The organism is Roseivirga sp., from assembly GCF_049099775.1.
In the GTDB taxonomy this organism is placed as follows: domain Bacteria; phylum Bacteroidota; class Bacteroidia; order Cytophagales; family Cyclobacteriaceae; genus Roseivirga.
In genome coordinates, this window is record NZ_JAGDZM010000006.1 from 1 (window position 1) to 115343 (window position 115343).

General features: G+C 39.3%; 99 protein-coding genes, 5 tRNA genes and 2 pseudogenes (1 of these 106 running past the window's edge). 57 read left to right on the forward strand and 49 right to left on the reverse strand.

Features of this window, described 5'->3' with window-relative positions:
• The 5 genes from JXQ92_RS10495 to JXQ92_RS10515 form a co-directional block, all read right to left on the reverse strand.
• The coding region (locus JXQ92_RS10495) for a LamG-like jellyroll fold domain-containing protein (protein WP_421986574.1) at positions 1-2395 on the reverse strand (2395 nt) is incomplete at its 3' end.
• A gap of 121 nt (positions 2396-2516) precedes the next feature.
• The gene (locus JXQ92_RS10500; protein WP_421986575.1) at positions 2517-3995 is read right to left on the reverse strand and encodes a polysaccharide biosynthesis C-terminal domain-containing protein; all 1479 of its coding nucleotides are present in this window, start codon (positions 3993-3995) and stop codon (positions 2517-2519) included.
• On the reverse strand, positions 3996-4520 hold the full coding sequence (locus JXQ92_RS10505; protein ID WP_421986576.1) for a methyltransferase domain-containing protein: 525 nt from the start codon (positions 4518-4520) through the stop codon (positions 3996-3998). It lies immediately after the preceding gene.
• Positions 4521-5735: a glycosyltransferase gene (locus tag JXQ92_RS10510; protein WP_421986577.1), complete on the reverse strand. Its 1215-nt coding sequence runs from the start codon at positions 5733-5735 to the stop codon at positions 4521-4523.
• A gap of 14 nt (positions 5736-5749) precedes the next feature.
• Positions 5750-8203, reverse strand: coding sequence for a YfhO family protein (locus JXQ92_RS10515; RefSeq protein ID WP_421986578.1), 2454 nt, complete (start codon positions 8201-8203; stop codon positions 5750-5752).
• A gap of 137 nt (positions 8204-8340) precedes the next feature.
• Between JXQ92_RS10515 and ffh the strand changes: the two genes are divergently transcribed.
• The gene (ffh, locus tag JXQ92_RS10520; RefSeq protein WP_421986579.1) at positions 8341-9675 is read left to right on the forward strand and encodes a signal recognition particle protein; all 1335 of its coding nucleotides are present in this window, start codon (positions 8341-8343) and stop codon (positions 9673-9675) included.
• Between the two features lie 4 nt (positions 9676-9679).
• On the opposite strand, the gene JXQ92_RS10525 is transcribed toward ffh, so the two are convergent.
• The 4 genes from JXQ92_RS10525 to JXQ92_RS10540 form a co-directional block, all read right to left on the reverse strand.
• Positions 9680-10402, reverse strand: a complete 723-nt coding sequence (locus tag JXQ92_RS10525; RefSeq protein WP_421986580.1) for a hypothetical protein — start codon at positions 10400-10402, stop codon at positions 9680-9682.
• A 57-nt stretch (positions 10403-10459) separates the two neighbouring features.
• Complete coding sequence (locus JXQ92_RS10530) at positions 10460-10960, reverse strand: hypothetical protein (RefSeq protein ID WP_421986581.1); 501 nt, start codon at positions 10958-10960, stop codon at positions 10460-10462.
• 57 nt (positions 10961-11017) lie between these two features.
• Positions 11018-11995, reverse strand: a complete 978-nt coding sequence (locus tag JXQ92_RS10535) for a pyruvate dehydrogenase complex E1 component subunit beta (RefSeq protein WP_421986582.1) — start codon at positions 11993-11995, stop codon at positions 11018-11020.
• Between the two features lie 138 nt (positions 11996-12133).
• Positions 12134-13909: a hypothetical protein gene (locus tag JXQ92_RS10540; RefSeq protein WP_421986583.1), complete on the reverse strand. Its 1776-nt coding sequence runs from the start codon at positions 13907-13909 to the stop codon at positions 12134-12136.
• A gap of 115 nt (positions 13910-14024) precedes the next feature.
• Between JXQ92_RS10540 and JXQ92_RS10545 the strand changes: the two genes are divergently transcribed.
• A complete protein-coding gene (locus JXQ92_RS10545) occupies positions 14025-14243 on the forward strand; it encodes a PspC domain-containing protein (RefSeq protein ID WP_421986584.1) in 219 nt (72 codons plus the stop codon).
• Here JXQ92_RS10545 and JXQ92_RS10550 read toward each other — a convergent pair.
• The 4 genes and pseudogenes from JXQ92_RS10550 to hisS form a co-directional block, all read right to left on the reverse strand.
• Positions 14240-15250, reverse strand: a complete 1011-nt coding sequence (locus JXQ92_RS10550) for a glycosyltransferase family 2 protein (protein WP_421986585.1) — start codon at positions 15248-15250, stop codon at positions 14240-14242. The two genes, JXQ92_RS10545 and JXQ92_RS10550, sit on opposite strands and share 4 nt — an antisense overlap.
• Positions 15250-15591, reverse strand: a pseudogene (locus JXQ92_RS10555) (YbaB/EbfC family nucleoid-associated protein); the annotation flags it as partial. The pseudogene JXQ92_RS10555 and the gene JXQ92_RS10550, both read right to left, overlap by 1 nt.
• A gap of 13 nt (positions 15592-15604) precedes the next feature.
• Positions 15605-17368, reverse strand: coding sequence for a gliding motility-associated C-terminal domain-containing protein (locus tag JXQ92_RS10560; protein ID WP_421986586.1), 1764 nt, complete (start codon positions 17366-17368; stop codon positions 15605-15607).
• Positions 17369-17440: 72 nt separating this feature from the next.
• Entirely contained in the window at positions 17441-18808 is a 1368-nt protein-coding gene (hisS, locus tag JXQ92_RS10565) for a histidine--tRNA ligase (protein WP_421986587.1), read from the reverse strand.
• A 155-nt stretch (positions 18809-18963) separates the two neighbouring features.
• Here hisS and JXQ92_RS10570 point away from each other — a divergent pair, with 155 nt between their 5' ends.
• Positions 18964-19251: a hypothetical protein gene (locus JXQ92_RS10570; protein WP_421986588.1), complete on the forward strand. Its 288-nt coding sequence runs from the start codon at positions 18964-18966 to the stop codon at positions 19249-19251.
• Positions 19252-19303: 52 nt separating this feature from the next.
• Here JXQ92_RS10570 and JXQ92_RS10575 read toward each other — a convergent pair whose 3' ends face one another.
• Positions 19304-19810, reverse strand: a complete 507-nt coding sequence (locus JXQ92_RS10575) for a metallophosphoesterase family protein (RefSeq protein WP_421986589.1) — start codon at positions 19808-19810, stop codon at positions 19304-19306.
• A gap of 183 nt (positions 19811-19993) precedes the next feature.
• Here JXQ92_RS10575 and JXQ92_RS10580 point away from each other — a divergent pair, with 183 nt between their 5' ends.
• Together JXQ92_RS10580 and JXQ92_RS10585 are read left to right on the forward strand one after the other, a co-directional pair.
• Complete coding sequence (locus JXQ92_RS10580; protein ID WP_421986590.1) at positions 19994-21406, forward strand: thrombospondin type 3 repeat-containing protein; 1413 nt, start codon at positions 19994-19996, stop codon at positions 21404-21406.
• Between the two features lie 204 nt (positions 21407-21610).
• Entirely contained in the window at positions 21611-21913 is a 303-nt protein-coding gene (locus JXQ92_RS10585; protein ID WP_421986591.1) for an ArsR/SmtB family transcription factor, read from the forward strand.
• 17 nt (positions 21914-21930) lie between these two features.
• Here JXQ92_RS10585 and JXQ92_RS10590 read toward each other — a convergent pair whose 3' ends face one another.
• Positions 21931-22695: a YdcF family protein gene (locus JXQ92_RS10590; RefSeq protein WP_421986592.1), complete on the reverse strand. Its 765-nt coding sequence runs from the start codon at positions 22693-22695 to the stop codon at positions 21931-21933.
• Positions 22696-22840: 145 nt separating this feature from the next.
• On the opposite strand from JXQ92_RS10590, the gene JXQ92_RS10595 reads away from it, so the two are divergent.
• From JXQ92_RS10595 to JXQ92_RS10630, 8 genes are all read left to right on the forward strand, one after another.
• The gene (locus JXQ92_RS10595; RefSeq protein WP_421986593.1) at positions 22841-23353 is read left to right on the forward strand and encodes an RNA polymerase sigma factor; all 513 of its coding nucleotides are present in this window, start codon (positions 22841-22843) and stop codon (positions 23351-23353) included.
• Positions 23340-24098 (forward strand): HEAT repeat domain-containing protein, encoded by a 759-nt coding sequence (locus JXQ92_RS10600; RefSeq protein ID WP_421986594.1) that lies wholly within the window; start codon positions 23340-23342, stop codon positions 24096-24098. Before JXQ92_RS10595 ends, JXQ92_RS10600 begins: the two co-directional genes overlap by 14 nt.
• An 81-nt stretch (positions 24099-24179) precedes the next feature.
• Positions 24180-24956 (forward strand): hypothetical protein, encoded by a 777-nt coding sequence (locus JXQ92_RS10605; RefSeq protein WP_421986595.1) that lies wholly within the window; start codon positions 24180-24182, stop codon positions 24954-24956.
• Between the two features lie 57 nt (positions 24957-25013).
• On the forward strand, positions 25014-25751 hold the full coding sequence (locus tag JXQ92_RS10610) for a hypothetical protein (protein WP_421986596.1): 738 nt from the start codon (positions 25014-25016) through the stop codon (positions 25749-25751).
• Positions 25752-25754: 3 nt separating this feature from the next.
• On the forward strand, positions 25755-26441 hold the full coding sequence (locus tag JXQ92_RS10615) for a hypothetical protein (RefSeq protein WP_421986597.1): 687 nt from the start codon (positions 25755-25757) through the stop codon (positions 26439-26441).
• Between the two features lie 149 nt (positions 26442-26590).
• The gene (locus JXQ92_RS10620; RefSeq protein ID WP_421986598.1) at positions 26591-26872 is read left to right on the forward strand and encodes a hypothetical protein; all 282 of its coding nucleotides are present in this window, start codon (positions 26591-26593) and stop codon (positions 26870-26872) included.
• A 250-nt stretch (positions 26873-27122) separates the two neighbouring features.
• Positions 27123-28346 carry a sulfite oxidase gene (locus tag JXQ92_RS10625; RefSeq protein WP_421986599.1) on the forward strand — a complete coding sequence of 408 codons (1224 nt, stop codon included), beginning with the start codon at positions 27123-27125 and terminating at the stop codon, positions 28344-28346.
• A complete protein-coding gene (locus JXQ92_RS10630; protein WP_421986600.1) occupies positions 28343-28780 on the forward strand; it encodes a cytochrome C in 438 nt (145 codons plus the stop codon). Before JXQ92_RS10625 ends, JXQ92_RS10630 begins: the two co-directional genes overlap by 4 nt.
• Here the strand turns inward: JXQ92_RS10630 and JXQ92_RS10635 are convergent.
• The 3 genes from JXQ92_RS10635 to mltB all read right to left on the reverse strand — a co-directional run bounded on the left by JXQ92_RS10635 (position 28777) and on the right by mltB (position 30561).
• A complete protein-coding gene (locus JXQ92_RS10635; RefSeq protein ID WP_421986601.1) occupies positions 28777-29322 on the reverse strand; it encodes a hypothetical protein in 546 nt (181 codons plus the stop codon). The two genes, JXQ92_RS10630 and JXQ92_RS10635, sit on opposite strands and share 4 nt — an antisense overlap.
• A gap of 61 nt (positions 29323-29383) precedes the next feature.
• A complete protein-coding gene (locus JXQ92_RS10640; RefSeq protein ID WP_421986602.1) occupies positions 29384-29569 on the reverse strand; it encodes a hypothetical protein in 186 nt (61 codons plus the stop codon).
• Positions 29570-29595: 26 nt separating this feature from the next.
• Complete coding sequence (gene mltB, locus JXQ92_RS10645) at positions 29596-30561, reverse strand: lytic murein transglycosylase B (RefSeq protein ID WP_421986603.1); 966 nt, start codon at positions 30559-30561, stop codon at positions 29596-29598.
• Between the two features lie 103 nt (positions 30562-30664).
• Here mltB and JXQ92_RS10650 point away from each other — a divergent pair, with 103 nt between their 5' ends.
• Complete coding sequence (locus tag JXQ92_RS10650) at positions 30665-31837, forward strand: aminotransferase class V-fold PLP-dependent enzyme (protein ID WP_421986604.1); 1173 nt, start codon at positions 30665-30667, stop codon at positions 31835-31837.
• 35 nt (positions 31838-31872) lie between these two features.
• Here JXQ92_RS10650 and speB read toward each other — a convergent pair whose 3' ends face one another.
• Both speB and JXQ92_RS10660 read right to left on the reverse strand, forming a co-directional pair.
• Positions 31873-32688 carry an agmatinase gene (speB, locus tag JXQ92_RS10655; RefSeq protein WP_421986605.1) on the reverse strand — a complete coding sequence of 272 codons (816 nt, stop codon included), beginning with the start codon at positions 32686-32688 and terminating at the stop codon, positions 31873-31875.
• Complete coding sequence (locus JXQ92_RS10660; protein ID WP_421986606.1) at positions 32688-34355, reverse strand: glutamine--tRNA ligase/YqeY domain fusion protein; 1668 nt, start codon at positions 34353-34355, stop codon at positions 32688-32690. The genes speB and JXQ92_RS10660 overlap by 1 nt, the downstream gene beginning before the upstream one ends.
• Before the next feature lie 1239 nt (positions 34356-35594).
• Between JXQ92_RS10660 and JXQ92_RS10665 the strand changes: the two genes are divergently transcribed.
• The 6 genes from JXQ92_RS10665 (at position 35595) to JXQ92_RS10690 (ending at position 42639) form a co-directional block, all read left to right on the forward strand.
• Entirely contained in the window at positions 35595-36308 is a 714-nt protein-coding gene (locus tag JXQ92_RS10665) for a TetR/AcrR family transcriptional regulator (RefSeq protein ID WP_421986607.1), read from the forward strand.
• A gap of 11 nt (positions 36309-36319) precedes the next feature.
• On the forward strand, positions 36320-38491 hold the full coding sequence (locus JXQ92_RS10670; protein WP_421986608.1) for a peptidase domain-containing ABC transporter: 2172 nt from the start codon (positions 36320-36322) through the stop codon (positions 38489-38491).
• A 3-nt stretch (positions 38492-38494) separates the two neighbouring features.
• Entirely contained in the window at positions 38495-39859 is a 1365-nt protein-coding gene (locus tag JXQ92_RS10675) for an HlyD family secretion protein (protein WP_421986609.1), read from the forward strand.
• Between the two features lies 1 nt (position 39860).
• Positions 39861-41360, forward strand: a complete 1500-nt coding sequence (locus JXQ92_RS10680; protein ID WP_421986610.1) for a TolC family protein — start codon at positions 39861-39863, stop codon at positions 41358-41360.
• Positions 41361-41437: 77 nt separating this feature from the next.
• Entirely contained in the window at positions 41438-41980 is a 543-nt protein-coding gene (locus JXQ92_RS10685; RefSeq protein ID WP_421986611.1) for a ferritin, read from the forward strand.
• Between the two features lie 29 nt (positions 41981-42009).
• Positions 42010-42639, forward strand: a complete 630-nt coding sequence (locus tag JXQ92_RS10690) for a Crp/Fnr family transcriptional regulator (protein ID WP_421986612.1) — start codon at positions 42010-42012, stop codon at positions 42637-42639.
• Between the two features lie 11 nt (positions 42640-42650).
• Here the strand turns inward: JXQ92_RS10690 and JXQ92_RS10695 are convergent, their stop codons facing one another.
• Both JXQ92_RS10695 and JXQ92_RS10700 read right to left on the reverse strand, forming a co-directional pair.
• Positions 42651-43352 carry a LytR/AlgR family response regulator transcription factor gene (locus JXQ92_RS10695; RefSeq protein ID WP_421986613.1) on the reverse strand — a complete coding sequence of 234 codons (702 nt, stop codon included), beginning with the start codon at positions 43350-43352 and terminating at the stop codon, positions 42651-42653.
• Entirely contained in the window at positions 43345-44403 is a 1059-nt protein-coding gene (locus JXQ92_RS10700) for a sensor histidine kinase (RefSeq protein WP_421986614.1), read from the reverse strand. The genes JXQ92_RS10695 and JXQ92_RS10700 overlap by 8 nt, the downstream gene beginning before the upstream one ends.
• Positions 44404-44640: 237 nt before the next feature.
• Here JXQ92_RS10700 and JXQ92_RS10705 point away from each other — a divergent pair, with 237 nt between their 5' ends.
• Entirely contained in the window at positions 44641-45552 is a 912-nt protein-coding gene (locus tag JXQ92_RS10705; RefSeq protein WP_421986615.1) for a DUF6624 domain-containing protein, read from the forward strand.
• A gap of 43 nt (positions 45553-45595) precedes the next feature.
• Here the strand turns inward: JXQ92_RS10705 and JXQ92_RS10710 are convergent, their stop codons facing one another.
• The 5 genes from JXQ92_RS10710 to JXQ92_RS10730 form a co-directional block, all read right to left on the reverse strand.
• On the reverse strand, positions 45596-47491 hold the full coding sequence (locus JXQ92_RS10710; RefSeq protein WP_421986616.1) for a beta-N-acetylhexosaminidase: 1896 nt from the start codon (positions 47489-47491) through the stop codon (positions 45596-45598).
• A gap of 94 nt (positions 47492-47585) precedes the next feature.
• Positions 47586-47804 (reverse strand): hypothetical protein, encoded by a 219-nt coding sequence (locus JXQ92_RS10715; protein WP_421986617.1) that lies wholly within the window; start codon positions 47802-47804, stop codon positions 47586-47588.
• 294 nt (positions 47805-48098) lie between these two features.
• Positions 48099-49337 carry an MFS transporter gene (locus tag JXQ92_RS10720; RefSeq protein ID WP_421986618.1) on the reverse strand — a complete coding sequence of 413 codons (1239 nt, stop codon included), beginning with the start codon at positions 49335-49337 and terminating at the stop codon, positions 48099-48101.
• 111 nt (positions 49338-49448) lie between these two features.
• Positions 49449-51026: a PQQ-dependent sugar dehydrogenase gene (locus JXQ92_RS10725; protein ID WP_421986619.1), complete on the reverse strand. Its 1578-nt coding sequence runs from the start codon at positions 51024-51026 to the stop codon at positions 49449-49451.
• A 106-nt stretch (positions 51027-51132) separates the two neighbouring features.
• Complete coding sequence (locus JXQ92_RS10730; protein WP_421986620.1) at positions 51133-52155, reverse strand: helix-turn-helix domain-containing protein; 1023 nt, start codon at positions 52153-52155, stop codon at positions 51133-51135.
• 165 nt (positions 52156-52320) lie between these two features.
• Between JXQ92_RS10730 and JXQ92_RS10735 the strand changes: the two genes are divergently transcribed.
• Complete coding sequence (locus tag JXQ92_RS10735; protein ID WP_421986621.1) at positions 52321-53664, forward strand: sodium-dependent transporter; 1344 nt, start codon at positions 52321-52323, stop codon at positions 53662-53664.
• A gap of 15 nt (positions 53665-53679) precedes the next feature.
• Here the strand turns inward: JXQ92_RS10735 and JXQ92_RS10740 are convergent, their stop codons facing one another.
• Genes JXQ92_RS10740 through JXQ92_RS10755 form a run of 4 tightly spaced genes read right to left on the reverse strand, consistent with a single transcriptional unit; the run spans position 53680 to position 58328 of the window.
• The gene (locus JXQ92_RS10740; protein WP_421986622.1) at positions 53680-54951 is read right to left on the reverse strand and encodes a hypothetical protein; all 1272 of its coding nucleotides are present in this window, start codon (positions 54949-54951) and stop codon (positions 53680-53682) included.
• Between the two features lie 32 nt (positions 54952-54983).
• Complete coding sequence (locus JXQ92_RS10745; protein WP_421986623.1) at positions 54984-55817, reverse strand: hypothetical protein; 834 nt, start codon at positions 55815-55817, stop codon at positions 54984-54986.
• Between the two features lie 10 nt (positions 55818-55827).
• Positions 55828-56586, reverse strand: a complete 759-nt coding sequence (locus tag JXQ92_RS10750; protein ID WP_421986624.1) for a DUF6090 family protein — start codon at positions 56584-56586, stop codon at positions 55828-55830.
• Positions 56587-56621: 35 nt separating this feature from the next.
• Complete coding sequence (locus tag JXQ92_RS10755) at positions 56622-58328, reverse strand: hypothetical protein (protein ID WP_421986625.1); 1707 nt, start codon at positions 58326-58328, stop codon at positions 56622-56624.
• Positions 58329-58601: 273 nt separating this feature from the next.
• Here JXQ92_RS10755 and JXQ92_RS10760 point away from each other — a divergent pair, with 273 nt between their 5' ends.
• From JXQ92_RS10760 to JXQ92_RS10795, 8 genes are all read left to right on the forward strand, one after another.
• Positions 58602-58883, forward strand: a complete 282-nt coding sequence (locus tag JXQ92_RS10760; RefSeq protein WP_421986626.1) for a UBP-type zinc finger domain-containing protein — start codon at positions 58602-58604, stop codon at positions 58881-58883.
• Between the two features lie 4 nt (positions 58884-58887).
• Entirely contained in the window at positions 58888-59166 is a 279-nt protein-coding gene (locus JXQ92_RS10765; RefSeq protein ID WP_421986627.1) for a GNAT family N-acetyltransferase, read from the forward strand.
• A 110-nt stretch (positions 59167-59276) separates the two neighbouring features.
• Positions 59277-60992, forward strand: a complete 1716-nt coding sequence (locus JXQ92_RS10770; protein WP_421986628.1) for a SulP family inorganic anion transporter — start codon at positions 59277-59279, stop codon at positions 60990-60992.
• 88 nt (positions 60993-61080) lie between these two features.
• Positions 61081-62490 carry an MBL fold metallo-hydrolase gene (locus JXQ92_RS10775; protein ID WP_421986629.1) on the forward strand — a complete coding sequence of 470 codons (1410 nt, stop codon included), beginning with the start codon at positions 61081-61083 and terminating at the stop codon, positions 62488-62490.
• Positions 62491-62577: 87 nt separating this feature from the next.
• On the forward strand, positions 62578-63144 hold the full coding sequence (locus tag JXQ92_RS10780) for a YeeE/YedE family protein (protein ID WP_421986630.1): 567 nt from the start codon (positions 62578-62580) through the stop codon (positions 63142-63144).
• Between the two features lie 10 nt (positions 63145-63154).
• Positions 63155-63568: a YeeE/YedE family protein gene (locus JXQ92_RS10785; RefSeq protein ID WP_421986631.1), complete on the forward strand. Its 414-nt coding sequence runs from the start codon at positions 63155-63157 to the stop codon at positions 63566-63568.
• 117 nt (positions 63569-63685) lie between these two features.
• Positions 63686-64915 (forward strand): hypothetical protein, encoded by a 1230-nt coding sequence (locus JXQ92_RS10790; protein WP_421986632.1) that lies wholly within the window; start codon positions 63686-63688, stop codon positions 64913-64915.
• Positions 64916-64918: 3 nt separating this feature from the next.
• A complete protein-coding gene (locus tag JXQ92_RS10795; protein ID WP_421986633.1) occupies positions 64919-65944 on the forward strand; it encodes a c-type cytochrome in 1026 nt (341 codons plus the stop codon).
• A 2-nt stretch (positions 65945-65946) separates the two neighbouring features.
• Here the strand turns inward: JXQ92_RS10795 and JXQ92_RS10800 are convergent, their stop codons facing one another.
• Positions 65947-66540, reverse strand: coding sequence for a hypothetical protein (locus tag JXQ92_RS10800; protein WP_421986634.1), 594 nt, complete (start codon positions 66538-66540; stop codon positions 65947-65949).
• A gap of 5 nt (positions 66541-66545) precedes the next feature.
• Complete coding sequence (locus JXQ92_RS10805; protein WP_421986635.1) at positions 66546-67142, reverse strand: YceI family protein; 597 nt, start codon at positions 67140-67142, stop codon at positions 66546-66548.
• Between the two features lie 129 nt (positions 67143-67271).
• Between JXQ92_RS10805 and JXQ92_RS10810 the strand changes: the two genes are divergently transcribed.
• On the forward strand, positions 67272-68138 hold the full coding sequence (locus tag JXQ92_RS10810) for a winged helix-turn-helix domain-containing protein (protein ID WP_421986636.1): 867 nt from the start codon (positions 67272-67274) through the stop codon (positions 68136-68138).
• A gap of 19 nt (positions 68139-68157) precedes the next feature.
• On the opposite strand, the gene JXQ92_RS10815 is transcribed toward JXQ92_RS10810, so the two are convergent.
• From JXQ92_RS10815 to JXQ92_RS10875, 13 genes are all read right to left on the reverse strand, one after another.
• On the reverse strand, positions 68158-68724 hold the full coding sequence (locus JXQ92_RS10815; RefSeq protein WP_421986637.1) for a PhnA domain-containing protein: 567 nt from the start codon (positions 68722-68724) through the stop codon (positions 68158-68160).
• Between the two features lie 80 nt (positions 68725-68804).
• Positions 68805-69374 (reverse strand): tyrosine-protein phosphatase, encoded by a 570-nt coding sequence (locus tag JXQ92_RS10820; protein WP_421986638.1) that lies wholly within the window; start codon positions 69372-69374, stop codon positions 68805-68807.
• A gap of 44 nt (positions 69375-69418) precedes the next feature.
• The gene (locus JXQ92_RS10825; RefSeq protein WP_421986639.1) at positions 69419-70852 is read right to left on the reverse strand and encodes an RtcB family protein; all 1434 of its coding nucleotides are present in this window, start codon (positions 70850-70852) and stop codon (positions 69419-69421) included.
• Positions 70853-70855: 3 nt separating this feature from the next.
• A complete protein-coding gene (locus tag JXQ92_RS10830; protein WP_421986640.1) occupies positions 70856-71410 on the reverse strand; it encodes a hypothetical protein in 555 nt (184 codons plus the stop codon).
• A gap of 28 nt (positions 71411-71438) precedes the next feature.
• The gene (locus JXQ92_RS10835; protein WP_421986641.1) at positions 71439-71948 is read right to left on the reverse strand and encodes a hypothetical protein; all 510 of its coding nucleotides are present in this window, start codon (positions 71946-71948) and stop codon (positions 71439-71441) included.
• Positions 71949-71988: 40 nt separating this feature from the next.
• Positions 71989-73089, reverse strand: coding sequence for a slipin family protein (locus tag JXQ92_RS10840; RefSeq protein WP_421986642.1), 1101 nt, complete (start codon positions 73087-73089; stop codon positions 71989-71991).
• 559 nt (positions 73090-73648) lie between these two features.
• Positions 73649-73730 (reverse strand) — tRNA-Leu (locus tag JXQ92_RS10845).
• 83 nt (positions 73731-73813) lie between these two features.
• Positions 73814-73885, reverse strand: a tRNA-Asn gene (locus tag JXQ92_RS10850).
• A 166-nt stretch (positions 73886-74051) separates the two neighbouring features.
• Positions 74052-74123: transfer RNA gene (locus JXQ92_RS10855), tRNA-Asp, on the reverse strand.
• 23 nt (positions 74124-74146) lie between these two features.
• A tRNA-Ile gene (locus JXQ92_RS10860) sits at positions 74147-74220 on the reverse strand.
• A gap of 99 nt (positions 74221-74319) precedes the next feature.
• A tRNA-Cys gene (locus JXQ92_RS10865) sits at positions 74320-74390 on the reverse strand.
• A 551-nt stretch (positions 74391-74941) separates the two neighbouring features.
• On the reverse strand, positions 74942-76225 hold the full coding sequence (locus JXQ92_RS10870; RefSeq protein WP_421986643.1) for a serine hydrolase domain-containing protein: 1284 nt from the start codon (positions 76223-76225) through the stop codon (positions 74942-74944).
• Positions 76226-76263: 38 nt separating this feature from the next.
• The gene (locus JXQ92_RS10875) at positions 76264-77241 is read right to left on the reverse strand and encodes a zinc-dependent alcohol dehydrogenase family protein (RefSeq protein ID WP_421986644.1); all 978 of its coding nucleotides are present in this window, start codon (positions 77239-77241) and stop codon (positions 76264-76266) included.
• Between the two features lie 187 nt (positions 77242-77428).
• Between JXQ92_RS10875 and JXQ92_RS10880 the strand changes: the two genes are divergently transcribed.
• From JXQ92_RS10880 to JXQ92_RS10930, 11 genes are all read left to right on the forward strand, one after another.
• Positions 77429-78196: a glucose 1-dehydrogenase gene (locus JXQ92_RS10880; protein ID WP_421986645.1), complete on the forward strand. Its 768-nt coding sequence runs from the start codon at positions 77429-77431 to the stop codon at positions 78194-78196.
• Positions 78197-78307: 111 nt separating this feature from the next.
• Positions 78308-78994, forward strand: a complete 687-nt coding sequence (locus JXQ92_RS10885) for a hypothetical protein (RefSeq protein WP_421986646.1) — start codon at positions 78308-78310, stop codon at positions 78992-78994.
• A gap of 11 nt (positions 78995-79005) precedes the next feature.
• A complete protein-coding gene (locus tag JXQ92_RS10890; RefSeq protein WP_421986647.1) occupies positions 79006-80202 on the forward strand; it encodes an acyl-CoA dehydrogenase family protein in 1197 nt (398 codons plus the stop codon).
• A gap of 2 nt (positions 80203-80204) precedes the next feature.
• The gene (locus tag JXQ92_RS10895; RefSeq protein ID WP_421986648.1) at positions 80205-81257 is read left to right on the forward strand and encodes a phosphotransferase family protein; all 1053 of its coding nucleotides are present in this window, start codon (positions 80205-80207) and stop codon (positions 81255-81257) included.
• Positions 81258-81280: 23 nt separating this feature from the next.
• A complete protein-coding gene (locus JXQ92_RS10900) occupies positions 81281-82180 on the forward strand; it encodes a 3-hydroxyacyl-CoA dehydrogenase (RefSeq protein ID WP_421986649.1) in 900 nt (299 codons plus the stop codon).
• 94 nt (positions 82181-82274) lie between these two features.
• A complete protein-coding gene (locus tag JXQ92_RS10905; RefSeq protein ID WP_421986650.1) occupies positions 82275-85982 on the forward strand; it encodes a two-component regulator propeller domain-containing protein in 3708 nt (1235 codons plus the stop codon).
• A 131-nt stretch (positions 85983-86113) separates the two neighbouring features.
• Entirely contained in the window at positions 86114-86668 is a 555-nt protein-coding gene (locus JXQ92_RS10910; protein WP_421986651.1) for an RNA polymerase sigma factor, read from the forward strand.
• Positions 86661-87044 carry a DUF6768 family protein gene (locus JXQ92_RS10915; protein ID WP_421986652.1) on the forward strand — a complete coding sequence of 128 codons (384 nt, stop codon included), beginning with the start codon at positions 86661-86663 and terminating at the stop codon, positions 87042-87044. Before JXQ92_RS10910 ends, JXQ92_RS10915 begins: the two co-directional genes overlap by 8 nt.
• 159 nt (positions 87045-87203) lie before the next feature.
• A complete protein-coding gene (locus tag JXQ92_RS10920) occupies positions 87204-89477 on the forward strand; it encodes a TonB-dependent receptor plug domain-containing protein (protein ID WP_421986653.1) in 2274 nt (757 codons plus the stop codon).
• Positions 89474-90559, forward strand: coding sequence for an HmuY family protein (locus JXQ92_RS10925; RefSeq protein WP_421986654.1), 1086 nt, complete (start codon positions 89474-89476; stop codon positions 90557-90559). The genes JXQ92_RS10920 and JXQ92_RS10925 overlap by 4 nt, the downstream gene beginning before the upstream one ends.
• A gap of 49 nt (positions 90560-90608) precedes the next feature.
• Entirely contained in the window at positions 90609-91520 is a 912-nt protein-coding gene (locus JXQ92_RS10930) for a DUF6607 family protein (protein WP_421986655.1), read from the forward strand.
• Between the two features lie 100 nt (positions 91521-91620).
• Here JXQ92_RS10930 and JXQ92_RS10935 read toward each other — a convergent pair whose 3' ends face one another.
• The 3 genes from JXQ92_RS10935 to JXQ92_RS10945 are packed head-to-tail and all read right to left on the reverse strand — an operon-like array spanning position 91621 to position 95838.
• Positions 91621-93822 carry a PepSY domain-containing protein gene (locus JXQ92_RS10935; protein WP_421986656.1) on the reverse strand — a complete coding sequence of 734 codons (2202 nt, stop codon included), beginning with the start codon at positions 93820-93822 and terminating at the stop codon, positions 91621-91623.
• Positions 93823-93832: 10 nt separating this feature from the next.
• Entirely contained in the window at positions 93833-94321 is a 489-nt protein-coding gene (locus tag JXQ92_RS10940; RefSeq protein ID WP_421986657.1) for a DUF2271 domain-containing protein, read from the reverse strand.
• Positions 94321-95838: an ankyrin repeat domain-containing protein gene (locus tag JXQ92_RS10945; protein ID WP_421986658.1), complete on the reverse strand. Its 1518-nt coding sequence runs from the start codon at positions 95836-95838 to the stop codon at positions 94321-94323. The genes JXQ92_RS10940 and JXQ92_RS10945 overlap by 1 nt, the downstream gene beginning before the upstream one ends.
• A 406-nt stretch (positions 95839-96244) precedes the next feature.
• Between JXQ92_RS10945 and JXQ92_RS10950 the strand changes: the two genes are divergently transcribed.
• The 15 genes and pseudogenes from JXQ92_RS10950 to JXQ92_RS11020 all read left to right on the forward strand — a co-directional run.
• A complete protein-coding gene (locus JXQ92_RS10950; protein WP_421986659.1) occupies positions 96245-96652 on the forward strand; it encodes a Fur family transcriptional regulator in 408 nt (135 codons plus the stop codon).
• 59 nt (positions 96653-96711) lie between these two features.
• Entirely contained in the window at positions 96712-97092 is a 381-nt protein-coding gene (locus JXQ92_RS10955) for a MerC domain-containing protein (protein WP_421986660.1), read from the forward strand.
• On the forward strand, positions 97089-97373 hold the full coding sequence (locus JXQ92_RS10960) for a hypothetical protein (protein WP_421986661.1): 285 nt from the start codon (positions 97089-97091) through the stop codon (positions 97371-97373). The genes JXQ92_RS10955 and JXQ92_RS10960 overlap by 4 nt, the downstream gene beginning before the upstream one ends.
• A gap of 272 nt (positions 97374-97645) precedes the next feature.
• Entirely contained in the window at positions 97646-97891 is a 246-nt protein-coding gene (locus tag JXQ92_RS10965) for a hypothetical protein (protein ID WP_421986662.1), read from the forward strand.
• The gene (locus JXQ92_RS10970; RefSeq protein ID WP_421986663.1) at positions 97888-99090 is read left to right on the forward strand and encodes a GTP-binding protein; all 1203 of its coding nucleotides are present in this window, start codon (positions 97888-97890) and stop codon (positions 99088-99090) included. The genes JXQ92_RS10965 and JXQ92_RS10970 overlap by 4 nt, the downstream gene beginning before the upstream one ends.
• Before the next feature lies 1 nt (position 99091).
• Complete coding sequence (locus JXQ92_RS10975; protein WP_421986664.1) at positions 99092-99952, forward strand: hypothetical protein; 861 nt, start codon at positions 99092-99094, stop codon at positions 99950-99952.
• Positions 99953-100076: 124 nt separating this feature from the next.
• Positions 100077-100778, forward strand: a complete 702-nt coding sequence (locus JXQ92_RS10980) for an ABC transporter ATP-binding protein (RefSeq protein WP_421986665.1) — start codon at positions 100077-100079, stop codon at positions 100776-100778.
• Positions 100779-100780: 2 nt separating this feature from the next.
• The gene (locus JXQ92_RS10985) at positions 100781-102169 is read left to right on the forward strand and encodes an ABC transporter permease (RefSeq protein ID WP_421986666.1); all 1389 of its coding nucleotides are present in this window, start codon (positions 100781-100783) and stop codon (positions 102167-102169) included.
• A 1-nt stretch (position 102170) separates the two neighbouring features.
• Complete coding sequence (locus JXQ92_RS10990) at positions 102171-103049, forward strand: ABC transporter permease subunit (protein ID WP_421986667.1); 879 nt, start codon at positions 102171-102173, stop codon at positions 103047-103049.
• A 45-nt stretch (positions 103050-103094) separates the two neighbouring features.
• A pseudogene (locus JXQ92_RS10995) lies at positions 103095-103592 on the forward strand (DUF3526 domain-containing protein); the annotation flags it as partial.
• A gap of 4 nt (positions 103593-103596) precedes the next feature.
• Positions 103597-105807 carry a DUF5916 domain-containing protein gene (locus tag JXQ92_RS11000; protein ID WP_421986668.1) on the forward strand — a complete coding sequence of 737 codons (2211 nt, stop codon included), beginning with the start codon at positions 103597-103599 and terminating at the stop codon, positions 105805-105807.
• Positions 105808-105928: 121 nt separating this feature from the next.
• The gene (locus tag JXQ92_RS11005) at positions 105929-106357 is read left to right on the forward strand and encodes a hypothetical protein (protein ID WP_421986669.1); all 429 of its coding nucleotides are present in this window, start codon (positions 105929-105931) and stop codon (positions 106355-106357) included.
• A gap of 104 nt (positions 106358-106461) precedes the next feature.
• A complete protein-coding gene (locus JXQ92_RS11010; RefSeq protein WP_421986670.1) occupies positions 106462-106608 on the forward strand; it encodes a hypothetical protein in 147 nt (48 codons plus the stop codon).
• Between the two features lie 160 nt (positions 106609-106768).
• Entirely contained in the window at positions 106769-108832 is a 2064-nt protein-coding gene (locus JXQ92_RS11015; RefSeq protein ID WP_421986671.1) for a tetratricopeptide repeat protein, read from the forward strand.
• A 295-nt stretch (positions 108833-109127) separates the two neighbouring features.
• Positions 109128-115343 carry part of the coding region annotated (locus JXQ92_RS11020) for an SMP-30/gluconolactonase/LRE family protein (protein ID WP_421986672.1) on the forward strand (this coding region is incomplete at its 3' end). 5238 nt of the annotated region lie beyond the right edge of the window, so 6216 of the 11454 annotated nt are shown.

The window sequence follows — 115343 nt, forward strand, 5'->3', positions numbered from 1 at the left end:
CGAATAATGCTTCATCGTTGCTACTTCCAAGGCTATAGGTGATGGTATTATTATCGGTGGCTACACTAGTATAGGAAATACTAACTTCATTTTCACGAAAGGTCATAATAGTAGGAGAAGTGAACACTGGTTTTGTTATATCTTTTACCTCCAGATTAAAACTTTGCTCAGAAGAAATACTATTTTCATCGCTTACTTTCAAAGTAATGCTAAATAAACCTGCCTGGCCAGCTGGATTGCCCGTTAACCTTTGGGGTAACAACTTTGCCTTTCTTATTACGTTTGAACTGAAATCAGTGATAAAAATGGTTCTGTCGGTTGAGAATGAAATATCATAGGGTCTTGAAAAGCTTGCATTATTACCAGTACCATCTCTCTCGGCTTGCAAACCAGAACCCATCAGAGTACTTACCTGAGCATCTTTACCAATTCTTTTGATTTTATTTGACTCATCAGTTACGAAAAGGTTTCCTGAGTTGTCTGAGGTAATTCCATTAAGCCTAATAAATTGAGCATTTGTTCCGACTCCGTTAACATCCCCTGGACTTCCGTTACCAGCAAATGTAGTGACTATACCGTCAGGGGCAATCTTTCTAATTCGTAGATTTGATATGACAAAAATGTTACCATTAGGATCTATTGTCAGGTCTTTTGGGTTTTCAAAACGAGCGTCTGTTCCTTGTCCATCAAGATGCTGACTACTAAACCCTCCGGCTAGAGTGTTTACTACCCCGTTTTTATCTATTTTCCTTATTCGATTATTCCTTAAATCTGCTAAATATAGGTTGCCGTCACCGTCAAAATCCAGTCCAGATGGACCATTAAAGCGGGAAGATAAGCCAGTACCATCCATAAAACCTCCCTGCCCATCACCAGCAAAAGTAGACACTACGCCATTTTTAGTTATTTTTCTTATAACGTTATTATAGAAATCTGAAACAAAGAGGTTTCCATCATGGTCAATTGCTATTCCTGATAGACCATTGAATTCAGCTTCAGAGGCTGGCCCGTCCTTGTAGCCATTATTGCCAGTCCCTGCAAAGTTAGATACATTACCTTCCTTATCCACTTTACGAATACGGTTATTCCAAACGTCCAAGACGTATATGTTTTCTTCTTGATCAATTACAATTCTGCCTATGTTATTAAAGCTGGCCTCTAGACCATTGCCATTAGAACTACCACTTACGCCGGAACCAGCAAAAGTGGAGACATCATATTGTCCACTTTCCGTTAATTTTAACCACGGTAATGGTGTAGTGAGCCACTCTACAGACAACTCATCATCTTCTTGATCATCGACCTCAATAATATATTCATAATCATCGATATTATTCAGGGTTAGGGCTGGTGAAGATTTAAAGATAGGAACCTCATTAATGTTGACGACAGTTAACCTTATTAATTGATTGGCCGTGTTAAGTCCATCACTGGCAATAACTTCTAGGATATAAATATTGTCGGCATTAGCATTGGTAGGCACCTCAAAGTTAGGCGCAATTTTAAAAGTTACTGCCCCTGAGCTAGTACCGATATCAAACAGTGCTTCATCGTTACTACTACCGAGACTGTAAGTAATGGTATTGGCATCCGTAGCCATTGCGGTATAAGCTGCGCCTACTCCGTTTTCTGAATAGTTTTCAGTAAAGCCAGAGGTAAAGATTGGAGGTATAAAATCGGATAGAAGAGTTAGTTCTTCGGAAGTAAGTTCTCGATCATAAATCCTCAAATCATCTATCGAACCTATCCATTGGTTATTAATATCCCAACAACCTGATAAGCAATCCTGATCATTTCCTAAATAGAGCCCATTTTCTTCTATGCTGAGTGAGCCAGATGGCATATTGCCTTGACCATCTATTACACCGTCCACAAAGATAAATGAGTCTCCATTGGTGCCATTCCTAAAAAGATATAAATGGTGCCATTGATTGTCTTTGACATTAGCTGTGCCGAAAATGGGTATTCCTGGTATGTTATGAGTGTTTCTTATGTTTGATGAGATTCTACCATCATCTAGGACTTGGATTACATATTCATTTGGTCGCGTTGAATTAGCTCCAGAAATAATGACTCCACCGTGATCCGTCTTAAACCAAACTGAGATGGACACATCCGATAGTCCATCGATAATAGTCGCGGGTAGTTTGACTAACTCTAAGTGACTACTGAAAGTCAAAGCATTTGAGTTATTAGAGAAACGATCTTGTCCAAAGGCTCCTCCTTGTAGTATTGCATCTTCGGAATTAGAAGATAAGTCTGACAAGTCATTATTGAAGTCATAATTTGCAACTAAACCCTCTTGTCCGATAAGAGCAAAAGCAGACATAAGACTGATAGCCAAGGTAATAAGAGCTCTTTTATTAAAGGATTTATTGTTAATATTCAATCTCATGAATGATTATGTTTTTTATTTGAAAAATAATACTGACAATATTGTGAGAAAAGCTTGCTTAAGCAAGCTTTTTAAGTGTTTCTGGGGTGGGCGGATATCGGTTAAGTGTTAATAGAAGAGCCTATTTCGGTCTAATCGTTTTTTGAAAAACTTTGTCAATCAAGTCATTCACTTCTATAGAAACTTTTATCCAATAACTTAAACCTATTATTAAAACCGTAATAAGGCTAGAACGTATAACGATGTCTAATAGCACCTTATCTAGTTCTGGAAGAAGGTAATTGGCCAATAGGACCACCCCAGCGATACCAAGAAACTTAATTGTCGAGGTTGTAAATGGCTGGATTCTAAATTTCACCCATACATAATAAAATTTGATAAGGTTAAAGCTGAACATAGCGATAAAGGAGGCTACTGCAGCGCCATCTATGCCATATTTAGGTATTAATAATGTGTTTAAAACGATCGTGAGAATCGCGAGTATAGAAACAGAAATAACATTAAACCTATAATATTTAGACATCACAATGATCTCACCATTGGTGCCGAAAATCATATCACTCAACTTTCCTAAAGCGATAAATAGTACCACATTAAATCCATTGATATATTCATCGCCATTGGGCACAAATGAATAGATACTATCTAAATTTGACCAAATGCCAATAAGCAGCAGTGTGCCTATAATCATTTGGTTGATTGAAGTTTGCTGGTAAAGCTTTTTTACCGCAACCATGTCCCCTTTATTAAATGATTGAGAGAGAAGTGAAGAGCTTAGTTGTGCAATTGCGCGCTTGGGCATTTCTATTACCACCCCAATGAAAAAGGCGATGGTATAAATTCCTGTTGCTTCGAGCCCCAAAGAACCACTAACCATAATGCTGTCAATCTGTAGGATTATCTGAGTCCCACCTGCGCCAACAACGGAGTATAACCCGAAATTCATGATCCGTTTCCAAACGCCGTTTTTCAAAAAGCTAAAATCGAATGAAAAAGAGGCTTTCAGCGAAAGCTTTACTTGGATAGCTAAGAAGATTAGAACGACGCCATATACTCCAATTAATGAGTAAATAAGTACCGGGAAGTCTATCACTTCGAATCCATAAAGTAACAGAATGGAAGTCGAAAGAATTCTTAAGCCGACATCTCTTAGGACAGTGGGCGCGACAATTTTCAAATGGCTTCTTGAGAAAGCCTCTAATAGCTGAAAATTGATGATTAAGAAAGTTATTAGAACAGTGACTTGAAAGTAGTCTATAAACAGTTCTGATTCTTTTGAAAAGTAGTCGACAATAGGCGCTCGAAAAACAAGCGAAAGAACGGAAAGAAGGAGGAAACCAATGGAGCCTCCTAGTACTATAGCTGATAAAAAGCTCTTATTCTTTTTAAACTCAGGGAAGAACTTAATCAAACTTTGTGCTAAGCCAACTTGGCCGAACGTAGCAAGTAAATAGGCCGAACTTTGAATTAACCTAAAAAGGCCGACCTGTTCAGTAGAAAGGTAGGTTGGGTAAAGCCAAAGTACATTGATGTAGCCAATTGCAACGCCTAAATAAGCGACAATTGAAGAGCGGATACTTTGCTTAATAACTAATCCCATTTAAGGCCTCTTAGCTTCTATCATGTAGTAACGAGGTGTAAAACGTCTTAATATTGGCCTAATACCAATTTTACTGACTGGTGTATTCCATTTCTCGGTATTCACAATTTCCCATCCTGATTTTTCTAATAACCAATCAAATTGCCAGTCTTCAAACTCATGGAAATGACGATCGTAGGGATCCTTATTATTGTTGTATGCCTTGGCAAACCATAAATCTAAAGGTACGGAGGCAAAAAGCCTCGGTGCTTTTATGGCCTGTAAAATCCCCATGGGGTTAACCAGGTGTTCTAATACCTCAAATATTGTTACAGCGTCATAACCGTCTTTAGCTATAACCTCTGGGTGTAAATCAAAATCCTGACCATGAGCGTGATCAATCTTATAACCATTTTGTGTAAGAAAAGCACTCAAATCATTAGGTGTCCCTAAATCCAATATCTTGGCTGTTTTGGGTAAATTTTTCTCTAAAAATATGAGTGTGTTTTGAAATCTCACACGCTCAGTTTTTGCAATACTTTTCATTTACAGATTTTTATATAAACTGATTAATGATTTTACAGTGGTTTCCCAATTCCAATCACCACCTAATGTAGCCTCTTTCCCATTAGTAATGAACCTGTTGTAAGCCTCTTTATCTTCATACAAGGACTGGACTTTATTTGCAAAATCTCTAACATTACCCGCCTCAAAAATAAGCCCTGATTTTGTCGCTTCCACTATTCGTTTTAAAGGGGGGGCATCACTGACCAAAACTGGTTTCTCGACCATCATTCCTTGAAATAGCTTATGTGGGATAGTGTTGTCGGTGTGGCCATTTCGATTATGTGGGATGAGATTGACATCGGCATGAGCCATGTAAGAGAAAAATTTATGAAATGGTTGATAGCCGTTGATGATCACTCGATCCTTAACACCGTCAGCTTCTGCTAGGCCAGTCAGCCAAATTCGCGAATCTGTTGAGAGTGTACCAGTAATCTCTAATCTCACATGCTCACTTTTAATATGCTTTAAAGCCTTTACGGCCACGTCAACTCCGCGATGCGGCCCAACACCTCCAGTGTAGGCCAAAATAAAATCTTTGTCTTTTCTGTCGTAGATATCTTTTATATGTTCTTGATCAAGGAAATCTTTAGATTCTGTGTTGGTGACTATGGCTATTTTCTTTTCATCAATATCATGTAGTGAAGAAAGTCTCGTTTTCATTTCGTCAACCACGACAACTAAGTGATCGACATGTTTAGATGCCCATTTTTCGTAAGCCATCCACCGATTAAACCCAAAAAATATATTGTTTTTTAAACGAATAATTGGGTTTCTTTTCCATTGGAACCATACTTTGAGCGCTTCAGGGTAGTTCTCGTGCATATCCAATACGGTCTTGACCCCTGGAAACTTATTTGCTACGTCAACAGCAGTTTTAGCGAGAGGCAAATCATGAATATGAAATGCCTTATAATTTTCGCGTTTTTGTAGCTCTTTTAGCTTTTTATAAAACAGTGGTTGGGTGAAACGAATTGCCAATATAATATCCCAAATACCTCTCCAAGCAAAAGACTGAGCAATATGAATTCGATGAACTTTTATTCCATTTATCGTATCTTCCTTTGGTTCACCCTTTCTTCCCAAGCAAAGCAAGTGAATTTCAAAACCAGACTCTATAAGAGATTTGGCTTCTTTACTTACCCGAATATCGTTGGGGTAAGGCTCATGAAGAAGCATGCAAATTTTCTTTCTCATCTTTGAAAGCTGTGCTATTTTAAAGAGTACAAGTTGTTGAGAGTTGTATAAACAGAAGCAAAAAATAGTAGCAGTACTAAGATTGAAAATATTTGCATTACGACAGTACCTGTTTTATAAATCTTCGGTGCAAAGTTAAACTCCACCGTATGCTGGCCTGCTGGTATCTCGAGTGCTCTTAATATATAATTCGCACGGAGCATTTCAACTGGCTCACCGTCTATAGTCACTTCAAAACCGACTGGGTAATGAATTTCTGAAAATATCGCAAGGCCTTTGCCTGAATTGTTAGACTCATACTTCCAGTATCCTGGGTGATATTCCACTAAGTCAATGATGCCATTTTGGCTATAATTAGCATCTAGTCCGCTAAATTTAGATTGGTCAATCACCGCTGTGTTTTTCGTGTCGATTTGTTGTGTTTGCGAAAGCTCGTCATCAGGTGAGTTAACTAAATCGATGTTTTTTACAAACCAAGCGGCTCCATTAGCTTCGGTATTTATGCTTATGCCTTGAGGGCTAGATGGGTTAGCCATTACAAATCTTCCGTTGAGCATATTCACAGTTTCGTAATTACTGAAATTCAGGTTTCCGCTCTGGTAGTCTTGTCTCATTTGAAGCCTTTCATTCTGTAAGTCGGCATCTAAAAGCTCTTGGAACCTTCTGATTCTCGCACCATGATATCCGTTGATAGAATGGTTGAAACGAGAAGCTCTGGCGTCATAGAAAATACCAGGCCCAAGATCGATCACACGATCGCCTAAAGACTTGTTTTGAGTGATATACTGATCTCCAGGTAGCGGCTGCTCACTCTGTGCTGAAGTGTTTTGAAACCTGTTACTATCAATGAACCTGTTGCCAAGTAATACAACGTCTAAGCCTGCGATTAGAATGAAGAGGCTAAAAGCGATACTCTTGGAAAGCTTCTCAATAGCGTACAAATAATAAGCACCAGCGAACAGGGCTATAAAAATGAATGTCCTAAATGTATCTGCCCTAAATGCGCTCTTACGATCTGGTATTATACCGCTTTTCAGCCATTCTGGCCATTGTGGATTGTCGTTTACACCTCTGAAACTAAAAATTCCGGCAAAAACTGTCAGTAAAAGGGCTAGACCTGCAGTGCTCCCCAGCGCTATTAAGAATTTCTTTTTAATTGCTCGATCTAGTTTAGTTTCTAATAGTTTTTCAAGCCCTAACATTCCTAAAAGGGAAATCGCAAAAATTGGAAGGACCATAGTAAATGTCACGGACCTGAATTTGTTATAGCCCGGTAAGTAATCGAAAAAGAAAAAGTTCAAACTCTCCATATTTCGACCATAGCTAAGAATGATCCCTAGTACAGCCACTGCGACTAACCATATGACATATTTTCGTTCTACGAAAAGGATACCTATTACAAAAAGAAACACCATAACAGCACCTGCATAGTAGGTGGTAGGGCTTTCTTTACCCCAATAAAGTGTGCCATTAACAGATGCTAATTGCTGTCTTATTTGGGTTTCATTTGCTCCAGCAGCGCGTAAACCATCAGCTATGTTAGAATCACTATCAAGAGATACGCTTCCCCCCAAAGCGTTCGGTATGAATAAAGTAATTGGGTCCCAAATGCCATTACTGTATAAGAATGCATAGGACTTCGAAAGTCCATCTTCGTTTTTCTCTTGGTCGACTTGTTGTGTTAGCTCTGACTTACCTCGATTAGAGTACTTTCCATACTCGTAAGTAGCATAGAATTCCCCAAAGTAAGTACCAATGGCCAGTATAGCCGCTACGACAAGTAGGGCAGCTCTTTGCAGGAAATGTTTTAGTTCTCCCTCTCGGAAATGATAAATAAGTTGAATTATACCATAAATAACGATGACAAAAACGAGGTAGTAAGTCATCTGAATATGATTCACGCGAAGTTGCATGGCTAGCGCAAGAGCAGTCAAACTACCTCCCAGCCATTTGTATTTAGTAAAGCACAGGTGCATTGCACCTATTACTAAAGGCATAAATGAAACTGCTGAAATACGGGCGTTGTGACCTGCCGTAAACCCTATAAGGTGATAGGATGAGCAACCAAAGGCGATAGCGCCGATAATGGCTAAATACGGCCTTACTTTAAAGCAAAGGAGCATTATATAGAAGCTTAGCATAGTGGCAAAAAGAATTCTTGCCGGGTGAGGTAAGCCTAAAGTGTATACGGCGTGTGCAAATTTTATCAGTTGGTTTCCCCATTTTACACTGATCATATAAGCTGGCATACCGCCGAAAATAGAGTTAGTCCAAAGGCCTTCTTCGCCAGTAGCCTCTCGGTGATCTAAAATCTCAGTAGCACTGGCCTTCCATTGTTCAATGTCGCCTTGATAAAGACTTTGTCCATCGAAGAAAGCGGGCTTGAAAAAGAGCAACGTAAGGGCAAGGAAAATAGTAATTGCAACAAGGTGTGGAAGTACGTCTTTCTTGAAATTGATCTTTCTCATTTTGTATCCTTTGAGTTATTGATGGCAATATCTAGATAAGGCTTGTAATTAGAAAGGTTTTGCTAGTCAAATCAGTGCTTTCCTACTTTTAATGACCGATTTTTTGGCTAATTTTACAGCCCAAATTACAGGCAGATATGTTCGAAAGTTTAAGTGGAAAGTTAGATAGAGCCTTTAAAACCCTAAAAGGGCAAGGAAAGATTACCGAGATCAACGTGGCAACAACGGTCAAAGAGATCAGAAGGGCTTTAATTGATGCTGATGTAAACTTCAAGGTTGCAAAAGATGTAACTGACCGTATTAAAGCAGAGGCACTCGGCAGAGATGTTTTAATCTCTGTATCACCTGGTCAGTTACTTACTAAAATTGTAAGTGAAGAGCTTACCCAAATGATGGGTGGTTCTAAGGTAGACATGGATGTAAAAGGTGACCCTGCGGTTATCCTTATTTCTGGTTTACAAGGATCTGGTAAAACTACCTTTTCTGGAAAACTGGCCAGAATGTTAAAATCTCAAGGTCGCCAAGTAATGCTTACGGCCTGCGATATCTATCGACCAGCTGCAATTGATCAGCTAAGAGTATTAGGCGAGCAAATTGAGGTTGACGTTTATGCTGAGCCTGAGAATAAGAATGCTATTGAGATTGCCAATAATGCGATAAAGCACGCAAAGGCTACCGGAAAGAAAATTGTCATTGTCGATACAGCGGGTCGTTTAGCTGTAGATGAGGTAATGATGCAAGAAATTGAAGCCTTGAAAGCGGCAGTAAATCCATCAGAGACATTGTTCGTGGTGGATTCAATGACTGGTCAAGATGCTGTGAATACTGCAAAAACCTTCAATGAACGCCTTAACTTCGATGGTGTTGTGCTCACCAAGTTAGATGGTGATTCTCGAGGTGGTGCGGCCCTTTCCATCAGAACAGTTGTAGAGAAGCCAATCAAATACATCTCTACAGGAGAAAAGATGGAAGCCATTGATGTTTTCCACCCTGATCGTATGGCCAACCGAATTCTCGGTATGGGCGATGTTGTTTCACTTGTTGAGAAAGCCCAGCAGTCTTTCGATGAAGAAGAGGCTAAGAAACTAAACAAGAAAATCCGTCAGAATAAATTCGATTTTGATGATTTCTTATCTCAGCTTGAGCAAATCAAGAAGATGGGTAACCTGAAAGACTTAATGGGTATGATCCCCGGAATGGGTAAAGCTTTAAAAGGCATTGATATTGACGATGATTCCTTCAAGCCAATTGAGGCAATTATTAAATCCATGACAAAGGACGAAAGAGCCAACCCAGATATCCTTAATGGCAGTAGAAGAAAACGTATTGCAACAGGATCTGGTACTTCTATTCAGCAGGTGAATAATCTGATGAAGCAGTTTGCTGATATGCGTAAAATGATGAAAGCCATGAATAAAATGGGAGGTAAGCGCGCCATGTCAGGGTTGGCTAACATGGCTGGAAAAAGGTAATAAATTACCTTCTAGCCCTTTTCTTCTTTTTAGAATTCTGAAACGATTCGTATTTCACCCATGCTAATTGATTTTCGTAATCTTTAGTCTGGAAGGTGAGTTTATAACGTTGACGTTTGTCATCGAATGATCTTATTTCTTGGGATTCCATTATGGCACCTGTATCAGCTTTTTTGCTCACCTCATATGAGATATCTAGCTCTTTTCTGATCCACTTCAAAGTGTATGCATCAAGCTTTTCGTTAATCTGATATTTACCGTCCTTCTTTGTAACGACCTTCTCAGATTTTAAAAGGCTCTTATTGTGATAATCGTCAATTGAAATTTTTGCACTGCCATACTTCCTGATAAATTCATTGGTACGATCTTCTTTTAAATAAGCTTGAATTTTCACTAAAAGACTATCGATAAAATAAAGGTTGACTTCGTTGATAAAGTAAGCCTCCGCTAAATAATCGATTCTGTCGAGCCTATAAATATTAAAGTCTTCTGTATAGAATTCGCCAAAGTGCTTAAAGACCCTGTGGTCGATATCTGCCACGTTGATGTTTAATGAAAGAGAGGCAAGTTCAAACTTGTACGCTGGCATATCAGAATCAAAATCAGCGACTTTCTCTACTGGTGGTGGAGGAACGAATTCTTCCTTTTCTTCAATAGGTTCAGGTCGTGAACACGCGCTTATCAAAATTAAAAGCGATAATAGGCCGAATTGTAGGTTGGATTTCAAGATCAACTAAATTTTTCGTTAATCTATTGAAATGATTTTAGAGAAACAAATTTCTGGCTACAGGAGCCTGATTTTCTCTTTAAGTTCTGAGTATTGTAATTCTGAAATATTACAGAATGTCTCATCTAAAATCGCTCCATGTGGGTTATGGTTGATCAGGTGACTTTCCCATACATGGTCGTAGAACCAATCGGGTTCGTCACCCCATCGTTGCTCCATTTTTCTTCTTTTAATGAACTCGTTCTTCGTAATTGAAAGTGCGATTTTCATTGCCGATTGCTTGAGTATTTCCTTATCGGATAAGGCAAAAATTCCCTCAAGAAGGATGTATTGGTACGATTTCTTGTGGCCGTGTAAGTCATTTTTCAACCTGAACCAATCTATAGTCTCGCGTTTTTCCCAATCTATTCTGTCTTTAATCTTGGGTAATTTGTCGAGCGGGAGAATATAGTTATCCTGATGTATGACAATTGATGCTGGAAGTTCGCTAGCAAGTCTTTCGGCCAAACTCGATTTTCCTGACCTACTCACGCCTGCTATTAGGATTAACCTATTCATATTTAAACATAAAAAAAGCCAGACGGAAGATCTGGCTTTTTTTTGGAATAAGATTTTTTATCTATACATCACTGCATCTACAGCGTCAATTGTTCTTTTCACATTTGGTAAAATCGCATCAATTAGTGTTGGTGCATATGGAAGTGGTAAATCCAAACTATTTACTCGTTTTACCGGAGCATCCAAATAATCAAATGCGTCTTTCTGAACATTAAAGGCAATATCTGTTGAGATTGAAGCCAAAGGCCATGCCTCTTCTACAATTACAAGTCTGTTTGTTTTCTTAACAGATTCAATAATTGTTTTGTAGTCGATTGGTCTTACTGATCGTAAATCAATTACTTCAGCATTGATTCCATTTTTAGCTAATTCAATTGCCGCCTCGTCTACAATCTTCATCATTTTACCGAATGAAAGTAAAGTAACGTCAGAGCCTTCTTTCACTATGTGTGCCTGGCCAATTGGAAGTAAATATTCACCCTCAGGCACTTCTCCTTTGTCAGAATACATTAATTCTGACTCCATAAAAATTACCGGATCATTATCTCTAATAGAAGATTTCAATAGTCCTTTCGCGTCATATGGATTTGAAGGAACAACAACTTTCAACCCTGGTGTATTCGCAAACCAATTCTCGAAGTTCTGAGAATGTTGTGAACTTAACATACCAGCATTACCAGTAGGGCCTCTAAAAACAATTGGCACTTGAAATTGCCCACCTGACATTGACATCATCTTTGCCGCAGAGTTGATCACTTGGTCAATGGCAACAAGCGAGAAGTTGAATGTCATGAATTCTATCAGTGGTCTTAGGCCATTCATAGCTGCACCAACTCCTATGCCAGCAAACCCAAGTTCAGCAATAGGAGTGTCTATCACGCGTTCTGCGCCAAACTCATCGAGCATGCCTTGACTAACCTTGTAGGCACCATTGTACTCTGCAACTTCTTCACCCATGAGAAAGATTTTATCATCTCTTCTCATCTCTTCTGACATAGCTTCTCTAAGTGCTTCTCTGAACTGTATGACTCTCATGAAATTGTTATGTTAAGGGCCGTAAAAATAAACATTCAACTGTCAATTAGCAAGACAGAATAGGTCATTAAATGAGGTAATAAAAAAGCCCCTTCGATCAATCGAAGGGGCTTTTCAAAATTGTGTTTTTACCGTAGATTACTTCATCAAGTTGATGAAAGCATCAGTTCCAGAATAAGCTCTGAACTCAAGGTCAGTAACCGCTTTTGTCTTCAATGAAGCGTCAGCATTTACAGCGTTTCTTAAGTGCTCAATAAGCTTGTTCTCGTTGTCTTGTCTTGCAGCGGCAATTGCAGCAGCATAGTGCGCCAATACATAACCTCTGTCTTTAGATATTACGCTTTCTAAAGTAGTTTGCGCATTTCTAAAGTCTTTTCTCAATAACTGAACTAGACCTTTGTTGAATTGATCAACAGATGAAGAAGAAGCTCTGTTTAAAGAAGCAATTGCTAAGTCATAACGACCTACCATAATTTCGACTGATCCTTTAGCACCGTTCACGCCTTGTCTTACATCATTACCAGGGTTCATTCCAGCGGCTTTAGTAAGTGCGGCATGTGCTCCCCAAAGGTTGCCTTGCATTGCTAGTACCATTCCTAAGTTTGCTTGTGCTTCAGCGTTAGCATTCTTTTGATTAGAAATGTTGAAGTGGTTAGTTGCCGTAGTCAACATATTTCTTTGAGACCTTCCGCTAGCACTCATTGCCATTTGCATAGTAACAGCTCCTAAGTTGTTGTGGATAATCCAAGTGTCATCTTTCTTAGCTGCAGCTTCGTAAATTGATTTTTTCTCTTCGAGAGAAGGATTGTTTGCTGCGGCATAAGCTAACTCATCAACAGTAAGACTGTTAGGAGAACTTAATGCAAGTGAAGCAATTTCAGCTTTAGATTTTTTAGGCTTAACAGTTAAAACCTCAGTGGTAGCAGTTCTTAACATAGGATAAACTTCCTTGAAAACCTGCTTGTAAGTACTAAGCTTTTGAAGCTCCTTTTCTTTTTGTTCGAAAGAACCAGAACCATTGATGATGCTATTCCATTCTGATTTCTGACTTGATGAAATGCCATCGTAGCTTGCAAGCATTGCTTTTAAACCACTCCAGTCTTGCACAACAGGCTTGATGATAAACCTAATGTTGCTAGCCATTCCTTGGTAGTCATATTTGTCCATTTGCTCTCTGTACCATGCTTCAATAGCATCTGCTCTTTCTTGAGCTAATTCAGAGTTAATAGTTTCTTTTCCTTCAGGAGAGTGAGAACCTACAATTGTAACAGTTCTTGTAATATTTTTCTCAGCTATAAACGCTGCGAATTGTGCTCCTCTGTCACTTGATTGCTCAGTTGCTCTGAAAACAGACTTACCTTGATCGAAAAAGAACTCTACGTTAGTAGGAATTAATTCTTCTTGGTCATTGTAACCGTGGTTAGCGTAAGATGCATAGTAAGAAGGTTGTACTAATTTTGATGTAGTAATTAGACCTTCAGCAATCGCCAATCTGTCAGTTTCTAAATAGTTTCCAGATTTAGGGTTGATAGCGCGACCTTGGATCTCAATATTACCTCTTTCCATTCCTTTTCTGTAAGGGAAGACGTAAGACTCACTCACTTTTGGTTGCTCAGTATCAGAATTAGGATAATCAGTTGCTTTGAATTCAATTTTCTTCAAAGCTCTTTCTTGAGTACCATATCTGTAGAAAGAATTCAGTTGATAAACTTTCTTTGGTTTCAGCATTTTAAGCGGAAGGTTGGCTGTCATGTCAAAGCGCACTGTATCAGCGTGAACTTCAAGAGGACTAGGCGTAACTACCAGTTCCTGATTTTTTGCTGCTTTTTTCATTTGACTCAAAGCACACCCTGAAAATGAGAGTATTCCGATGAGTAGAACAGGAAAAATAATTTTAGCAGTTTGGGTTTTCATAAGAATTTGGATTGTTTTTGTCTGTTTAAACAGGCTGCAAGTTTAAGAATTTTTTAGTAGATTCCGATTCTGCGATTGATATTTTGTTTATAAATTCGCAATAAATTAAACGTAAATGGAGAGAATCCAGCAATTTTTTGAAAATCAGGCATTTGGCGTCTGTACTAAGCTAGGTGAGAAGCTCAATTTTTCCACCTCTAGTATCCGCCTTTTCTTTATTTACGCGTCGTTCCTGACTTTTGGATCTCCAGTGATAATTTATTTGTCTTTGGCGTGGGTGATTAATTTCCGTAAACACCTTCGTAGAAGAAGAAATCCAGTGTGGTATAATTAAGTCTCTTTTCTAAGTTGACTGTATTTTTTTCGACCTGAAACAAAATAGGATATGATTATCCATCCTTTTAGCCTAGGGATTTTCGGGTGGTTTTTTAAGGCTTCTCGCTTCTTGAAGGTTTTGCTGAAATGAATTAACGTATGAATATGAGCCTTCAAAATAGCTAATCCGTGCTGAGGGCCACTTTCTATTGAAAATTTAATCAGAGCCACCCAATCTAAAAAAATCCGTAACGGTAATTTCCAAATTAACTTCAATCCATCTTCATTTTTTATGAGCAGGCTCAAACCATTTCGAAAATTGAGGTAAGTCTTTTTGGGTTTCGACTTATCAAGCGTTCCACCACCAACGTGATAAACTGTGCTTTTCGGAACAACCATGATTCTATAGTGCGACCTCCAAATGCGCCAGCAAAGGTCTATTTCCTCCATATGCGCAAAGAAGTCAACATCGAGACCTCCTAAATCAAGATAAGTTTTGCGATCGACGAACAGGCAACTCCCTGAGGCCCAGAAAACTTCTCCTGCCTCATCATATTGGCCATTATCCTTCTCTATCGTTTGAAAAATACGCCCTCGGCAAAGTGGGTAGCCTAGGTCGTCGATATAACCCCCAGATGCACCTGCGTATTCAAAATATTCTTTTGCTTTCTGATCTAGAATTTTAGGTTGGGCGGCTTTAATATCTTCACTGCTCTCCAATTGCTCTAAAACTGGGTTTATCCAATTAGGAGTAACTTCTACGTCAGTATTTAAAAGCACTACATATTCTGAATCGAGTAGGCCTAAGGCTTTATTGTAGCCACCGCTAAAACCGTGATTTTCTTTGAATTTAATGAGTTGAACATCAGGGTAACTACTTTCTATAAATGCTACAGAATCATCAGTAGAACCGTTATCTACAACCACTACTTGATAGGGCTTGCTGTATTGCGTAACAGAAGGTAGGAAGTTTTTTAAATGGTGCTGACCATTAAAATTGAGTAGAACAACAGAAAGTTTTTCCATTAGAACATATTCCCAAAGTCCATTCCTGGAATATTAGGGAGAATTCCTTCAGTGCTATTTTTTATTTCTTCTTTGGCCTTAATATCTACTTTTTCAAGGGCATTGTTTATGGCTGCCACGGTAAGGTCTTGCACCATTTCTCTGTCTTCTTTTACCAAAAGACTTTCATCAATATCTACAGAAATGACTTGTTTTTTTCCATTTACGGTAGCCTTGACCATTCCGCCACCAGCTTCGCCAGTATCTTGAATGAACTCTAGTCTTTCTTGGGCTTCTTTCATCTTGGCCTGCATCTCTTTGACCTTGCCCATCATTTTCATCATGTCAAACATGCTCCTGAAATTTTTGCCAAATCTATCGAATTAAAATAAAAGTTCCTGTTTTTGAGATAGGTACGTTATCGGCGTTTTTAAACGAGATTCTGTAGGTATATGTTCCGATTGGCGCTGGTTTGCCATCATAAGTGCCCTGCCAGCCTGCATTTGGGTTGTTTGATCTAAAAACTATTGTGCCCCATCTATTATAAATAGTCATGTCAAAAGAGACAAAAATGCCTTCTCCTACACTAAAAGTATCGTTTACACCATCAGCATTAGGGCTAAAAGCAGATGGTACCCTTATTAGACCGGAAACAGTAATGCAAGTTTCAGGGCTTGTTTCAGAGATATTTCCACACGCATCAACATATCGGATCGCATAGCATGCCTGTGCAATGCCCGTTGGTACAGCAGAATCTGTGAATGTATTATTGGTAGAAGTACCAATTTGTTCAAATACACCAGCTTGATTTCTTCTGAGAATCTGATAACTATTAGCAGGAAACAAAGGTGATTGGAAATTTAACACTATCCCCAAACCGCTGAGATCAGCATCGGGAGGTGGAATCGGTGGGAGCTCTAAGTTTTCGCCTTCGAAAGGAATTAGTCTGATACTTCTTGAGAGTTTGCCATTAAAAATGTGCTCTAGAAATAGCTCTTCAAAGTCGACACAGCTATTAAATGAGACGGTAAAGTTATTTGAGTTTGTCGGCGTATTGAAGGTTTGATCGAAAATGCCGCCAATGAAATAATCTAGTGCATTGAACCCTATTGATGATATTTCCCAAACTAGTCCTACTTCAATTCCATTGTTAAAAGCACTCAAATCAGAATTGAACGCGATACTTGATATTGGTTCTGCAAAAACGGATGCTGAGCCACAATTATCAGTGGCTTCAATTCTGAAACGATAGGACTCGTTTCGAAAATCTAAAGAGACATCTCGGATAAGAAAGCCATTAGGGTTTGCCTGAGTGGGGAGTGGTTGGAAAAACTCAAAGCCGTTTCCTCGGTCAATCTCTAAGTTATAGACTAAGAGTTCATTAAGCGGTTGATAATAGATGTTCGCCTCAATGTCATTTTCTATGATTAGACTATCTATGGTTGGTTCAGGAATTCTGTCAAAAGTTATAATCTCTTCTCTTCGGATTAAATCGCAAGAAGCATTGTCTCCTGTAACAAGTTGTCCTTCGATGGTTATAGGGTATGTTCCTGATTGAGGGTAGGTGTGCGTAAAGATGTTGCTGCCTGTTTTTTGATATTGCATGGTGGTTCCATCACCAAAATCGATATCGTAGTAGTCAAAAAAGTCGCCAGAGAAGTCAAAAACAAACAAAGCTTCATTGTTGCTGCAAGTAGAAATGCCTACGAAAGGAGCTCTGTCTTCGAAAACAGTCACTTTTATATAATCGACGCGTGGCGTGGGGATAGTGCCAATTGTTTGAACTATGTAATAGACACCCGGAGTATTAAAAGTGAATTGTGTGTCGGCAGTTGCTGCTACATCCACGCAGGCCGACGGGTTTTGGTTTATATTTTCTGAGCAGTCGTTTGGGTCCAACGTGTTTTCGTAATAATACAGCACGGGTTCAGTCGTAACAGCAAATAGTAATTCTGGCCTGACTGTAAAAGGGGCACATCCGGCTGTATGAGCAAGTTGAAAATCACCATTTACGCCCACCTGCTGTGCATTTGCCTTATTATTTCCTAAAAGGCAAATAAAACTCAATAGTAAGCTGAGCTTAAGAATAAGTATTTGGGAAGATGTTTGATTCAAATTAGACATGACACTTCGTGTCATAAACGGTGCTTTTTGCCGAAACTTATTCAAAAATAGTAATTCTGGCGGTTTGGCTAGCGAACAACACTTGAATCAATCCTTTAGTTTAGAGATCAAACTGTCTAAATCAAGTGCATCTTGTTCACCATTAATCATGTTACGCAGTGTATAAACTCCGGTTTCAATTTCTCTAGATCCAACCATAATTACATACGGGATGCTCTTTTTGTCGGCATAAGTCATCTGCTTTTTCAGTTTAGTCGATTCAGGAAAAATTTCGCTAGAGATATTTGACTTTCGCAACTGCCCTAAAATTTGGACGGCCTTATTTTCAGACGCTTTATCGAAATTTGTGATGAGTACCTTGGTCGCTTGCGCCTGGTTGTCTGGGAACAATTCTAATTCTTCGAGCGTATCATAAATTCTGTCAATACCGAAAGAAATACCAACTCCTGAAACGCCGGACATGCCAAAAACGCCTGTAAGATTGTCGTACCGCCCACCCGCAGTGATCGTTCCCATGTTTATGGAAGTTGGTTTTACTTCATAGATCATGCCTGTATAGTAGGATAGACCACGCGCTAGTGTAAAATCTACTTTAATATTGTTGCCCTTAGCTCCTAAGTTTTTAAAATGAGCAAGCGTTTCTTCTACTTCAGAAATGCCTTCTAGTCCAACTGCTGAATCATTAAAATAAGAGCTTAATTTCTCTATTAGCTGAGCATTATTGCCATTGAGGGCAAGCACCTCTTTTAGTTTATCAGTGGATTGATTGTTGAGCCCTACCTTTTCGAGTTCTTCGACTACTCTCTCTAAACCAATCTTGTCCAGTTTATCTAAAATGGTACAAAAAACAGAGAATTGATCAGAAGCCCCACATATTTCCGCAATTCCCTCTAATATTTTTCTACTGCTAAGAGAGACTTGATAATCAGAGAAGTTTAATTGCTCAAAAACCTCTTCAACAATTGATAAAAGTTCTGCTTCGCAAATTAATGAGTCAGTACCTACTACATCAGCGTCACACTGATAAAACTCCTGATATCTACCTTTTTGTGGACGATCTCCCCGCCAAACAGGTTGGATTTGATAACGTTTAAACGGAAATGCGATGTCATTTCTATTCATGACTACGTACCTCGCAAATGGCACAGTTAAGTCATACTTCAAACCTTTTTTAGTGATTTTTGGTAAAATGGATTTTGATCCATTTTTTAAGTCATCCTCAGTAGTACTACTCAAGAAATCTCCAGAATTCAAGATTCTGAATAAAAGCTGATCACCTTCATCGCCATATTTACCAGTCAATACACTTAAGTTTTCCATAGCAGGAGTTTCCAAAGGCATAAAGCCATACTTCTTGAATACATGTTTAATCGCATTCAGAATGTAATCTCTTCTGTACATCTGCACTGGACCGAAATCTCTAGTGCCTTTGGGTAGTGAAGGTTTTTGCGCCATCTGCTTTTATTTTGGTCAAAACTACTAAATCAAGACGTGAATCAGTAGGGGATAATGCTACTTAGAAAATAATTATTGAGAATTAATGAAAAGAAAGTTCCATAAAAGCAAAGTAACTCTTATCTTTGCCGCTCATTTTAGGAAAAGCCTTCATCATGGGAGTTACAAGATTAAAGAGAAAAGCACGAAGAAATAAGCAAACTGCTGCGAAGAGAAATAATTCAATTAAGCAATTGACTGCTGTACCTGTTATCAAAAATATTGATAGAGATGCACTTATAGCGTCTTTTCCTAAAGCAGAAGCACCAAAGGCTAAAGCTGAAAAAAAGGCTGATAAAGTAGAAGAGCCGAAAGCTGAAGTAAAAAAAGAAGCCAAGCCAAAAAAAGCTAAGGCACCAAAGGAAGAAGTAAAAGCTGAAGAGACGACTGAAGCTGCAGAATAATTATTCTTCGCTTAAAAAATTAAGAGGACTCTGATCAATCAGAGTCCTCTTTTTAGTTTCTACCCCGCTTACCTAGCTCAATTACTTCTAGCTCAACAATTTTTCCGTTTTCAATACCGAACCTTAAAAGCGTACGCATTCGGTGAAACCCATGATGACCCGCTGCTCCAGGGTTCATGTAAAGCATCTTGTTTAGGTTATGATCGGGCACTATTTTTAGAATATGACTGTGGCCGCATACAAAAAGGTTTGGCATTTCGTTCTGCAACTTCGGTAAAATAGTTTTGGCATATTTAGGCGGTGTACCTCCTATATGAATCATAAAAACTTTAAGCCCTTCAATTGTAAATGATTGAATCTCCGGTGCTCTAGTCCTAATCGTATGATCGTCTATATTCCCGTAAACTGCCCGTACAGGCTTATATGATTCTAATTGATCTAGCACAAATGGGTCGCCAATATCGCCTGCATGCCAAATCTCATCGCAATCTTTAAAAAAGGTCTTCACACGGTCGTCAAGGAAGCTGTGTGTATCTGAAATAAGGCCGATTCTGATCATTTTTTAGTTTCTCAATTTGGGAATTCTTTTCAAATATTGGATTTATTTGGCGGTTCAATACTGTAATTAATATTCTGAACCCCTTTTTAAGCTCAATAGATAGGTGTTTTTCTGATTTTGAGTCAAATGGGTATTTATGGTAAGTTTTTTGGCATAGGTAAGAAAAATTAAAAACATAACGACATGCGTAACTACTTAATCATTTTAATGCTGGGAATTTTTTCAATGTCTTCCTATGCACAAACTCAAGACGATCCATGGTGGGTAAATATTGAGCTCACAAATAACAAATTTAGCTACCGATTCTGGGAAGGGCTATACGACTTCGGTCAATTAGACAATGCTGGATTCAGAGTAGGAGTAGATAGATACATTTCTAAAAGCTTCGATGCTGAATTTGGTTTTTCTCATGGTAAGTTACAATACGAGAATATTTTTAAAAGTTCTCTGACTGATATCGATTTAAGACTAATCTATAAGTTGACTAATGGATATATTTTTAAAGAAGATTCTAAAATTTCACCTTTTGTATTTGCCGGGTTAGGCCTTAACTGGTTCAATAACATTGAAGGTTTCTTTGAGCAATTCGAAGAAGGAACTCACGCGACTATTCCGATGGGAGCAGGTGTTGAATTCAAAGTAACAGAAGGAGCTAGCATTACTACAAAAGCTGCTTTCAATAATAGTGTTCAGGATGCCCCAAGCTATATGCAATATTCTTTAGGCGTTTCTTTCTCTTTAGGTAGAAAAAAGGATTCTGATGGAGATGGTATTTATGATAAAGAAGATGCTTGTCCGAATCAAGCTGGTCCTGCTGAAAACAAAGGTTGCCCTTGGCCTGATTCTGATGGAGATGGTGTACTTGATAAAGATGATGCGTGCCCAACAGAAGCGGGAACTTTAAACGGATGCCCTGATACAGATGGTGACGGAATAAAAGATAGTGAAGATAAATGTCCGACAGTAGCTGGTGTTGCCGCATTTGGTGGATGTCCTGACACTGATGGTGATGGAGTTCAAGATTCAGAAGATGAATGTCCTAATGTTGCTGGTACGCTAAACGGATGTCCTGATAATGACGGAGACGGCGTGAAGAACAGCGATGATAGATGTCCTAATGTAGCTGGTACATTAAACGGTTGTCCTGATGCAGATGGTGATGGAATCAGAGATCAAGATGATACTTGTCCTCAAGTTGCAGGTATTGCTGCTAACAAAGGTTGCCCTGAAGTAAAAGAAGAAGTAAAGAAAGCGTTAGAATTAGCGGTAAAGAATATTCAATTCAATAGTGGTAGCGATGTCTTAAAGACAAGTTCTTATGCTTCTTTAAACCAAGTAGCTGAATTGATGAAAGAAGATACTTCTTTCAACTTAGAGCTAAGCGGTTATACAGATAACACTGGTAGAGTTGAAAGTAACTTAGAATTATCTAAGCGAAGAGCAAATGCTGTAAAAGCTTATTTAGAAGGACAAAGCATAGCGGCTAATAGGCTTAGTGCTGATGGCTACGGAATTGCTAATCCAGTAGCTGATAATGCAACTAGAGAAGGTAGAGCAGCCAACAGAAGAGTAGAATTAAAAATAGTATTCGAGTAATTCCCCTGAACTAAAACTGGAGGGCATTTCTACGGAAGTGCCCTTTTTTTATGCGCTGACATGGTTCATTTCCGACAAAATTCGCCTGTTTAATTGTCATAAAACATGAAAACAAATGATTATATAAAGAATATCGCACATTTAAATAAACTCCCTTTTTAATATGAAAGTATGTTCATATATTTGACATATAACCTAAGCGTAATGGAAAGGCAACTTGATCATGAGAGAGTTGAGAAGATTGCATTCGTTCTCAAAACTGTAGCACACCCTATGCGTGTCGCTATCATCGATATGCTGAGCGTTAACGAAAAAAAATCCGTTAACGACATTGCGGGTTATTTAGGTTTAGAGCAATCACTTACATCTCATCATTTGGCAAATATGAAAATGAAAGGCGTTCTCGGTAGTAAACGAGAAGGTAAAAACATTTTCTATTATCTAAAGATGAAAGAAGCTCCAGAGCTAATTAAGATTCTGGAAGATGTAAATGTGATGGTTTTTTAAACAAGGCTAAATAAACGCTATATATAGCCCATCAATTTATAAGTAGCTAAGCCTACCCATTCTTTAATCATCAATTCCCAATTCTTTATTGCCTCTGCTTTTGGGAAGAACAGATCGTCAATTTTTGTGGTTGGATACATCGTATGAAAACCCGCCGGGAATATATCAAACTCAATGTCCTGCTTTTCTAAACACAGTTTAGCCCTTTTCATGTGAAAACTAGAAGTGACCAATAAGTATTTTTGATTGGGAAAGTCACGTTTGAGGATTTCAGCAGATTTCACAGCGTTTTCATAAGTATTTACAGCATTTGGTTCTACCGTGATGACTGAGTCTGGAACTCCTGCCATTTTTAGGAATGACGCAAGTCTATTGGCGGCAAAACTATTGGTAACCTGTTTAAAGCCAAGTCCGCCACTTACAACAATATGCTTTATTTTCCCTTCATTATACAGTTGCAAGGTATGCGTAATCCTATCTGCCCCATGATTAAAATAGACTCTGTCTCTAGGTGTTTTACTACCTTTTGTAACCCCTGAGAAAACAACCGCTACATCGTAGCTGCCGACTTCATGCATAGGGATTGGGTCATATTCCCACATCATCATCGCCCTATTACTTATGTATCGGTTGGAAAAGAACAACAATAGAATGAGCCCAGCCCAGAAGCACCTTTTCTTCCATTTGGGTTTTTTAGTCCAAAGAGCATATATGAAAAGCAGTACCACCCAAGTTATAGGCAGTACGAAAAAGGCTAGTATTTTAGAAAGGACAAAAAACATGATCTCGACTTGACGAAATTAATTCTAACTTTTCTATATTCCTTAAGTGCTGAATATCAGTATGATAAATAAATAATGAAATCTGCCGGAATATTTTTTATAAATCAGTGTAATGTCTTTTACACACCCTCGTCTACCTCATTGAATGGAGTTGCAAGAGTTTAAAACTAAGGTTCTACCGCTGAAGGATAGACTTTTTAGGATTGCTTTAAGTATGCTAAAATCTACCGAGGAAGCTGAAGATACACTTCAGGATGCTATGGCTAAACTTTGGGCAAAGCGAGAAAGGCTAGCCGGTTACAATAGCATAGATGCCATAGCGGTGACTATAGTGAAGAACCAATGCTTAGACAGGTTGAAATCTAAGAAGCATAAGAATCAATTAGATGTTCAAGAAATGGAACTCGATTCTGGTTTTATAAGCCCTCAGAAACGCTTAGAACTTAGTGAAAGTATGCAGTTAATGATGAGCGCTTTTGAGCGACTACCAGAACAACAAAGGTTGTTGATAATGCTCAGAGATGTTGAGGGGTTCGATTATGAAGAGATTTCTATGCAAACCGGTTTAGCAGTGAATAACATTAGAGTAGGATTATCTAGAGCTAGAAAAGCAGCGAGAGCGGCTTATTTAAAAGTAACTAGTTATGAAGGAACATAAAGATATAGAAAAGCTCATTGAGCAATATTATAACGGGGATACTTCTCTTGAAGAAGAACTGCAACTCCAAACTTTCTTTGAAGGAGAGGATATTCCCGACCATTTAAAATCCTATCAGGATCAATTTAGAGCTGTGACCTTTATAGGGGGAGTGAATAGTGAATTGAGTGACGATGAGCTTTTTGCAAAGTTAGAGGTTGAAGTACCAGTAATTGAAATGAAGTCATCCAAGTCGTCTGTCTGGGTTTATAGAGTGGCAGCAGCAGTAGCCTTGGTGTTAACCGGAGTTTGGGTTGGAAACCAAATTAGGCCTGACAATGGACTGAAACAAATGCAAGCGCAGTTGGACGAGATGAAAACAATCATGTTTAGCCAACTCGAGAGCAGTTCTGCAAGTGGTAGACTCCAAGCAGTAAGTAGTTCAATGGCTTTTGAAGAGGCAGACGATGAAACTGTGGATGTGCTGATTGCTACCCTTAAAAATGATGAAAGTATGCATGTAAGGTCTAAAGCAGCGCAAGCACTGGTGAAGTTTAGTGCCGATGATAAAGTGAAGATCGCTTTAAGAAATGCTCTGCTGGAAGAGTCGGAACCTGCAGTCCAAATTGCACTCATCGAAGGCCTTGTATCTCTAAAAGAAAAGTCTTCGATTGAAGTATTACAGCAATTAAGTGAGAATGATGATGTAGTAAATGAAGTTAAAGAGGAGGCTCATTTGGGCATCTTCAGACTAAAAGAATTATAAATAGTAAAACCATTTTAAAAACATAGGGAAGGATCCCCCTGAAGTAGAACTCGAAATATCAACAAGCATAAAAAAACGAAAATGAAAAAGTTAAATATAAAAATAGCAATAGCAGTATTAGCCTTACTGACAACAGGAAGCCTAGTTGCACAAGATTACAGCGTCGAAATCGGTAACGCTTCATCAACAACCATTATTATAAAAGAAGTCAACAGAGTAAGTGTTGAGGCTTATGATGGAAATGGTATAGAAATTAGTAATAGCAATGGTAACTCTCAGCCTGAAAGAGCAGCCGGTCTTAAACCATTGAGTGCAAGAGGAGAAGATAATACCGGAATTGGACTGAATGTACAAAAGGATGGCAATAGTGTGACTATTTTTCAAGCAGCGAGAAGAGTTAAAGGTAAGTATACCATCAAGGTGCCTAAGAATGTTAAAGTACAAATTCAACATACAGGAAACTGGGAAGGTGGTAAGATTGAAGTTCATGGTATTGCCGGAGAAATCGAAGTTTCTGGAAGGTTCAATGCTGTGCATTTAGAAAATGTTACAGGTCCCGCATTGGTTAATACACTTCACGGAAATGTAACAGCAATATTTACTGAGCTAAGTCAAAAAGGTCCGACCTCTCTAGTATCTGTTTACAATACAGTAGATGTAACATTACCTACAAGTACCAAAGCCAATGTTGTTATTAAAACACCTTTCGGAGAAGCCTACTCAGATTTGGATATGGAGTTTCCTAAAACCGACGGCATGCGCAAGGTCAGCTCTACGGTTGAAGGCACTTTGAATGGAGGAGGAGTTGAATTAGAAGTAAAGGCATCGCATGGCAATGCTTACTTAAGAAAGAAGTAATTGAATTAAGGAACTGACACTTTTAAGAGTGTCAGTTTTCATTTAAACTCAAAAAACATGAAAAGGTCAATTCTAACAACACTACTGATGTTAATTGTGCTCATAGGTCAGGCGCAAGAAAAAAAGACACAGTCTTACCAATTAAAAGGAGCAAATAAAATTTCACTTCAATTCGAATATCCACAGATTATCAAAATCAAAACCTGGGATAAAAATGAAGTCCAGATCATCTCATATCTAGACATTAATAATGGGAAGGACAATGAGAACTTTGTGTTAAAAGAGAGGTCAAAGGGAAGCAAGTTCTCTATTGTTTCGGAACTCAAAGGACTAGACCGTTATGATAATGTTCACATGGTTGGAAGAGACCGTGATTCGGATGACGACGATAACATAACCATCACAAGAAATGGAAGAACCATTACATCGGATAAAAAAGGTATTAGAACAAGAGGCGTAGAGGTGCTGATCGAACTTGAAGTTTACGTCCCTAAAAATATCCCATTAGAAATTGAGGCAAAATTCGGATTGGTCGAAGTCATTAATTCACCGGATGAACTTGAAATAATGGCCAAATTTGGCGGGGCGGATGTATCTATAAAAGAGGACGACTTGAGTTACCTTTCAGCCACCACGTCTTGGGGGCGGGTATTCTCAAATTTGAATAAGAAGTTCAAATTCAAAGGTGATGATATGATTGGCAAAGAAATGCGAGCAGAGATATCAGAAAGCAACAGAGGTAGTAGCATAAAAGTAGAGACTGAGTTTGGTAACGTATTCTTAAGAAAGAACTAAGTCATGAGGCAACTTTTAGCATTACTATTAATGATCGTATCAGCTCAGTGCTTCTCTCAAACAGAAATCTATGAGAAGTCGGTGGCTCTTGAAGGAAGACGAATCAGTATAGATGCAGATATGGCATCAACCATCAATGTGTCTACTTGGAACAAAAAGCAAGTTCAAGTCAAGGTGACTTACGAGGTGAATGAGGGTGATTTGAACGAGGCAGTGGAAGTAGTCTTGGACGAGCAGAATAGTCGACTGAGACTAAAGGTTGACGTGGATGAAAAACTGATCAGAAATGCACAAGTGTCTGATTGTGAAAGAGAAAACGCCACATATTGGGGAAGTAGAAATGGCCGGAAAGTCTGTGCTATCATTTCAATAGAAGTATTTGTTCCTGAGAAAACCGAATTAGATATCGAAACGGTACTAGCCGATGTAATGATGGAAGGTGCATTCGAGGAATTAGATATAAAAACGGTGACAGGAGATATTGATGTTACTTGGCCAGAGCAGCAAGGCACAGAAATTGATCTTAAAACTGCAACAGGGAGTATTTTCACGGACTTCCAATTCAATCGTAAGATGGACAAAGGGCTACCTGCTATAAGCTCTCGGAAAATTGCAACGACCTATAAAGGAGGGGAAGGCTACTTGAAGTTAGAGTCAGTCACAAGTGATATCTACTTGAGGAAAGGCTAAAAAGTGGTCAAAACTGTTAATTTCTCTTAATGACTGTTAATAATTAGGAGAGTATGCAACATTTTTTGAATAAAGAGCATCTGTATAATAAAGCAAGCGGAACTTCAGTAACCATTTTTAAGAATTGAAGTCTAAAAGAAAAAAGCAAGATGTTTACACAACCCTCTCTATACCTCGGAACCATGGACGGCCAACATAAGATTACCATCAGCGGTGTTGTATTCTATATAGAATCAGAATGTCGCAAACTGCTGACAGATCATCTCAATATTATTTATAGAAGTAGTTCAAGGGTGAAAAATGAATCAGTTGATGAGCGTATGGCCGAATTGCTGCTAGACGAGCTGAAAGAAGAAGGTAAACAAGTGATTTCGAATAAAGAGGTGGTTCACTTTATAGAAAGAACAAGAAACTTAAGACAACCTGATTAATTGGTTTGAGGTAATTAAAACAGGTGTTTTCTATCCAGGTCCCGACAATTTCTTTGTCGGGATCTTTTTTTTGTACGCTACTTGACACATTAGGAAAGTATAAATATCAGTCTTTACATTATTTCCGATATTGAGAGACATGTATAGCCAGTCAACCATGACTAAAATAGTTTTACCGTTGGTGTGCTATTTCTATTGGGAAAAGACGAATAGTTATTTAATTCAAGTATTAACAATATTCAGATAGCGGATGACTAAAAGAAGGGAATTCATAAAAAAATCAGCTTTAGCCTCATTAACCTCAATACTTGGAACCGAAATAGTCTTCGGTGAGAAAATGCTAGCTACGTATGCTCCCGTTTTTTTAGAACAGAACGATCCCCAAAGCCTATTCGGTAAGCATAAAGAAATGACTACGCTGAACGATAGGCCTTGGAATATTGAAGCCAAAGCCCATTTATTGGACGATTTGATAACGCCTGAAGACCGAATGTTTATTCGTAATAATGGTGTAATTCCTGAAAATATAGATGCCGATAATTGGAAGCTCACGATAGAGGGAGAATCAGCTAAAACAACAAAAAACTACTCGCTAGCCGATCTCAAAAACAATTTCAAGTCCTATACCTATCAATTGACACTCGAGTGTGGTGGTAATGGAAGAAGCGAGTTTAATCCACCCGCCAAAGGCAACCAATGGACAATCGGTGCGGTTTCTTGCGCCAAATGGACTGGTGTTCGATTAAAAGACCTTTTGGCCGATGTAGGCCTTAAACCCGATGCGGTATATGTTGGCTACTATGGAAAAGACACTCATTTGAGTGGCGACCCAAAGAAAGTGGTGATTTCACGAGGCGTACCCATAGGCAAAGCCATGCAAGACGAAACGTTAGTGGCCTTTCAAATGAATGGTAAAGACATTCCTTTAGCTCACGGATATCCACTCCGCTTAATTGCAGGAGGGTTTCCTGCTTCCGCCTCAGGAAAATGGATTGATAGGCTATCGATCCGTAATATCGTTCATGATGGACCCAAGATGACGGGTACGGCATATAGAGTCCCTTGTGAAACCGTTGCTCCAGGCACAGAAGTACCAGAAGATAAGATGTGCATTATAGAATCAATGCCCGTAAAGTCTCTAGTGACCTACCCGAAGTCAGGTGCCCTAATTCCACTAGGAGATACTTTCGAAGTACGCGGAAAAGCATGGGCTGGAGAATTAAGTGTCAAGGAATTACAGGTTTCAATTGATTTTGGGGCCACTTGGCAAAAGGCGCAATTAGAGAGACCCGCTAATCGATTAGCATGGCAGCCCTGGACAGCTAAAGTAAAACTTCCTAGGAAAGGATATTATGAAGTTTGGGCAAGAGCAACAGATAATCAAGGCACATCTCAACCGATGGTAGTACCCGGTTGGAACCCAAAAGGATACCTAAATAACGCCTGCCACCGAATAGCCGTAAAAGCCGTATGACACCAGATGATTTTAAAGAAAGATTCAAAAGCCTTAAGCTGACGATAACTGCGCTGATCGTAGTTTTTATGATGATTTTAGGATTCGCAGGCCTGTTGATTTATGACCCGCAATTCTTTGAAGAGAACATTAGCAAAAACACGGAAACGATTACCCAAGGAACCGATGAAAGTGGTTTCATAGAAGGCAATTATAAAATGCTAGTGGTGGCCAATTGCACTGCATGTCATTCTTCCAAATTGGTTACACAAAACAGAGCTTCCAAAGAAGGTTGGAAGAATATGATCCGTTGGATGCAGGAAACACAAAACCTCTGGGATTTGGGTGAAAACGAAGAAAAAATTCTTGAGTACCTGTCCAAGCATTATGCACCAGAAGGCCAAGGTCGTAGAGCAAGTCTAAAAGTGGAGGCGTGGTACGCGCTTGATAACTAGTCTAGTTTCCTGTAAACGATCACAATTTCTAACGTTTTCCAGTCCTCAATTTCAAAATCATAATAAGACTTAGAAACGGTCGACTGAATTTTGTTGTCATTAGCCAATTCTAAACTCAGCACTTGAATAAAATCATTATCTGAAGGCATAAGCGTAAACTTATCATTCTCGAATTCATATTGGTACCCTACACTATTTTTGGCAAACTCTACATAGCCTTGTGGGCGGCTAGGGAAATCAAAAGATAAGTTAGGCTCAGGAAAGTAAATCGAGATCAATTTAAATTCGGTATCGTTTGTCGTATTAGGTCTAATCTCTAAATCGTATGCATAGTCGTTATCCTTAAAATAGTCGTCAATCTCTGTTTTTAAATCTGTCGAAGTCTCTGTATCTCCATTAAGATCTACGGCTTCATTCGATGTTATAGACGCTATTTGATAAAAGCCACTAATGAAGCTGGTGTCGACATTGGTATCTTCATTATCGCATGAAGCAAAGCTGATGAGTGCTATAAAAACTAGGGTGTGTTTTAGTTGTTTCATTGTGTTGTGTTTGGCCAAGCTATGATCAAAAGTTGAGCCAAGTATTCAGAATTATCTACCGCTAATCAACTTTTTTGCTCGCTTTCATCTCCTGATAGCCTTTTATGGCCACCCCAAGACTCGCAATACTACCAAAAAGACCAATTTGCCAACTGTCACTAAAAAACAACAATATAATTCCGGCGATAAAACCCATGATACCGATTACTAAACTTGGGTTTGCGCTATTTTTTTTCTTTTCGCTCATCTGTGTTTTTTTGATTTCCAATTTTCTTAGATGCCTTTTTTTATCTCCTGAGCTAGTTGATAGACTGCCATAGCATAAAGCGGACTGTGGTTGTATCTAGTAATTACATAGAAGTTGTACAGACCAAACCAATGTTCTGTATTGCCATCCTTGTCGAAAATAAGCATCGTAGCAGGAAGATCGGCTTGTAATTTTTCGGCAGGTTTAAATCCGATGGCCGTATAATCAGATACTTTGTTCTTCGGACGAGTAGACTGTTTTCTTAAGCCCGTAATTTCACGCGTAAGCTCGGCTCTAGATGTTATCGGTTCGTCTTTTTTCCAACGATGAACTTTTAAGTAGTTGGCAACGCTGGCAATCGCATCTTCAGGGCTATCCATCAAATCACGAGTTCCGTTTTCTTCAAAACTTTTTGCATAGGCGATATAGCTACTCGGCATAAATTGAGAATAACCCATGGCACCGGCATAAGAGCCTAAAACTTCAGTAGCTTTCAGGTTTTCTAATTTAGATAGGGTTAAAAATTTACCTAGTTCAGACTTAAAGAATTTTCCGCGTTTCGGGTATCCAAATCCTAGCGTATACAAAGCGTCGATCACTTTATAGGAACCTTTTATTTGTCCGAAGTAAGTTTCAACACCTATAATGCCTAAAATTATTTCGGCAGGAACGCCCGTATCAGCGCTTACTTTTTCAAGCGTAGCTTTGTGTTCTTTGTAGAAATCGATACCCGCATCTATTCTACCTTGTTTCATGAAAATCTTACGGTAACGCTCCCAGGTCATGGTACCTTCAGCTGGGCGAGTAATTTTTTCAATGATATCAGATCTATATTCAGCTTGATTCAAGACGTCCATCACTTCTTCTTTCGTGAACTGGGCTTCTTCATTTGCGAAATCCGTCGCAAATTTTTCTACCGCCGCTTGATCAATCTGTGAAAAAGCGGTTAGGGTGAAGAGTAGGAGTATTAGGCTTAAAATCGTTTTCTGCATAGGGAGCAACTAAGTATTTCAAATATATAATACGATCGTGAACCACAAAGGGGTTCTTTGAAATACGGTCATATTATCTTGAATTGTTTTCTATCTTTCAATCATGTTTAGTGCCAAAGACATCGAACGTTTCAGACAGGATACTGACGGCGTACAAAAAGTGATTCATTTCAATAATGCTGGGAGTGCGTTGCCAGTAAATCAAGTACGAGATGCTGTAGTTGACTATACTATAGAAGAGGCCACCTTTGGAGGTTACGAGACCCATACGAAATACTTTGGTGTCTTAGAAGATACTTATGAAGCTATCGGAAAACTGATCAATACGAGTAAGGAAGAAATAGCCATTGTAGAAAATGCCACGGTGGCATGGAATGCTGCTTTTCAAGCCATTCAATTTAAGGATGGTGACGAAATAATTACCAATCAGTCCGATTATGCAAGTAATTATATCGCCTACCTCCATCATAGGAATGATTTGCAGGTAAAAGTGATTCCAAACCTTGAAAATGGTGATCCAGACTTAAAAGCATTCGAAGCACTAATTTCCAACAAAACTAAACTCGTCTCTATAACCCATATGCCTACAAATGGAGGGTTTGTTTCTCCTGCCGAAGCTATTGGTCGAATTTGCAGAAAGCATGGAGTATTCTACTTATTAGATGCCTGCCAATCAGTAGGGCAATACCCAATCGACGTGGAGGCTATTGGCTGTGATTTTTTGTCAGTTACCGGTCGAAAATATGTTAGAGCACCTAGGGGGACAGGTTTTTTATATGTGCGAAAATCTACTATGCCAAAGCTACGGCCACTGACCCTTGATTTGCATGCCGCCAACTGGACTGGACCGAATTCTTATGAGATCAGAAACGATGCCCGGAAATTTGAAAACTGGGAAGGAAATCGTGCTGCGGTATTGGGTTTAAAAGTGGCAGTAGAATATATTTTGGAAGCAGATATTGATAAAATTTGGTCACGTGTACAGTCGTTAGCTAATATTGTCCGTGAAGGGTTATCTGCTATTGACGGTGCAGCGGTGCATGATATTGGAAGTGTGAAAAGCGGTATCGTTTCTTTCACCATTGCCGGTAAATCTGCGAACGAAGTAAAAGAATATCTTTTGGCAAAAGGCATAAACGTTTCTTGGAATGGAGTGCCAAATACTTATCTCGATATGACAGCCAGAGGATTGAAAGAAATAGTAAGAGCTTCGGTACACTACTACAATACCGAAGCTGAGATTGAGACTTTTTTAGAAGCCATCCGCAAGATGTAAGGTTAATAAAAGAAATAGTTTTAGCGGTAAGGAGCCTAAACCAACTTAGCTAGAAGTTCCTTTACTATTTTGGCGCTCACCATGGCAGTCATGCCATTTATATCCCTTGTTGGATTGTATTCCACTACATCGCATCCAACAATGTTGGCATTTAATTTCTGAATCATGCCCAAAGCTTCTCTTGTGCTTAATCCACCAGGTTCATGATGAGACACGCCAGGCGCAAAAGCAGGGTCAAGAACGTCCATGTCAAAAGTGACATAAACTGGGTCGTCGAAAATTAAATTTATTTCAGCCGACCAATCTTTCATTTCAATCACTTGAACACCAAACCGATCTGCTTGCTCTTTTTGGTGATCAGTCATAGTGCGAATGCCTATCTGCGTAAGGTTTTTGACCAAACCATTTTCCATAATTCTGGCAAAAGGGCATGCATGTGAGTGTACATTTCCGTCAAGCTCATCATACAAATCACCATGTGCATCAAATTGAATGATCTGAAGGTTAGGGTATTTGGTAGCCATGGCCTTCATAATCGGGTAAGTCATAGAATGATCGCCACCTAAAGAAAATGGAATAGCATTTTTATCAAGAATTTCTTGAATTGGTTTTTCAATACTGAAATAGTCAGAAAGCGCAGCATTGCCACACCATTTCACACGTGGGTGTTTATTCAGGTCGGTTAAATTCTCGGTATAAAAGTTAGCCGAATCCGATTCAATGGCCTCTATAATGAGTTCTGGAGCTTTAGCTGGCCCTCTTGAATAAGAAGAGTTCTCATCGAAAGGAATGCCAAGTAACGCAATATCACTTGGATTCAAATCCTTTAGTTCTCCTCTTCTAATGCCCATTATTTCTTCCAGTTGTCGCGTAGAGTTACTGTTCTATTGAATATTAAATGGCCTTCTGAAGATTCTTTGTCGACGATAAAATACCCTTGTCTTTCAAACTGAAATTGATTTCCAACTTTGGCAGAAGCTAAAGAAGGTTCTAGCAGAACGTTATTATTAACCGTTAAAGAATCCGGATTAAGGTGATTAAGGAAATCATCATCAATCGTATTCAAGTTTTCGGTTTTGAACAATCGATCATACTGTCTGATCTCCGCTTTCACAGCATGATCAGCAGAAACCCAACCCAATGTACCTTTCACTTTTTTGCCACTTGTGTCATGGCCACTGCGTGTTTCAGGATCATATTCACAATGCAATTCGGTGATGTTGCCGTCAGCATCCTTTACATAGTCTACACACTTCACAATGTATCCATGTTTTAAACGCACTTCTCGGTCTGGCCCAAGTCGGTACCATTTCTTAGGAGAAGGAGGATTCTCAAGGAAGTCTCCTTGCTCGATATATATTTCTCGAGTCAAAGGCATTTCGCGTTTTCCAGCTGAATCATCGCCAGGGTTGTTAGTAGCCGGCATCATTTCCACCTTATCCTCAGGCCAGTTGGTAATTACCACTTTTAAAGGATCGAGAATACCGAAAACTCGGTTCGCAGTTTTGTTCAAATCTTCACGAACGCTATGTTCTAAAAGGGCAATGTCGGTAATGCCGTCACGTCTTGCAACGCCTATTTTATGGGCAAAATTCTTAATTGAATTAGGGGTATAACCTCTTCTTCTTAAACCGGAAATTGTAGGCATTCTGGGGTCGTCCCATCCGTTTACTTTACCTTCCTCTACCAGTTGTAAAAGTTTACGTTTACTAACGATAGTATACCCAAGGTTCAGTCTAGCAAATTCTGTTTGTTCAGATGGAAAAATGTCTAATTCTTGAATAAACCAATCATAAAGCGCTTTGTGATCTCTAAATTCAAGCGTACACAAGCTGTACGTCACGTTTTCAATGGAGTCAGATTGTCCATGTGCAAAATCATAATTCGGGTATATGCACCATTTATCGCCTGTACGATGATGATCTACTTTTTTGATTCTATAGATAATAGGATCGCGCATGTGCATGTTTGGCGAATCCATATCAATTTTTGCTCTTAAAACACGGCTACCTTCTTCGCAAGATCCATTTCTCATTTCCTCAAAAAGAGCCAAGTTCTCGTCTACCGACCGATCTCTATGTGGACTTGGGATACCTGGTATAGAAGGGTTGGTTTTACCAGCGCTTATTTCTTCTGCAGACTGATCATCAATATACGCCTTACCGTTTTTAATCAGCTTTAGGGCATATTCATAAAGCGTATCGAAGTAGTTGGATGTAAACATTGGTTCTTCACCAAATTCATACCCAAGCCAGTTGATGTCTTCAATTATGGCATTTACGTACTCTGTACTTTCCTTGGCTGGGTTGGTATCATCGAAGCGTAAATTGCACTTGCCATTGTATTTTTCGGCTAGTCCGAAATTCAATACAATAGACTTTGCATGGCCAATGTGCAGGTATCCGTTAGGTTCAGGAGGAAACCGCGTTTGGACCATAGAATTTTTACCTGATTTTAGATCTTCTTCTATCATTTGCTCAATGAAGTTGAGCGACTCTCGGTTCTCGTTTTCAGACATTTCCTCTTAATTCTAAATTGCATGCAATTTTACTAAAAGCCTCCCATATGAGCGAGCATTAAGACAAATCATTTCAGAATGCTTAATGGCCAAAAACTCTAAGATTGGAAATTTAACACGGTGAGATAGGATGTTACTTTCAAGTATTGTCCAGAAGTTAGCTGAAACATTGTCTTCGGTCATGGCATCACTAGAAGAAAGGTCTTTTAGTTACGCAATAGTAGGTGCAATGTGTTTTCTAGCCGTGAGTTTCTCCTACGATTTTTTTCTTTAAGATAAAGACTTTATCAAGCGAAAAATAGATTTTTGAATTGATTTGAACCAACTAATGTGGATAACCATGTTTATAACCCTGTGGATAAGTATGTGGGTAAAACAGTGGGAAACTTGTTGAAAACTAGATAGTTATATCACTTGTGTACAAATTTATTAAAAGTACCTTGTATATACCAAGTGAGGGATAAAGAACAGAAGCCTAGCTTCAGTCTCTCTTCGGGGGAAGCCCGAAAAAATGTTGTGAAAGGGCCGTGCATGCAAATGTCGGTCTGAAATAGTCAGAGTGAGCTGTTAGTAAAAACCGAATCGTAAGTGAAAGTTTTTACGGTGGTAGTCGTTCTTCAGGATGACGACTAAGGTGTTTGTGATCACTACTTTGAAAGGGAGTAATCATGAGACGTTCGAAAATCTTTCTATGAAAGGTGCAAGAGCAACACTTTATAACAGTGGGTTTACATGGGTTTATGAGTAATCAGATACGATGTAAATCAGGCAAAAACTTCGGTTAGTGCCTAATCACGGTCAATGACTACTGGCGACAGTAGTTGACATAATGTCTTAGGGCAATATGGAATATGTCGAATTATCTTGGGATGATTAGATAAAGAACATTGGCATTTCACCCGAAAGGACGAAACGAAATACTACAAAAACGTCATTTAACCTGTTCTGTGCTGTGCATGGATCTATAGGTAAAGCCGTTTAGAGGCAGCGCTAAAACTTAATTGCTTGGGCCTTTAAGATTTAGCAAAGTTCCAAACAGTAACTTGGCATTAAGAAATGGTTTTAACCATTTCTTAATGAAGTGGGGACGATTAGTCGTCCCCCACTTTTGTTATTTGGGGGTATTTGAAAAAATACGGGAAGAGACCGCTGGGGAGCGGTCTCTTTTTTTATTTAGGTAATTCTAAACCTTTTCTAGACTTTTTCGTTGTCTTACTAGCTCAAATAATAGTATTACTATTGAGTGTCAAAGTAGTTATAACAAGAGATCAAGGTATGGCATTGCTAAGGCTAGAAATGAACGCTAATCTTTTTCTGAGAGATCCTCAGGAAACGGATTTAGGAAGAAAGATTATCGATCAGTCGATTCGGATGATCGACGAGTTAGGACTTGAAGCTTTTACGTTCAAGAAGTTATCTAAAGAGATTGACTCTACAGAAGCGTCGATTTATAGGTATTTTGAAAATAAACATAAGCTGCTAGTCTACCTTATCGCATGGTACTGGAGTTGGCTTGAATACAGAATCGATTTCGAAACGCATAACGTCAATGCGCCTTTAGATCGCTTGGCAATAGCGCTCCGTTTGGTGACTGAACAAAAGGCATACGATAACTCTTTTCCGTCGGTAGACGAATCTGCACTGCAAAGAATTATCACCAACGAGTCTGATAAAACTTATTTGACTAAGCAGGTGGATAGTGATAATAAAGAAGGACTTTTTAGAGGGTTCAAGTCGCTTTGTACTAGAATAGCAGAAATCATATTAGAGATAAACCCAGACTATAAATACGCACATTCTTTAGTTTCTACAGCGCTTCAGGCAGCGCATCATCAAGTGTTTTTTGCTGAGCACTTACCCACGCTTACCAACCATAAGTTTAGCGCAGGGAAGGTTCACCAACAGAACTATGAGTTTTTGCTAGATCTCATAAAAAAAGCAATTAAGGTATAAAGCTTAATAAAATGACGAACCAACATATTGCTAATACCATTAAGGAGGTATCTGTTTTATTGAAAAGTAGTCTTGAAGATGCTCTTCTTCAAGACATGCAGGTCAATTCAAAACGCTATGCCATAGATGAGGCATTCGAATTTAAGAGAGACTTGATTGAATCGGCCAATAAAATTCGAATTGTTCTATTAGATCAGTCTCTAGCGGGAGAAGATCTGGCTAAGTTTTTAAAAGAGGTCAATATTCCTTTAATAGCGTTTAGGCATGTTGAAAGCGGGTTTGCCCCGATCATTCTTACAAAAAGTAAAAAAGGCATAAATGTTATTCAAATAGGAACAGATTTAAATGAATCGCTGTCCTATGATGAGGTGAAAGACCAGCTGATTAAAGATGCTCAGGGTGATGTAATGCTTCTTGGAGCCTTTAGTTATAAAAGTTTGGTTTCAGAGCACGAAGAAGGTGAAGTTCCAAAGCCTTTGAGTCCTGTAAAGCGATTAATACGACTGTTAAGTGAAGAAAAAAGAGATATCTTCTACATCTTTGTTTATGCGGCATTTGTAGGGATAGTATCATTAACCTTACCACTCGGCATTCAAGCTACTGTAGAATTAGTATCTGGAGGTGTAGTATTTAGTTCAATCTATCTTTTGATTGGTTTGGTACTTCTAGGAATCCTAGCCTCAGGAGGTCTGCAGATTATGCAGATAACATTGGTGGAATACTTACAGAGAAGAATATTCACTAAAGCCGCTTTAGAATTCACTTTTAGGATTCCAAGAATGAAGATTGAATCACTAAACAATTTTCATGCACCTGAATTAATCAATCGCTTTTTCGATGTACTTACTATTCAAAAAGGGTTGCCAAAATTACTTGGCGATCTTGTTTCGGGTATAATCCAGATACTGTTTGGTTTAGTATTGTTGTCTTTCTATCACCCTTTCTTTGTATTCTTTGGCTTAGTACTCATCATGACTTTGCTATTGATCTTTAGGTTAACCGGCCCTAAAGGGCTGCAATCATCTATTAATGAATCAAAGTATAAGTACAAGGTGGTTTATTGGTTAGAAGAGATCGCCCGAACGCTTAATTCTTTTAAAATTTCGGGAAATACCAGTTTGCCCGTTAAAAAGACCGAGTATAACGTAAATAACTATCTGATTAATAGGAAGGTACATTTCAAAGTACTGGTAAGTCAATATTTCTATATCGTACTATTTAAAGCAGTTATTACTGGTGGATTGCTCATAATAGGTACATCATTGGTAATCAACCGAGAGATAACCCTAGGTCAGTTTGTGGCCGCAGAAGTGATTATAATTTTGATTCTGAGTTCAGTTGAGAAGATCATAACATACATGGATGTGGTATATGATATGCTGACAGCTGTAGATAAAATAAGCCAAGTAACAGACCTACCACTTGAGAAAGTAGGTGGAATAGATCTGGATGAAAAAGAATTGAATAAAGGTTTTTCTATCAGGCTCAAAGAACTTAGTTATACTTACCCTGACGCCAAACAGCCGGCTATCCATGGGGTTACCACCGGATTTGCCTGTGGGGAAAAGATCTGTATTTCAGGTGGAAACGAATCGGGTAAAACGACTTTGACCAATACCATTTCCGGAATAAATCAGAATTATGATGGGGCGATTACTATAAACGAATATAGCCTGAGAGACCTTGATCTGACCAACCTAAGAGACAAGCTAGCAAAGAACGTTTCTGCCGACGATATTTTTGAAGGAACAATACTAGATAATATAGTGGTGGGGAAACCAGATGTGTCTACACGAGATGCCGTTGAGGCAATAACAAAGGTAGGACTAGCAGATAAAATCAATATGCTGCCTGATGGTTATAACACACAAGTGATCAGTGGAGGTAAAGGTTTCTCAAGCAGTTTCGTCCATAAACTTATTTTGGCAAGATGTCTTGTGAAGCGACCGAGGTTGCTCATTTTAAATGATTTTTTCGCTTCTTTTCAGCGATCAGAAAAAGAACATTTAATCAATGTAGTAACGTCCGCTGCGGAGTGTACTTTGGTGGCAGTATCTAACGATCCAATGGTCATGTCAGCCTGTGATCGAGTAATCGTTATGGAGTCTGGTACTATAAAAGCGGAAGGAACTTATGCAGAACTTCTATCAGAAGGATATTTGAACAAAATCATAAAAGTTTAAGTCATGTTGAATCTATCGGATAACAAAAATCAAGAGATACAACATCAGCAAAGTGTGTTGTTTAAGACTTTAGGGTCACCAAGAGCTGGTCGAAAAGTGGCGAGAATTTTATTGACGGTTACTTTTTTATTCTTTGTGCTATTGTTCTTTCCATGGCAGCAAAACATTCGAGGAAATGGTAAGCTTACGGCTTTTAATCCAGCGCAGAGACCACAGTCTGTCGAAACAGCTATTGCAGGTCGAATCGAAAGTTGGAAAGTTCGAGAAGGGCAATTTGTAAAAAAAGGAGATACTATTCTTACCCTTTCAGAGATCAAAGACAAATTTTTTGATCCTGAGTTATTAGACAGAACCAAAGAAAGGCTAGAGGCAAAAACTTCAAGTATTGAATCGAAGAAAGACAAAGTAACTTCATTAGAAGCACAGATCACGTCACTTAGAGAGCTTTTAGTTTTTAAGAAAGAATTGGCTGAGAATAAGCTCAAACAAGCCGGGTTAAAATTAAAAATTGACAGTGTTGATTATGTGACTGAGAAAGTTCAGTTTGAGAATCAAAAAAGCATATTCCAACGAAACGAACAAAGGAAGGAAGCTGGAATTCTTTCTTTGACCAAATTTCAGGAGTCGGAGTCCAAGTATGAGGAGGCTAGGAATAAAATCAATAGTTCCGAAAACAAGTTGGCTGATAGTCGGCAAGAAGTAAAGAACGCAAAGGTTAACATCGATGCGGTTCAATCTGAACTCTTGGATAAAATCAACAAGGCTGAATCCGACCGAAATAACACGCTGGCAGAGATATATGATGGAGAAGGTAGCCGAGCGAAATTGCGAAATGAATTGGCCAACCTTACCATTCGAAATGACCAATATCAATTAATTGCCCCGCAAGACGGGTATTTGGTTCGAGCAATGAAAGCCGGTATAGGGGAAACTATTAAAGAAGGAGAATCAGTAGCACAAATTATGCCTGAAAACCCTGAATTAGCAGTTGAAATGTACGTAAAGGCTATGGATGTTCCTTTGATCGGTGAAGACAGAAAGGTGCGAATTCAATTCGATGGCTGGCCTGCGCTCCAGTTTTCTGGCTGGCCAAATGTTTCCGTTGGTACATTCGGAGGTATAGTAAGAGTAATTGACAGAGTAAATAGCACAGGTGGGGAATATCGGATTTTAGTAACTCCAGACCCTGACGAAGAGCCTTGGCCAGAGCAATTACGAATAGGATCAGGAACAAAAGGTTGGGTAATGTTGGATAACGTAGCTGTGTGGTACGAAATCTGGCGTCAATTAAATGGCTTCCCTCCAAGTTTGTATGAAGCGCCGAAGGATACTAAAGGCAAAGCAGCAATTACTGATGAAAAAAAGTGATATGAAGAAGCTTCCTATTTTTTTATCACTTGTAACGCTTTTCACTTGTGTGGTTACGGTTTCGCATGCTCAGGTACTGTCTGTTAAATCCTTAGATGAATTAATCGAAGTTAACACGGCAGATACAGCCAGAATCTTGCCTTTGGAGTCATTCATAGGCCTCGTTTTGAGAAATCACCCGATCGTAAAACAGGCAGATCTATTACCTGAAAGTGCAAAACAAGGAATCAGACTGGCAAAAGGTGCATTTGACCCTAAAATTGAAGCGAGTTGGGATGTCAAGAATTTTGACGATAAAGAGTACTATGATTTCTTCAATACCACGCTTAAAGTGCCGACATGGTTTCCAGTAGACCCGAAGGTAACATTCGATCGTAATTTTGGAGAATTTGTAAATCCTGAGAACTCTATCCCTGCGCCAGATAATTTCAGACAGGTAACTGCGGGAGTGAGCTTGCCAATTGGTAGAGGTCTATTGATTGATCAGAGAAGAGCAACGGTTAAGCAAGCTGAGATCTACAGTAAAATCACCGATGCCGAAAGACTCAAAATGATTAATAAAGTACTCCTTTCGGCGTCAAAAGACTACTGGGAGTGGTATTTCTCCTTTTACAATTATTTATTGATAGAAGAAAGTTTGTCCATTTCGGAAACCATATACAATATGGTAAGACAAGATTTTGAGTTTGGTGAAGCAGCAGCTATCGATACCGTTCGTGCGGCCACTTCTTATCAGCAAAGACAAGTAGATAGAAGGAATGCGCTCATCGATTTCAAAAGAGCAGGTCTAATTCTGTCGAACTATATCTGGTCAGATGATGAATCGCCACTTGTACTACAAGATGATATGGTGCCGCAATTAGATTTAACCAATAACCTTTTGATTACAGATATCCCTTTAGATAGCTTGGTTTCAATGGCTTTGGAAAGACATCCTGAATTGGTAAAAACTAGTTTGAAATTAGAGCAGTTAGACATCGACAGAAGGCTCGCGAAAGAGAATTTAAAGCCAACCCTCGACCTGAATTATAATTTGATTAATTCACCAATTAACGCACAAGGTGAGTTTGTTGAGGTTCAACTGAGGAATAACTATAAGTTTGGTGTCAACTTTGGAATCCCGCTTTTTTTAAGAAAGGAACGTTCTAAACTAAGACAAACTCAGATCAAAATAAAGCAAACAGGTTATCAACTTAATTTGCAAGAAAGAGAGATCGTAAATGACATTCAAGCCTCATATTTCGAATTGGATAACACCCAAGACATGTTGGAGCTCATGAACGAATCGGTGGACTTTTATAAAAGAATATTTGAGTTAGAAATATTAAACCTTGAGTTAGGCGAAAGTGATTTGTTTAAGATCAACTTCCAACAAGACAAACTACTGGATGCTCAAATTAAGTTAATGAAGATGAGAGCGAATATGGAAAAGGCGAGGGTCGGACTCTTTTGGTCTGCCGGTCTACCATATTTAAATTTCAATCAAGATAGCGTCCGTTAGATTTTTCTGCCAACGCATTTTGTGCTATTCCTACGATATTCGTTAACTTTGATCTAACTCGAAAGACAAGAAATACAATGGAAAGACAACAAGTAACAGCTAAACGTTCATTAACTCAAGCAACTGAAGATCTATTAAACCGTCAGATAATGATGGAAGGCTCTTCTTCCGCCTCTTACCTCTCAATGGCATCGTGGTGTGAAATGACAGGATATGAAAACTCTGCTAAATTTCTGTACATGCACTCTGATGAGGAACGTGCACATATGTTGAAAATTTTCCATTATGTAAATGAAGCTGGTGGGCATTCTATTCAGCCAGAAATAAAAGACATTAAGCATCACTATAATTCATTAAGAGAAGTTTTCGAAACTATCTTAGACCATGAGATTGCGGTGACTAATTCTATCAATGAAATCGTAAACCACTGTTACGAAATCAAGGATTTCACTACAATGAACTTCTTAAACTGGTTCGTAGAAGAGCAAAGAGAAGAAGAAACACTAGCGAGAAGAGCTGTAGAGTTGTTCGACCTAATCGGTGAAGATGGCGTTGGACTATGGACAATCGATAAGGAAATTCTAAACCTTATTGGCGCAGATGGTGACGCGGAAGCATAGTTTCACTAAGCTCAATTTTCTCTAATAAAATGTTAAATTCTCTCGAAGGCAACCTTAGTCAACTTGGTTTTGAAACTGAGTTGATTGAAGAAGTCATGCGCTTTGGGAAATTGAAATCCTTATCAGCAGAAGAACCATTAATTCACCCTGGTATGCCAGCCAATGCCATGCCAATGGTGATTACAGGAACACTCAGGATTATGAGAGAAGATGAGGAAGGTAACGAGGTCTTTCTCTATTACTTAGAAGGTGGCGATGCCTGCGCCATGTCTATAAGCTGTTGCATGAATAATTTAAATAGCCAGTTTAAGGCTATTTCAGAATCAGAGACTACACTTTGGATGGTGCCTATGTCCATGATCGACGGGTGGATGGCGAAATACTCATCATTCAGAAAGTTTGTGATCGATTCCTATCAAGATCGATTTGATGAATTAATGCATACAATCGATAGTATTGCGTTCATGAATATGGATGAGCGCTTGATGAAGTATCTACTGGATAAAAAACAGAGTCAAGGTTCTTTCGTCATTGAGAAAACGCATGAACAAATTGCCCAAGAATTAAACACTTCGCGGGTTGTAATCTCTAGGCTATTGAAAAAGCTTGAAAGAGAAGACAAAGTTGAGCTTTACAGAAACAGGATAGAAATACTCTAGCTAGGAATTTGTCAATTAGTTAAACGCTTTTGGGCGGCAGCCTTATAAGATCTACTAATTGACAATTCAGCCCCGCCAATTTCAACCGTCTCTTTGGTGAAAGAAGTCACTGCCTTTACATGGATTAAGTAGGAACGATGAATTCTTAAAAACTGATTTTGCGGTAATCTTTCCTGTAAATTCGAAAGCGTTTCTCGTGTTACAATCAATCCTTCGTTAGTATGAATTTTTAGGTAATCGCTAAAGCTTTCAATATATAGAATTGCTCCCACCGATAACTTAACCGTTTTCCGATCAGCACGAATTAAAATGTATTCATCGGCTCTTGATGAAGTGTCCTGTATTTGATTTTGATTCCGCTGAAGTTTAAACTTCTCTATGGCTTCTTTGAAACGTTCAGGTCTAATAGGCTTTAGCAAATAATCGATAGCCTTTAAGTCGAAAGCATCCACAGCATAGTCACGGTGCGCGGTAGTAAATATAATTCCGGTTTTATCCTTAATGGTTTTAGCCAAAGCTAAGCCCGTGATTTCAGGCATTTCAATATCCAAGAAAATTAAATCTACTCGCTCTTCAGCCATCAAGTTTATGGCCTCGATAGCATTTTTACAATGTCCAATCAATTGCAACTCGGGTATATCACTGATATAGATATCAAGGACTTCGCGTGCGCGAGATTCATCATCGATAATTAGACAACTAATTTTAGACATTCAAGACTGGCTTTAAACCTTTAATTTGCAGATTTATCTCAAAGATATGTTCCTTTTGCTCAATCCGTAATGCATGTCGGTTAGGGTAAAGCATTTTTAATCGCTCTTGAATGTTTTGAAGCCCAATGCCTTTATTTAGTGCTTTGCCATCGTATGAATTCCTAATATTAAATTCGAGCTGATCGTTTGAAACCTCCAGTTTTATAGCAATAACTTGATCTTGATGCAACACTTTACCGTGTTTGAAGGCATTTTCAATAAATGGCATTAAAAGCATTGGCGCCATTTTAAGGTCGTCACGGTCAAGATGTTTTTCAAAAGTAATTTGAAGACTGTCATCAAATCTAGTTTTCTCCAAATCAATATAATCCCGAATATAGTCTAGCTCTTTTTTAATCTCCACCATTGGTTGATTCACTTGATACAAAGTGTAATCCAACAAATCAGATAGTTTAAGAACAGTCTCAGGAGTTTCTTTCGACTTTGATAGTGCCAAACTATAAATAGTATTTAGGCTGTTAAAAAGAAAGTGCGGATGCAATTGGTTTTTTAATAAACTAAGCTCTTGACTCTTAATAGCGGCCTCTTTTTCAGCAAGACGTTTTTCAAGACTCAGGTTTTCTATTTGCGTTAATTGACGGTGCTTCCATAAACTCAAGAAACTCGATCCGGCTACTATAATCCACATAGTGGCTAATAAAAAAGGATAGTTTTTAGTGGAAGGCGGGAGTTGATCTGCCGTGAAATTTGGCAGAAAAGCAACCGTTGCTATCAGGAAACTTAAGGTTAAAATAGCAGAACCCAGTAATGTAGTTATTGACCATGTAATGAATGGCACCAACTTATTTTTAAGAAGAAAAGATGGGATAAGTTTAAAGATAAACACATTACATATCACCATGGTAATAGGGATTAAACCTACCATGAATACCATAGAATATGGGCTACTTACTGATCCGTAGCTTAGTAAAAATTGAAAGCAGAAACTAATAACTACAATGAGTATTAACTGTCGCTTTTTGCTGTGTTTCTTTGAAAGTATTAACTCCATAGCTTCGAATTAAGTGAATAAAACGACTTGGAAATTAAAAATGCGGTGGCTAACGTATTATGTGAGGTGTTTGACAGGAATATCTTTCGAAGTGCCTTTAAATATGGGTAAATAGGCATTTGAGCGTTGAATTCTGTTTTGCTTTGTCCATTTCAGGTCATTGGTCTCAAAAGAAAGTTTCGTAGTTATTTTTCATTTAGACTTGGTCAAAAATTCGAAATCAATAAAATGCGAACGATGAAAAAGATATTAATTTATACAATGCTCATAATGACTACTCAGCTAGCTATGAGCCAATCGAAAGGCGATTCTCTCAGAAAAGTAGGTGCTTTGGAAGCTGCTTATATGGCTTACGGCGCTGAATTTTATCAGAACCCTAGCAATGCAGATGTAGCGTACAAATTAGCGTCAACGCTTTCATTAACTAATCTAGTGGACACTTCCTTCTTCTTTTTAAATGTTGCCTTACAAAATAATACGAGTTTGATGCCGTTGGCTGACAGTGACTTCTACAACCTTTCAAATGACCCTAGATGGGAAACTGTTGAAAACGCTCAGTTTCAACGTTTCCAAGAAGTCAATGGTACTTTGAAAAAGCCTACGTATGCTCGTAAGCTTATCCGAATGATAATGAAAGATCAAGCCTTGGACTATCACATGGATCAGGGCAAGGTTGAATATGCAAAAAATCGTTACGCACCGCACTGGTTTTTTACCCTTACTAAAACCAAAGCGAGGTTAAATGCAGAGAACTTTAAGGAAATGACGGAGCTATTGGAAGAACATGGATGGCCCTTATATGATGATGTAGGAGAGCTAGCAGCAGATGCACCACTGTTAGTAATTAACCATCATGAAAGTGAAGAAATCCGCATGAAATATCTTGAGCAAATTAAGAATGCGTGCCTAGCAGGGCAAGGGAGCTGTATGGAGTATGCTAAAATTCATGACAGAATTTTGGTCAATACAAACCGTCCTCAAACCTTTGGAATGCAATTTCAATTCAATCAAAAAGGAGATTTAGAGCCATTCCCAATCAAAGATCCCGAAACTGTGGATAGAAGAAGGAAAGAGATAGGCTTAGAACCTTTAGCTGTTTATTTAAAACGCAAAATCAACTACGATTGGACTGTAAAGCAAAAAGATTAATCTGTGTTAATACCACCCTTGATTTATAGGGTGGTATCTATACTCAGTTTTCGTAAAAGGAGATAATATCTTCAAGTTTAGAAGCTGAATCTGACGAACCACCAATTCTGTTGCGCATTAGCCAAAGTTCCTTATGCTTTTGAATCAGCACTAATAAGTCGGACTTCAACTGTGCTCTTTTTTCACTAGAAATGCTCTTAGTCTGTAAGTCATCTGTACCTAGTCTCGCTACACCCAAATCAATACCGTGCATGGCTAATGCCGCCGCTTGTCTCAACTCAGGCAATATGTAAGCGGCATCCTTAGAAGTTGGTTCTCCAAGTGCGAGTACGTCTAAGGCTTTAAGAATGGTTTCACGAGCAGCCTCTAAGTTTTCTACTGTTAACACTTTTGTTTGGTAATTTCCCTGCATCGTCCATAAATAACGGCGAAGGAGTAGATGAAATGCATTGGCATTTCCTTTAGGAACTTTAGTGTCTAGATAGGCATTGCCCAGCTGTAGTACAGCTTTGCCTGTATTACCTGTTTTGTCTTTAAAAACATAGTGGTTTAGTTGAAATTCTAAGTGATCAATCGCACTATCATCATAATGCCATGCATAGCTAGCACCAATAAGTATGCTTGGGTAAATGGCAGATTGCGGTTGCCAGTGTCCATAATCTCCCCAATTTGTATTCAAATACCCCTTTGCGCCGTTTGCTTTACCTGAAATTGCGGCATTTTTAAGATTGCCAAAAGCGTTCTTGTTTCTACCAATTAAAGAACGCCATGAAGATGTGCCTGGACACACATAAAAATCAACCCCAGCAGACTTAAACTTAGGTAATTCCTTATTAAATGGATGGTCATCGGCATAGCCCCAAACCAAGGCTGTCATATCGCTGGGTAACTCACTAATTAGTTCAGGGTGGTTCAGTATAATATCTCCCCAGAATTGTGTTTTAAAACCAAGTGCGTTGGCCTCAGTATTAAGTTTTTTTAGATAGTCTAAATAAACTCGCCCTTTACCCATTTTTTCGCATTCAGCCTTTGATTTCCCTTCACACAATTCTACTGTTTCATCTCCACCGATGTTGAAAAATTCACTAGAAAAATTTGGCAAAACCTCTTCATATAAGGATTTCATCAGTTCAAAAGAACCCGGAATAGTAGGAGAAAGGCTAGTCCGTTTTCTTTTGCCCCAAACCGTCTGACAATCATCTGGGCATTCCGCCAAATCCAGGTATTCATCATGTTTAAGCCAGTTTTCCATATGGCCAAAAGAATTCTGATTTGGCACTAAATCGATATACATTGTCTTACAATATGCATCTAGAAGTTGTATTTCTTCAAAAGTTAATGGACTTGAGTTTTCCCAAACGGTTTTATGGTCTTTGTAAGCAAATGTGTGTTCTGTATAAAGCTGAAGTTCGTTGATTTTCCAATCTGCTAATTGATCAATGAGTAGATAAAGACTTTTCATGGTAGGTACCTTATCCCTACTGATGTCTAGCATATAGCCGCGTTTTTCAAAATCGGGCCAGTCTTTTATACGCAAACAAGGCAGAGGTTTTTCCTCATTGATGGAGAATTCTAATAATTGGAGTAGCGTTTGTTTAGCATAATACAGGGCGGCAAAACTATGGCCTGATACTAATACAGAATCATCTTTTATCTCTAATGAATATCCTTGTTCTGGAAGATTGATTGAATCGAGCTTGAACTGAAAGTTAATCCCTATGGGAATGGGTTGAGCGATAGCTATATCTCCTAGAAATTCTGTTTTTTCTAATACTGAAACGAAGTTTTTGAGCTGCCCCGCTTGCTCGAATATTTTTGAGTTGCAGGCAGCGTTTATACTAATTTCTTGTGGGGTATTGATTAAGTATTTGTTGATGTCGTTTGCTGAAAGGCTCAAGGAGAATAATGCACTCAGGCAAATGACAAGTAATTTATTCATAAGGACTTTTCGAATTTTGCCAAAAGGTAGCAAATATGAACCCTAAAATGAATGGCCTATGTTATTTATGATTTTAAATAGGTTTTACCGATAGTTAATCTGGCAAAGTTTCGCAGTGTAATCCGCACCGATTCACCAGTTTAATAATATCTGATTCACGAAATTGATCGTCGGCTTCAATCCTCAATACATTGTCAATATCTTCAATGTCCACTGACCAATCGAAGATACTTGTTGTGTAAGCAAAAACGGCATGTATTTTTTTCACTTTGAAAAGGTCTTCTATATCAGTTTTAAAAATTAGTAGTTTCATTTGGTGGGCTATGTGGTTGGAAATTTATACGTTGAATTTAGAATTCATTTCAGTTTTCAGGCTGAAAGATCAGTTGATAGTGCTGAATTGTTTTTAAAGTATGCTCAGCGGTATAAGTCCCTTTTATGAATGCTTAGGTTCAGTCATTTTTGGGATAAATACACGAATCGCTTTAGTGATAACTTTAAGGAATAGCGATAAGATTTTAAAGGGCAGAATGAATAAATAGTGCATTTGTCGTCGGTTTTATGTTTGACGAAGCACTATCCTTGAAGTGGACAATTTGAGAACTTTTTATTGAGTACTTTTTTGAAAAAGTTTTGTTGCTGCTAATCCAATTAAACCGAAAATTACTAGCACACCGAATAGGTACTGATGGCCTAGTGATCCTGGGTTGTTATCTAGAATAACGCCCATTAAAGGCCCCATAAAAATATCGGGCGCATACCCAATTACGGATATAAAACCGATGGCGCTTCCAGTGATGGTCAATGGGATTTTAGATTCTTGGAATAAGGCAAAATAGAGGCCCCGCAGACCGTAAATACCAAGGCTAGTGCTGGCAATAGTAATGGCTATCATCACTTCCATGCCTGGTTTTAATATGCCAAAACTAATAACAAGGCTACCTGCAATCAGAATGATGAAGCTTAGCATTGTCATTTTAGAGTGGCCAAATTTATCTCCTAAAATACCCGCTAGCACAGCAGCAAATGGGCGAGTCCAAAAAGAAATAGTGGCTATATGTGCCGATTTTACATCATTATAGCCAAAAACATCACTGGCATACAGCCCGAAGTCATCAGTACACTTATAACCTACATAACCACAAAGAAGGATTAAGGCTTGGTACCATATAGATTTTCTTTTTAGTACTTCTTTAATGCCTTTTAAGGAAGGAAAGTTAGCATTGGCACTTTCAATTTTATCATTAGGAAAAACAAACCACACTAGTATTGCACTGGCCAATACTACGCCTGAAAATACATAAATGATGCTGCTCAACGCTTTTGAAAGTTCGGCATTCGTAGCTTGTTCTACTACGTTGGGTAAAAATGCAGCCAATAGAAACACTGATGACGAGGCAGTTACAGCAGCGACTAATCCACGGCCACCATCCACTAATCCATATGATTTTCCTTGGGTGTTCTCCCCGCCAAATTGTCGAATAGCTTTTATGTATCCAGCCCAAAATAGGAGTATGGTGCTTAAGCCCCAAAAACCATAGAGGAGCGTAAGTGTAGCCAGTGATGGAATTAGTGCCATTACAATTCCGGCTAGCGATGTTACTATCAGCGAGGTGATCAGTAGCTTTTTTGGTGAATATCGATCAGCGATTGGTCCGCCTGCGAAATAGGATAACATTGCGACAATGCCATACAATGAAAATGCAGTACCCAGTTCAAGATTAGTAATGTCGAACACCTTTAAAAAGGTCGGCCGAAATACTCTAGTCACCACAAACGGTAGGAGAAATATACTTTCTCCAACGAGCATTAATGTGAAAAGTAAGACTGCCTTTTTCGCCTTCATCGATTTTGAAGATGGCTAATATTTCCAGCATAACCAAAGTGAAGGATTTTGTATACGCAATGACAATGCGCGACTTTATCATCAATCCCGTATCGTCATGGTAAAACAGTGTTATTTGTTGGCATTGTCAACTCTAATAATTTTTCCATTGACTTCATCTGTAAGTAAGTATAAAATGCCTAGCGGAGAAGTGACAGCCTTTCTAAGTCTTACTCTATCATTAATAAATAACTCTTCGGCACTTATTATTTCTTCGTTTTCTACAACCATTCGCCAAAGATTTCCTTTGCTTAAACCCGGCACAATTAGATTGTCTTTCCATTGTTGAAACTCATTTCCATTGTAAAAAGTAAGGCCAGTTGGCGCAATAGTATGTTGCCAAAAGTAAGATGGATCAGTATACTCGGTACCAGAAACCTCGTAAGGCCTGTAGTCCTTTGTTCTATATCCGCCAGTTGTTCTATTTGGCCAACCGTAATTTGCTTTTAGTACAATTGTATTCAATTCATCGCCCTGCATGGTGCCGTGTTCGCTAAACCAAAGTTGGCCGGTATTGGAATTTAGAGTGATGCCTTGTGCTGCGCGAATTCCAGTGGCGTATAAGCCCGGTACGCCTTTTCTTCCAAAGTCAGGATTGTCTTTTGGGATAGTACCATCAGGATTTATTCTGATGATTTTGCCTCGAGGGTCTTCAATATTTTGTGCTACAGGAATTTTAGGGTTTAAGTGTTCATAGAAATTTCTTTCACCAGTCGATATATACAGTTTTCCGTCACTTCCGAAGGCCATGCCGCCGCCATAATGGTAAAGACCATGACTATATGGCCCTGCTAGAAACAGCATTTGAACGTTAGAAAGCATACTGCCATTTAATTGTCCTCTAATAATTTTTAGAGCACTGGCTTGCTCATCATTTTCGGCCGCATAGGATAAGTATATGTATTGGTTATTCTGGAAATCAGGATCTAGTAATACTTGAAACCAACCGGCATTGAAGCTCATTTTTTTTCCGTGAACAGCCGCTGGAAAGATGCCATTGCTATGTTTAACTGTGTCAATCAATACTTCGCGAGCAACATCTTCAGGGAGCCCAGTAATGACTTTTGTCGATTTACTTTTTAGATTTACTAATAATAAACTGCCGTCTTTTTCAGCCACCAAAGCATCATCTTCATTTAAAAAAGCCATGCTCCAAGGCTTATTCAAGCCATCAATCACTACTTTTTTGACTGGCTTTGGAGTGGTTTGCTGGATCGTCTTAGGAATAGGCTCGGCTGTTGCTGCCTTCGAAATTATCTTCCATTCATCATCGATTTTTTTTAGTAACACTAAGTCGATAAATCGCTTATCGAAAGAGGGAATTAAAGTTTCTATTTTAGCCGAAGCAATATCTTTTTCAATATCTATGGCCAGAATGGTTCCGTACCTTCTATTTCTGGTACCGGGAGGGCGTCTAGTATACAATGAGGCATATCTTTCGGCAGAGTAAATCATCACTGTGTCCGCGTCGTTATGCAAGAACATTGGCGTGCCGGGATAAAATGCTCTAAGAATTTTATCAGGGTAATTATAGCTGGTGCCTTCTATAAAGTTTTCGAGTACAGTCCGTACAGCCTCCTGTTCGGTTTGGGCATTCATCTGATGATTTAGTGTTATGATCAGAAAAGCAAAAAATAAATAACGTTTCATGAATGAAGTTTTTGAGTTCATTCGAATTACGTCGATCTAATCTCGATTGTGCCGTTTTTAAGCGGTAGAGAGGTCTTGGATGATAAATCTGGAGTACTTTGACTAACTATTTGCTCTGAATTGACTTTTTATAGGCTGCAGGTGTTTGAGACGTTACCTTTTTGAAGGCATCAAAAAAAGCCGACTTTGAATTAAAGCCTGCTTCAAAACCAATTCCTTCTAGTGACAGGTCGTCTCTTATTTCTATCAGTCGTTTGGCTTCATTTACTCTATGGGTTCTTATAAAATCGGAAAAGCCAAATTTATATTCTTCATTCAAAACTCTAGAGAGTATATGCCGAGACAGGTTTACTTGACTTGCCAGCTCATCAAGTTTGAGTTTTGAATCTAGGTAGGGTTTCTCAGTATTCATCCATAGCTCAACTTGGGCTAAAAGCTGAGCACCATTTTCAAGAGGAGCTTGGCTATTAGTTTTTGGAGTGATCGTTTTCTTGCCTAAGAGCTTTCTTCCCGCTAAGTAATAGAAACTGATTGAAAAGATAATGGAGCCCCAGATATAGGTGAAGCCTCTTAAGAAAAGCGCCGTTTGATAGGTAAGCGTAATGAAAATTACCGATACCGCTATGCCAATTATGTATCGCTCTTCCTCTAAAAGTTGTTTGGGTGTTCGAAAGAGTTTAGTGAGAACTGCCCTGTTTTCATATAGACCTAAAACCAAGAAAATTGCCCAGACTAAATAAATAGATTGGATCATAATACCATTCCAAAATTCTGGTTCGGTTCTGTAGGGAAATACGATGCCTAAAATGATTGTTGCACCTCCTAATAGGCCTAAAAACAGAAGGTCCGAACGTTTGTGTTTTACGGAATTTTGTCGAATTGCTTTGGAGTAGAGATAGAATAATGGGCCAATAAAAACGCAGGCAGAAAGCCCAATTTGAAGTATTAGTTTATCTAAGTCATCATTGAAATGAGCTAAGACTGACTTCCCGATTCTAAGACAAAGTGATAGAATGAGCCCTCCGAAGTATATATCGGCTATCCGTTTTTCTTCTTTAATAAATAGGTAGATGCTTAGGATAAACCCATTAATAACTCCCAGACTTGCGAATAAAAAAAGAGCAGACATTTAAGTGCTTTGTAAGACTCAAGACTAAAATTAATTAATCAGGAGCGCTCTGTAAGCTTTTTGAAAAATTTCTCCCAGATAAAATGTAAAGGTCATTATTGGCTTTTCTATTGAATCCTTGAATTTATTTAGACAAGTTGTGGTGTCATTTAAAAAAAGTAACGCATGGCTTCCTCTTCTCGCGGTGAATTCAGTTCTTCTTTTGGCTTTGTAATGGCCGCAGCTGGTTCGGCCGTTGGGCTTGGAAATATTTGGGGTTTCCCTACTCAAACTGCTGAAAATGGAGGTGCAGCCTTTGTGCTCGTTTATGTGTTGCTAGCCTTTTTAGTAGGCTATCCGGTGCTCATGGCAGAATTTACCATTGGCAGGCATACCAGAATGGCGCCGCCCGATGCTTATAAAAAACTTGGTGGAGGTAAGCCATATTTCATAATCGGCTTAATGGGTTTAGTGACTGTAGGCGTTATTCTCAGTTTCTACTCGATTATCGCGGGCAGTATGATCGCTTATTTTGTAGAGCCTATAGGCAGAATGCTCGGTTTGGAAAGTATGGCCGATTGGGTCGTCTCTCAGAGCAGCCTGAGCAATTTTGTATTCATGACTATCTTTTTTGTTTTCACCTTACTTATAGTTTCAGGTGGAGTTAGCAACGGGATAGAAAAATGGGCTAAGCGCTTTATGCCACTGTTATTCGCCCTCTTTATCATTCTTGTTGTATACGTACTTACATTAGATGGGGCCATGGAAGGTGCCAGGGTCTATCTTTTACCAGATTTCAGCAAAGTATTCGATCCAAAATTATTGACAAGTGCTATGGGACAGGCGTTTTTCTCGCTTTCCCTTGGCGTAGGCGGAATGCTAGTCTATGGATCTTACACAAGCGATAAGGCTAACCTGACGCGCTTAGGATGGTTGGTCACACTTTGCGACATAGGGGTGGCCATCATTGCGGGCTTTTTGATTATTCCTGCTATGTATGCTGCATCGAATCTTGGAACAGAAATATTCGATGCAAGTGGCGCACTAATTTCTGGTCCAAACTTAATTTTTCAGGTCCTGCCGAGCTTATTCGATTCTATGGGGTCAATTGGCGTCTTTGTCGCATTTATATTTTTTCTCTTGATGAGCATCGCTGCCCTCACATCTTCTATGTCCATGTTAGAAACCATAGTATCATATGTGGTAGATAGTACTGAAGTTGGGAGAAAGAAAGCGACTTGGTATACTGGAAGTGTTTTTTGGCTGATCGCTGTGGTGATTGTTTTTAATTATGATGCTTTATTCGATCTGATTGTGACTATTGCGACAGAATATGCTCAGCCATTTTTCGGTTTGGCCATAGCTGTTTTTGCAGGGTGGGTTATTCGGAAGAATGCTTTGCTGACTGAGCTTAAGAAAGGGCAGCCCGAAATTGAAAAGACATTCTTTTATAAGATTTGGCCAATCTTTCTAAAAGTAGTTTGTCCAATACTCATCCTTTTAGTGTTTCTGCAAACCTTTAATTTTTAAAACAACAAAGCCAGTTTACTTAACATACTCGACGTTCCTAACGCTGACAGATGCAGCATCGTTTTCAAAAATAAAGGCAGCCGGCATAAAGAGTTTCTCCAAGTTGGTACCTTCAAATTCTGTAAGTGGAATTTCATACCATTTCCAATCGTCCGTCATTTCTAATAAGACTTTAGCTTCGCTACCATCAGTTGGGTTAGTCTCGTCTTTAATTGAAAAATAAATCTGTTCTCCACCTAGATTACCTTTCATTTCAATTCGAATATTTTTATATGAAGAAAAGTCTTTCGTAGAAAGCTGTTCTATTGAACCTTTACCGACATACATATATTGAACCGCCCAGTCCATTGCAGGGAAATCCATGGAAAAATGTTTTTCCATTATGCTTGTAAACACATTAGGGGTCTGTTGTGAATATGCTTCTAGGTCTGAGTAATAAGGCGTCATATAACCATCAGCTATAAGAATAGGGTAGCCTTCGTTACCAAATCTGTCAAAGATCTTACTGATAGCTTTAGTGCTTTCAGTGTCATAGTTTTGCGAATTTAGGCTTATCAGTCGAGTCAGTTCTTTGCCAATAGAAATTAGGTTGTCATACTCAATAATTAGGTTGTAGGGTAAAGTCATTGAATTGTTAGTACTAGCATGAGCCAGTATTTTAGAGAAAATAGGTCGAAATTCTGTGTTCACACCGTCCCAAGAAATGTAGTCGGCTTGAAACATTTCATAGGACCCATCAAAATTTTCTTTACCAAAATCTATCCGAGCGTTCTGTATAAAAGTATTATAGGTTGATTCAGTGAGGGCGATTTCGGATACTAAGTTGTAGTACTGAGATAATAACGACTCAATATCTTTGCCCTGTAATTTACTGAGGTACCCTGAGCTCTTTAGCGATTCAAAGCCACCCAAATTAGGGTTCAGATAATCCGTATCCCAAGAACTCTTTAAAGCCTCTGCAGTATATGTAACATCGACCTTTTCAATAACTGAAGTCTTTAAGTTAGTACCGCGATTAATGGTTTTGTTCACTCTAGCAACGATATTATTTCGGATATATGAAAACTTTGAAAGGAGCTCTTTTCGCTTTTTATTTATGTTTTCGGCTTTCTTTAAGTCGCTTTCAATGTTTTTTCCAATAGATTGTAAGTGCCCGGATAAGGCGTCTCTCTCGATACGCTTTTGATTCGAATTACTGATTTGCAAGGCAATTAGAATACCGATAACGACAAGCACTATTTCACCAACAGCATAGAGTAAATATTTTCCTAGTTTGGATTTCACCATATATTCTAATCTAACTTTTCTGAAAAATTTTATCATCGGTTTTCTAGTGCTTCTTTCAATCTAGACTGCATTCCTAAGGCAATAATATGATTTGAGTCTGCTACAACAACTTGGTCTATCAGGTCGCTGGCCTTTTGTAAGCTGTCCATAGATATGTAAATGTTGGCCTGAACCATTTTCGGACTCAGAAAAGAAGGATCAGTAAGCGTTTCGTTTAAAATCAGAGCGTAGGCCATAGCCCTGTCCATATGGCCCAATTCTAATTCTAAATCAGCTGAATAGCTCAAATAAAACCCGAGTTTCAGCTGTCGAGCTGAAGCCAAAGATTTCATGGAGTCCAAGGCGGTTTGAGCGCCGTAGTTAGCATGTAAAAACTCAATATATTCTGCCTTGAAGTAATCATCTTCGGGGTATTTGCGTGCGAAAGCACCGAAGTTTTGTTCAGCCAATTTCATTCTTGCTTGGGTACTCTCTTTAGTGTTTGGAATACCCATTCCTCTGTTGTTTGCCGCTTGCATGCTTAATAAGTTCACTTCAATTAACGATCGCTCATCTGGAGACACTAAGTCAATAGAAGCTTCTATTTCCGATAATAATTTTTGCCTTTCGGATAAGTCCCTTGTAATACGGCCTACCATACTTTTTCCGAGCAACCAATCAGCATCAAATTCGACAGCTTTTCTAAAGGCCGCTTCAGATTCAGTCCAACGGCCGTTATCTAATATCTCTTCCCAACCTTTTAGGAAGTAATACCTCGCAGAGTCGTTTTCTGTACCATAATCGTAGGAGTTATTTGAATTCCTAAAATCGCAGCTTTGGAAGCAGACTACAATGAGTATTAAGAATCCTGCTGTCTTATATGTCATTGCTTTCATTCTAGTTTTCCATCAGGATTGCGTCGTTGTTATTCACTGTAATGTTGTCATTAATAATCTGAATAAGTTGCTCAATCTGCTCAGCCAAGGGCTTATAGTATGTACGGTTGAGGAAGTAAGAGACAATGAGGAAATCGACTAAAAAGTTTTCGAATTGCTGCAATTGTAAAATGCTTTGGTTTTGTCCTTTGAACTTAGAGTCGCCGATGCCAAGGTTTTTACCCAAGTTGGCATAAAAACCACGTCTAGCATTGCTATTTGTGTTTAGAAAATTTATTAGCGCCATTCTTGCCCGATGGACCTCTTCTTGTTCTTGAAACTTTACTCTAACCAATTGAGCCTCCCAAGCACCGAGTGCTTTTTTTAATTCTGGGTCACTGAAGCTCCCGAGTTTGCCCGCATTTGTGATTTCGGCTAGTACGCCAGGACTAGGACTAAACTGAGTCTCATTCAAAACTACTTTGTTAATCATGCCGTGAAACTCCGTTTCAGAAATTATTGGTGGTTTTGGCGATGTATATTCTAAAAGTGTTTTGGCGGCCTCAATATTCATAGAGTCTCTTAAAATCATTGTAGCTAGCCGTTCTTTATTGAATTGAAATTCTTCCTTTAGGGCTTTTAGGTATTGTTGTTCTTCCGTTTTCGTTTTTTTTATTTGGTTATTATTGTTGATGGCTACCGCTATCAAAATCCCAATGACCACCAAAACAATTTCACCAATAGCATATAGTAAATACTTGCCGATCTTCCTTTCTGCCATAAGCTGTTGCCTGATTTTTCTAAAGAACTTAATCATTACTTCTGCTCAGTAATGTATTTCACTTGCTCGTTTACTCCCGTCATTTCCCAATGTCCGAGTGCAATAGGTATGTTGCCAATGCTATTCAATTGATTGAAGAACGTTTTTAATTTAAACCCCTCGCCATTCATTTCTTGAATTCTAGCATAGTCGGCCATCGCTGCTTCCAATAGATATTTGCCTGTAATGTAACTCGTTCCATAACCTGGTTGACGCAAATACAAGTGTTGTTCAAAAATGAGTAGTTCTTTTTCAGTTTTCATCCATCCTCTTGGTGTGTATTCAGAGTGAATTCCTCCGGCTTCTTCCATGGTCATTTCATTAGCATGAGCATAGAGAGATCCTAAGCCTCTTGCTGCACGTTGGGCGATCATGATGTAAACAATCTCTCTTACGCGTGGGTCATCATCATAAAGTCCCGAATCCATGAACATTTCTTCAACCGCTGTGGCAGTACCTTCATTTCTGGAATCGAAAATATTATAGAGCAAAGGACCCTTTCTGATCTCGCTTTTATGTGGTTCGTTGTCCATGCGAGCGAGCTCAAACCAGTGATAAAAATGAGAGTACAACGGACGTGCATCGAAGTGCATGCCAATCAGGAAGAAGTTACGTTTCTCGCGTGGTACATAAGAACCAAGGTGTGCTCGAAGTGCTGGTTCGAAATAAGGCTTTACAGTGACGATGTCGTCATTCTCCAAAAAGTTGAGAAAGCTTTGAGCCGATCTTTCTGCCATAGCATCGTAGGCAGCTGGTGAATTAGTGTCTTTAAGTTCTGGTAGTGCCCTATTGCGATGTTCCTCTAATTTTAAAGCCGACCAGGCTCTGGCCAATTCTCTTTTTAAAATCATTACTTCATCAGCCCATGTCAGGGGCACTAAATGAACATTTTTTAAGTACCAAGTATAATTCTCTTTACCAATGCCCGATGGACCTGTTTTAGATTCACCTTCTTCTTCAAGCCATTTCACAAAGTCATTTGTAGAATTTATAGCCTCATCAATGGCGCTAGTTAAATCACTATCGGTGGCAATACCATCCCAATCGCGTATGGATGTAAGGTTAGCTGACTGTGCTTTAATGTCTCTGATGCCAGTAATCCATAAATCACGTGCATTACCAGTTAAGTTTCCTTTTGCCTGTTCATTTAGGGAAGGAATTACCTGAAGTTCTTTCAGAAGCTTTTCCTTCGCCTCTTTCGTTAATGGAAAGTCATAAGTCCAAATCTCTGTAGTACCATGGTGAGTAGGGCCCTCGTGAGCAGGTACGTCACTTCTTGCCATCCATAGAGATTTATAGAAAGAAGGATCACGAACCCATGGCTTGAGTACTCTATGGTTAAAATCATAACCATTCATTTCTGCCCAAACCACATGGAAATCTACCTGTTCGGCAGTCGACCAGCCAGTTGTATCCATTGAGGTTAGTCTTGATTGCAAATCCTGAAATGCTCCATGGCGCTTTTCAAAAGTAGCTGCGGTATAATCAGGTGCTCCGTTTAAAAGAGGAGGGTTTTCAAAAGCGCGCCATTCCTTGAATAAAGCCACTAAATCGTTATATGACTTAGAAACTGCAGGGTTAGCCGTTGAATTTTGGCAACTTATCAAGCCGCTAATTAAGAAAAAGGTTAAGCTTAGTAGGACGATTTTTCGAATTATGAGCGTGTGTTTAAAGCCTTTAATCTGCGATGAGTTTAGTTTCATAATGTGGTTCGGTTGACGCAATTCTTACAGCTTGGAATATAACAATTATTATACTCACTTGTGATAGATGGAAATTGATCGATAGCTGTTTTCTAGTAACATTTCCACATTTAATGCTTATTTTGACCTAACGATTAAGGAACCAAAACATGTCAGTAATTAAACAATGTCTGGTTTCGATAAACTGAATAATTTCAGGGAAGCATTAAAAATGCTAAATGTCGCTGATGCTTTAACCTTCTGTTATTAAACTTTGCCTCTGACTTTTAACCAATGGCCGTAAAACCACGGATCTGCGAACACCTAAAAACCTTGGAAGTAAATCCTCCAGATAAATACGAATGTGAAGAGTGCATTAAAACTGGAGATACATGGGTGCATTTAAGAAAGTGTCAAAGTTGTGGTACAACGCTTTGCTATGATTCTTCTCCAAACCAACACGCTAGAAAACACGCCGAATCACACGATGGACATTCCGTAATTGTATCGGCCGAACCCGGTGAAAAATGGTCTTATTGCTTTGAACATAGAAGCTTCAACCCCAAAGCGTATTAATTAAATGGAAAGTCGTTTGAAATCAGATGATCTGGGTGGAGAATTCCAGTTATGGGAAGGCGAGGCTAAAGTCGCATATATTATGTTCTCAACACCTTTTCCTGACCGAATTATAATACAACATACCAGTGTCGATCCTGCTCAGGCTGGTCAGGGCCTAGGAAAAGTCTTATTCAAACAAATGGTTGATTTTGCTACCGAAAATGATCTATCAGTAGTGCCTAGGTGTAATTTCACACAGCAAATGTTTGAGAAGTACCCAGAGTATAAAGGGCTTTTATAACCAGTCGATTTACCCTACCAAATCGCTGTACTAGATGTTTAGTAACTTTGGTTACTTTTAAATGATTTGCGTTGCTTTACATTTGAGCAATCATTCAAACAGAACGGCGATTGAAGCAATTTTTTCCGATACTCTCTTGGTTACCTAACTACAAAAAGGAATACCTCAGCAATGATCTTTTTGCAGGGCTTACAGTAGGCGTAATGCTTATTCCTCAAGGAATGGCTTATGCTTTAATTGCTGGTTTGCCACCAGTTTATGGCTTATATGCCTCTGTGGTGCCACAGATTATCTATGCCATTTTCGGCACATCTCGTCAGTTATCCGTAGCACCTGTGGCAATGGATTCGCTACTAGTGGCCACAGGTATTTCTGTATTGGCCACAGAAGGTACGGACGCCTATATAACCTTTGCCATACTCTTGGCATTTTTTATGGGAGTTGCGCAGTTTACCCTTGGGGTAATTAGAATGGGCTTTATCACCAATCTACTTTCAAAGCCAGTAATTAGTGGTTTTACTTCAGCCGCTGCGCTAATTATAGGTTTAAGCCAGCTTAAATACCTGTTAGGCGTGGAAGTAGCAAGAGCAAACGAAATTCATGTGGTGCTGGCGAGTACATTCGAGAAGCTAGGGGAAGTACATTGGGTTACTTTATTATTAGGCGTTTCCGGTATTGTCTTTATCAAATTAGCCAAGCGTTGGAATAAGAAAATACCTGGTGCATTGATAGCTGTGGTGGCCGGTATTTTAATTGTAATAGGCTTTGGTTTAGATGAAAAAGGAGTAAGTGTTGTTCGGGAAATTCCACAAGGGTTACCTGCCTTTATTTTACCAGATCTTTCCCTTGAAATGATCCAAAAGCTGTTGCCATTGTCACTCACCATTGCAGTGGTGGCTTATATGGAGGCGTTTTCTGTGGCCAAGGCAATAGAAGCGAAGCGAAGGAATTATAAAGTGATTCCAAATCAAGAATTAATAGCCCTTGGAGCATCAAATATTATCGGTTCCTTGTTTCAGAGTTACCCAGTAACCGGTGGTTTTTCAAGGTCTGCCGTAAATGAGCAATCTGGTGCACAAACACCTTTGGCTTCCATAATAAGTGCAGGCTTAGTGGCCTTGACCTTGCTCTTTCTAACACCTTTGTTTTATCATTTACCACATGCCATTCTTGCCTCTATCATTATGGTAGCTGTTTCTGGTCTTATAGATACAAAGTATATCCTTACGCTCTGGAAAACCAATAAATTAGAATTGGTACTCCTTTTAGCCACGGGTATAGTAACGCTTACATTCGGCATGGTACAAGGCATTGTTTCTGGAATAATATTATCCATTCTGTTACTACTATTTAAAGCCGCTAACCCACATATTGCATTTCTTGGACGAGTGAAAGGCTTTACGGAATACAGAAACTTAAAACGTTTTAAAGACCTTGAAACTTGGGATAATCTGATCGTTGTTCGGGTAGATGTTCCCTTTGTTTTTGTGAACATTCAAACCATAAAAGAGCGAATGATTCAGGCCGCTTTAAAAGGTGAAGGGAAACTGAAGTATGTGATTTTAGACGCGGCTTCAGTCGTCCATATAGATGCCACCGGAATCGTTGGCGTAAGGGATTTAGTAGAGACCTTGAATGAAAAGGGGATAAGGCTTTTATTTGCAGAAGTAATCGGCCCAGTGCGGGATGCATTATATGTTAACGGCTTGGTGACGAATAAAGAAGATCAATCTTTCTTTTTAACTACCGACGATGCTGTAAAATATTGTTTGTCAGAATCATACGAGAAATCTAGAGATCAGATGGCAATACAAACAAATGAGTAATGTAACATCAGTTACACACTCCTAATTGAATTGGAACGTATTTCGAATAAGTAATGTCTTTAAGACGTAGAAATTAAAGAAAAGAGTAATGAAGATCGAGCAAATTTATACTGGCTGTTTAGCGCAAGGTGCTTATTACATAGAAAGCAAAGGAGAAGTGGCAATCATTGATCCACTGAGAGAAACAGAAACTTATTTGGCACGTGCCGAAAAAAGTGAAGCTACCATAAAGTATATCTTCGAAACACATTTTCATGCCGATTTCGTTTCGGGTCATTTGGATTTAGCGAATAAAACTGGAGCGACTATCGTTTACGGACCAGGTGCTAAAACTAGCTATGATATTCATGAAGCCATTGATAATGAGATATTTGAAATAGGTGATATCAAAATCAAAGTACTCCATACACCTGGGCACACCCCCGAAAGCTCTACTTACTTGCTGATTGATGAAGCAGGTAAAGAACATGCAATTTTTTCGGGCGACACCTTATTTATAGGGGATGTTGGGCGCCCTGACCTTGCTGTAAAATCCGATTTGAGCAGAGAAGATTTAGCAGGTATGCTTTTCGAAAGCTTGCGAAATAAGATTATGACTTTGCCAGATGAAGTGATTGTTTATCCTGCCCATGGTGCAGGTTCCGCATGTGGTAAAAACATGAGCAAGGAAACAACAGATCTTTTAGGCAATCAGAAGAAAGTAAACTATGCCCTTAGAGCGGATATGTCTAAAGAAGAGTTTATCAAGGAAGTTACAGAAGGTATTCTACCTCCACCTCAATACTTTGCGAAAAACGCTATGTTGAATAAAACAGGGGTTGATAGCTTAGATGATGTTATGGCGAAAGGAAATATAGCCTTAGACGTTGAAACATTTGAAGCCATGGCGAATCATGAAGGAGCACTAGTTCTTGATACCAGGCATCAGAAAGAATTTGTAAACGGCTTTATTCCAAATGCAATTTTTATTGGTATCGATGGCGGCTTTGCCCCGTGGGTAGGTGCACTGATCACTGATCTACAACAGCCAATTATTCTTGTGGCTGATGAAGGAAGAGAAGAAGAGATAATTACAAGGCTTAGTAGAGTCGGCTACGACAATACACTAGGTTTCCTCAAAGGTGGTTTTGATGCTTGGAGAAGTGCAGGTAAAGAAATTGATACTTTAGAATCAGTAAGTGCGGCTACTTTAAAGGACCGCATGGCAGGTGATAACATCAATATTCTTGATGTCAGAAAACCAGGAGAATATTCAGCCGAGCATATCGAAAAGGCAAAAAGTGTTCCCTTAGATTTTATTAGCGATGAAATGCATCGGATTGATAAAGATACAGAGTACCATGTACATTGCGCAGGTGGTTATCGCTCTGTAATCTTTGCTTCTATCTTAAAAGCGCGCGGTTACAATAAAGTAATCGACGTGGCAGGTGGGTTCGCTGCAATTGTTAAGGAAGGGATTCCAGTTACAGACTTTGTGTGCCCGAGCACGCTAGATTAAAAAGACCAAAGAACAGCATTTTTAGTACACCGATAGTTGATAGTAATCTTCTATGGCGATCGGCTACACCAAATCTAAAATTATAATATGATAGAATTTATAAGTCAACCTTGGCCATGGTATGTGGCAGGACCGGTTATTGCCTTGGTAATGTTCGGACTAATCTATTTTGGCAATAGTTTCGGCTTATCGGCCAACTTTAGAAACCTGTGTTCCGTCTTGGGAGCCGGTAAGTCTTGTGAATTTTTTGATTTTGATTGGAAAAAGCAGACTTGGAACCTTGTCTTTGTAGTCGGAACTATCCTTGGAGGCATTATCGCGAGCCAGTTTTTGATGGATAGCGAAATGATCGCCATCAGTGAAAATACTATCAATGAATTGTCAGCGCTGGGTGTAGAAAATCCGGGCGAAGGCATGATGCCTGAATCTATTTTTAATTTAGAATCACTGCTCACGGCTAAAGGCATTATTATGATTGTGCTAGGTGGATTCTTAGTTGGATTCGGTACGCGTTATGCCGGGGGCTGTACTTCGGGGCATGCCATTAGCGGCCTAAGCGATCTTCAACCCGCTTCTCTGTTGGCTGTAATCGGTTTTTTTGCCGGCGGCTTACTCATGACATGGTTCATTCTTCCTTCAATTTTAGCCCTCTAAATCAAGCATTATGAAATACATTAAATACTTAGTATTGGGTACCGTTTTCGGCATAGTGCTCACAAAAGCAGAGTTGATCTCATGGTTTCGAATTTTTGAAATGTTTAAGTTTCAAGCTTTTCATATGTATGGTGTTATAGGGTCGGCAGTAGTTGTAGGGATAATCATCACTAGAATTATTAAAGCACGAAAACTGAAATCTTTGTCAGGAGATCCTATAGAAATTGCACCTAAGCAGTTTTCTTATCCACGATACCTCATCGGAGGTACAATTTTCGGCTTAGGTTGGGCTTTAACAGGTGCTTGTCCAGGTCCATTGTTTGTTCAAGTGGGTAATGGCTACTTGGTTATGTTGGTGGCAATAGCCTCAGGATTATTAGGAACTTATGTTTACGGCTTGCTTAGGAACAAATTACCTCATTAATTGGAGGAAAATTTAAACTTGAGACGAATCCTATTTTTTTCGATGGCGTTGCTTTGCACGTTAGTCGCTGAGGCACAAGAGCAAAAGCAGTTGAGTGGTCGCCTCCAACTACGCCACATGAGTACTGCCAATAAAGGAGACTTAGAGAATTTCTCAGGAACGGTAACGCACGGTTATTTGCGATACAAACATTCTGTTAAAGATTGGCTAACATTTGGGGTACAGGGAAATGCTTTAGTACATTTCGGGATAGATAATATTACCAAACGAGATGCCTTAACAGGAGCAGGACCTATTTATGAGGCAAATCTTTGGAACCCCAATTTGCTTTCGGGCAGCTCCTCTTTTTCACTTCCGCAACTTTATGCACGCTTTGATCTTGACAAACACGAGATCACGCTCGGACGATTTTTAATAGAAACGCCTACAATTAATTCAGAGCCTTGGCCATTTCCGAATGCTGTTCAAGGTATTTGGTATGACTACAGCGCTCGGTCAGGATTGAAATTTCAGTTAGGCGTTATTAACCAAATTTCACCCCGGTTTTCAGGAGAATTTGACGGTATAGGAGAGACTGTAGGTCAAATTGCAGTTGGTTTAGATGAAAACGGAAATCCAGCCGATTATCCGGGGAATGTCAATTCAAACTTTATGGGAATCGCCAATGCAAAGGTTGATGTAAATGATCAGATGACGATTGACTTTTGGAACTATTATACTGATAATATTCATAATACCGTTTTAATAGAACCCGTTTTTAAACTTGAAAACGACTTTGCACTAAGCGGTATGTTTATCTATCAGTTTAAAGTAGGTGAAGGAGGAAATGAAAACCCCGCCTTATCTTATCTACCGGAAGGGCATCGCGCCTCGGCATTTGGTTTGAGGTTAGAAAAACGCAAAGAGCATAACCTGTTTCAATTCAATTTCTCTAGAATAGGTGCATCTGGCCGAATGCTTATGCCAAGAGAATGGGGCAAAGAACCATTCTATACTTTCCAAAGACGTACACGCGTTGAGGGGCTAAGTGATGTTACTTCGTTAATGGTGAAATGGGAACGTACCTGGACGAGCGAAAAAAGCGATACGAGACTTTACTCTAGTATCGGTACCAACCGATTAAATAATCCGGCTGAGTTTGTGAGTAATAAATTAGGTGTACCATCGCACGTGCATTGGGATGCCTCGATCAAATACAGCCCTAAAGGGAAGGGATTGAAAGGAGTTAACATAGAATGGTATTTGGCCTATAGATTTCTCGATGATGACATTGGAGGAAATGAGGCCTATCGGATAAATAAAGCAGACTTCTTTCATTCTGATATTTTACTGACTTATACTTTTTAGCAAATGGATTTTCCAAAGCTTATAAAACTAGTAGCACAGACGGTATACGCAGTATTTGGTATATCCATACTGGTACTAGTGTTATTGGTAATGCTCTGGAAAAATCCCTCATGGATCACCCAAAACCTAGACTCACCAGATAGTTGGAGGCCTCGAAATGCTCAAACTGATTTAGGGACTAGCCCGAGAGACAACCTAGTTAAATATGGATACCAAGTCATTACCGAAACTAGTAAACATATTGGTCCACTTGCTCCGGAAATCAAGAGTCGCTTGGCGGGAAACAACCTGAGTTGTCAAAGCTGTCATTTAGATGCAGGAAGAAAAACCGGTTCAGCATCTTTTGTGGGAGTCGCTAATCGTTTCCCTCAGTTCAGAGGAAGAGAAAACAAAATGGGAAACCTGATAGAGAGAGTAAATGGCTGTATGGAGCGAAGTATGGACGGGGAAGTGTTGCCTGAGGGAAGTCTAGAAATGCAGGCCATTATCGCCTATATGGAATGGTTAAGTGAAGATGTGCCTGACGACAGGGAGGAAGAATTTAAAGGTTTTGCTAAGGTAGAACTGCCAAATGAAGCGGCGGATCCTGTACGAGGGAAAGAAATTTATACGAAGCATTGTCAAACCTGCCATATGGAAGATGGTCAGGGCCAAAGACCTTCCGAAACTGACAAATATTTATATCCACCACTTTGGGGAAATGACAGCTATAATCATGGAGCAGGAATGCATCGTGTCATTACGGCGGCTCAATTCATTAAAGGCAATATGCCTTATCTTGAAGCTACTTTGGATAATCCGGTGCTTACGGATGAAGAAGCTTATCATGTGGCAGCCTATATCAATAGTTTTGAAAGGTCACAAAAGTCAAACCCGGAAACTGACTTTCCTGATAAAAATCTCAAACCTGTTTCTACACCCTATGGACCTTGGGTAGATAGATTTTCTCCAGAACAACATAAATACGGCCCCTTTCAACCCATTATGGCATGGTATGAAAAGGAGTTAGGTATTAAAAAGAGTAAGTAAGACTAGTGATTACAGGCCTCTGGGCTCAATTTTATGTCGTTCATTTTCAGCCAAACAGGAGTTCCAAATTCCTTTGGAGAAAATTTAAATATAATGATATACTGCTTTTCCTTTTTACAGTAGTGCTGGTCTACAAGCACATTTAAAATCATAGGTTTTTTAGTAAATCTTGTATCTAAGGTTTTGATTTTTCCTTTATAACCTACCCAAGGTTTTGATGCATTTGAGCTAACAAATACGGCATTTGTCTTTTGACCATCTTCTTTGAAGTCTAAGCCTAAAAGCCCATCGAAGTAGCGCTGCAGGTTGACCTCCAAGTCGGTTTCAGTAAGTGGTGCTTTCACATCTATTTTCCATGCAAAGGCATACGACCAAAACTCAGGGCTGCTCTCGATTCCCCAACCTTTTGGAAACCGAGCTTCTTCAAAACCAGTGTAGGGAATTTTGGAAGCGAATCTAATCGGGAAAATAAAGAGTTCTTTTCCCCAGCCATCGGTAACCATCAAGTCTGGACGTGTTTCTTCTTGACTCAATGCTGAGATGGAGCATAGGCATAAAGCAATGATGATTAAGGTCGTTTTAGTATTACTAGGCATAATCTTCAGTTTAGTTGAAGTAAGATGTTGAATTCGATCGCGTCTGAAATAATACCGTCCTTAAGCCGAGCACCAATTCCTTTTGATTTGAAGTTAACATTCCAAAGTGTACGGTCGATTTTAAATTTTGAATCTAACTGAGAACCTTCAGCATTTATACCCGCTTCAAATTGAATTGGATGAGTAATCCCCTTTATTGTAAGATTAGCATCAATTCTAATAAAAGTCTTATCACTTTGGGGCGTGTTTTTTCTGTCGTGGTATTTTACATTAGTTATTACCAATTGGGCTGTTGGGTGTTCTGCAGTATTAAAGAAATCATCACTTTTTAAATGATCAACAAGGTCTTGACTGTAGTCGCCATCTGTATTGGCGATTGAATTCATATCTATTGTGAATGATCCTCCCGTGAATTTATTATCTGTGATAACCAACAGGCCTGCCTTGAGTTTAACGTATCCTTCATGGCCTCCAAAACTAAAGGAGTACGAGCTTGACCAATTAACTTGACTGTTTTCAATGTCTATTTTTCTTATCTCTTGTGCATGGATAGTGCTTAATGAGTAGACAAGTAGAATAGATGTAAAAATGTGTTTTTTCATAAGACGCTTTAGAGTTGTTTGTTTAGGTTCAAATCTAGAGGCGCATTATGCCCTGAGATGTCAAAAAAATGTAAAAGAAGTGTCAATCATTGTAAAAAGTCATGAGGTTGGCTGTTATTTACAAGCTTTATGCGAGAAAAGAAGGTTTATTCATTCGGAGTGATAGTGTTGGCGCTATTAGTTGCTTTATTATTTCAAGATTCGACGCGCGAAGAAGAGGGTTTTTCAGAGTTAGCCAAAATAGCATTACGAGATGCTGGTAATAGATTGTTGCTATCCGACCAAGATTCAACATCTCTGATTTTACCGATAGTCAAATTAGAGGCAGGTAAATTTGAACTTTCATTTCAGTCACACCTTTCATTTGAGCCTAGTAATGTTGTCTTAATAATCAAAGAAGCATTTTTAAGGTCCGAACTCCCCGAAAACTACATAGTGGAGGTTATCCAATGTATAAATCAAGAAGTCGCATATAGTTATAAGATGACTTCAAGTGAACATACAACAATCATTCCCTGTGCCGGCCGAATACTTCCTGAAAACTGTTATTCCATTGAGGTATGGTTTAAGGAGCAAAACAGTAGCTTTTTGGGCCAGCAAACATTGCTGTATTTATTAGTATTTGTGACCCTAGCTTTTGTTATATCGCTTTTTTACGCACCCAAACGGGAGGAAGAAACTCGCGGTATTCAGCAGAGTGATCAGATAGGTGACTTTCGTTTTTACCCAGAGCAAAACAAATTGATAATCAACAAGAAGGAAATTAGTTTATCGAAAAAGGAATGTGAGTTGCTTGTGATTTTTGTTGCTAACGCGAATAAGGTGGTAAAACGAGATGAGCTTACAAAGAGGGTTTGGGAAGACAAAGGAGTGATTGTAGGGAGAAGTTTAGATACCTATGTCTCTAAACTTAGGCTGAAATTGAAAGATGATGACAGTCTTAAACTCACGAACGTTCATGGTGTGGGTTATAAGCTCGAGACTATTTCCTCGTAGCTTGAAGCGTATGGCTCACTTACTTTTTCACAAACTTTGTCAGAATGTAGATTGTCTGTCCATTTACTTTCCCTTGAATATGCTCTGGATCGTCATGAACTAAGCCAATATTTCTCACCGCAGTGCCACGCTTGGCGGTAAACCCACCACCCTTTACATTGAGGTCTTTTATTAATACGACTGAGTCTCCGGCTTGGAGTTCTACTCCGTTACTATCGATGTGTTTTACAGCCTCCTCCTCAGTTTTCTCTTGATCGGATTTAGCCCATTGCAAAGTTTCATCATCCAGATACATCATATCCAATAGATCCGCTGGCCACCCTTCGTTAGAAAGTGCTGTGAGCATACGCCATGAAACAACTTGTACTGCTGGAACGGTGCTCCACATACTATCATTTAAACACCGCCAATGGTTAGGATCTATTTGGTCAGGATTTTCAATCTGAGATTGGCAAGTTGCGCAAGCCAGTATGGTTTGGTCTATTGAACCATTAGACGGAGTAACAGCAAAAGAAGATAGATTATCTTCTGCTCCGCATAGCTCACATATACTGCTTCTTTCTAGTAATTCTTGCTCTAAACTCATCTCTTCAGGATTGTGTGGTGAAAGTATCGATTATTAGCGACAAGTTTTGGTGAGCTTACGCAGACCGTTGTTGAAAGAAGTTAGGTAAGTGCCTTTGGAAGTACCTTTTTCAGATGTCTTCTGATCAATTCCAAGTCGACCCGATCGAAGTATTCCTCAATTGGCATCATGCCTTCAATTGACTGACTAATCAGTGATTCCTTTACCTCACCCTCACTTAGAAGATACTCTTCAACAATTACTTCTTTAGAATAACCGAGAATTAATAGTAAAGCTGCAATGACAATTCCAGTTCTGTCCTTTCCTGAAAGGCAATGAATCAGTACCGGGTATTTCATTTTGTTTGATTCAAAGGTCTGTATGATCTCATTCAACCATCGCCTTACATCTTTTTGACTTGTGTCATACTTCTCAATTTTGTTCGACATTGGGAAGTGGTAATAGTCAATATCGAATGCTTGATAATCAAGTCCATTTCGCAAGTTTATTACTGACTTAGGACTTCCTATTTCTTCTACATTCTTAACATGATCAATGCTACCACCACGATATACTTTACCAACTGGAAACGCGTCCTCGCCCAATATCAAACTGATATATTCCCCTAAATCTCGAAAGTTGACGCACCCGTCTGTATAATTGAGTCCCATTGTAGTAATTTAAATAGGCGACACCATTATAGTGCCGCCATTGATTAATCTACTTCCTGATATTTACCTTTAGCTTCATTAGCGCCACACATTCTTACCACTTTAGGCTGGAATGTGCCAACTACTTCTACAAGCTCTTTTTGCCTATCCATTACCTCATAGATATCCTTATAAACTTGTGGCGCCTCATCCAATCCAGAGCCAATTAATGTGATGCCTGCCTTTTTAATATGCTGTTTCACATCTCGCTTAGAAAGCGTCTGTTTAGCTTTCGTCCTAGACATTAATCTACCGGCACCATGTGCCGCTGAATTAATGGATTCGTTTACGCCTTTTCCTTTTACAATAAAGCCTGGAGAAGTCATAGACCCAGGAATAATACCCAACACGCCTTCGCCAGCAGGTGTTGCTCCTTTTCTATGCACAATGATTTCATTTCCCTCAGCGTCTTGCTCTTTCCAAGCAAAATTGTGGTGATTTTCAACCATGGCAAGGGGTCTTTCTCCGAGCGCTTTTGCCAAGCGTTCGTGAATCTGGTGATGACATGCAGAGGCATAATCACCAGCCAAATTCATGGCCAACCAGTACTCTTGGCCGGCCTCAGAGGCTAAATCTAACCAAGCTAAATGCTTGGCTTCACTCGGTAACTTGGTCATGTCCATGGCCAACTTAGTGTAATGTCTTGCGATATTTGCACCTAGCCCTCTCGATCCTGAGTGGGAGAGTACCGATAAGTATTTGCCTCGTGGTAAACCCATTTGGTTGTCATCAGATAAGATCTCTCCAATCCCGAACTCTACGAAATGGTTTCCGCCACCAGAAGATCCGATTTGTTGCCAAGCTCGATCCTTCAAAGACTTTACAATATTGATTTCGCCAAAAAGGCTATTTTCTAATATTGCATGATCTTTAGGGCGCCTAAATGAGCTTTGTCCGAAACGAGTATTTTCCATTAGCATGCGCTCTAGTGCTTCCGTGTTCTGATGAACGTATGCTGGAGGAATATCGTAGAGTGTCATACACATTCTACATCCAATATCAACGCCAACTCCATAGGGAATTACCGCGTTTTCAGTGGCCAATACACCGCCAATTGGCAACCCATATCCTTGATGCGCATCAGGCATTAATGCACCAGATTTAGTCACCGGTAACTTCATAGCAATTTCCATTTGGTTAATTGCACCAGGCTCAATTCCTTCACTACCATAAACAGCATATGGAATTCGTTTTTGTCTCATTTCCAGTGGCTTGTTAGAAATTTCACTAATTAAAAGTGCCGTAGCTATAGGCCCTAAAGTTTCATGTTTTGCATATAGGGCCGGAGTTTCCAGTACTTTTTTCAGCATTGCCTTTTTATGAAGAATAGATTTGCCTTTATAGGCCGTTTCCATTACCCGCATGGCTTCACCAATGGCTCTTCCTTCTGGGAATCCTAGCTTTTTAAGGTCTTTCCCAATTAATTTTTTAGATGCCATAACTCAATTATTTATGTTAGCGCTCAGTGGTTTTGCAGTGTTTTGTCCAGCATTTCCAAATAAGCGTCTCAAACGTTTATACTTATTTCTTTTAATATGACCTTTCAGTTCGGCGGTAACAAAGTTGTTTAATGACGCTAACCTAGCCTTCTTGTAATAGGCAATGGCCAAATTGTAATTGTTCTCTGCTTCAGCGACTTGTCCAAGATTTCCATATATGAATACTCTGTTAATATTCTCATATGGAATCGCTTTTTTCATCCAAATTCTAATCCCTTGATACTTGTTCTCCGCATAGTAGAGTTGAACCAGGTCTTCATAGAATTCTTGTTCGTTAGGATTGAATTTGATAGCTAGTTGATAGTGAAGTTCCGCTTTCTCACAATTTTTGAGGTTGTAATGGTAGAGATCTCCAAGTTTTGCATGTAGCCTGGGGTAACCAGGTTCTTCAAACAAACCGCTCTCTAGCCAGTTTCTCGCTTCTTCATATTTATCATCTATTAAAGCATCTTCTGTCAACTGAATCAGACCCTCGATATATTCTTCGTAGATGTCCATTTTTTTAAATTCAGAGGGCAGCGTGCCCTCAGGTTATAATTCGTTTACTTTTCACTTTTAATAACTGTCCACTTTTTGGGTGAACATAAAAGACTGAATGCCAGTATGAAGTTAATTCGCGTTGTCCGCCCCATGGCCCGATTGAAATAATTTTGCCACTTTCAATGGATACTTTGGTGTGAACAAAGCCAGAAATATGATCGAATACATGCTGCCCTAAAACGCCATTTTTATTCATTTTTTGACAGAGAATTCCGTAAACTTTATTCCAGAATTTCCCTTCATTTTTAGCCAAGAATCGAATGAGTGGCTGCAGATTATCAGTCTGAAGTTTAGTGCCGCCGCTTCTTAATTTTATGCCTTCATGTTTACGATAGTTATCAGGGTTTTTGGCAATTGCTTTATCGTAACCTTTGCGTTTATTCCCTTGCCACCTACCGCCAACACGATAGCATTCAATCAACTCTTCGTGCATTCGTTTATCCCTACGCTTTTGGCGTTTTCTAAGGGATGGTCTAAGTGTATCTATATTTTTCATGTCCTTGAAATTTAGGCCCCGGGACCATGCCCGGAAGCCATTATTTAAAGCCAGTGAATATTTCTTTCATCTGGTCCACTACTTTATGACCGCCTGAGATTGAAATGTTGCTCACTTTATCAGCGATTTTTTCAACATATTCCATCTCCTTCAACTTGAACAACATTTCGTTGTCTTCCATCAACTTGGCAGTATTAAGCAAGTTTCTCGTAGAGGCAGTTTCTTCTCTTCTTGCTACTACATTGGCTTGTGCTTGTTTTTGTGCTACCAACACTTGGTTCATGATGTTTTTTACTTCACCAGGCAAAATGATGTCCTTGACACCACAGTCCTTGATCTCAATCCCCAAATCTTTGGCTTTCACTTTAAGCACTTTCTTTACGTAGTCTGCTAGAGAGTCTTTCTCATCAAGTAATTCATCTAAAGTGAACTTGCCGACAAACTCTCTCAAGGCGATTTGCATCAACACGTAGAGTTGCTTCTCGTAATCCTTATTTTCAACCAAAGCTTTAACAATATCTTTTACTTTGAATTGTCCATAAAAATTGATTCTCAATGCCGCTTTGTCCTTAGTCAAAATCTCTTGACCTGAAACTTCTATTTGTTTCTGTCTCATGTCGGCTTTAAGCATATTCAAAGCAATTTCATTATTCCAGAAGTGGTAGTTTCCTGCATCTAATTGCTTGTAAAACCCTCCATTGGCCATTAAAATGGCTTTTTCATAACTTTCTACTCTGTAAATTCTGATGTAAGGAATCAGCTCGACATGTTTTCTAGCTGATAGGTCAATTGACTTATCAATTTCAATCTCCCTTAAATCTGCTCTGATGAAAGCGTAATTGACGAGACCTTTCCAGAAAGCATACCTTCCTGCAACTAGAACTTCTTTGAAGTTGCCGTTTTCATATTTTAAAACTATTTCTGAGTCTGATATGTCGACAATGTGAAGTAGCTCAACGAGCCTCTCATCTTTCAAAAGTATGTCTAATGCTTTTGGTGCCTTAAAGGCTCTTGACATATCATATTCGACTATAGAGTCGAAAAGAGATACCCAATGCATACCAGTTGTAAGAACATTCTGGTAGTCTCCATTTCTGAAAACAAGCCCTACTTTTCCTTGGTTTATTCGTATCCTTTTCATTTTTCTAAAATTTGTGAGGCTATGCCTCGGTTAATTATTCTTTATCACTATCGGCCAAATAATTTCATTTAATAGGAGTGGTGCTAACAATCCGTCTTTCAGAATCGGACCTTTCATTAAGCTTGAATTGATGATTGAGTTCTTGAATAAGCGTGATAGGAATCGACTGGTCTTTGACCAATCCTCTTTTCAGTTTTATACTAGAAGTCAAGCACTGCAACAAGCGATATCCTGATCAGCCTAGATTCTTCAAAATGTTCCTTTTTCCCTACAAGAGAGCCTAAGGGATTTGTTAACACCACATTCTGGTGTTTGCTGATTTTTAAAGAAGTTCCAGCGCTTCTGATGGATTAACAGTCCATTCCTCTTTCAAAAAGGTGCTTTACTCTAACCAACTGAGTTACCTCAACCAAGTCGAGGGAAGGATTCGAACCTCCGTCCTAAGCGTTGCGTAGAGAACATCATTCAACTATAAGCAGCATACCGGAGTCTATTGATCCAGTACTATGGAGTTATACAGAAACTCTCATCAGGTCTTCTACCTGAACTTATTTCCCTGTGCCTCAGGTAGGATTCGAACCTACATTCCGTGTGGAGGCAGTTTCTAAAACTGCTGTGTATTCCTATTCCACCACTGAGACAATTCGAGGCTGGGTATGGGATTCGAACCCATATTTCCGGCTAAACCAGTGTACTAGGTTTTGTACTAACCAAACCTCATTTGCGGAAATAGCTGGATTCGAACCAACAACCCTCTCCTTAACAGGGAGTAGCTCTACCGTTGAGCTATACTTCCGTTTAGGCTATCCTTTCGCTGGGCTTGAGATCAACAAGCTTTGTGTCAGAATAACCTGCTATTCACTTTAGAGCTTTTACAAACATCACAACCCGAACGAAAGATTGTTTAGGGCCTTTAACCCTTCTCTAAATCAGGAGACACCCGTTCTGCCTCTCCTTTAGCGCGGCACCGGAGGGCTTCGAACCCTCGACCTTGTCATAGACAGTGACATATTCTACCCCTGAACTACGATGCCGTACCCTTCGTTTGAAGGGTTTGTCGACCTACCAGGACTTGAACCCGGAACCTCCAGCTTATAAGACTGGCACTCTAACCCGTTGAGCTATAGGTCAATTCAAATGATACCAGGCCAAGGCTCGAACTTGAATCTCCAGAACCAAACTCTGGCGTCTTCCCTCCCGAAGTTTCGGGAAGACCACCCGGCATTTTTGAGTCAGGGGAGGGGATCAAACCCTCCTAACTGGTTTTGCAGACCAGTGCCTAGTCACTCGGCCACCCTGACAGGAATAAAAAAAGCCCGACCTTCAGAAGGCCGGGCTTTTCAAAACCAAATTATCAGTTTTGTCAAGTCATCATCTTATCGACCTTTTGAAAAATATGTACTCCCCCAAATTCAAAGTCATAGCGACCCTCATTGAGTTGATTTAAATTCTCTATTTGTATTTGCTTCATCTTTTGCAGCATTCTATCAATTTTTTGGCACAAAAAAACCCGAACCAAATGGCTCGGGTTGTCAATTTCTTTATGTGAAATCTAACACTCCCCGAACCGGGATACAATTGAATTTTGACAGTCCTGTTGGCTAGTAGGAGCTGTAAATTCTATATGTATATAACTTTTTGTCATTTCGTTTTTCTGTGCCACAAATGTATTGAAAACGTTTTCTAAAATGCAAGTCGTATTTTGAAAAGTCGGAATCAGGATAGGCTTCAAATTGATATAAAATATTGATATACAGTATGTTATAGTGCGTAAAAAAATATTTAAAAAAATTTGAAAGCGAGTTTTTAGCACTAGATTAAATTTTAAAGTTGTTTAAACGTTTATACGAATTTAATCATCGATAGACTCGTAAATTATTTTATACATGTCTTCCCAGAAGGCATTACTATTGAAGCCAGCGATCTGGGTCATACCTACAAAGATCAACTGTTCTTCTGGGTCGATAAAGAACTTGGTATTAAAGTAACCTCCCCATTCATAGGTGCCAGGGCTTTTGGGGCTTCTCTTTGTAGGAGAATCAAGGTAAACGGTGAAGCCCAATCCGAAACTGCTCCCTGTTCTTTGAGCAATGGCAGGTTTATAGTCTGTTATAACTTCAGGCATTTGATCACTGCTCATCTCTGTAAGTGCATCTTTTCCAAGGATATTTCCACCACCCAATACGAGCGTATTAATAAAAGTAGCGTAGTCCATAGCTGTCGATGAGAGTCCCGCACCTCCGGCGAATACATTTCTAGGGCCTAGTTTTGGATAGGCAGTGCCAGCAGTCATTCCCATTTCCTCTGTGGTCATCCATTTGCCTCCTACATTAGCATATACGCCAACGAGCCGATCGAACTTGTCTTCAGGTAGGTAGAAGTAAGTGTCTTGCATTCCTAGAGGATCGAAGATGTTCGTTTTAAAGTATTTGTCTAATGTGGTTCCAGAAACGACCTCGATGATTCTTCCGAGAACATCCATGCTCAATCCATAAGAGAAGTTTGCTCCGGGCTGATGTGCTAAGGGCACCTTAGCTAGTCTATTAATCCATTCTTCTGTCGACCAAGTTTCATGAGAAAAACCAACGTTCATATCGAATTTCTCATAGACGGCCATCAATTTTCCTGGATTGAAACTGCCGTATACTATACCTGATGTATGGGTTAGAAGGTTTCGAATGGTAACAGCTTTTTCTACTGGTACTGTCGTAAAACTTGAATCAGCCGGATTGAATTCATCCAGTACTACCTGATCCTTGAATGCCGGGATATATTTATGAACAGGATCATCAAGATCAATTTGACCGCGTTCAAATAATTGCATTATGGACACAGATGTAACTGCTTTGGTCATGGAAGCTAGTCGCCAAATATCTCCTTCGCCATAAGCTTTCTCATTTTTTGAACTTCGAAAACCGAAACTCTTATCATAAACAACCTTACCTGCTTTGGCCACGAGAAAAGATCCGCCTGGAAGTTTGTTGTCATCCATATATCGCTTCACATGATCATCTATTTTTGCCAAAATACTGCCTGACATGCCAACCTGTTTAGGTGTGCCTTTGCTGAGCGGGTTGGTCTGTGCATAGGCAACAATGGACAATGCCATTAAGAGGGTAATGAATCTGATTTTCATCGGTATTGCTTTAGTTAAAGTTTATGAGGTAGTATCAATTATGAGTTAATGTCAAGAAGGATTTTCCCTGTTCTTCCGGGTGCTTCCATGTGTTTGATTGCGTCTACAATCTGATCTAAGTTATAGGTTGCTTCTACATCCGCTTTTAAGGTTTCACTTGTTAGCATGCCCAGTATTTTTGGTACAATGCTTCTTCGTTCGTCACCAGAAAGGCTAGTAAACCAAGTGGTAAGCCAAAAGCCTTTAATCGTAACGTTTTTGAAAATGAGAAGACCGCTATTTAAGGGGATTGGTTTTAAGCTTAGTAATCCATAAACGAGCATTTTACCATTCATTTGTAATGCGTTGATCACTTTGTCGCCAAGGTCACCGCCCACTGCATCAAATGCAGCTTTTATCATTTCTCCATTGGTAGCTGTTTTTACCGCTTTATAAATGTTTTCTGATTTTTCATTGATGATAGCCGTCGCACCGAGATCTAACAAGGCTTGTTTTTGCTCATCCCTGCGCACTGTCCCAATCACATTGATACCTCGGCTAGTTGCAATTTGAATCACAAACTTACTGAAAGCAGAAGCCGCTGCCGTGATTAGTAGGTAATCACCTTCCTCTAAATCGGCCTCAATCAACATTCCATAAGCCGTTAAAGGGTTAACGAAAGCTTGGCAAGCCACATCATCAGACATGGTTGGTGGTTTGGGGATGATGCTATTAGCAGCTACACAAACGTATTCTGACCATGTGCCAGTAGCAGTAAATATCACACCAGTTCCTATCGGCATTTCTACACCATCTCCACAAGCATCGACTGCCCCTGTGGCTTCAAAACCACCAATTTGAGGTAATTCAGGTTGTATGCCATACATGCCTTGTATAAACATGATATCGGCTGGAATGATGTTCGCCTTGGCTACTTTAACTCGGATTTCTCCTGGGCCCGGAGTAGGAATAGGAAGATCGACAACCGATAAAACTTCGGTCGGAATCCCGGTTTGCTTAAACTGTACTGCTTTCATAGGTTTTTTTAAGGATGACAATTGTGGTGAAAGAGTTGAATACTTAAGGACAAATTACAATTCGTTTCCCTAAAATATCCATTGGCCTTTACATTACTCCAATCTCGGAGCATATAAATCTGACATAGTCGTCATGCATAACAAGTTAATTATTTATCTTTCAAAGGAGTAGTAAAATTGACATTGAATGGAGATTTCAGAAAAATTTAGGTTGGATGGTAAAGTAGCCATTGTAACGGGAGCGAGTAAGGGAATTGGCAAGTTTATGGCGATGGCTTTGGCGCAGCAAGGTGCACAGGTTGTTGTGTCGAGTAGAAAACTAGATGCTGTATCATCTGTTGCAGAAGAATTTAACTCTGCTGGACTCAAAGCCCTTGGAATTGCATGTCATATGGGCGATGACACTCAAATTAAAGCGCTAGTAGATGCTACGATTGCCGAATTTGGTGGAGTTGATATCATCGTTAACAATGCCGCGGCAAACCCCGTTTTCGGTCCCGTTCAAGAGGCAGGTGATGATGCCTTCGATAAGATTATGGACGTAAACGTGAAAGGACCTTTGAATTTAGCCAAGTATGCGTATGATTCGATGAAATCTAGAGGTGGTGGCTCAGTTATCAACATAAGTAGTATAGAAGGCATTACTCCAGGACAAGGACTTGGTTTGTATTCAGTGAGTAAAGCAGCACTGATTCAATTGACAAAAGTGTTAGCCCGGGAGTGGGGTCCAGATAACATTCGTGCAAATGCAATTTGCCCTGGGCTTATAGAAACCAAGTTCAGCGAAGCCTTGACATCGAATGAAAAAATATTGAAAATGGTCATGATGAAGCAAGCATTACCAATGTTAGCCCAACCAGAAGATATTGCCGGACTATCCCTGTTTTTAGCTTCAGATGCGTCTAAATTTATCACAGGTGCCGCCATTACTGCTGATGGTGGGTTTACGATTTAAACATAATTCAATTCTTAAAAATTGATTGCCAAAAATGTGAACCTCAATCGATCCGCGTACATATTGTTTTTCTTAATAGGGCTAGCTTCCGTTCTTCAAGGTCAGTCTACTATGGAGTTCGCTTTCTTCAATAGTTGTAGCCAAAGTGTGGAGAATTATGAATTTCAACTCACTGTTTGGCCATTGGACTCTGGTTTTGAAGATGATATTGAGTCAAAGAATTTTAAAATAGAATATCAACCAGATAGTACCGCATGGTATTTAGTTTCAGTAAATATTCCTAGGGCTGGCCTGAATCGCTTTGCCCACACTTTTGTATTCCAGGATTGGACTGTTGCCTTTATGAAAGACACTCTGGAAATACCTTTTTTGGCTCTGACGAATTTAGGCGGTTTGCATCTCCAAGATTGGGTGTACTTCGATTGTCAAGGTAGAGTGGATGGGAAACACGATTATTTTGATCAAAATGGGTTTATTCGTGAGAGTGGGATATTCAAAGATGGGAAACCCCTGGAAATTTCGAAATATAGAGCTAATGGTATTTTAAGAGAGAGAAAAGTATACTTAGATGAAAACCGCGAAGAAAAGACCGAGGTATATGATTCAATCGGTTTTTTGATCAACTACGAAGTCAATAAATATAGAAAGAAGAAGCATCTCGTTCTGTCTTACGATTCCAATGGCCGAAAGATTAGTAAAGACATTTTCTATCATTCTTCAAGTAAAAGTGACAAGTCTGTTGAGTATCGTTTTAATTCAAACGGTTCTAGAAAAGGCAGAGAGATTATAAAATGGTAAACTAAGTTTTAATGATTGAATTATTTACGACCGAAAAACTCAAATCGCTTTACCCAAAGGTGAAGGCTTTTATGGAAACTGAACTCTATCCAGTAGAGCTTCAGATGGTCAATGGGCCTTGGGCTGAAACGAAAACTTTGCTCGACGAAATTCGAGCCAAGGCCAAGGCTCTAGGGCTGTGGGCGCCTTATTTATCTGAAGAAGAAGGAGGTTTAGGTCTTTCCATGGCAGAATTTGGGCAAATTTCAGAAATTTTAGGCGCTACACCTTTAGGGCACTACGTACTAAACTGTCAAGCACCCGATATCGGTAACATTGAATTATTGCATCAGTTTGCCTCAAACGGATTAAAAGAGCAGTTTCTTGTGCCCTTAATGAATGGAGAAATCCGTAGTTGTTTTGCCATGACGGAACCAGAGTTCGCAGGGTCAAACCCTGTTAATTTGGGAACTACTGCAGTTTTAGATGGTAGTGAATATGTCATCAATGGCCATAAATGGTTTACTACTGCAGCAGATGGTGCCGCATTTACAATTGTAATGGCCGTAACCAACCCTGAAGCAAATCCTTATGAAAGAGCAAGTATGATTGTAGTACCGCTTGATAACCCAGGATTCGAAAATGTTCGCAATATTTCCATCATGGGTGAAGCAGGTGGGGGCTACATGAGTCATTCAGAAGTTCGGTTTACCAATTGTAGAGTACCTAGGTCCAATCTAATAGGAGAAGAAGGCACAGGTTTTATGCTGGCGCAGCAACGTTTGGGTCCGGGTAGGATTCATCACTGTATGCGCTGGATAGGCATCTGCGAAAGAGCTTTTGATATGATGTGTAATCGTGCAGCTTCTCGCGAACTCAGAGGCGGTAAAAAACTAGGTCACCAACAAACCATTCAAAACTGGATTGCTGAAAGCAGAGCCGAAATCAATGCATCGAGATATATGGTCTTGCATGCGGCTCACAAGATGGATTTGGAGGGTAGTAAAGCTGCTAGGATGGAAATATCTACCATCAAATTTTATGTCGCTGATGTCTTAATGAAAGTGCTCGATCGAGCAGTTCAGGTGCATGGCGCTTTAGGCATTACGGATGACACGCTATTGTCTTTTTGGTATCGACATGAGCGGGGGGCGAGGATTTATGATGGACCGGATGAGGTTCATAAATCGAGTTTGGCAAAAAGTATCCTTAAAGGTTATGGTATTTGATTATGATAGATCAAGCACAAGATATCAGAACTGGAGAAGAACTTGATTTAGTCAAATTAAAAGGCTACTTGAATACTAATTTGGAGGGTTTTGGTGGTGCAATTGAAGTTTCACAATTCCCCAGCGGTTTTTCCAACTTAACCTATCTGATCAAAGCAAATAATAAAGAATTTGTCCTGCGCAGACCGCCCTTTGGAGCCAATATCAAAGGAGGACATGATATGGGTAGAGAATTCAAAGTGTTATCACTGCTAAAACCAAATTACCCTAACGTACCAGAGCCTATACTATACTGTCAAGATGAATCCGTTCTTGGAGCAGAATTCTACATGATGGAACGTGTAAAAGGAGTTATTCTCAGGGGTAGACCGCCAAAAGGCATCAATCTCTCAGAAGATTTAATGAAATCAATTTCAGAAGCCGCCATAGACAATTTAGCTGCTTTGCATACTATGGACTTAGAAGCCGTGGGACTAAGCGATTTTGGGAAGCCAGAAGGCTATACAACTCGTCAGGTAGAAGGTTGGATCAAGCGATATTATCATTCAGAAACCGATAAAATCCCAGCCATGGATGAAGTGGCCGAATGGATGAAGGCCAACATGCCGGATCAAGCATATGTAAGTTTTATTCACAACGACTATAAGTATGACAATTTGGTATTGAACCCTGAAAAGCTCAATGAGATAACCGCCGTGTTAGACTGGGAAATGTCCACAGTCGGAAATCCTTTGATGGACTTAGGAACTTCGCTTGCCTATTGGGCACAGGCGGATGATTCTGATGCCTTAAAACCCTTTAGCCTCACATGGCTTCCAGGTAACTTAAATCGTTCTGAATTTGTAGATCGTTATGCCTCTAAAACGGGGTTTAATTTGACAAATAAAGTATTTTACTATGTTTTTGGAGCCTTTAAAATTGGTGTAATTATTCAACAAATTTACGCCCGTTACAAAAAAGGCTTAACTAAAGATCCGCGTTTTGCTCATCTTATTTATGCCGTAATGGCCTGTGCGGAAAATGCTAGTAAAGCAATAGACAGCAATAAAATTTAATCTGATTACAGAACCAAATAACTATGGAGTTACAGTTAGCAGATATCAAAAAAGTACTAATTCTAGGCGCAGGCACATTGGGGCTTAGAGTAGGGTTGCAATCAGCCATAAGTGGGTTTGAAACCACCATTTACGATATTAACGAAGATGCCTTTCAAGCGGCGATAAAGACACAAGATAGTATTTTGAAAATGCTCGTTCGAAACGAGAAATTGGAGCAGGATCAAGTCGAACAAATTAAAGCCAGGCTTACTTTTACAACTGATGCAGAAGCCGCCGCTGACAATGCCGATTTTTTGAATGAATCTGTCACCGAACAATTAGAATTGAAACAAAAAGTATGGAAACAGTTCGGAGCGTTATGCCCTGAAAAAACATTGTTCACTTCTAATACATCCTATCTTTTACCATCTCAAATAGCTGAAAGTACAGGTAGGCCTACACGGTTTTGTTGTTTTCATTTTCACGATGTATTCTATGCCAATGTTGTGGATGTAATGCCACATGAAGGAACAGAATCTTGGATAGTGGACTTATTAATGGAGTTGGGAAGGGCACTTCAACAAACACCTGTTTACGTGAAAAAAGAGAATACAGGTTATATTTTCAATTACATGTTAATGGCGCTAATCGGGGCGGCAGGCACACTGAAAACCATGGACATTGGTTCTATCGAAGATATTGATCGTAGCTGGATGGGGAACTTCAAAATGGATATGGGACCTTTCGGGGTTTTGGATACGGTTGGGCTAGATACTGCCTGGCATATTACAAGTAGTCAGCCAGATAAGAAAAGCCAGCGCTTTGCCGCACTGCTCAAAACCTATATCGATGAAGGGAAATTAGGTGTCAAGACTGGTCAGGGTTTTTATACATATCCAAATCCAAAATATAAGGATGATGGGTTTGTATCTGGCCTCTAATCTTCTCTGAAAGTTTAAGCCTAGTATGAGTACGAAGTAGGAATTTTGAGTTAATCAAAATAGGGTTAAATTTAACGTCTTACTAAGAACCAAAATGCCCAAATTCCTGCTCATTGCAATATTGAGCTGCTTTACGATATCTATAAAAGCACAGTCTGGCAGTGAACTATTTTATCGCATGTATGCGGACTATGGATTGTCTAGTGATAAGACAACTGTGGCATTGCAAGATCATCTAGGCTTTATGTGGTTTGGCTCCGAAGAAGGGTTAAACCGAATGATTGGTTATTCTGACTTTGAAGTTTTTCGCAATAATCGAGAAGATAGCTTAAGCATCTCTAATGACCATATTACAGCCCTTTTCGAAGATAGTAGCAATAGACTTTGGATTGGAACCAAAGATGGGCTTAATCTTTTTGACAGATCTGCTCATAAATTTCAGGTGGTCGCCTTCGCCAATGACCCAACAGATGCCGGCAGCAGGGCTGTTTTAGATATTATTGAAGATGCCAATGGTGCACTTTGGGTACTTTGTCATCATCAGATCGTAAAACTCAATAGTTCGTCTTTATCTGAAGAACTATCGATAGAACTACCCGCAAGAAATATTTTTAGAAATAGCCTCAATAGACTACACTATAATGGGAATGAAATATTAGTGGCAGCATCTTCAGGATTATTCAAAGTAGAAGGTGAAAAACTAGTTCAGTTAGAAATAGCCAAAAACGAAAGCGTGACTAGTATTCTATCCGTAAATAACGAATTATGGATAGGCACAAATGGTAACGGAGTCTGGAAGTATACCCCTGAAAAAGGGCTTGAAGCACATTATCAAAAGTCTTCAAATAGTAAGCCGTTAATTAACAATTATGTAAATGACATTTCGCTAGTTGATGAGTCAGAAATATGGATTGCTACGAATGACGGCATTAGCGTTATTGAATTAACCTCTGGTCAACATAGAGTTTATCAGTATGATTTTAATAATGGCTTTTCTTTAAGTGATAAAGTTTTAAGGAGGATTTACCAAGATAGCCAAGGAGCGGTATGGATAACTACACCGAGTTCAGGGATAAGCTATTATCATGAAGCTGACAATTTGTTTGCTTACTATGGACAGAGTCAAGAAGAAGGAACGGATAGAGACTTAATGGACTATAGCGTTTCGTCTTTGTTAAGTGCCAAAGATGGGTCAACATGGATAGGCTCAAGAAAAGGAATCTCACAATTCAACCCTAAAACAAATAGATTCCAACACTTTGCATTTCCAGAGAAAATCAGTGAAAGCGTTATGAACGTTTCCTCAATAGCTCAATGCAGCGCAGAATACATTTGGATGGGAACGGATGATGGTTTAATAAAATGGAGAGGACTTGGCCAACCATTTGAGTATATAATGCCCGATAAGCTTCGTGGATTGAATATTGAAAGCGTAATGGCAGATGACGATGACAATCTGCTTTTAGGAACTAGTAAAAAAGGCGTTTTTCTATACGCAAGTGTAAGCAAGGTTCTAAGAGAAGTGGCCTTTGAAGTAGAAGGTTCCCCGTTAGAGTATAACCCAAAAGTGAATGTGATTCGGAAATTGGGGGATAAAATATTTGTTGGAACAGACGAAGGTTTATATCTGTTAAATGACCTTGTTTTAACCAAAGTGTCGTTAAGTGGTTTCAACGATTTACCAGATAATATAATTATTAATGATCTCTTTAGGGATTCACAATCAAGGATTTGGCTGGGTACCAAACAGGATGGCGCACTTTTGCTTTCAGACAGTCTTACTGTAATTGCCGATTATTCTAAGAAGTCGATAGGGATTGCGAATAACGATGTCAGGTCCATTCTAGAAGATGAGAGAAATGATATTTGGCTGTCGACTAACAGCGGAATTAGTAAACTTGTTTTAAACAAAGACTCAGTAAAAAAAGGCGACGCATTTAATTATGATAGCACTGATGGTTTGCAAGGAGAACAATTTATAGCAAGATCAAGTGCGGTTACAGAAGATGGCCGCTTACTGTTTGGTGGTTTAAATGGCTTGACGATTTTTAGACCGCAAGACTTAGAAGTATTTAGCACAGATCAACGTCCAATTTTTACAGGCCTTACTATAAAAGGTGAAAACATGGAAATTGGCGAGCCCAACTCCCCTCTCCAAAAAGATATTGCACTCACAAAAAGAATTGAACTTAATCCAGATCAGAATGATTTCGTTTTAAAATTTGATGCTTTAGACTACGTGAGGCCTGATGATGTCGTTTATCGCTATAAACTAGAAGGTTATGATGCCGATTGGATCGAGAAAGAGGATTATGGAGAAGCATCTTATCAAAATATACCTGTAGGAAAGACATTTAACTTTGTTTTTCAATCAAAAGGCCGCCTTTCTATAGAGTGGTCTAATGAACAGCGAATTGATGTTTATGTAGCACCTTACTTCTATCAATTACTCTGGTTTAAGGTGATAATCATTTTACTCATTTTAGGCGGGGTATACTTTCTGTTTTGGTTGCGTGAGAGGCGATCTGAGGCAAAACAACAGGAACTGGAACGCATTGTTGAAGAGCGATCATCGACGCTGAAAGAAGAAATTCAACAACGAAGGAAAACGGAAAAAAGACTTACGGAAGCTTTAGATACTGCTAGAGACGCCAGTGAGATTAAGGATAAGTTTTTGGCCAACATGAGTCATGAGATTAGGACTCCTCTAAACGGTATTATGGGCTTGACAGAGTTGGTACTTGATAGCAAACTTGATGAAGAGCAAGAAGACCTCTTGAATACAATATCGAGTTCCGCAAAGTCCTTAAAACTCATTGTTAATGATATTCTCGATATAGCAAAAATTGAGTCAGGTAACCTCTTGCTCGTTTCCGAACCTTTTAGTGTCCAAGATCTGCTCAAAGAAGTGTTATCCTCTTTTACACCAGAAGCAAAGAATAAGGGTATAAAGCTCCAACAATGGGTGTTAAATGATGTACCTGCATTCGTTTCAGGTGATGTAAAGCTGATAAGGCAAGTGCTAGTCAACTTAGTGTCCAATGCTGTGAAATTTACCCACGAAGGAGGTGTAACGGTATTTGTGGAATGTCTTAAGTCAGCAAATCAAGACCATCTTGAATTATGGTTTACAGTAGAAGATTCAGGTATTGGTATAGCTCAGGAAGACCAAGAGAGAATATTTGAAAGTTTTAGCCAAGTCGATACCAATAGAAATCGTCAATATGGAGGTACCGGTTTAGGATTAAGTATTAGTAGAGAGTTTGTTAAGAAAATGGGTGGAGAGTTATGGGTAGAAAGCAAAATAGATAAAGGTTCTATCTTTAAATTTCATGTTAAAATTCGCTCTTTCGACATGGTAGAGGCAAATAAAAAGTCTACTACAGAAAAAATCATAGATAATCCAAACCTTACAGGTAACATCCTGCTGGTGGAAGATAATTTGATTAATCAAAAAGTGGCAGTTAAGATGCTTGAAAAAAGAGGACTCAAAGTGATTTGTGCAGAAGACGGAAGTTCTGCTATAGCTTTGCTCGAGAGCGCTAATTTCGACCTGATATTAATGGATTTGATGATGCCATTAATGGATGGCTACGAAGCGACTAGGCAAATTAGAGCAGGAAATAGCTCTAAATCTAACATACCAATAATCGCCCTAACAGCTACAGCAACTGATGGTGAAAAAGAGAAGTGTCTGGCTGTTGGAATGAATGGATACCTCGCAAAACCCGTCGGATTTCAAGAACTAATAGAAACCATCTCCCCTTATCTTGGGAAAAACCAAATCCTAAAAATATCATAGCCGCTTGAATGAATTCTTTCTTGCCTCAGAGAATTTGTCCCTTTTAGCTTTTCGCTAGAGTTCCGTAGCTTGAGATAATTCATAAATTTTTGAACCTATAGATTATTTGGTGGACTCTATAGTGTAAACCAATGGAACGCAGTTCAGACCATATATTCGATGAGTTACTCGTAATACGTTCCCAAGAGGGCGATAAAGAAGCGATTGGCTTGCTTTGGAAACGTTGGAGTCCTCGAATTTTAAAGTGGTCGGCTAGTTTTCTAAAAGATCAAGAGGAAGCTTACGAGATAGCACAAGAGAGTTGGATTTCTATCTTCAAGAGTATTCATAAGTTAAAAGATCCGGCGCTTTTTAGATTTTGGGCTTATCGAATAGTTCAGCGACGTTCTGCTGATTTTATTAAAAAACAACAGCAGTTACGATTTGCAACGCAAGACGCTCAAAAGGATAAAGAACACCTAGTAACACAAACGGAAGAGGAAGTGAGCAAAACTGACTTAATGCTTAGGAGCATTAAAGAATTGCCATTACTTCATCAAGAGATGTTGCGCCTTTTTTATTTAGAAAAGCACTCGATTAAGATGATTTCTAGCCTTTTGAATTTGGCAGAAGGTACTATAAAGTCTCGATTGTTTTACGCCAGAAAAGAGTTAAAGAACAAACTAAAAAAAATTAACCATGAGTAAATCAGATAAAGAAATAGATCAAATGATTCACGAAGCATTAAGCAAGGAAGAAGCTGAGTACTTCGATAAAATGGGTGAACAGAACATTCCACAACAACTATTTAGCCTTTTTAAAGGCAAGAATTGGTGGATGAATGTATTGATGGTGATTATGAATGTTGTCGTTTTGGCTATCGCCGTTTATACTTTTATTCATATGCTCGATGCTGAAGTTATCGATGAGAAGTTAGAGTGGATGTTTTATACACTCATCTCCTTTATGGCTATGATGCTCTTTAAGCTTTGGGGGTGGAATCAGATGGATAAAAATGTATTAATGCGAGAGATTAAAAGGCTTGAGTATCAAGTGTCTTTAATGAAGAAAGAAAATCAATAAATAATCACCCATTCACCTAATTATTTACAATTAGGTGAATGTTTTACTAATGAACGCTTACACCTACTACTAGTAGTGAGTGTTTTCTACTAGAACTAGTGACTTATTCTGAGCGATTGAGCGCCTATATTTGCGCCTATTAAGAATCGTTCTAAATAAATGTCACGAAAAACAATCCTTATTACAGCCTGTATTTTATCCCTGAACCTTATTCAAGGTCAGTCGATAAGGTTGCTGGATTTTGAATCGAAATCGCCTATTGAAGGCGTCGTCATCAATGTCGTGTCATTAGCCAATGGAGCCGATGAACAAGGCGTAACTGATAGGGCAGGGCAAACTAAAATAGCCGTGCCATTACCATTTGTTTTTAAAACATATCATTTAGGCTATGAGACTTTAGTCGACACAGTTTATTCAAAAGTTGATTTAGATGTTTGGCTGAAAGCACGAGTCAACAAATTAACAGACGTGGTGGTGACTGGTCAGTTTAATCCACAATCTGCAAGTAATTCTATTTTCAAAGTTCAAACAATTGATGCCTTAGAAATTAAAAAACGGGGCGCTTTTAACCTTCAAGAAGCACTTGCCAATCAATTAAATATTCGAGTCAGTCAAGACCTTGCCATTGGCAGTTCGTCCTTGAGCCTCCAAGGTATTTCTAGTCAAAATGTTAAAGTACTAGTCGATGGTGTTCCATTAGTCAATCGTTCTGGTAATGGAAATGGTGCCGATCTGAGCCAGATCAATCTACAAAACATTGAGCGTATAGAGATAGTAGAAGGACCAATGGCTGTAAATTTTGGCGCCAATGCCCTGGCTGGTGTCATTAACCTGATCAGTAAGAAAGATTTTGAATATGATACGGAGATAAGTATTGCGGTTCAGAGTGAAACGGCTGGAAACGAGGTTGGATTAGATGCAGGACGTCATGTACAATCAGTAAGCCTAAATCATCGCTTTAATAAGAGGTTGTCTTCGGTAATTAGCTTTCAGCACAACGATTTTCTAGGTTTTCAAGGTAATGCTGGCTCTCGACAACATGAGTGGAACCCTAAACAACAATGGATTGGCAACGCGCTTGTCAAATATCAAAATGACAATCACAGTGTCTATTATCGACTAGACATTTTAGATGAACTAATAGATGATTTTGGTGCCTTTCAAAACAACTTTTTGTCCACTGGAGAAAATCGACCTTTTGCCATAGATGAAACGTATGATTCAAAAAGGTATTCACATCAGATACATGCGGAAGGACGCTTGCCATTCCTTAACAGATACACTGCCTTTGCTTCATTCTCAGACTTTGAACGGCAGAAAAACCGATTCACTAAGGACATTCTAAGCGGCAAAGAGCAACTAACTTCTGGCGATGGGGATCAGGATATAAGCACGTACAATGTCTGGGAGTTTGGTGGTACCGGATTTTTGAACCCAACTAACGATTTCAATCTTCAGCTCGGTTACCAAATTTCTTTGGAAAATGTAGGGGGTGGTAGAATACTTAGGGGAAGTCAAGGCATAGAGGAGTACGCTTTATACGCTTCGGCAGAATTACAGCCCTTCTCAAAGATTATTTTCAGGCCAGGTATAAGATATTCTACCAACAGTGCCTTTGGAAGTCAATTGATTCCATCTTTCCAATTAAAATTCCGGCAAAGCGAGGCCTTACAATTTAGGTTTTCGTATGGCAGAGGGTTTAGAGCACCGTCTGTTAGAGAGTTGTATTTTGAGTTTATAGACGTTAATCATCGAATTTTTGGCAATCCTGATTTAACCCCTGAAACTTCCAATCACTTGAGTATTAATACGATTTGGAAGTATCAAATAGCGTCAAAAGTAATTGATGTAGATCTCAATGTATTCTATAATGTAATCACCAACCAGATATCACTAGGTCAGCATATAAGTGATGCAACGAGTACGACTTACCTGAATGTCGATCGATTCAAAACGATCGGTACCACTTTAACTCAAAAAGTAGTTCTGGGGCATATTTCTGCCAACATAGGGCTGTCATATATCGGTAGATTTAACCAAGTGTCTGATGTAAATGAGGGGTTGACGCGCTTCTTTTATTCACCAGAGTTCAATACTAATCTATCGTACAAAATCCTGAAAAAGCGCACCTCTATTAACGCGTTTTATAAGTATTCAGGTCGCTTACAGACATACTTCACAGAAACGAACGATCAAAACGAGCAGGTCATTAGCATTGGGGAAATCAGCGATTTCCATTGGTTGGATGCCACTATTATACAGCCGATCAGTAATGCCTTGGAATTGACTATCGGTGCACGAAATATTATTAATGTAATCAATGTAAATAATTCAGGAGTGGGTGGAGGAGCCCATTCTGGTGGACCTTCAGTACCTATTTCATACGGGCGGTCATACTTCCTTAAACTAAGCTATAATCCTAAATTAAAATGATACAAAAGAGAATAATTTATTGCTTCACGCTAGTAGCGTTCATAGGTCTTAGTGCCTGTTCTAACAATAGTGGACCCAACATCGACCCGCCAGCGACAGGTGCAATTATCGACCCTGCGGTCGGTGGCCCAACACAACCTAATCAAGTCTTTATTGACTTGTCAAAAGAAAGCCAGACATCTGTGGCTAGAAATGCATGGGACTTGAGTTTTTATACAGGGACGGAATTTCGTGTTTTACTCAATAATTCTACGAGCACTTTAGCCAGATCCATCCAAAAGAATGACTTGAACGCTGTGACATCAGCAGATACGGTAGGATTTGGTGCACAATTAAACATTGACGCCATCTTTGGAGCACTTTTTGGCCCACCACCTGCTTGGCTTGGTGAAGCGGCGAGTTGGTCTGATGACCCAAGTGGTGACCTAACAAAGACAGCCATTGATGAAGTTTCTTCAGTGGCAAATGATAACCCGGTTTACATAGTAAATAGAGGAAAAAACCCTGATGGTTCACCAAGAGGCTGGATGAAAATAAGAACCTTGAGAAATGGGAATGGCTACACTTTGCAGTATGCCGAAATTAATGCCTCTTCTTTCCAAGAATTGAATGTTTCTAAAAGCGATGGAATTGATTTCGTTGCCGTCAGCTTTGAGACAGGTATTATCACTACAATACCGGATAGAAATGATTGGGATTTCGTCTTTACGATTTTTACTGACCTTTTAACGGTTGGCCCCGCTACCTCAATTCCATATGCGATAAGAGATTATGTAATAAGTAATAGGAATGGTGTTGAAGTGGCTTTAGTCGATGTAGCAGGTGAGATTACCTACGACAACTTTGCCTATGGTCAAATTGGAAATGTTGACTTTTCAACTGAATTAGACGCTATTGGTAACGGTTGGAGAAATGTAGCGCAGCCCGGTTCTACCATTGAAACGGGTGTAAAAGAAGGTGTTTTCTACCTAGTTAAAGATACTGAAGGAAACTATTACAAGCTTCGGTTTACTCGTCTTGTCGACGCCCAAACAGGAGAAAGAGGTAACCCGCAATTTCAATACGATTTATTAGAAGAGTAAGCATATCCTAAAGGATTAAACCAGAATGAATAATTCAACATTAATTGACATGAAACAGATTTTAGTTATTGCCCTTTGCCTTATAAGTATAAGTGCTCTAGGTCAGAATAAAAAGAAACAGGACAAAGCTGCGATTAAGGAGATGTGTGGGTGCTATAAGGTGAGGTTCACTTTTGCAGAAACATTCGCTCCGGATAGGCGTTATGAATTTCACAAAAATTATAAGTCGAAAGGCTTAGAGTGGGTTCAGCTAGTAGAAGAAGATAATAACAAGGTTTCATTACAACACTTATTAATAGTAGCACCAAAGACAATTGTGAAACATTGGAGACAGGACTGGCTTTACCAAAACACGGCACTTTATACCTACGATAAAGACAATAGTTGGAAATACAGAGAGCTGCCTAAGAAAGAGGTGAAAGGACAATGGACTCAAAAGGTGTACCAAGTAGATGGTAGCTTGAGGTACGAAGGGTCCTCTAGTTGGGTACACACAGACGGTAGGCACTACTGGGAAAACACCGCCGATTCGCCTCTTCCAAGACGCGAATATTCTAAAAGAACAGATTATAATTTGATGGTGAGGACAAATCGCCAAGAGTTAACGGCTGATGGCTGGATTCATGAACAAGACAACGATAAAGTCATCAGAACTGAAAAGGGTGATAAATTATTGGCCGAAGAGAAAGGCTGGAATACCTATACCAAAGTGGATGATAGCGAATGTAAAGATGCTCAAGATTGGTGGCAGAATAACAAACGCTACTGGTCAGATGTAAGAGTAGTTTGGAATCAAGTTTTTGCGACTAAAGAGACTTTAACGTTCAAAAACAAAGTAGATGAGAAAAGGCTGTATGAAGAGATTTTCGCCTTGGGTGATAAGATTGCTGGTTCGGAAGATTATAACAGTGCTACAATTCGACGAGAGGTAAAACAAATCATTAGTGCATATCGAGATTAGTGAATACAATCAATCGTTAAATTGAAGAGGAACGCATATTGCGTTCCTTTTTTTTGTGCGCAAGTGCATGGATTTGATCCTGTCAATTATTAGTTAACTATCAATAACAATCGGTTAAGATTTGACCATTAGATTTGAATTCGGTCAATGAAGGGTGAGCTTTAGCCTCAAGGTAGTTATTCAGTACACCTTCAACCTCCTGTTGCATCTTTAAGCCACCGCAAATCATTATGCTGAAACCAGCATGCAGCTTATTCACGATGTATTCTAAATCCGTAGATATCACATCCTGGACATATTGCTTTTTCCCTTCTCTTGAATATGCAGTGACTAATCTGTTAAGTTTTCCTGATTGAATAGCTTCATCCAGTTCGCTTTCATACAATTGGTAAGACGCTTTATTCTGACCGCCCCAATACAAGGAAGTATCTTGGTTTAAAGCACTCTCGTTAATCATACCTAGGAAAGGTGCAATACCCGTTCCGTTAGCAATTAGGATTACTCCAGGAGCCTCTTTAGGAAAGTGGAATGACGGATTTTTCTTGAATGATACGGGAATTTTTTCTCCTGATAATAACTGACTTAAATAAGTAGAGCAAGCCCCTTTATCGTGTTGCCGAATACTAAGGCAAATGGATGAATTTCCTTTGTCAATAGACATTGAATACAACCGATCTTTAGTTTCGTTAGGTGGAGTGATTGACAGTAAATCGCCTGATTCTAAATTATTGAGATTTCGTTTGCTAGCGTTAAGTTTAAGTAAGAATGTTTTGTCAGAAGAGTTAGGTGAATTGATCAAATTCGATACCTTCAGCTTATGACGCTTGCTTTTAGTTTTCACTAAAAGCTTTTCATCAATTACTAACTGCTTACCAAACAGGGCGCCCACCGATATTGTCCAATCCAAAAAAGCCTTAATCAATTCATTATCAACGGTATGTAGTGGTATAGCTTGGCTTGCCTTTGGTGTTTGTTTGAGTGCCAAGTCAGAATCAATCGCAAATTGACAAAAATCTGGATATGCACTACTTCCGAAGCCTAGAACTGCGTATTTGAATGGCTTATTCTGTTTTACCGCGCTTAGTTTATTAATGAATTTGTTAGCATTTGCTGGCGCTTCTCCAAGTCCATAGGTAGAAGTTAAAACCAACAGATGTTCCATACTTTCAAAAACCTTGTATTCGTCCATTGTGCCTTGGTAAACCTTCAGGCCTTTTTTAAGCAAGCCCTTATGTAAAGCATTAGCAAACCTGATAGTGCTGCCTTGCTCAGACCCAACCAACATTATAATTGAGCACTCTTCCTTTTTAAACGGGTTAGTAATTTTTGTTTTGTCTCTTTTCAGGTAAATAGCAAAACCACTATAAATAAAAAACAGAATACCTATCGATGTAATAAAGAGTATTAAGGCCCATAAAATAGTGCCCTCGCCTGTATGAAGATTGAAGCTGACCTGAGAAATGATTTGAGTGATTGGGTACCGAATTTCACTCATTACTTCCCCTGTAAACTGGTCGATAAGCAACTCGCTATTTTTCAATTTAAGCTCGAAGAATTCATCAGGAAATTCAGCGAAGGGAAAGTTGATTTCCCGTAAGTTGCCTACACTTTCTTTATTAAAAATCTCGAATGAAGATATAGGCTGTTTTACGCCTTTAAAGTCTTCTAAAATGTCAACACTGTGGTTTAATTGTGGAACAAGAACAAGATTAAAACGCTCCAGAAAAAGATAAGTGCCTGTTAAGCTCAGTAGCAGAATTGATAGGATCAGCCATCGGCTAAAACGCGTATGGTAGTCTTTGTAAAAATCATTTTTAATGACTTTAGTGAAGTAGTTTTTTAGGCCACCTTGCTTTTTCAGAATTAAGAAGAATCCACTAATAGCAATAAAGAGTAGAATTACTGATGTAATCCCAATAAGGAATCTGCCGGTTTGACCAAGGAAAAGTGACCGGTGTAATGTTCTACTGAATTCGAATATCTCGGGTGTTTCAATTAGGTCACCTAATTTTTTGCCGGTATAAGGGTCAACAATAAAAGGAGTCTCTTGATCTATTGTTTGAATAGATATAAAGCCATTTTTATCACGCTTAATGTTAAGAATTTCCTCATGTTTTTCGGAAATGTTTTCAATTATGTCCCTTACCGACAGGTCATCTGCATTTTCAACATAGAAATCATGCCCCTTTTGATATATAGGCTCAAAAGATAAAATAGCGCCTGTTATAGACGCTATGAAAAGAAATATCGAGCTTATTACAGCGAGGTAAAAGTGTGCTACTCGCCACAATGGAGATGACATGTGAGGTGTGCTATTTTTGAATTAACTGAACATAGCGAATGTAGCCATTGCCCTTAAGCCTTTGGCCAGCTACATTTTCAGTGAGGTCTATTTCTAAATCCTTTTCATAATATTCTTGGTCTTCTACTGCAGTTTCAAACCTAAGCTTATAACCAGCATTTATCAATGATGCATCGAGGGTAAGGCTAGCAACTTTACGCCCTCCACTTAAGATAGAAGCGCCTGCCATACCATCGATTTTTTCCTTGTTATTCGGATAGAACTCGTACCAAGCTGGTAGGTCTTCATACCAGTCTTCATCATCACCATGTACCGACAATGTCTGTATATACTCACCCTTATCGTCCAATACTGAAAGCACAACATAGGCGCCTTCTCCACCATAATTCGTTAGTTGTATTAAACATTTATAGGTGACCTTATCAGTTTTTAATGAGGTAAAACCGAAACTGATTGCCGCTAAAAATAGCGTCAGGTATAGTGCAAGCTTGTTCTTCATTATTGCTGAGTTTTTAAGAATTCAATTTTAGAACTGTCGGTACTGAGAATTTCATTTTCTAAGGCTAAATCATAAGCCGATTCTTCGAATTCAGTACGAATATTTTTATCCGCTCCAGAAGCAATTAGAAACTTCAGCAGATCGTTTGTTTCAGCCTGCATGGCGGCGTGGTGTAAGATAGTCTGGCCGTTACCGTCTTTGGCGTTGATATCGATACCTAATGCGATAAGTCTTTTAAGAAAATCTACATTTTGTCTTGCTATCGCCACATGTAATAAGCTTTGTCCGTCGAATTGAGGTGTTTTAGGATCGTAGCCTTTAGATATCAAGAATTTCATTTTCTGATCAAGAAGCTCAAAGTCTTGTCGTGTACCGTCTACCACATGATAGCCAAGGTCATAGGCGCCTTTTGCGCTCAATTCTACTTTTGCACTAGCTTCGGAAAGAAATTCAACCACATCCATTGAGTTGTACTTAATGGCACGCATAAAACTCGAAAACCCGTCATTATTCTTTCTGTCTAAATCATCCGTTGCGTCAGCAATGAATTTGATTTTTTTGATACTTCCTCTAGCTGAAGCATTAATTAAAGGCGTGTTGCCATCACTATCTACTTGGTTAACATCGGCTCCTTTATCAATGAAATATTCGAGTAGTGCAATGTCATTGCTACGATAGGCCAAGTTGTGAAGTGCATTTCTCCCTGAAGCGGTAGTTTTTGCAGGATCTAAACCGAGGCTTTCGAAATACTCGAATAAAGCAATCGCAGAAGTTTCTTTTTCATCGAAGTTTCGATTTGTGGCAAAATAGAAAGCGTTTTCACCAGTTTTAGCATTGACTTTAAAGTCAACTTTATAGTCGGCCACTAGTTTCTCTAGTAGCTCCTTGTTTCGAGTAACAGCCGCATAGTGGAAAATTCCATTGCCGTTGTTATCCTTTTCGTTAATGTCAACGCCAAGGCCAATGAAATAGTCGAGCATTTTGGTGTCCTGCATTCTACCGGCAAATGTTAATAGAATGTTTCTGCCATTGCGCTCATTTCTTTGCTTTATATCAATGCCATTTTGAGTAAGTAATTCATAGACTTGTTTGTTAGACTGGCCTGCACGTGCCGCAAATAGCATAGCTGAGTTCCCACCATCATCCACCAGTTCAGTTTTAATCCCAGCCGTTATGAGGTACTCCATTATTTCTGTTTGACCTCTGTAGGCTGCCCAATGTAGATAAGTTCGTTTGTCATGAGTGATTTTATTCACGTCATTACCCTGACTCAATAAGTATTTCACCACAGAAAGATCATTGTCTTCTAAGATGGCATATGTTGTTGGATCAAACATAGAGGAAGTAAACGCTGTAGGAGAGTGGCCCTCTTGTACTTTCTTTTTTACATCTGCTACGGAAGGTTTCGACCGCCAGAATTCGCGGTCTAAGAGTTCATTGGACTGTTGTGCAATGGCATCTATTTGGAAGCATAAACACAAAATGAGGAAAATAGGTATTGATATTCTCACGTTCATTATGGATTGATTTTATTTAGACTAATTCTAAACAAAGGTAAGACTGAGTTCAAAAAGTGTCAACTATAACGCTTTAAAATTCAATCACTAGTACTAGTATTTTTTACTTCCTTTTGTACATATCCTTTGACCAAAAACTTGAAGTTTCTGACCATTTACATAATATAAATTTGCATCATTGTTGCATATGCACTATTGTTGCATGTAAGTAATGAAGAGGATATGTTCGAATGAATAAATTCTTCAATTATTAGTAATGACGATTAGATTCAGCAGAAGATATTGGTGATCCAAATTGTGCTTTGGTTGTACCAATTTTAATGTGACGTTCAGCTTAACAATAAAGTAGTTTTGGTTAGTTACTTAAGTTAAAGCGTCATTTGTAGCGAGTAGCCCTTTTTTGTACATGAACACACAAGAAGTCAAAACGATTTTAGGTAAGTACAAATGTAGGGCTACTACTATAAGAGTCGAAGCTTTGCATTTACTTTCGAATCAAGAAAAAGCATTTTCTATTTCTGAAATAGAAGAGCACTTAAAGGAGGCTGATCGAGTGACTATTTATAGAACACTAAACTCGTTTGTTGAGTTAGGAATAGTTTCTAAAGTGTTAAATAACAAAGGCGTGACTTACTTTTTCTTTAAAGGGATTGACCACACCGCTAAATGTGCGCACCCACATCTCTATTGTAAATCATGTAATAAAGTGATCTGCTTGCCAGAGTACCCAGAAAGTTATTTGAATATTCTTGATAACTATAAAGCAGAGCATATCTCTGTACTAATGGAAGGTGAATGTCACAATTGTCATTAATCTTTATTTAATATTTGCAACAATGTTGCAAATATTAAAATATGTCTCTAAAATTGTATATGAATAAATCGCACAAAAGCTCTATAGCCCTAGATGATTGGGGTATAGGTGTTTCTCTTCTTTGCTCAGTCCATTGTGCTTTAATGCCAGTTTTGATTTTTTCTTCGGCAATTGTAGGAATGCAAATAGAACAATTAGAAAGACTCGAATCACCCTTACTCTTATTAGCAGCAGTTATAGGTTCTGTCTCTGTTTTACAGAGCTATACGAGTCAAAAGAAGCTTAAGCCGGCGTTATTCCTAGCTGCAGGTTTGGTTTTAATACTAATTGGCGGCCTCTTTCATGAAACATGGCTGGAGCCAGTCCTTCGGATTTGTGGGTCTCTATTCATTGTACTAGCACATTTTACAAATAAGAAATTCTTAAGAGCGTCGCGATGAAGATCACTTTTTCTAGCCTTTTGATTGGGCTGTGCATTCTTTTTCTAAGCCAGCAGCCAGAAGGGTGGGATATTTTCGGTAAAGTAACTTTTAAGCCAAGGTATTTTAAGGAAGTTGACGCCTATTTCGATGTGCCCACTTTTAATAAAGAGCTGATTGATTTAGAAAACACAAAGGTTACCCTTTCAGGATATTATATTCCTTTAGAGCTAGATTCTGTGTTTATGCTATCCGCCTTGCCTTATAGCTCGTGCTTTTTTTTGTGGAGGTGCGGGCCCTGAAACCGTAGCGGAAATAAGAATGGATGTTTTACCTAAAAAATTAATGCCAGATCAATTTGTAAAAGTAACAGGGAGCTTAAAACTCAACGACTCCAACATCGACTTCATGAATTTTATTTTAATAAACGCTGAAATCCAGTGATGAAATGTGCAAGAAGGCATTTGTCATATTATTTGTTTTCGTTGCCTTAGTGTCATGCAGCTCGTCAAGTAGTGAAAGAAAAGCACTCTTAAAAAGAGCTTTTTTAAAACAACAGGAAGTCCTTGAGTTAATGGTGAAACTCGAGAAAGGACTTAAGGCATCTGATCTTGAAAAAAAGGATAGCCTACTTCAGGTAATAGGAAGGCTAGAAGAAAATTTATTTGCTATACCTGGATATGATCTTGAGCTGGAAGGACATAAGGACCATAACCATGACCATACTAACATAGCACTAAGTGTCGAAGAAATTTATCAAGTACAAGAAGAGTTGCTAAAGGCGCTCAATCAAATTCAAACTATACTTAGAAAATCATGACTAAACTACCTGTAACTGTTCTTTCTGGCTTTTTAGGGGCTGGTAAAACCACTTTACTCAATCACGTACTACACAATAAAGAAGGCTTACGTGTTGCGGTAATTGTTAACGACATGAGCGAGGTAAATATTGATGCAGAACTCGTAAAACAGGGTAATACCTTAAGCAGAACCGACGAAAGACTGGTTGAAATGAGTAATGGTTGTATCTGCTGTACACTAAGAGAAGACTTGATTGAAGAAGTAGCAAAATTAGCACTTGAGAATAGGTATGAGTATCTCTTAATTGAAAGTACGGGTATTTCGGAGCCACTTCCTGTAGCGCAGACTTTCTGGTTTGAAAGTGAAGAGTTGGAAGTTAATCTGTCAGATGTTTGTCAGTTGGATACCATGGTAACGGTGATTGATGCTTTTAATTTTTTAAAGGATTTTGGCTCGGCAGATACGCTGGTCAGTCGTAACATGAATGACGAACAAGGCGATAACCGTACAATTGTCGATTTACTTACGGATCAGGTAGAATTTGCTAATGTGATCTTGGTGAACAAAACAGACCTTGTTAGTGCTTCAGGCTTAAAGCTTTTAAAAGGTATTCTCTCTAATCTAAACCCAGGGGCTAAGGTTATTGAATCAGAATTTGGGAAAGTGCCTTTGGATAAGGTTTTAGGAACCAAAAGTTTTGACTATGAAACGACTTCACAGTCTGCAGATTGGATAAAAGAATTAGAAACGGAACATACGCCGGAAACGGAAGAATATGGGATTAGCTCCTTTGTATTCAGTGATAAACGCCCTTTCCATCCAGAGCGGTTCTGGCAATATGTTTCGCTTTTATGGCCACCAAATGTTATCAGAAGTAAAGGTTTATTTTGGATAGCATCTAGGCCAGATCATGCACTAACGTGGGGGCAGGCAGGCGGTTCATTAAGAACTGATTCAGCTGGTGTTTGGTGGTGTTCTATGTCTTTTGAGGAGCGAACTAGATACGAGTCTTTTGTTGAAAATAGGGAGCAAATCGAATCTGATTGGAGTAAATTATATGGTGACAGAAGGAATGAGTTAGTAATTATTGGTCAGCAACTTGATCAAGCCTTGATCCAATCAGAATTAGAACAATGTCTTTGTACAGATGAGGAAATTAAGGACTGGCAAGAAGGAAAAGAATTCGTAGATCAGTGGCCAATTCAGACAGATTACTAGGATGAAGAGGCTAGTAATATTCACTGCTCTGCTATTTGCTTCATGTGCGTCAACAAATGAGCTGGGGTATAAGACCAAGACTAAACCATGGAACCTTTCAGTTCTTTCTTCTAAAGAAGTAAAGATGGCCTATGATTTAATCAATTATGGTTTAGAACATGAGGCGCTTTATACACTCTTAGATACCTTAAAGCCTATCAGCAGCCTTGGATTTTCCATGTCATATCCTATTGCTAAAGCCGGAGAAATGAAAGATGGCGATAGAGAGATCGCCGACTTAGGGGCAGATTCTGTTTTGATGGCCTTGGCCGAATTAGACAGTTGGAATAGAATTTTAAAAGAACTTTCTACCGATGAATTAGAGTTTATGCTTATCCCTTTCAAAAAAACATGGCAGGGAAAGCGAAACTTACAAATTCTTGTTTGTCGAAGAGATTTGTTAGCCAAGTTAATGACTGATAAAGCTGAGTTTTTCGGACAATGGGGCTTTACGGCAAATTCTGATCCAAGTACTATCCTTACTGCATTAGAATTTGAAGACCGGAATGACAGGTATCGTGCATATGGCTACTTATTCGGGTATCCTGATCACGCAGTCAACTTTTTCGTGAAAGCATCTATTCAATCTGAAGAGTCTGGTCAATTCGTTGAGCGCGACTTTTTTCATATACCAGTATCCGCAGGCACTAAAGGTTATTTTACATATGCTATTCCCAAGGGATATATCCCTACACGATCGGATTCTTCAATTTATGAACGTGCACAATTTACTTTACAAAAGTACCTAAAGAGCAAGTCTCAAGCTATTTTGCCGAACGGTGAGACTGATGCATTTCAGTTGGTCTCTAGTTATTGGAAGTAAAATTAAGACCAATAAAATCAGCATTTCACCATTCCTATCTCTATTCAATTTATTATATGCATCATTGTTGCATTAATGTCTGAATGATTCTTATTTGCATCATTGTTGCAAAAATAAGATGCTTATGTTACACGCAGTTAATCTCACTAAAAAGTATCAGGACACACTAGCTCTTGATAACCTGAGCCTTACCATAGAAGCTGGAGACATTTATTGCCTCTTAGGCGCAAATGGAGCCGGTAAATCAACAACCATCAATCTGTTCTTGAACTTTATTGAGCCAACAGAGGGGACAGCAATAATAGATATGATTGATGTAACAAAAGACCCGCTAAAGACGAAAGAGGTAATCGCATATATACCTGAAAACCTGAACTTATATGGAGAGCTTACTGGGTTGGAAAACCTAGAATACTTTATCGGACTATCTAAAAAACGATATGGCAAAGAATCACTGATTGGTTTTTTAAATGATGCTGGGTTACAGCCCGAAGCACATGCCCAAAGGGTTAAGAAATACTCAAAAGGAATGCGCCAAAAGGTAGGCATTGCTATCGCCTTGGCTAAAAGGGCAAAAGCACTTCTTTTAGACGAACCTACTTCTGGCCTAGATCCTAAAGCCAGTAACGAGTTTTCGGAATTGCTGGTAAAATTGAGTGATCAGGGCGTAGCAACACTCATGGCTACGCATGATCTTTTCAGGGCAAAAGAAACAGGTACCGATATCGGAATCATGAAATCGGGAAAATTAGTGGAGCAGTTGTCAACTCAGGATATTGACCACAGTGAGCTTGAAAAATTATATCTCCATCACATGGATAATTGATTATGATACTTCACATCGCTAAAAAAGAAATTCGAGAAACATCTCGTTCAGGTCAGTTTAAATGGATGCTTGGAGTAGTTGTTTTACTCTGTACGGTGGCCATATTTATTAGCCAGAATAATTGGGAAGCTAAAAACTTAGAGAGAGAACAGGCAACTGAAAATGCCAGAACACTTTGGTTGGCACAAGGGGCTACTAATCCACACAATGCTGCTCACTATGGTACATTTGCTTTTAAGCCGCAATTCCCTTTGTCTCTTATCGATCCTGGTGTTGAAAAGTACACTGGGGTATCCATTTTTCTTGAAGCCCATTCACGAAACGAAGCAGATATGGTTGCGGCCGCCGACCAGACGGGCCTTTCAAGGTTTGGTGATCTTACACCTGATTTTATTCTTCTTTTCGTAATTCCATTGCTCATCATTGTGCTGGGTCATCGATCTGTTACGCGAGAAAAAGAAGGTGGTATGCTTAGAATTATCAAGTCACAGGGCGTTAGTAATTGGCAATTAGTACTTGGAAAGTGGCTGGGAAATTTTTTACCAATTGCAATTTTAACCACTATCCTTTTCATGATTTCAGCACTCTTCATTGCCAACATAGAATGGCCTTTCTTGATCGCAATGTTGTTGGTTTACCTATCGTATTTTGCCATTATTAATAGTCTGACACTATTCATTTCTACCATAGCCAGGAGCTCCGGCCTGGCTATGGTTTCTCTTTTGGCTATTTGGATAATCAGTTGCCTTGCAGTACCAAAAATTGCAAGTAGTTATACTAATGAAGTATATCCATATCCTACACGCGTTGAATTTGAAGCTTCAGTTGCCGATGATAAAAGCAAGGGGCTTGATGGACATGATCCATGGAATGAAGCTTCTAAAAAACTAGAAGCTGAAACGCTCAAAGAATACAATGTAGAAAAGCTGGAAGACCTTCCTTTTAATTTTGATGCCCTTAGAATGCAGAAAGGGGAAGAACACGAAGCGGCGGTGTATTTCAAGCACAATGAACGGCTGAAGGAAATATATGAGTCTCAGACAAAAATCTATAGAAAACTAGCCATACTCTCCCCATTTTTACCAACACGCTTCATGTCTATGGCACTGGCCAATACTGACTATGCCACGCACTGGAATTTCTCTGATAGAGCCGAAAAGCATAGAGTAGAAATGCAAAGAATTCTCAATTCTAATTTTGCTGAAAACTCTAGGCTAGGAGAGTGGGGGTATCAGGCTGACGCATCTCTTCTATCTGAAGTACCAGCGTTTGAATATCAAGCACCTCAGTTTAGGCAGGTGATGGTAGCTGGTCAAAGTAACCTGCTCATTTTAGGGTTATGGCTTGTTCTTTCATTCGGACTCTTGTTTTTCTCCTCAACCCGATTGTAATATGCTTGGTCAAAACATACGTCATGAAATAAAGCTTTTAAGTAGAAATTATTGGTTTTTATCTTTAACCTTAATCATCGCTGGGCTGAGCATTTATGCTGGTTCGAATGGGTTAAAACAATTTGAGAAACGACAAGCCAATCTTCAAGAAGCTATTCAAAACCAAGCGAAAAAAGTCTCTCGGGTTAGCAAAATAGCAATTGCATTAGGCAATGGAGAAGAACACCCAGATGCATTCAGATTATCTCCTATGAATTATGGTATTGCCACTGGTAGCTTAGCAATTATGCCTGCAGGAAGCTTAAGCAAATTAGCAGTAGGTCAAAGTGACTTATATACTCACCAAGTTAATATTTCTTCAAGAGAGGATTTGGCTACCATGAGTTTTAATGAATTAAATAATCCAGTTCAACTCTTATTTGGAAATTTCGATTTGAGTTTTGTCTTGACCTATCTGATACCACTATTAATTATTGCTTTTACATACAATCTAAAATCTCAAGAGCTAGAAACTGGGAGGTTCAGGCTGTTGGCTTCTAATCCAATCAATATAAAACTTTGGCTTTTGCAAAGATTCGTCGTTCGGTTCTTTACGCTAGTTGTTGTTATCACAGTTGTACTGATTGCGACGATGCTTTCAATCGGGGTAAAACCCGACCTGAACCTCTTCCAGTTCTTTGGACTTACGTACGCTTATATGGCGTTTTGGTTTGCTTTAACATTCTTGGTTAATGTTTTTGGGTTTTCGTCAGCAAGAAATGCAGTTTCTTTGCTCTCATTGTGGATTTTACTTGTGCTAATAGTTCCTACGGTAGTCAACCAAATGGCAAATACAATCTACCCTATTCCTTCACGAGTCGCTTTGTTAAACGAAATCTGAAGTACTAAAAAAGAACTTGGTAAAGAACTTGGTAAAGAACAGGATAAAGTTTTGGATGAATACCTCAGAAATCATCCTGAACTTATTAGGAATGAAGGTGAAAATGCATTTGGCTATTGGCAAGGGTTTTATGCAAGTCAGGAGATGACAGAAAAGACACTAGAACCGCTGATAAGTGTTTTTGACCAACAACTAATTCAACAACAAAATTGGGTTAATATCTGGGGCTTGCTAAGCCCCGCTGTAATTTTTCAAAATGCTTCAACACGGCTTGCAGGCACATCAGCCACCCACTATAAAGAATTTCAAAACCAAACTAAGGTTTTTAGTATTGAATGGAGAGATCATTTTCTTCCATTTGTTTTTAAGAATGAAATGCTTGTAAAAGCTGATTTAGGTCAACTTCCTGTTTTTGAATTTGATAGTACATCGATTAAGTCGGGTGTATTTTCAGGAGTATTTATTCTCTTTTTGTTTACGCTAATTTTGAGTGTAATAGGGGTCTTTTACAAAAAAGGGGAGCAGTCAGCATTAATGGTTTAAGGTCATGCAACGAATTTTTTTATGTTTCCTATTAGGCGTCGGCCTAGTTTTTTCTGCATGTGGACAAGAGAATGAAGGTAATTTTCCTCCACCAGACAACCCTTTAGAAATTAGAGCCTTAAAAGCGACTTCGGCTATTAAAATAGACGGGAAGTTAGATGAGGAAGATTGGCGTAGAGCAGAAGTAGTGACTGATTTTTTTCGAATGGAGCCTCGACAAGGAGGAGACCCGAAATTTCAAACAACTGTGCGTGTACTCTTCGATGAAAAAAACCTATACATCGGAGCATTTTGTCAGGATTCTTTAGGTCGTCAGGGTATTAGGGTTCAAGATTTAAGGAGAGATTTTAGTTGGAATGAGAACGACGCTTTTGGAATTCAACTAGATCCTCAAAACCTTAAACAATTTGCCGTATCGTTCCAAACAACGCCTTATGGTAATCAAAGAGACTTACAAAACTTTAACGATCAGGTAACCGATAACGATTGGAATGCTCTTTGGACTGTAAGGACTAGTCAAACAGAAGATGGTTATTATGTGGAGTTTGCCATTCCCTTTAAGTCTTTAAGGTACGACGCGGCCTCTCCTGGTGAGAAAGTAGAGTGGGGAATAACCTTCAATCGTTTAGCAAGGCGCGAATATGAACAAACAGTTTTTCCGGCTATTCCTCAATCCTTTTCGCCATTTAGGATGACATATGCAGCCAAGCTTACGGGTTTGGAATTACCAGAACCAAGTGCCAACATAAGAGTGGAACCATATTCTCTTTATCAATATGAAGAGCAAACTTCAGGTCAGAGTGGACAATCTGAAAATGATTTCAAACTAGGTGGAGATGTAAAATGGGCAGTAAACCCAAACACCGTAGTGGATTTAACATTTAACACAGATTTTGCTCAAGCCGATGTAGATAGGGCAGTAAACAACTTAGAACGTTTCAATATCTTCTTTCCGGAAAGAAGACAATTTTTTTTAGAGAATTCTGGTATTTGGGCTGGTGGAAGGCAAACATCAATCAGGCCGTTTTTTAGTCGGAGTATCGGCCTTCAAGGAAATTTCAATGCTGCTACGGCTCCAATTGATGCAGGTGCTAGGTTTACATTGAGGGATGAGGACAAAGCGATTGCCGGGTTATATATGCATCAGGCAGAAACGGAAAGTTCGGCAGGTGCAAATTTTGCAGTAGCACGTTATCTGAAAAATTATGGTCGTGAGAATAATATAGGTGTCATGTTCACCCACCGTTTAGATGAGGCTTCGAGTGGACTTAATTTAAATCAGCAAAACAATAGTACGATTACAGTGGATGGTTTGATTAGACCATCAAGTATTTGGTCTATCAACTATTTGGCAAGTACCTCTATAGATCATGAATCGGATGAGGCTGGTTTTGCTGGGCGTATCTTTGCTGGGCGTTCCGACAATAATTCTTATTGGGGTTGGGTGACAGAGATGACTACTCAGAACTATAATCCTGCCATGGGCTTTGTACGGCAAACTAATGTCATTAGACACAACCCAGGTGGATACTGGATAATGAGACCTAAAAAATTACCATGGATTAGAAGATGGGATCCAGGCTTATTTGTAAACTATTACCACGATGCTAGTAACCCTGGGAATTTTCAACAAGCTAATCTTTGGTTATTTCCTGTATGGATTTTCTTCACTGACGGCAGTTTCTTGTCTTATTCCATATTTCCGACATGGCAAAATATCAACTTTAATTTTGCTCCTCTTGGTATTCAGATCGATCCAGACGAGTATTATTATACCCGTCATGAGGTTCGTTTTAATACAGATCAATCGAAGAAGTGGTCTTTAAGTGGAGAATATGAGTGGGGAGAATTTTACAATGGGAGAAGGCAGAAAGTCAACTCTGGGGTTCGGATCGCTCCCGACCCACATATAGCATTTACTTTTGACTATGAATACAATAGACTTCGCAGTTTAGGTGAATCGAATGAAGATCTTGAAACTCATTTAAGTACGCTGGGGGCACGTTTTGCTGCTAACCCTAGGCTTCAGCTATCCACATTTTATCAATACAATACCTTCGATGAACAAGGTAGGTGGAATGTAAGGTTGAGTTGGGAATATCAGCCGCTATCTTTCATGTATTTGGTCTTCAATAATACCCAAATAAGCGGTTTAGAAAACCCGTTTGAGGAACAACAGTTTATTGCTAAGCTGACTTTCCTAAAGCAATTCTAGTATTTGCTGTAGCCGATAAAGTCTATTCTCGTTTATCTTCACCAATACCGCTTACACAACATTGTTGTTTAAATAATCATGGTCACATTAATTTTGGTCTTTGATTCTCAATAGAAGCTATATGAAGTTCAGATTGGTAATGCTAGCATTTTTGATGCTTGGTAATTCGGCAACCAATGAGCCAAAAGGCTGGGAGATATTTAAGAAGGTTGTTTTTACTACGACCTACTTTGAGGATATAGATTCTTACTTTGATGTGCCCACTTTCAATTCTGAATTGAAAGCGTTAAATGGAAAGATGATAAAACTGTCCGGGTTTTATGTTTCTTTCGATTCTGAGGGTACTTTCATTCTGTCTGGAATGCCTTTAAGTTCTTGTTTCTTTTGTGGTGGAGCAGGTCCGGAAACTGTGGCTGAAATAAGAATGGAAAAAATCCCAAACGATTTAAATATTGACGATTTCATTAAAATAGAAGGTAAGCTAGAGTTAAATCAAAAGAATATTGAACACTTGTACTTTATAATCAACGATGCCAAGATTATTAAGTGAGATAATGCGCTGAGGTGGCCTGACTTGATTTGCTCAACTCTTAGAATAGGCCAAATTCGTAATTCTTTACTCTTTTCATAAACCTCAAAAACAAGAAGGTTGTCATGATTCTTGTTACTCAAGATTCTTTCGATCTCTCAGTAGATTCAAATTCCTATGCCAAACAAAGGATAGACTTCCCTAGTGAAATTAAAAACTACCCAGAAGGGGTAGTAGAATTAGTTGTCATTCTCTATAATTTCGATTTATAAATCGAATACGAAACCAAATTGTTCGATATGACATCTTTGGATCGAAGTTTATCTATAGATATTGCTTTTCTTTTTCTACTATTGTCTGTTTTTAAATCTTCCAAAGACTTAAAAATGATCTTAAGGCGTCTTATTATAAAAGTTGAAATATCCTGAGCTGATGATTAAAAAATATGGGTCTCTTGTTCTGATTTTAGTGATCGCTTTGGTTGTTTATTTCCCAGTTACCAATGGTGAATATTTGGCTGGTTGGGACGACGATCAACAGATTCTGAATAATACAGATGTTACTAATCTATCTTGGGAAAGCATCAAAAATTATTTTACTACTTATTACGTCGCTTCATACCAACCTTTAGCTTCATTAAGTTTTGGTATAGAGTATGCCATTTTTGGCGAAAATGCTTTCGTACATCATTTGACTAATGTTTTGCTTCATTTACTGAATGTCTTTTTAGTTTTTCTTTTGCTGAAAAGGCTATTTAAAGACAATACCTTTCTTGTTTTATTTGTTACAGCTGTTTTTGCAATTCACCCGCTACAAACCGAGGTTGTTGGGTGGATTTCTACAAGAAGTACGCTGATGTATTGCGTTTTCTTTTTCATGTCTTGCCTTTTCTATATAAAATACTTAGAGCAGCCTTCTAGAAAGCTTAAACATCTTCTAATTTGTGTGCTATTTTTTGTTTTAGCTCTGCTGACAAAAGCCACTGCGGTAACCTTGCCGCTAATACTCTTGTTATTGGATTATTTCTACAAAAGAACTTTTACTTGGAGAATGTTGATTGAAAAAGTGCCGCTTTTTATCGGATCAATCATCATTGGATTGGCCAGTATAGATTCAAGAAAAGTCCTTGACTCTATCGGCGGTTTTTCAGATTACTATACTTTTTTCGAAAAAGTAGCATTGTCCTCTTATTCACTAATGTTCTATTTCTGGAAAGCAGTATCACCGGGAAACCTTTATACATATTACGGTTATCCGATGAAAATACAGGAAGAAACACTGGGAACACTTTATTGGCTGGCACCTTTTGGTTTACTATTAGTAATGGCCATTCTTTGGCTGGTATATCGTAAATCATCGTCAGAATTCAAGCGATTTTGGCTTTTTGGAATACTATTCTTTGCTGTGAATATTGGTCTGGTAATAAATTTCACCCCATTTGGTCCTACCATGGCAGCAGAACGCTATATGTATATGCCTCTAATTGGTATCTATGTGTGTTTTGCATTGGTATTATCGCAATTGTTAACATCCTCACAAGGTAAAAATGTAGCCTATATTCTTGCTTCGTTAGCACTTTTAATTTTTAGCGTTAAAAGTAGAGTTCAGTCTACTATTTGGGAGAGTAGAGTAAGTCTCTGGGAGAATGCCATTGAGCACACCAATGCAGCCTATCCTTGGATGGAATTGGGTAACGAATATCAGGGGAAGGGCAACATTGACAAAGCAATCGAATACTATAATGGAGGTGTAGAAGTAAACCCTTATTATACAAAGATCTATTACTACCGAGGCCTCGCGATAAAAGCCAGTGGCGATAAAGATTATGCTAAAATTGACTTTGAGCGTGTGATTAAAGGTGGAAATGATAAAAAGGGAGATGCATTTTACGAGCGAGGATTGTTATATGAGGAAGCCAATATGTTGGACAGCGCTTTGCTAGACTATGACAGTGCAATGGTTTATAGCCCTGAAAGCCCTGCAATGTTTAGAAAGAGTACATTGGCTGGAAATAATAACTCAGTAGGAAGTCAAACAGTCTTGATGAAAAGGCTATCACAAATGATGATCAAGGCCGATTCTTTAATGAAAGTAGGTGCGTTAGATCAAGCATTAGAGAATTTTGAAAACGTATTGTTAATTAATCCTCAAATGGAAGCAGCGTTAATGTCAAAAGGTTTGATTTTATCCAACAATCAAGCCTTTGCCGAGTCTATCGAAGCCTTTTCAAAAATCTTAGATACTGATCCAGATCAAGAGCGTGCTCGCCTTTCTAGGGCCTTCGCTTATACACAGACCAAGGACTTTATTAAATCTATAGAAGATTATAATCATGTGGTCAATGAGATTGGAACTCGAACAGGGGAGGTGCTTTATTTTAGGGCAATCGCTTTGTTAAATGCAAATCAAAAGAGTGCTGCGTGTAAAGACTTGGCAGCTTCGCAAGAGAAAGGATACTCAGCGGCAACAAAGTTAATGTTAGATGTTTGTAAATGATCAAGCCTGTGATTATTGAATGTAGCACACTAGAATCAATGCTTTTAAGGTGGCAGGCTTAACAAAGAGTCGATAAAATGGTCATCGTAATGGCCTTTTTACTTGTGGAAACAGGAAATCGCCGAAATTGAAGCGAAAAACGCCTTTTTAAAAATACCTCACATGATTTTTTAAAAAACTACCCATTCTGGGTAGTAGTATTTGTCTATAATTTGTTCTTCTTGCGAGCGTGTGCCGATCCGTTCTGCGTGTATGTGTGATTTGCCCGCCAAAAATCTAACCAAAACTCTGTACTATGAACATCACTTCAGGTTCGTCTGTCGTTGCTATACCTTTTCTCAAACTGAAAAGATTAATGCAACGTTCCCTCCTCACACTTGCACTTTTGATCTCATTTATAATTGTTAATGCGCAAGATGAAACTTTGACGTTTTCTGGAGCGAACCAAACTGGGTTAACCACTTACACAGAGGGTTCTTATTCAATTACAGCCACCGGCGGAAACTTCTCAATTATCAATAATGAACTGGTAAGGAACGAATTCCCCACCATGTCTATAAAGTTGACTTCAGGAGGTGATTTTACATTTGTTTCTATGGACTTTATCGGTTTGGCCTTCGATGAGACGACCATCATTGTGCAAGCCAAAAAAAATGGATTCAATGTAGGTACTGCACTAAGTACGCTTTCAAATACTACTACCCTTAACGGCACCTCAGACTTTATAGGTATTGATGAGGTAGTCATCACTGCTAGTGGTACGGATTTCACAGAAATGGATAATATTGATCTAGATGCGGTTGTGAGTACTAACCCGACGTTTAATTCCGTACCGGTAACATCACTTGATGAAGGCGAAACCTACAATTATGAAGTCAAGGCCGAAGCTGCAAATGGAGGGTACTTAATCATAACTGCGCCTACTTTGCCAAGTTGGTTGACATTACAATCCACACCCAATATTGTAACAACCGTAGGCGGATCAGGATCTGCTGGAACAACCGATGGTACAGGAACATCTGCATTATTCAATGGTTCGGCAGGTGTTGTTATTGACATTAATGGAAACCTCTACATAGCGGATTCACAAAATAACCTGATTAGAAAGATGACACCTGCCGGTGTGGTTACAACTGTTGCAGGGTCTGGATTAGCTGGTTCCGCCGATGGTACTGGAACATCGGCAGAATTTAATTTTCCAATTGATTTAACCTTAGACAATGCTGGAAATATCTATGTAGCTGAATTTTCAGGGCACCGCATTAGAATGATTAATTCATTAGGAGTTGTAACTACAATTGCTGGCAACGGAAATCCTGGATTTGTAGAAGGCACTGGAACCAATGCTGAATTCAATCAACCAGCAGGTATTGCTATTGATGGTTTTGGGAATTTATTCGTAGCGGATGATTCGAATCAAGTAATTAGACGATTAACTGCTGAAGGTGTTGTTTCAACATTTGTTGGGGGGCACTCAAGTGGTACTGCCAATGGCACTGGTAGCGAGGCGGGTTTTTTAAGCCCCAAAGGGATTGACATAGATGAACTTGGTAATCTTTATATAGCAGAGTCTGGAGGGCATCAGATAAGAAAAGTCACCCCGTCGGGTGTAGTCTCTACCATTGCAGGAAATGGGTCAGCCGGTACGTTCGATGGTATGGGGTCAGCGGCTAGTTTTAATGCGCCATGGGGAGTGTCAGTTGACAGCTATGGTAATATTTTTGTAGCTGATCTTAACAATAATTTGATAAGGAAAGTAACAAGTGGGGGCTTGGTAACCACCTTGGCAGGAGGTGGATCATTCGGAAGCGTAGATGGTACCGGCACTTCTAGTCAATTTAACAGCCCACTGGGTGCAGCGCTTGATGCCCAAGGCAATCTTTACATCGGAGACTTTAGTGGCCATAGAATTAGAAAAATCTCGCTGGCTTCAACAAAGCTTACAGGTAATTCTACAATGCGTCAAGGTAGCCATAGCGTAACGCTCATAGCAGATGATGACAACGGCGGGACAGCTGAGCAAAGTTTTGTGGTACAGGTAATACCTCCTAATACAGCACCTGTAGTAGATCTAGACGGGGCAACCAGTGGTGCTATCAATGAAAATGGCAGTATTGGCATTGCCGACTACGCAACCGTTACAGATGCCGATAACGACAATATTGTGTCAATGACCGTTACGGCAACCGGGTACACCGGGTCCAATACCGACCAGTATTTCGGAGTCAATGGAGCTACAAATACCATTGCTACCAACGCGGGTGTAACGATTTCAGCATATGATGCAAATACTGGAGTAATGACTTTTACCGGTAGTGCTACAGCAGCGATTTATCAATCTATTCTTAATGGTATTGTCTATATCAATGAAAGCAATAATCCACCTGCAGGAGATGTGGTTATTCGTATTGAGGTAAATGATGGTACGGTAAAAAGCAGCGATGTTACGAATACTATTACTATTACTCCGGTGAATGATGCTCCAACCTTCACTTCACTGCCAGTAATAACTGTAAATGATAATGCTACTTATTCCTATGCTTATACCACAACTGACGCAGAAGGAGATAATGTAACGGTTACAGCCACCAGCAAACCAAGTTGGTTGTCTGTTAGTGCTCAGTCAATAACTAGCACCGTTGCAGGATCCACTTTAGGCTCGGCAGATGGTACAGGTACAAATGCGCAGTTTAATTTCCCATCTGGACTGGCTTTGGATGCAGCAGGTAATATTTATGTAGCAGATGGAAATAATAATAGTATTCGAAAAATAACTTCTGCGGGCGTTGTCTCTATCTTGGCGGGTGGCTCAAGTGGTTCAACAGATGGTTCTGGTGCGGCTGCAAAGTTTCAAAATCCAAACGGTCTCGCAGTTGATCTAAGCGGCAATATCTATGTAGCAGATGGAAATAATAATAGTATCAGAAAAATAACTCCCGCTGGTGTGGTTTCTACCCTAGCAGGAGGTACTAACGGCACGGCTGATGGCTCCGGTACAAGTGCTCATTTTAACTACCCAACTGGTGTGGCGGTGGATGCATCTGGGAATGTATTCGTGGCCGATAGGTATAACAATCGAATTAGAAAAATAACTCCTGCAGGAGTGGTTACTACATTTGCAGGAACTACAAGTGGAGATTCAGATGGTACAGGAACCGCTGCTCAATTTAGTGCCCCTGGTGCAATTGCGCTCGATGGTTCAGGTAACCTTTATGTGGCCGATGCGGTGAATCATAGTATTCGTAAAATAACCCCTGATGCTGTTGTAACTACTTTAGCTGGTGGGTCTAGCGGCTCAGCTGATGGTTCTGGTACTGCTGCTCAATTTAATTTTCCACGTGGTGTAGCAGTTGATGGTACTGGCAATGTTTACGTTGCTGATGGGAATAATAACATCCGTCAAATTACTTCGGTTGGTTTAGTAACCACCATGGCAGGTTCAGGTAGTGGGTTTTTAGATGGCACTGCCGCGCAATTTGCATCTGTTGACGGTGTTGCCGTGGATGCATCAGGAAATGTTTATGTTGCCGATGGGGGCAATCATAGGATCAGGAAAGTGACACAACCTCAGAATGTACTTTCTGGAGATGCTACTGGTCAAATATCTGGTAATCAATCGGTTACTTTAACTGCCAATGATGGTAAAGGAGGTATGACACCTCAGATATTTAATATCAATGTCGTGGATGTCACCAACCCATCTCTTACCTCAGGAACAGCAGTCAGTTTTGCTGAAAATGGTACAGGTACGGCTTATACCATAACCGCAACCGATGCCAATGCTGTCACTTACAGTTTAGGTAATGGGAATGATGAAATATTATTCGATTTAACTGGAGAGGCAGTTACGTTCAAGTCAGCTCCTGATTTTGAAAACCCTGCCGATGGTAATACTGATAATGCCTATGTGATCAATGTGATTGCAACTGATGGTATTAATTCAGTCAATCAAGATGTGATCATAACTGTGACGAATGTTGATGATACTGCTCCGGTATTTACCTCTATCACCACGGTCAACTTTGCCGAAAATGGAACAGGAACAGCCTATACAGTAACGGCAACAGATGCGAATCAGGTAAGCTATGCACTAGGTACCGGTAATGACGAAGGCTTATTCAATATCAGTGGGGGAGTAGTGACTTTCAAGGCTACGCCTGACTTTGAGGTGCCAACTGATGGCAATACTGATAATGCATATGTGATCAATGTGAACGCGACTGATGGGATTAATTCTGTCAATCAAAACGTGATCATAACTGTGACGAATGTTGATGATACTGCTCCGGTATTTACCTCTATCACCACGGTCAACTTTGCCGAAAATGGCATAGGTACAGCCTTCACCGCAGTAGCCACCGATGCCAATGCAGTCACTTATAGTTTAGGTACTGGCAATGATGAGGACTTATTCAATATCAGCGGGGGCGTAGTGACTTTCAAAGTCGCTCCAGATTTTGAGGTGCCAACCGATGGAGATAACAATAACACTTATGTGATTGAGGTAAAGGCGAATGATGGGCCGAATACCGTTTCGCAGACCGTGAATATTACTGTCACCAATGTCAACGACAATAACCCCATCTTTACTTCTCAAGCCGTTACTTCTGTAAATGCGGAGACGGAATATGATTATGCTTTTACAGCTACTGATGGGGATGGAGATGAATTAACGTTTACAGCACCCACTTTACCAACATGGCTTACTTTTACTGCGGGTAGTATTCAGGCAAATACCGTTTCAACATTCGCTGGAGGAGGTAGCACTGCCAATGCTGATGGTACGGGTATTGAAGCATCATTCACCAATATTACGGCTATAACTTCGGACACTAATGGTAATGTTTACGTAGCCAATTCGGATAATAACACCATCCGTAAAGTTACACCAACAGGTGTGGTTACAACTTTGGCTACCAATGTTGCTAATGTTGTTGCACTTGCCGCCAAAGGTAATGGTGATGTTTATGCGGCAGAAGCAACCAAAATAAATAAGATAACTCAAGCTGGAGTGGTGACTACTTTTATAGGAAGTGGCATCGTTTCACTCACAGATATGGTGATTGATAGTAGGGGAACCCTTTACTGGACAGACCTAAATTCAGGTGTAGGAAAACTGTCTCAGGCCTTTACCAATGGGTCTGCTAGTATTGGAGAGGTTTCAGTGATTCATATTAAACAAGCACCAGCGCCCGCAGGGCCACCAACACCTGGAGGACCTCCAGCACCTTCAACACCTTCTGTACCAGGCACAGCTACGATATCCTCGGTTAGCTCGGTAACACCTGGCGGTGCTAAAGCCGTAGGCGATGTGATTGAAATTAAAGTGATTTTCTCAGAAGCCGTTAATGTAACCGGTACTCCTCAGTTGACATTAGAAACAGGTGACACTGACAGGACTATTGATTATAGTGGTGGGAGTGGATCTACTACTTTGATTTTTAATTACACTATTCAACAAGGAGATAAGTTCAAAGACTTAAATTATGTTGACACCAATTCCTTAACCCTTGGTAACGGAGGTATTATTAAAAGCGCTATTATAACGAGTAATGATGCCGTTCTGACTTTACCATCGATAACTTCAGTAAGTGCTTTGGCCTCTACCACAAACTTCTCTATAGGATATCCAGTAGTAACCAATGTTTCTTCTTCTACGGCTGATGGGACAAAAAAATTCGGTGAAACAGTAGAAATTACAGTTACCTTTTCCGAGCCAGTTAATGTCACCGGAACTCCAAAACTAAAGCTGGAAACCGGGAGTACTGATCAGTCTATTGCTTACAATGGCATAGGCAGCAGTACCAATACCCTTTCATTTAGCTATACCGTCCAAGAAGGAGATAATAGCACAGATCTGGATTATCAGTCTGCCTCTGCTTTAACATTAGAAGGTGGCACGCTTAAAGATGCCGATGGAGATGACGCAATTATAACCTTACCAACTCCTGGGAGTACTGGCTCTTTAGCTGCCAATAAATCATTGGTCATTGATGCCCTATTTGAATTCAACAGTCCAAGTGCCTTAGCAATTGACAAAGACCATAATCTTTTTGTGGTGGTAGACGGAACGGATATTGTCAAATTCGATGCTTTATATGCCCCAATCGTAAATATTCCGGGTGTTCCACCTTCTGCACCTGCACCACTCGTTGCCCCAACTACAAATGTCGACTTTTTAGCTTTTGCCCAATTCGATTCAAGCCTAGGCAAAATCGCCATAGGAAAGGACGGACTCCTTTACGCATTTGAAACGGATGAATTTAAACTTCAACAATTCGATAATAACGGAACAGCCACTGTTTTTGCAGGTTCAGGGACAGGCTCCAGAGCAGATGGCATAGGTACCTCAGCCACTTTTACGGACATCAAAGGACTTGCAATAGATCCGAATGGAAATCTCTATGCTGCAGAGACTGACCATGTACGCCAAATAAAAAAGGAGATAGCAGCTTTAAAAGGTACAGCCCCTGCTACGGCAGGCACCCACAATGTGGTTTTGAAAGCAGAT

Bases quoted from the DNA above. Each gene is read 5' to 3' on its own strand.
- JXQ92_RS10500 (WP_421986575.1), bottom strand. From the start codon at position 3,995: ATGGGATTAGTTATTAAGCAAAGTATCCGCTCTTCAATTGTCGCTTAT.
- JXQ92_RS10505 (WP_421986576.1), bottom strand. From the start codon at position 4,520: ATGAAAAGTATTGCAAAAACTGAGCGTGTGAGATTTCAAAACACACTC.
- JXQ92_RS10510 (WP_421986577.1), bottom strand. From the start codon at position 5,735: ATGAGAAAGAAAATTTGCATGCTTCTTCATGAGCCTTACCCCAACGAT.
- JXQ92_RS10515 (WP_421986578.1), bottom strand. From the start codon at position 8,203: ATGAGAAAGATCAATTTCAAGAAAGACGTACTTCCACACCTTGTTGCA.
- ffh (WP_421986579.1), top strand. From the start codon at position 8,341: ATGTTCGAAAGTTTAAGTGGAAAGTTAGATAGAGCCTTTAAAACCCTA.
- JXQ92_RS10530 (WP_421986581.1), bottom strand. From the start codon at position 10,960: ATGAATAGGTTAATCCTAATAGCAGGCGTGAGTAGGTCAGGAAAATCG.
- JXQ92_RS10535 (WP_421986582.1), bottom strand. From the start codon at position 11,995: ATGAGAGTCATACAGTTCAGAGAAGCACTTAGAGAAGCTATGTCAGAA.
- JXQ92_RS10540 (WP_421986583.1), bottom strand. From the start codon at position 13,909: ATGAAAACCCAAACTGCTAAAATTATTTTTCCTGTTCTACTCATCGGA.
- JXQ92_RS10545 (WP_421986584.1), top strand. From the start codon at position 14,025: ATGGAGAGAATCCAGCAATTTTTTGAAAATCAGGCATTTGGCGTCTGT.
- JXQ92_RS10550 (WP_421986585.1), bottom strand. From the start codon at position 15,250: ATGGAAAAACTTTCTGTTGTTCTACTCAATTTTAATGGTCAGCACCAT.
- JXQ92_RS10560 (WP_421986586.1), bottom strand. From the start codon at position 17,368: ATGACACGAAGTGTCATGTCTAATTTGAATCAAACATCTTCCCAAATA.
- hisS (WP_421986587.1), bottom strand. From the start codon at position 18,808: ATGGCGCAAAAACCTTCACTACCCAAAGGCACTAGAGATTTCGGTCCA.
- JXQ92_RS10570 (WP_421986588.1), top strand. From the start codon at position 18,964: ATGGGAGTTACAAGATTAAAGAGAAAAGCACGAAGAAATAAGCAAACT.
- JXQ92_RS10575 (WP_421986589.1), bottom strand. From the start codon at position 19,810: ATGATCAGAATCGGCCTTATTTCAGATACACACAGCTTCCTTGACGAC.
- JXQ92_RS10580 (WP_421986590.1), top strand. From the start codon at position 19,994: ATGCGTAACTACTTAATCATTTTAATGCTGGGAATTTTTTCAATGTCT.
- JXQ92_RS10585 (WP_421986591.1), top strand. From the start codon at position 21,611: ATGGAAAGGCAACTTGATCATGAGAGAGTTGAGAAGATTGCATTCGTT.
- JXQ92_RS10590 (WP_421986592.1), bottom strand. From the start codon at position 22,695: ATGTTTTTTGTCCTTTCTAAAATACTAGCCTTTTTCGTACTGCCTATA.
- JXQ92_RS10595 (WP_421986593.1), top strand. From the start codon at position 22,841: ATGGAGTTGCAAGAGTTTAAAACTAAGGTTCTACCGCTGAAGGATAGA.
- JXQ92_RS10600 (WP_421986594.1), top strand. From the start codon at position 23,340: ATGAAGGAACATAAAGATATAGAAAAGCTCATTGAGCAATATTATAAC.
- JXQ92_RS10605 (WP_421986595.1), top strand. From the start codon at position 24,180: ATGAAAAAGTTAAATATAAAAATAGCAATAGCAGTATTAGCCTTACTG.
- JXQ92_RS10610 (WP_421986596.1), top strand. From the start codon at position 25,014: ATGAAAAGGTCAATTCTAACAACACTACTGATGTTAATTGTGCTCATA.
- JXQ92_RS10615 (WP_421986597.1), top strand. From the start codon at position 25,755: ATGAGGCAACTTTTAGCATTACTATTAATGATCGTATCAGCTCAGTGC.
- JXQ92_RS10620 (WP_421986598.1), top strand. From the start codon at position 26,591: ATGTTTACACAACCCTCTCTATACCTCGGAACCATGGACGGCCAACAT.
- JXQ92_RS10625 (WP_421986599.1), top strand. From the start codon at position 27,123: ATGACTAAAAGAAGGGAATTCATAAAAAAATCAGCTTTAGCCTCATTA.
- JXQ92_RS10630 (WP_421986600.1), top strand. From the start codon at position 28,343: ATGACACCAGATGATTTTAAAGAAAGATTCAAAAGCCTTAAGCTGACG.
- JXQ92_RS10635 (WP_421986601.1), bottom strand. From the start codon at position 29,322: ATGAAACAACTAAAACACACCCTAGTTTTTATAGCACTCATCAGCTTT.
- JXQ92_RS10640 (WP_421986602.1), bottom strand. From the start codon at position 29,569: ATGAGCGAAAAGAAAAAAAATAGCGCAAACCCAAGTTTAGTAATCGGT.
- mltB (WP_421986603.1), bottom strand. From the start codon at position 30,561: ATGCAGAAAACGATTTTAAGCCTAATACTCCTACTCTTCACCCTAACC.
- JXQ92_RS10650 (WP_421986604.1), top strand. From the start codon at position 30,665: ATGTTTAGTGCCAAAGACATCGAACGTTTCAGACAGGATACTGACGGC.
- speB (WP_421986605.1), bottom strand. From the start codon at position 32,688: ATGGGCATTAGAAGAGGAGAACTAAAGGATTTGAATCCAAGTGATATT.
- JXQ92_RS10660 (WP_421986606.1), bottom strand. From the start codon at position 34,355: ATGTCTGAAAACGAGAACCGAGAGTCGCTCAACTTCATTGAGCAAATG.
- JXQ92_RS10670 (WP_421986608.1), top strand. From the start codon at position 36,320: ATGACGAACCAACATATTGCTAATACCATTAAGGAGGTATCTGTTTTA.
- JXQ92_RS10675 (WP_421986609.1), top strand. From the start codon at position 38,495: ATGTTGAATCTATCGGATAACAAAAATCAAGAGATACAACATCAGCAA.
- JXQ92_RS10680 (WP_421986610.1), top strand. From the start codon at position 39,861: ATGAAGAAGCTTCCTATTTTTTTATCACTTGTAACGCTTTTCACTTGT.
- JXQ92_RS10685 (WP_421986611.1), top strand. From the start codon at position 41,438: ATGGAAAGACAACAAGTAACAGCTAAACGTTCATTAACTCAAGCAACT.
- JXQ92_RS10690 (WP_421986612.1), top strand. From the start codon at position 42,010: ATGTTAAATTCTCTCGAAGGCAACCTTAGTCAACTTGGTTTTGAAACT.
- JXQ92_RS10695 (WP_421986613.1), bottom strand. From the start codon at position 43,352: ATGTCTAAAATTAGTTGTCTAATTATCGATGATGAATCTCGCGCACGC.
- JXQ92_RS10700 (WP_421986614.1), bottom strand. From the start codon at position 44,403: ATGGAGTTAATACTTTCAAAGAAACACAGCAAAAAGCGACAGTTAATA.
- JXQ92_RS10705 (WP_421986615.1), top strand. From the start codon at position 44,641: ATGAAAAAGATATTAATTTATACAATGCTCATAATGACTACTCAGCTA.
- JXQ92_RS10710 (WP_421986616.1), bottom strand. From the start codon at position 47,491: ATGAATAAATTACTTGTCATTTGCCTGAGTGCATTATTCTCCTTGAGC.
- JXQ92_RS10715 (WP_421986617.1), bottom strand. From the start codon at position 47,804: ATGAAACTACTAATTTTTAAAACTGATATAGAAGACCTTTTCAAAGTG.
- JXQ92_RS10720 (WP_421986618.1), bottom strand. From the start codon at position 49,337: ATGAAGGCGAAAAAGGCAGTCTTACTTTTCACATTAATGCTCGTTGGA.
- JXQ92_RS10725 (WP_421986619.1), bottom strand. From the start codon at position 51,026: ATGAAACGTTATTTATTTTTTGCTTTTCTGATCATAACACTAAATCAT.
- JXQ92_RS10730 (WP_421986620.1), bottom strand. From the start codon at position 52,155: ATGTCTGCTCTTTTTTTATTCGCAAGTCTGGGAGTTATTAATGGGTTT.
- JXQ92_RS10735 (WP_421986621.1), top strand. From the start codon at position 52,321: ATGGCTTCCTCTTCTCGCGGTGAATTCAGTTCTTCTTTTGGCTTTGTA.
- JXQ92_RS10740 (WP_421986622.1), bottom strand. From the start codon at position 54,951: ATGGTGAAATCCAAACTAGGAAAATATTTACTCTATGCTGTTGGTGAA.
- JXQ92_RS10745 (WP_421986623.1), bottom strand. From the start codon at position 55,817: ATGACATATAAGACAGCAGGATTCTTAATACTCATTGTAGTCTGCTTC.
- JXQ92_RS10750 (WP_421986624.1), bottom strand. From the start codon at position 56,586: ATGGCAGAAAGGAAGATCGGCAAGTATTTACTATATGCTATTGGTGAA.
- JXQ92_RS10755 (WP_421986625.1), bottom strand. From the start codon at position 58,328: ATGAAACTAAACTCATCGCAGATTAAAGGCTTTAAACACACGCTCATA.
- JXQ92_RS10760 (WP_421986626.1), top strand. From the start codon at position 58,602: ATGGCCGTAAAACCACGGATCTGCGAACACCTAAAAACCTTGGAAGTA.
- JXQ92_RS10765 (WP_421986627.1), top strand. From the start codon at position 58,888: ATGGAAAGTCGTTTGAAATCAGATGATCTGGGTGGAGAATTCCAGTTA.
- JXQ92_RS10775 (WP_421986629.1), top strand. From the start codon at position 61,081: ATGAAGATCGAGCAAATTTATACTGGCTGTTTAGCGCAAGGTGCTTAT.
- JXQ92_RS10780 (WP_421986630.1), top strand. From the start codon at position 62,578: ATGATAGAATTTATAAGTCAACCTTGGCCATGGTATGTGGCAGGACCG.
- JXQ92_RS10785 (WP_421986631.1), top strand. From the start codon at position 63,155: ATGAAATACATTAAATACTTAGTATTGGGTACCGTTTTCGGCATAGTG.
- JXQ92_RS10790 (WP_421986632.1), top strand. From the start codon at position 63,686: ATGAGTACTGCCAATAAAGGAGACTTAGAGAATTTCTCAGGAACGGTA.
- JXQ92_RS10795 (WP_421986633.1), top strand. From the start codon at position 64,919: ATGGATTTTCCAAAGCTTATAAAACTAGTAGCACAGACGGTATACGCA.
- JXQ92_RS10800 (WP_421986634.1), bottom strand. From the start codon at position 66,540: ATGCCTAGTAATACTAAAACGACCTTAATCATCATTGCTTTATGCCTA.
- JXQ92_RS10805 (WP_421986635.1), bottom strand. From the start codon at position 67,142: ATGAAAAAACACATTTTTACATCTATTCTACTTGTCTACTCATTAAGC.
- JXQ92_RS10810 (WP_421986636.1), top strand. From the start codon at position 67,272: ATGCGAGAAAAGAAGGTTTATTCATTCGGAGTGATAGTGTTGGCGCTA.
- JXQ92_RS10815 (WP_421986637.1), bottom strand. From the start codon at position 68,724: ATGAGTTTAGAGCAAGAATTACTAGAAAGAAGCAGTATATGTGAGCTA.
- JXQ92_RS10820 (WP_421986638.1), bottom strand. From the start codon at position 69,374: ATGGGACTCAATTATACAGACGGGTGCGTCAACTTTCGAGATTTAGGG.
- JXQ92_RS10825 (WP_421986639.1), bottom strand. From the start codon at position 70,852: ATGGCATCTAAAAAATTAATTGGGAAAGACCTTAAAAAGCTAGGATTC.
- JXQ92_RS10830 (WP_421986640.1), bottom strand. From the start codon at position 71,410: ATGGACATCTACGAAGAATATATCGAGGGTCTGATTCAGTTGACAGAA.
- JXQ92_RS10835 (WP_421986641.1), bottom strand. From the start codon at position 71,948: ATGAAAAATATAGATACACTTAGACCATCCCTTAGAAAACGCCAAAAG.
- JXQ92_RS10840 (WP_421986642.1), bottom strand. From the start codon at position 73,089: ATGAAAAGGATACGAATAAACCAAGGAAAAGTAGGGCTTGTTTTCAGA.
- JXQ92_RS10870 (WP_421986643.1), bottom strand. From the start codon at position 76,225: ATGAAAATCAGATTCATTACCCTCTTAATGGCATTGTCCATTGTTGCC.
- JXQ92_RS10875 (WP_421986644.1), bottom strand. From the start codon at position 77,241: ATGAAAGCAGTACAGTTTAAGCAAACCGGGATTCCGACCGAAGTTTTA.
- JXQ92_RS10880 (WP_421986645.1), top strand. From the start codon at position 77,429: ATGGAGATTTCAGAAAAATTTAGGTTGGATGGTAAAGTAGCCATTGTA.
- JXQ92_RS10885 (WP_421986646.1), top strand. From the start codon at position 78,308: ATGGAGTTCGCTTTCTTCAATAGTTGTAGCCAAAGTGTGGAGAATTAT.
- JXQ92_RS10890 (WP_421986647.1), top strand. From the start codon at position 79,006: ATGATTGAATTATTTACGACCGAAAAACTCAAATCGCTTTACCCAAAG.
- JXQ92_RS10895 (WP_421986648.1), top strand. From the start codon at position 80,205: ATGATAGATCAAGCACAAGATATCAGAACTGGAGAAGAACTTGATTTA.
- JXQ92_RS10900 (WP_421986649.1), top strand. From the start codon at position 81,281: ATGGAGTTACAGTTAGCAGATATCAAAAAAGTACTAATTCTAGGCGCA.
- JXQ92_RS10905 (WP_421986650.1), top strand. From the start codon at position 82,275: ATGCCCAAATTCCTGCTCATTGCAATATTGAGCTGCTTTACGATATCT.
- JXQ92_RS10910 (WP_421986651.1), top strand. From the start codon at position 86,114: ATGGAACGCAGTTCAGACCATATATTCGATGAGTTACTCGTAATACGT.
- JXQ92_RS10915 (WP_421986652.1), top strand. From the start codon at position 86,661: ATGAGTAAATCAGATAAAGAAATAGATCAAATGATTCACGAAGCATTA.
- JXQ92_RS10920 (WP_421986653.1), top strand. From the start codon at position 87,204: ATGTCACGAAAAACAATCCTTATTACAGCCTGTATTTTATCCCTGAAC.
- JXQ92_RS10925 (WP_421986654.1), top strand. From the start codon at position 89,474: ATGATACAAAAGAGAATAATTTATTGCTTCACGCTAGTAGCGTTCATA.
- JXQ92_RS10930 (WP_421986655.1), top strand. From the start codon at position 90,609: ATGAAACAGATTTTAGTTATTGCCCTTTGCCTTATAAGTATAAGTGCT.
- JXQ92_RS10935 (WP_421986656.1), bottom strand. From the start codon at position 93,822: ATGTCATCTCCATTGTGGCGAGTAGCACACTTTTACCTCGCTGTAATA.
- JXQ92_RS10940 (WP_421986657.1), bottom strand. From the start codon at position 94,321: ATGAAGAACAAGCTTGCACTATACCTGACGCTATTTTTAGCGGCAATC.
- JXQ92_RS10945 (WP_421986658.1), bottom strand. From the start codon at position 95,838: ATGAACGTGAGAATATCAATACCTATTTTCCTCATTTTGTGTTTATGC.
- JXQ92_RS10950 (WP_421986659.1), top strand. From the start codon at position 96,245: ATGAACACACAAGAAGTCAAAACGATTTTAGGTAAGTACAAATGTAGG.
- JXQ92_RS10955 (WP_421986660.1), top strand. From the start codon at position 96,712: ATGAATAAATCGCACAAAAGCTCTATAGCCCTAGATGATTGGGGTATA.
- JXQ92_RS10960 (WP_421986661.1), top strand. From the start codon at position 97,089: ATGAAGATCACTTTTTCTAGCCTTTTGATTGGGCTGTGCATTCTTTTT.
- JXQ92_RS10965 (WP_421986662.1), top strand. From the start codon at position 97,646: ATGGTGAAACTCGAGAAAGGACTTAAGGCATCTGATCTTGAAAAAAAG.
- JXQ92_RS10970 (WP_421986663.1), top strand. From the start codon at position 97,888: ATGACTAAACTACCTGTAACTGTTCTTTCTGGCTTTTTAGGGGCTGGT.
- JXQ92_RS10975 (WP_421986664.1), top strand. From the start codon at position 99,092: ATGAAGAGGCTAGTAATATTCACTGCTCTGCTATTTGCTTCATGTGCG.
- JXQ92_RS10980 (WP_421986665.1), top strand. From the start codon at position 100,077: ATGTTACACGCAGTTAATCTCACTAAAAAGTATCAGGACACACTAGCT.
- JXQ92_RS10985 (WP_421986666.1), top strand. From the start codon at position 100,781: ATGATACTTCACATCGCTAAAAAAGAAATTCGAGAAACATCTCGTTCA.
- JXQ92_RS10990 (WP_421986667.1), top strand. From the start codon at position 102,171: ATGCTTGGTCAAAACATACGTCATGAAATAAAGCTTTTAAGTAGAAAT.
- JXQ92_RS11000 (WP_421986668.1), top strand. From the start codon at position 103,597: ATGCAACGAATTTTTTTATGTTTCCTATTAGGCGTCGGCCTAGTTTTT.
- JXQ92_RS11005 (WP_421986669.1), top strand. From the start codon at position 105,929: ATGAAGTTCAGATTGGTAATGCTAGCATTTTTGATGCTTGGTAATTCG.
- JXQ92_RS11010 (WP_421986670.1), top strand. From the start codon at position 106,462: ATGATTCTTGTTACTCAAGATTCTTTCGATCTCTCAGTAGATTCAAAT.
- JXQ92_RS11015 (WP_421986671.1), top strand. From the start codon at position 106,769: ATGATTAAAAAATATGGGTCTCTTGTTCTGATTTTAGTGATCGCTTTG.